This is a genomic window from Paenibacillus lycopersici, assembly GCF_010119935.1.
Classification (GTDB): Bacteria; Bacillota; Bacilli; order Paenibacillales; family Paenibacillaceae; genus Paenibacillus_Z; species Paenibacillus_Z lycopersici.
The window spans coordinates 3,667,343-3,782,685 of the sequence record NZ_CP048209.1 but is presented as its reverse complement, the minus strand read 5'-3'; the positions used below and the strand labels follow the sequence as shown (position 1 = coordinate 3,782,685).

The 115,343-nt window shown below is 56.9% G+C and carries 90 protein-coding genes and 1 other annotated feature (2 of these 91 running past the window's edge); of the genes, 64 read left to right on the top strand and 26 right to left on the bottom strand.

What is annotated here, in order from left to right:
- A protein-coding gene (locus GXP70_RS16645) for a stalk domain-containing protein (protein ID WP_162357865.1) crosses the window boundary here: on the bottom strand, positions 1–361 show its start. The gene continues 920 nt to the left of window position 1, outside the view; the window shows 361 of its 1,281 coding nt (coding positions 1–361); its start codon is at positions 359–361; its stop codon lies beyond the left edge, outside the window.
- Positions 362–607: 246 nt separating this feature from the next.
- On the opposite strand from GXP70_RS16645, the gene GXP70_RS16640 reads away from it, so the two are divergent.
- Positions 608–2,110 (top strand): amidase family protein, encoded by a 1,503-nt coding sequence (locus GXP70_RS16640; RefSeq protein WP_162357864.1) that lies wholly within the window; start codon positions 608–610, stop codon positions 2,108–2,110.
- Positions 2,111–2,166: 56 nt separating this feature from the next.
- On the top strand, positions 2,167–2,976 hold the full coding sequence (locus GXP70_RS16635; protein WP_162357863.1) for a class I SAM-dependent methyltransferase: 810 nt from the start codon (positions 2,167–2,169) through the stop codon (positions 2,974–2,976).
- A gap of 139 nt (positions 2,977–3,115) precedes the next feature.
- On the opposite strand, the gene GXP70_RS16630 is transcribed toward GXP70_RS16635, so the two are convergent.
- Positions 3,116–4,750, bottom strand: a complete 1,635-nt coding sequence (locus GXP70_RS16630; RefSeq protein WP_162357862.1) for an S-layer homology domain-containing protein — start codon at positions 4,748–4,750, stop codon at positions 3,116–3,118.
- Between the two features lie 362 nt (positions 4,751–5,112).
- Here GXP70_RS16630 and GXP70_RS16625 point away from each other — a divergent pair, with 362 nt between their 5' ends.
- Complete coding sequence (locus GXP70_RS16625) at positions 5,113–5,457, top strand: hypothetical protein (RefSeq protein ID WP_162357861.1); 345 nt, start codon at positions 5,113–5,115, stop codon at positions 5,455–5,457.
- Between the two features lie 70 nt (positions 5,458–5,527).
- On the opposite strand, the gene GXP70_RS16620 is transcribed toward GXP70_RS16625, so the two are convergent.
- A complete protein-coding gene (locus GXP70_RS16620) occupies positions 5,528–6,844 on the bottom strand; it encodes a glycoside hydrolase family 16 protein (protein WP_162357860.1) in 1,317 nt (438 codons plus the stop codon).
- A 304-nt stretch (positions 6,845–7,148) separates the two neighbouring features.
- Between GXP70_RS16620 and GXP70_RS16615 the strand changes: the two genes are divergently transcribed.
- Positions 7,149–7,493: a hypothetical protein gene (locus GXP70_RS16615; protein WP_162357859.1), complete on the top strand. Its 345-nt coding sequence runs from the start codon at positions 7,149–7,151 to the stop codon at positions 7,491–7,493.
- A gap of 1,233 nt (positions 7,494–8,726) precedes the next feature.
- Here GXP70_RS16615 and GXP70_RS16610 read toward each other — a convergent pair.
- The 3 genes from GXP70_RS16610 to GXP70_RS16600 all read right to left on the bottom strand — a co-directional run bounded on the left by GXP70_RS16610 (position 8,727) and on the right by GXP70_RS16600 (position 11,797).
- Positions 8,727–9,617, bottom strand: a complete 891-nt coding sequence (locus GXP70_RS16610) for a DUF5050 domain-containing protein (RefSeq protein ID WP_162357858.1) — start codon at positions 9,615–9,617, stop codon at positions 8,727–8,729.
- Positions 9,618–9,935: 318 nt separating this feature from the next.
- Positions 9,936–10,910 carry an ABC transporter permease subunit gene (locus GXP70_RS16605; RefSeq protein WP_162357857.1) on the bottom strand — a complete coding sequence of 325 codons (975 nt, stop codon included), beginning with the start codon at positions 10,908–10,910 and terminating at the stop codon, positions 9,936–9,938.
- Positions 10,907–11,797, bottom strand: coding sequence for an ABC transporter permease subunit (locus tag GXP70_RS16600; RefSeq protein WP_162357856.1), 891 nt, complete (start codon positions 11,795–11,797; stop codon positions 10,907–10,909). The genes GXP70_RS16605 and GXP70_RS16600 overlap by 4 nt, the downstream gene beginning before the upstream one ends.
- A 269-nt stretch (positions 11,798–12,066) precedes the next feature.
- Here GXP70_RS16600 and GXP70_RS16595 point away from each other — a divergent pair, with 269 nt between their 5' ends.
- The 5 genes from GXP70_RS16595 (at position 12,067) to GXP70_RS16575 (ending at position 18,418) form a co-directional block, all read left to right on the top strand.
- Positions 12,067–12,783, top strand: a complete 717-nt coding sequence (locus tag GXP70_RS16595; RefSeq protein ID WP_162357855.1) for a LytR/AlgR family response regulator transcription factor — start codon at positions 12,067–12,069, stop codon at positions 12,781–12,783.
- On the top strand, positions 12,783–13,457 hold the full coding sequence (locus tag GXP70_RS16590; protein ID WP_162357854.1) for a sensor histidine kinase: 675 nt from the start codon (positions 12,783–12,785) through the stop codon (positions 13,455–13,457). The genes GXP70_RS16595 and GXP70_RS16590 overlap by 1 nt, the downstream gene beginning before the upstream one ends.
- Positions 13,458–13,684: 227 nt before the next feature.
- A complete protein-coding gene (locus GXP70_RS16585) occupies positions 13,685–15,499 on the top strand; it encodes an ABC transporter ATP-binding protein (protein WP_162357853.1) in 1,815 nt (604 codons plus the stop codon).
- Entirely contained in the window at positions 15,496–17,364 is a 1,869-nt protein-coding gene (locus GXP70_RS16580; protein WP_225442445.1) for an ABC transporter ATP-binding protein, read from the top strand. The genes GXP70_RS16585 and GXP70_RS16580 overlap by 4 nt, the downstream gene beginning before the upstream one ends.
- Before the next feature lie 43 nt (positions 17,365–17,407).
- Complete coding sequence (locus GXP70_RS16575) at positions 17,408–18,418, top strand: phosphotransferase enzyme family protein (protein ID WP_162357852.1); 1,011 nt, start codon at positions 17,408–17,410, stop codon at positions 18,416–18,418.
- A gap of 18 nt (positions 18,419–18,436) precedes the next feature.
- Here the strand turns inward: GXP70_RS16575 and GXP70_RS16570 are convergent, their stop codons facing one another.
- Positions 18,437–19,027 carry a DUF421 domain-containing protein gene (locus GXP70_RS16570; protein ID WP_162357851.1) on the bottom strand — a complete coding sequence of 197 codons (591 nt, stop codon included), beginning with the start codon at positions 19,025–19,027 and terminating at the stop codon, positions 18,437–18,439.
- Between the two features lie 172 nt (positions 19,028–19,199).
- On the opposite strand from GXP70_RS16570, the gene GXP70_RS16565 reads away from it, so the two are divergent.
- The 10 genes from GXP70_RS16565 to GXP70_RS16520 all read left to right on the top strand — a co-directional run bounded on the left by GXP70_RS16565 (position 19,200) and on the right by GXP70_RS16520 (position 32,685).
- A complete protein-coding gene (locus GXP70_RS16565; RefSeq protein WP_162357850.1) occupies positions 19,200–20,309 on the top strand; it encodes an alpha-hydroxy-acid oxidizing protein in 1,110 nt (369 codons plus the stop codon).
- A 323-nt stretch (positions 20,310–20,632) separates the two neighbouring features.
- Positions 20,633–21,556 carry a tyrosine-type recombinase/integrase gene (locus GXP70_RS16560; RefSeq protein WP_162357849.1) on the top strand — a complete coding sequence of 308 codons (924 nt, stop codon included), beginning with the start codon at positions 20,633–20,635 and terminating at the stop codon, positions 21,554–21,556.
- A 375-nt stretch (positions 21,557–21,931) separates the two neighbouring features.
- Positions 21,932–22,402 carry a MarR family winged helix-turn-helix transcriptional regulator gene (locus tag GXP70_RS16555; RefSeq protein WP_162357848.1) on the top strand — a complete coding sequence of 157 codons (471 nt, stop codon included), beginning with the start codon at positions 21,932–21,934 and terminating at the stop codon, positions 22,400–22,402.
- Complete coding sequence (locus tag GXP70_RS16550) at positions 22,399–23,970, top strand: MDR family MFS transporter (RefSeq protein ID WP_162357847.1); 1,572 nt, start codon at positions 22,399–22,401, stop codon at positions 23,968–23,970. The genes GXP70_RS16555 and GXP70_RS16550 overlap by 4 nt, the downstream gene beginning before the upstream one ends.
- 193 nt (positions 23,971–24,163) lie before the next feature.
- Positions 24,164–25,141 (top strand): aldo/keto reductase, encoded by a 978-nt coding sequence (locus GXP70_RS16545; protein ID WP_162357846.1) that lies wholly within the window; start codon positions 24,164–24,166, stop codon positions 25,139–25,141.
- A gap of 817 nt (positions 25,142–25,958) precedes the next feature.
- Positions 25,959–27,050, top strand: coding sequence for a 3-phosphoserine/phosphohydroxythreonine transaminase (serC, locus tag GXP70_RS16540; RefSeq protein ID WP_225442444.1), 1,092 nt, complete (start codon positions 25,959–25,961; stop codon positions 27,048–27,050).
- A 283-nt stretch (positions 27,051–27,333) separates the two neighbouring features.
- Entirely contained in the window at positions 27,334–30,726 is a 3,393-nt protein-coding gene (locus GXP70_RS16535; RefSeq protein ID WP_162357844.1) for a methylmalonyl-CoA mutase family protein, read from the top strand.
- Between the two features lie 21 nt (positions 30,727–30,747).
- Positions 30,748–31,308: a cob(I)yrinic acid a,c-diamide adenosyltransferase gene (locus GXP70_RS16530; protein ID WP_162357843.1), complete on the top strand. Its 561-nt coding sequence runs from the start codon at positions 30,748–30,750 to the stop codon at positions 31,306–31,308.
- Positions 31,309–31,483: 175 nt separating this feature from the next.
- Entirely contained in the window at positions 31,484–32,050 is a 567-nt protein-coding gene (locus tag GXP70_RS16525; RefSeq protein ID WP_162357842.1) for a class I SAM-dependent methyltransferase, read from the top strand.
- Positions 32,051–32,064: 14 nt separating this feature from the next.
- Positions 32,065–32,685: an NUDIX hydrolase gene (locus tag GXP70_RS16520; protein WP_162357841.1), complete on the top strand. Its 621-nt coding sequence runs from the start codon at positions 32,065–32,067 to the stop codon at positions 32,683–32,685.
- Between the two features lie 169 nt (positions 32,686–32,854).
- Here GXP70_RS16520 and spoVB read toward each other — a convergent pair whose 3' ends face one another.
- Positions 32,855–34,408 carry a stage V sporulation protein B gene (gene spoVB / locus GXP70_RS16515; RefSeq protein ID WP_162357840.1) on the bottom strand — a complete coding sequence of 518 codons (1,554 nt, stop codon included), beginning with the start codon at positions 34,406–34,408 and terminating at the stop codon, positions 32,855–32,857.
- Positions 34,409–34,619: 211 nt separating this feature from the next.
- Here spoVB and GXP70_RS16510 point away from each other — a divergent pair, with 211 nt between their 5' ends.
- The 5 genes from GXP70_RS16510 (at position 34,620) to GXP70_RS16490 (ending at position 41,368) form a co-directional block, all read left to right on the top strand.
- Positions 34,620–35,618 (top strand): zinc-dependent alcohol dehydrogenase, encoded by a 999-nt coding sequence (locus tag GXP70_RS16510; RefSeq protein ID WP_162357839.1) that lies wholly within the window; start codon positions 34,620–34,622, stop codon positions 35,616–35,618.
- Positions 35,619–35,830: 212 nt separating this feature from the next.
- Complete coding sequence (locus tag GXP70_RS16505) at positions 35,831–37,201, top strand: helix-turn-helix domain-containing protein (RefSeq protein WP_162357838.1); 1,371 nt, start codon at positions 35,831–35,833, stop codon at positions 37,199–37,201.
- Positions 37,202–37,686: 485 nt separating this feature from the next.
- Complete coding sequence (locus tag GXP70_RS16500) at positions 37,687–38,832, top strand: hypothetical protein (RefSeq protein WP_162357837.1); 1,146 nt, start codon at positions 37,687–37,689, stop codon at positions 38,830–38,832.
- Between the two features lie 257 nt (positions 38,833–39,089).
- Positions 39,090–39,845, top strand: coding sequence for a phytanoyl-CoA dioxygenase family protein (locus tag GXP70_RS16495; RefSeq protein WP_162357836.1), 756 nt, complete (start codon positions 39,090–39,092; stop codon positions 39,843–39,845).
- Positions 39,846–39,916: 71 nt separating this feature from the next.
- On the top strand, positions 39,917–41,368 hold the full coding sequence (locus GXP70_RS16490) for a serine hydrolase domain-containing protein (protein ID WP_162357835.1): 1,452 nt from the start codon (positions 39,917–39,919) through the stop codon (positions 41,366–41,368).
- Positions 41,369–41,775: 407 nt separating this feature from the next.
- Here the strand turns inward: GXP70_RS16490 and GXP70_RS16485 are convergent, their stop codons facing one another.
- The gene (locus GXP70_RS16485; RefSeq protein ID WP_162357834.1) at positions 41,776–43,833 is read right to left on the bottom strand and encodes a hypothetical protein; all 2,058 of its coding nucleotides are present in this window, start codon (positions 43,831–43,833) and stop codon (positions 41,776–41,778) included.
- Between the two features lie 411 nt (positions 43,834–44,244).
- Here GXP70_RS16485 and selD point away from each other — a divergent pair, with 411 nt between their 5' ends.
- The 6 genes from selD to GXP70_RS16455 all read left to right on the top strand — a co-directional run bounded on the left by selD (position 44,245) and on the right by GXP70_RS16455 (position 51,170).
- Positions 44,245–45,294, top strand: coding sequence for a selenide, water dikinase SelD (gene selD / locus GXP70_RS16480; RefSeq protein WP_162357833.1), 1,050 nt, complete (start codon positions 44,245–44,247; stop codon positions 45,292–45,294).
- Between the two features lie 30 nt (positions 45,295–45,324).
- The gene (gene mnmH / locus GXP70_RS16475) at positions 45,325–46,368 is read left to right on the top strand and encodes a tRNA 2-selenouridine(34) synthase MnmH (RefSeq protein WP_162357832.1); all 1,044 of its coding nucleotides are present in this window, start codon (positions 45,325–45,327) and stop codon (positions 46,366–46,368) included.
- Between the two features lie 190 nt (positions 46,369–46,558).
- Positions 46,559–48,025 carry a sensor histidine kinase gene (locus GXP70_RS16470; protein WP_162357831.1) on the top strand — a complete coding sequence of 489 codons (1,467 nt, stop codon included), beginning with the start codon at positions 46,559–46,561 and terminating at the stop codon, positions 48,023–48,025.
- A 6-nt stretch (positions 48,026–48,031) separates the two neighbouring features.
- Complete coding sequence (locus tag GXP70_RS16465) at positions 48,032–48,718, top strand: response regulator transcription factor (protein WP_162357830.1); 687 nt, start codon at positions 48,032–48,034, stop codon at positions 48,716–48,718.
- A 492-nt stretch (positions 48,719–49,210) separates the two neighbouring features.
- Positions 49,211–49,837, top strand: a complete 627-nt coding sequence (locus GXP70_RS16460) for a phosphatase PAP2 family protein (RefSeq protein ID WP_225442870.1) — start codon at positions 49,211–49,213, stop codon at positions 49,835–49,837.
- Between the two features lie 130 nt (positions 49,838–49,967).
- A complete protein-coding gene (locus GXP70_RS16455; RefSeq protein ID WP_162357828.1) occupies positions 49,968–51,170 on the top strand; it encodes a glycosyltransferase family 4 protein in 1,203 nt (400 codons plus the stop codon).
- An 829-nt stretch (positions 51,171–51,999) separates the two neighbouring features.
- On the opposite strand, the gene GXP70_RS16450 is transcribed toward GXP70_RS16455, so the two are convergent.
- Together GXP70_RS16450 and GXP70_RS16445 are read right to left on the bottom strand one after the other, a co-directional pair.
- On the bottom strand, positions 52,000–53,058 hold the full coding sequence (locus GXP70_RS16450) for a lysylphosphatidylglycerol synthase transmembrane domain-containing protein (RefSeq protein ID WP_162357827.1): 1,059 nt from the start codon (positions 53,056–53,058) through the stop codon (positions 52,000–52,002).
- A gap of 26 nt (positions 53,059–53,084) precedes the next feature.
- A complete protein-coding gene (locus tag GXP70_RS16445; protein WP_162357826.1) occupies positions 53,085–54,104 on the bottom strand; it encodes a glycosyltransferase family 4 protein in 1,020 nt (339 codons plus the stop codon).
- A gap of 300 nt (positions 54,105–54,404) precedes the next feature.
- On the opposite strand from GXP70_RS16445, the gene GXP70_RS16440 reads away from it, so the two are divergent.
- From GXP70_RS16440 to GXP70_RS16405, 8 genes are all read left to right on the top strand, one after another.
- The gene (locus GXP70_RS16440; protein ID WP_162357825.1) at positions 54,405–55,253 is read left to right on the top strand and encodes an undecaprenyl-diphosphate phosphatase; all 849 of its coding nucleotides are present in this window, start codon (positions 54,405–54,407) and stop codon (positions 55,251–55,253) included.
- Positions 55,254–55,329: 76 nt separating this feature from the next.
- Positions 55,330–55,941, top strand: a complete 612-nt coding sequence (locus tag GXP70_RS16435; protein ID WP_162357824.1) for a hypothetical protein — start codon at positions 55,330–55,332, stop codon at positions 55,939–55,941.
- Between the two features lie 223 nt (positions 55,942–56,164).
- The gene (locus tag GXP70_RS16430) at positions 56,165–57,538 is read left to right on the top strand and encodes an acyclic terpene utilization AtuA family protein (RefSeq protein WP_162357823.1); all 1,374 of its coding nucleotides are present in this window, start codon (positions 56,165–56,167) and stop codon (positions 57,536–57,538) included.
- Positions 57,539–57,540: 2 nt separating this feature from the next.
- Complete coding sequence (locus GXP70_RS16425; protein WP_162357822.1) at positions 57,541–57,891, top strand: AtuA-related protein; 351 nt, start codon at positions 57,541–57,543, stop codon at positions 57,889–57,891.
- Between the two features lie 20 nt (positions 57,892–57,911).
- Positions 57,912–59,051, top strand: coding sequence for an acyl-CoA dehydrogenase family protein (locus GXP70_RS16420; RefSeq protein ID WP_162357821.1), 1,140 nt, complete (start codon positions 57,912–57,914; stop codon positions 59,049–59,051).
- 32 nt (positions 59,052–59,083) lie between these two features.
- On the top strand, positions 59,084–60,628 hold the full coding sequence (locus GXP70_RS16415) for an acyl-CoA carboxylase subunit beta (protein ID WP_162357820.1): 1,545 nt from the start codon (positions 59,084–59,086) through the stop codon (positions 60,626–60,628).
- Positions 60,629–60,707: 79 nt separating this feature from the next.
- Positions 60,708–61,490, top strand: a complete 783-nt coding sequence (locus GXP70_RS16410) for an enoyl-CoA hydratase-related protein (protein WP_225442443.1) — start codon at positions 60,708–60,710, stop codon at positions 61,488–61,490.
- 562 nt (positions 61,491–62,052) lie between these two features.
- Entirely contained in the window at positions 62,053–67,050 is a 4,998-nt protein-coding gene (locus GXP70_RS16405; protein WP_162357819.1) for a sugar-binding protein, read from the top strand.
- Between the two features lie 561 nt (positions 67,051–67,611).
- On the opposite strand, the gene GXP70_RS16400 is transcribed toward GXP70_RS16405, so the two are convergent.
- From GXP70_RS16400 to GXP70_RS16390, 3 genes are read right to left on the bottom strand one after another with little or no spacing between them, the layout of a single operon-like run.
- The gene (locus tag GXP70_RS16400; RefSeq protein WP_162357818.1) at positions 67,612–68,805 is read right to left on the bottom strand and encodes a GerAB/ArcD/ProY family transporter; all 1,194 of its coding nucleotides are present in this window, start codon (positions 68,803–68,805) and stop codon (positions 67,612–67,614) included.
- A gap of 31 nt (positions 68,806–68,836) precedes the next feature.
- Positions 68,837–70,054, bottom strand: coding sequence for a Ger(x)C family spore germination protein (locus tag GXP70_RS16395; RefSeq protein WP_162357817.1), 1,218 nt, complete (start codon positions 70,052–70,054; stop codon positions 68,837–68,839).
- A gap of 25 nt (positions 70,055–70,079) precedes the next feature.
- A complete protein-coding gene (locus GXP70_RS16390) occupies positions 70,080–71,663 on the bottom strand; it encodes a spore germination protein (protein WP_162357816.1) in 1,584 nt (527 codons plus the stop codon).
- Between the two features lie 171 nt (positions 71,664–71,834).
- Positions 71,835–72,086: a binding site (T-box leader), on the top strand.
- A gap of 71 nt (positions 72,087–72,157) precedes the next feature.
- On the opposite strand from GXP70_RS16390, the gene GXP70_RS16385 reads away from it, so the two are divergent.
- The 21 genes from GXP70_RS16385 (at position 72,158) to GXP70_RS16285 (ending at position 100,105) form a co-directional block, all read left to right on the top strand.
- Positions 72,158–73,837 (top strand): glutamine--tRNA ligase/YqeY domain fusion protein, encoded by a 1,680-nt coding sequence (locus GXP70_RS16385; protein WP_162357815.1) that lies wholly within the window; start codon positions 72,158–72,160, stop codon positions 73,835–73,837.
- 239 nt (positions 73,838–74,076) lie between these two features.
- Positions 74,077–75,357 (top strand): ArsB/NhaD family transporter, encoded by a 1,281-nt coding sequence (locus GXP70_RS16380; RefSeq protein WP_162357814.1) that lies wholly within the window; start codon positions 74,077–74,079, stop codon positions 75,355–75,357.
- A 176-nt stretch (positions 75,358–75,533) separates the two neighbouring features.
- On the top strand, positions 75,534–76,616 hold the full coding sequence (locus tag GXP70_RS16375) for a Gfo/Idh/MocA family protein (RefSeq protein ID WP_162357813.1): 1,083 nt from the start codon (positions 75,534–75,536) through the stop codon (positions 76,614–76,616).
- A 777-nt stretch (positions 76,617–77,393) separates the two neighbouring features.
- The gene (locus GXP70_RS16370; RefSeq protein ID WP_162357812.1) at positions 77,394–78,047 is read left to right on the top strand and encodes a histidine phosphatase family protein; all 654 of its coding nucleotides are present in this window, start codon (positions 77,394–77,396) and stop codon (positions 78,045–78,047) included.
- A gap of 91 nt (positions 78,048–78,138) precedes the next feature.
- The gene (locus tag GXP70_RS16365) at positions 78,139–79,887 is read left to right on the top strand and encodes a Rieske (2Fe-2S) protein (protein ID WP_162357811.1); all 1,749 of its coding nucleotides are present in this window, start codon (positions 78,139–78,141) and stop codon (positions 79,885–79,887) included.
- Positions 79,888–80,080: 193 nt separating this feature from the next.
- Positions 80,081–80,878 carry an SDR family NAD(P)-dependent oxidoreductase gene (locus GXP70_RS16360; RefSeq protein ID WP_162357810.1) on the top strand — a complete coding sequence of 266 codons (798 nt, stop codon included), beginning with the start codon at positions 80,081–80,083 and terminating at the stop codon, positions 80,876–80,878.
- A gap of 41 nt (positions 80,879–80,919) precedes the next feature.
- Positions 80,920–82,122, top strand: a complete 1,203-nt coding sequence (locus GXP70_RS16355) for an enolase C-terminal domain-like protein (RefSeq protein WP_162357809.1) — start codon at positions 80,920–80,922, stop codon at positions 82,120–82,122.
- Positions 82,123–82,149: 27 nt separating this feature from the next.
- Positions 82,150–83,607 carry a serine hydrolase domain-containing protein gene (locus tag GXP70_RS16350; RefSeq protein WP_162357808.1) on the top strand — a complete coding sequence of 486 codons (1,458 nt, stop codon included), beginning with the start codon at positions 82,150–82,152 and terminating at the stop codon, positions 83,605–83,607.
- Positions 83,608–83,869: 262 nt separating this feature from the next.
- The gene (locus GXP70_RS16345) at positions 83,870–84,583 is read left to right on the top strand and encodes a hypothetical protein (RefSeq protein ID WP_162357807.1); all 714 of its coding nucleotides are present in this window, start codon (positions 83,870–83,872) and stop codon (positions 84,581–84,583) included.
- Positions 84,584–84,606: 23 nt separating this feature from the next.
- Positions 84,607–85,131, top strand: coding sequence for an RNA polymerase sigma factor (locus tag GXP70_RS16340; RefSeq protein ID WP_162357806.1), 525 nt, complete (start codon positions 84,607–84,609; stop codon positions 85,129–85,131).
- Positions 85,124–85,339 carry a hypothetical protein gene (locus tag GXP70_RS16335; protein WP_162357805.1) on the top strand — a complete coding sequence of 72 codons (216 nt, stop codon included), beginning with the start codon at positions 85,124–85,126 and terminating at the stop codon, positions 85,337–85,339. Before GXP70_RS16340 ends, GXP70_RS16335 begins: the two co-directional genes overlap by 8 nt.
- 189 nt (positions 85,340–85,528) lie before the next feature.
- Positions 85,529–86,041: a hypothetical protein gene (locus tag GXP70_RS16330; protein WP_162357804.1), complete on the top strand. Its 513-nt coding sequence runs from the start codon at positions 85,529–85,531 to the stop codon at positions 86,039–86,041.
- 238 nt (positions 86,042–86,279) lie between these two features.
- Positions 86,280–88,139 (top strand): cache domain-containing sensor histidine kinase, encoded by a 1,860-nt coding sequence (locus tag GXP70_RS16325; RefSeq protein WP_162357803.1) that lies wholly within the window; start codon positions 86,280–86,282, stop codon positions 88,137–88,139.
- Positions 88,114–89,721 (top strand): response regulator, encoded by a 1,608-nt coding sequence (locus GXP70_RS16320; protein ID WP_162357802.1) that lies wholly within the window; start codon positions 88,114–88,116, stop codon positions 89,719–89,721. The genes GXP70_RS16325 and GXP70_RS16320 overlap by 26 nt, the downstream gene beginning before the upstream one ends.
- Positions 89,722–89,847: 126 nt before the next feature.
- Positions 89,848–91,824 (top strand): rhamnogalacturonan lyase family protein, encoded by a 1,977-nt coding sequence (locus tag GXP70_RS16315; RefSeq protein ID WP_162357801.1) that lies wholly within the window; start codon positions 89,848–89,850, stop codon positions 91,822–91,824.
- 45 nt (positions 91,825–91,869) lie between these two features.
- A complete protein-coding gene (locus GXP70_RS16310; protein ID WP_162357800.1) occupies positions 91,870–92,829 on the top strand; it encodes an ABC transporter permease in 960 nt (319 codons plus the stop codon).
- A gap of 28 nt (positions 92,830–92,857) precedes the next feature.
- Complete coding sequence (locus GXP70_RS16305) at positions 92,858–93,745, top strand: carbohydrate ABC transporter permease (protein ID WP_225442441.1); 888 nt, start codon at positions 92,858–92,860, stop codon at positions 93,743–93,745.
- Between the two features lie 138 nt (positions 93,746–93,883).
- Positions 93,884–95,536 (top strand): extracellular solute-binding protein, encoded by a 1,653-nt coding sequence (locus GXP70_RS16300; RefSeq protein WP_162357799.1) that lies wholly within the window; start codon positions 93,884–93,886, stop codon positions 95,534–95,536.
- Between the two features lie 159 nt (positions 95,537–95,695).
- Positions 95,696–97,504 carry a glycoside hydrolase domain-containing protein gene (locus GXP70_RS16295; protein WP_162357798.1) on the top strand — a complete coding sequence of 603 codons (1,809 nt, stop codon included), beginning with the start codon at positions 95,696–95,698 and terminating at the stop codon, positions 97,502–97,504.
- Positions 97,495–97,971 (top strand): hypothetical protein, encoded by a 477-nt coding sequence (locus GXP70_RS16290; protein WP_162357797.1) that lies wholly within the window; start codon positions 97,495–97,497, stop codon positions 97,969–97,971. The genes GXP70_RS16295 and GXP70_RS16290 overlap by 10 nt, the downstream gene beginning before the upstream one ends.
- Before the next feature lie 106 nt (positions 97,972–98,077).
- Complete coding sequence (locus GXP70_RS16285) at positions 98,078–100,105, top strand: NHL repeat-containing protein (protein WP_162357796.1); 2,028 nt, start codon at positions 98,078–98,080, stop codon at positions 100,103–100,105.
- A 110-nt stretch (positions 100,106–100,215) separates the two neighbouring features.
- Here GXP70_RS16285 and GXP70_RS16280 read toward each other — a convergent pair whose 3' ends face one another.
- The 5 genes from GXP70_RS16280 to GXP70_RS16260 form a co-directional block, all read right to left on the bottom strand.
- Positions 100,216–100,926, bottom strand: coding sequence for an aminoglycoside phosphotransferase family protein (locus tag GXP70_RS16280; RefSeq protein ID WP_162357795.1), 711 nt, complete (start codon positions 100,924–100,926; stop codon positions 100,216–100,218).
- A 195-nt stretch (positions 100,927–101,121) separates the two neighbouring features.
- On the bottom strand, positions 101,122–101,745 hold the full coding sequence (locus GXP70_RS16275) for a DEAD/DEAH box helicase family protein (protein WP_162357794.1): 624 nt from the start codon (positions 101,743–101,745) through the stop codon (positions 101,122–101,124).
- A gap of 28 nt (positions 101,746–101,773) precedes the next feature.
- On the bottom strand, positions 101,774–102,433 hold the full coding sequence (locus tag GXP70_RS16270; protein WP_162357793.1) for a hypothetical protein: 660 nt from the start codon (positions 102,431–102,433) through the stop codon (positions 101,774–101,776).
- A 581-nt stretch (positions 102,434–103,014) separates the two neighbouring features.
- A complete protein-coding gene (locus GXP70_RS16265) occupies positions 103,015–103,788 on the bottom strand; it encodes a phosphorylase family protein (RefSeq protein WP_162357792.1) in 774 nt (257 codons plus the stop codon).
- Positions 103,789–103,888: 100 nt separating this feature from the next.
- Complete coding sequence (locus tag GXP70_RS16260; RefSeq protein WP_162357791.1) at positions 103,889–104,803, bottom strand: phosphotransferase; 915 nt, start codon at positions 104,801–104,803, stop codon at positions 103,889–103,891.
- 468 nt (positions 104,804–105,271) lie between these two features.
- Here GXP70_RS16260 and GXP70_RS16255 point away from each other — a divergent pair, with 468 nt between their 5' ends.
- The 3 genes from GXP70_RS16255 (at position 105,272) to GXP70_RS16245 (ending at position 107,380) form a co-directional block, all read left to right on the top strand.
- Positions 105,272–106,141, top strand: a complete 870-nt coding sequence (locus GXP70_RS16255; protein WP_162357790.1) for a glycerophosphodiester phosphodiesterase family protein — start codon at positions 105,272–105,274, stop codon at positions 106,139–106,141.
- Positions 106,023–106,325, top strand: coding sequence for a glycerophosphodiester phosphodiesterase family protein (locus tag GXP70_RS30335; RefSeq protein ID WP_404822259.1), 303 nt, complete (start codon positions 106,023–106,025; stop codon positions 106,323–106,325). The genes GXP70_RS16255 and GXP70_RS30335 overlap by 119 nt, the downstream gene beginning before the upstream one ends.
- A 110-nt stretch (positions 106,326–106,435) precedes the next feature.
- Positions 106,436–107,380, top strand: coding sequence for a ribose-phosphate diphosphokinase (locus GXP70_RS16245; protein WP_162357788.1), 945 nt, complete (start codon positions 106,436–106,438; stop codon positions 107,378–107,380).
- Positions 107,381–107,410: 30 nt separating this feature from the next.
- Here the strand turns inward: GXP70_RS16245 and GXP70_RS16240 are convergent, their stop codons facing one another.
- The 3 genes from GXP70_RS16240 to GXP70_RS16230 form a co-directional block, all read right to left on the bottom strand.
- On the bottom strand, positions 107,411–108,640 hold the full coding sequence (locus tag GXP70_RS16240) for an AGE family epimerase/isomerase (RefSeq protein ID WP_162357787.1): 1,230 nt from the start codon (positions 108,638–108,640) through the stop codon (positions 107,411–107,413).
- A 56-nt stretch (positions 108,641–108,696) separates the two neighbouring features.
- Positions 108,697–109,671 carry a tRNA dihydrouridine synthase gene (locus GXP70_RS16235; protein ID WP_162360514.1) on the bottom strand — a complete coding sequence of 325 codons (975 nt, stop codon included), beginning with the start codon at positions 109,669–109,671 and terminating at the stop codon, positions 108,697–108,699.
- Positions 109,672–109,945: 274 nt separating this feature from the next.
- Positions 109,946–111,739 carry an alanine--tRNA ligase gene (locus tag GXP70_RS16230; RefSeq protein WP_162357786.1) on the bottom strand — a complete coding sequence of 598 codons (1,794 nt, stop codon included), beginning with the start codon at positions 111,737–111,739 and terminating at the stop codon, positions 109,946–109,948.
- A gap of 349 nt (positions 111,740–112,088) precedes the next feature.
- Between GXP70_RS16230 and GXP70_RS16225 the strand changes: the two genes are divergently transcribed.
- Entirely contained in the window at positions 112,089–112,391 is a 303-nt protein-coding gene (locus GXP70_RS16225; protein ID WP_162357785.1) for a hypothetical protein, read from the top strand.
- Positions 112,392–112,705: 314 nt separating this feature from the next.
- Here the strand turns inward: GXP70_RS16225 and GXP70_RS16220 are convergent, their stop codons facing one another.
- From GXP70_RS16220 to GXP70_RS16205, 4 genes are all read right to left on the bottom strand, one after another.
- Entirely contained in the window at positions 112,706–113,011 is a 306-nt protein-coding gene (locus GXP70_RS16220; protein ID WP_162357784.1) for a GNAT family N-acetyltransferase, read from the bottom strand.
- Positions 113,012–113,408: 397 nt separating this feature from the next.
- Complete coding sequence (locus GXP70_RS16215; protein WP_162357783.1) at positions 113,409–113,960, bottom strand: S8 family serine peptidase; 552 nt, start codon at positions 113,958–113,960, stop codon at positions 113,409–113,411.
- A gap of 209 nt (positions 113,961–114,169) precedes the next feature.
- On the bottom strand, positions 114,170–114,370 hold the full coding sequence (locus GXP70_RS16210) for a cold-shock protein (protein WP_162357782.1): 201 nt from the start codon (positions 114,368–114,370) through the stop codon (positions 114,170–114,172).
- 206 nt (positions 114,371–114,576) lie between these two features.
- A complete protein-coding gene (locus GXP70_RS16205) occupies positions 114,577–115,218 on the bottom strand; it encodes a hypothetical protein (RefSeq protein WP_162357781.1) in 642 nt (213 codons plus the stop codon).
- Positions 115,219–115,251: 33 nt separating this feature from the next.
- On the opposite strand from GXP70_RS16205, the gene GXP70_RS16200 reads away from it, so the two are divergent.
- On the top strand, positions 115,252–115,343 hold the 5' portion of the coding sequence (locus tag GXP70_RS16200; protein ID WP_162357780.1) for a hypothetical protein. The gene runs 85 nt beyond the window's last position; 92 of the gene's 177 nt are visible here — the first part of the coding sequence; its start codon is at positions 115,252–115,254; its stop codon lies beyond the right edge, outside the window.

The window sequence follows — 115,343 nt, the reverse complement described above, 5'->3', positions numbered from 1 at the left end:
GCACCTGCTGCTGCCCGTTGATCGAGGCTTTCTTGTCGTTCTTGCGCAGCACGACCGTCGTTGCCGTCGCGTTCGCATCGGCCGGCGCTTTCGTCGCCGTCAGCGACTGCGTCTTGTTGGACCAGTCGACTTGAACGTTCAAAGCCTCGGCAATGGCGCGAAACGGCACCATCGTCGTACCGTCCGCTACGAACGGCGCGGCCGGAAACGGCAGCGGGTACCCGTCGAGCAAGATGCCGATCGGCGGAGACGCGCTCGCCGCCGTGGGAGTCGCAGCGGCGCCGGCAGCGCCGGAGAACAATAACAGGGCCGAGCTCGCGGCCAGCAATGAAGTTTTGACTACGTTACTTTTGGAACGCATACAATTTCGACACTCCTTCGGATAAGAAAGGCATAATAGCAAGCGTTGTCCTGCAGGTCGCTTAATCTAGCAATCAAACACTATTATAACGCGCGCAGGATTCCAAGGGTTGCAGAAAGTTTGCATATCATTAGCAAATCAAGCAGAGACTTACAAGAATCGGAAAATCGACTATAATCGAATATACGAGAGACCTATACTCCGTTCTATCAAAGATACGGATCGATAAAGGAGCGGAATCCAACCATGACAACTGCCTATCCGTTGCCGAACCTGCAATTGGAAGAAGCGAGTATTGCCGAGCTGCAGCTTGCGATGGAGGAGGGGCGATTGACTTCGCGGGACCTGGTGCTTGCCTACCTCTCCCGAATAGCGGCATACGATAAGGTCGGACCGCGTATCAATGCCATCTTGGAAATCAATCCCGATGCGATATTCATTGCGGAGTCACTGGATGCGGAACGGGCGCGAGCCGGCGGCAGAGGGGCGCTCCATGGCATACCGGTATTGTTGAAAGACAACATCGAGACCGGCGACAACATGCGCACGAGCGCCGGATCGTTGGCGCTGGAGCAGCATGTGTGCGACCGGGACGCCTTTCTCGTGCAGCGCTTGAGAGAAGCCGGAGCCGTGATCCTGGGCAAGACCAACAACATGACCGAATGGGCCAACGGCATGTCCTCTACGATGTGGGCAGGGTACAGCTCGCGAGGCGGCCAAGTCGCGCATCCGTACGGCGATTATTTCGCAGGCGGCTCCAGCACCGGATCGGCGGCTGCCGCTGCCATGAATTTCGCGGCGGCGGCGGTAGGCACGGAAACGTCCGCTTCGATCTTAAGCCCGGCCGTGCAGATGTCGATCGTCGGCATCAAGCCGACCGTCGGCTTGATCAGCCGCACGGGAGTGATCCCGTTCACCTATTCCCAGGATACGGCAGGCCCGATGGCCAGAACGGTGGCCGACGCGGCAGCACTGCTGAACGGCTTGATCGGGCGGGACGAGCAGGATCCGGCCACCTGGCGCGATGCCGGTTCGATCGCCGATCCCGGCAGCGGTTCGGCTGACATGCGGGATTATACCGCCTATCTGGACGAAGAGGGCTTGCGCGGAGCGAGGATCGGCGTATTCAGCGAGGTGCCGGAGCATGCGCGGAACGGCGGCGAATTCGATGAATCGTTATTCTCGCAGGCGATCCGGGATATGAAGGAAGCCGGAGCCGAGGTCGTCGAGGCCATTCGGATCCCTTCCTTCCACGGGCCTTGGAAGTGGAACAAAATGAATCTTGAATTCAAGCATGCGATCGACAATTATCTGCATCGGCTTCCGGCGCATATGCCGGTTCATTCCTTGGCGGAGCTGATTCGATGGAACGAAGCGCATGAGGAGAAGGCGTTAAAATACGGTCAGGACGCCCTGGAGTATCGCGAGGGGCTGGTCAATCCGCTCGGCGGGAGCGATTACGCCCTGGAGTCGGTTCTCGACCTGCGGCGCGCGCAGAACGACGGCATCGATTACGCCCTGCGGGAATATCGCTTGGATGCCATCCTGTTCCCGGCGTATATCGGCGCCGATCTGAGCGCCAAGGCGGGCTATCCGTCCATAGCCGTTCCGGCAGGGTATCAAGCGAACGGCAGGCCGTTCGGCATTACGTTCGCCGGCACCGCGTTCAGCGAACCGGCGCTCATTCGTATCGCCTACGCGTATGAGCAGCGAACGAAGCACCGCGTGAAGCCTGAAATCCGTGCCTGACGCATTCTATTAACAGCATTAATCATATGTCGAATACCGCATTGGAGGCGCATGCCGTGAGTGAAATCATCGACTACTATTCCAGTTTCGACGAGTGGGGCAGGCTTGACCGCGAACCGCTGGAGTTCAACGTAAACTGGCATTTCATCCGGAAGCATCTGCCGAAGGAAGGGCGCGTTCTGGATAACGGGGCAGGTCCCGGCAAATACGCGATGGCATTGGCGAAGCTGGGCCTCCGCGTAACGCTGTCCGATCTGACGCCAAGGCTGGTGGATATCGCGAGAGCGAAGGCGGAGGAATTTAATCTCGTTAATCAATTTGACGATTTTCTGGTCAGAGATGCGCGGAGACTGGAAGGGCTGGCAGACGATCATTACGATGCCGCGCTCATGCTGGGGCCGCTGTATCATTTGCAGGCGGAGGATGACCGGATTCAAGCCGTCAGGGAACTGTACCGGGTTACGAAGCCGGGCGGAATCGTATTCGTCGCGGTGCGGCCGCGTATCCGCAAAATATTAACGGCCTTAATGGCTCCCGCGCAATGGAAGCCGCTGGACAATATGGCGGCCATCCAGAGCTTCAAGGAGACCGGCATATTCGATCATGCCGATCAAGGCCGGTTCACGGGAGCGTATTTCTTCAATATCGCGGATATCCAGCCGTTCTTCGAACGTCATGGCTTCGAGACGGTCTCGCTGCTGTCTTCTTCCGGCATCGGCGGGCGGTTGACGCAGGAGAATTGGGCGTATTGGCAATCGCGCGGCGAAGAGAAACAGCTAATGGAGCTGATCTATGAATCGGCTGCGGATCCGTATCTGCTGGGAGCGACGGCATCGCATTTGCTGTACATCGGGCGGAAAGCTTGACAACGCCGAATCAGTCATGGATGGGGGCGGCCATACGGGATTGAATGCTGCGGTACGGCTCATACGACTACATGAACAAACAAGAAGAGCGCAGGCATGATCATGAATCGCCCGTGCTCTTCGGTTTGATGCGCTTGAATTATGACGTGAAATCGTACGCATCGTATTTGTTCGCATTGCTTATGCTTGCCCACACATCGGTGCTTTCCCCGCCGATATACCAATAAGCACTGCCGGCGAGCGAGTAAGTATGAACGAACTCGGTTTTGCGCGTCAACGAACGGCCGTCTTCCAGCCAAATCCGGCGCTGCAGCAATGAATCAATGTACGCCGATACATATTGTCCAAGCGTATCATCCCACGCCGTCACGGCTTTATTCGCCAGTATGGCGCGATTTTGCGCGAGCAGGCTGATCTCTTCGGACGTATACGAGCCATCCTTGCCGCGCGTCCACTCGCGCGAGTACAATGGCAAAGCCAGAATGATTTTACCGGCAGCCGCTTCGCCCAGCAAGCGATCGATCCCGGTGCGCAGCCATGGCAGCGAAGAGACCGAGCCGGGCTCCGGATCCCCGTCCCAATGCTCGTCATAGCCCATCAGCACGATATAATCGGCGTTGACGGACAGCGCATGGTAATCGAACACATCGGTCCAATCTGTCCCGAAATCCGGAGAGACGTTAACGGACAAGACGGCGGGGACGGTCTTCAATTGCTGGTGAAGCGCCGTAATGAACGCCGTGAACGCGCTTCGGTCCTCGGGCATCATATTCTCGAAATCGATATTCAAGCCGTCGATGCCATTTTTCCGGACGCGTTCCGCCAATTGCAGGATGAACGCCTGACGCTTGCCCGCGTCGGACAACATCGCATGCGTCGCTTCCTGACTGGAATGGTTGCCGACCATGGCCCATACGCGCTTGCCCTGCTGCCGCGCCCAGAGGAGGAGGGAAGCGTCCGTCTGGTCCTCGAGCGCGCCGGATTGCCCAAGGAAGAACCAACGCGGCGAAACGGTGTTTACGCTTGATTGCGCGACTTGCTTCTCGAATTGAGCGGTCGTCTGCCCGTATTGCCAGCCAAGCTGAATGCTTGACGGCGGCGGCGCCTGGAGTTTCGCCTTCCAGCCTGGATACGTCCAGATCCGGTTCAGCATGACGGCCGCTTCCTGCCTGGTCATCGATGCTTGCGGGCGGAAGCGGCCTTGGTCGCCCCCCATCAATCCAATCTCCGTTAGCCTCATGACGGCGGCAGCGGCCCATGTACCGACTTGCTCCTGATCCATGTAAAGTCCCGTAGGTATGGCCGTAGAAGCCGATAAAGACTGTTTCAGCGCGCGAGCGATCATGACGGCCGCTTCTTGACGGCTGACGGGGCGATTCGGCTCGAACGAAGCAGCCGTCATGCCCTGAACGATGTTCAATTGAATCGCGGGCATCACCCATTCGTAGTACCATGCCGCCGGCGCCACGTCGCTGAATGCGGCAATCGCGCTCGTCACGGGTGCAATGCCCAGCAATCGGTCGAGCATGGTTATGAATTGCGCGCGTGTTACCGCTGTGTCCGGTTCGAACCGGCGATCGCCCATGCCCGTTATGATGTTCAGTTTCGTCATATTAACAATCGATTCCGTCGCGTAATTGCTGCGGATATCGTCATAGGGAAGAACCGATGAGGCTGCGGCGGCCGTTGCCGGGAAAGGCAGCGGCAGGGATGCCATCATAACTGCCAGCAGGCCGACGACGATCGTTTGACGGATAGACAATAATCGCAACATGGGTCTAGACTCTCACTTTCCGCTAATAATAGAGCGCATCGCATAAGCGATCTATCTATCGTAACGAATAGAAATCGGAATACCTAGACGTAATTATTGGCAGGGATGTCGATGAATTCATGCGGTGGCGTGACTTGAGTTTACATAACTAATATTATGTGCGATACGAACATCGCCTCATTTCGACCGTGTCCCGACTATCTCAATAATGTTTACATAACAATGATTATGTAATATGAAAATAAAATCTTTACAAATTCGCTGAAAAATGATTCCTTTTGCGCAACGCAACGCGGATACGAACGTTTTACATAATAAGCAAGCAACTATCCTACGCGATCGAGAAGGGGAAGAGGATCACGATGAAGAGACATCTGCCGAAATCCGCCGCGATGCTTGTGCTGGTCATGCTGCTGTCGGGGTGCGCGGGCACGTCCAGCGCGTCAAGCGACGATTATACCGCGGCAACGTTGTTCATTAAGGTTACGGCCAAGGAGCATTCGGATGATTATAAACAGAAGTGGATCGTAGCTCATAATTCCAGCATGTCGAACGCAGAGGACATCCGACTTATCGTAGACAGCAATATGGTGTGGAATCTGATCGAAGTCGGCAGCGAATATTTCGCGACCTACGAAGGCTCGGCGGCGAAGGGCTACCGTCTCAGTCAGATCAGTCATCCCGGCGATCAAGATACGATACGTTAAAGGGTCAATCTTCGCACAAAAAAGGGATGAAGCGCTCGCTTCATCCCTTTACGCTAAACTTAAACGGGCATCAATTCTTCACGTAAACCCGGAAGTAATCGAGGCTGAACTTCGCCGGGAACGTAGCGGAAGTCGGGTTGCTGTTCGGGCTGCCGCCAATCGCGAGATTGATCAGCACTTGCGGCGCCGGGCCGTACCAGAGGAAGTTGGTGCCTTTGACCATCGTGCCGTCGACCCATTTCTGGATTTCGCCTTCCTTCCAGACGAGCGAGTACGTATGGTAGTCGGCCGAGAAATCGGTGCCCGGATGCCAAACCCATTGATTCGTCATGATGTTGTAGTAATTGTCCCCTACGCCCGAGCCATGGTCGTAACCGGTCCAGTCGTAGTGGTTCTGCGTCGGAGAGTTGAAGAATTCGAAAATATCGATTTCGGATGCGGTCGAGCCCGTGCCGCCTGGCGAATACATCCAGAAGGCCGGCCAAGTGCCGACGCCGTTCGGGATTTTGGCGCGCAGCTGGAAGATATACGTCTTGCCGTTCGACGGGTAGAAGGTTTCCTTCGTCGTGATTTGGCCGCTGCTGATTCCGCCGTCATAGACGCCGCCGAGATTCGCGACTGCCGTCAAATCGAGCGAATTGGAGGTCAGGACATGGTTCGTCGCATTGATTGGTTGATAGCGCTGCCATTCGCTGTTAATGACCGTCGTGCCGGCGATGCCGTAAGCATTGAAATTGTTCGAGAGGGCGGTCAGGCTGTTCACGTTCTTCGAGGTGCCGAACGAATAGTCTTTGTAGAGCGTGTATCCGGCGAGGCTCGGACCTTCGGATGAGATCGGCGTCGTGCCGTCGGAGACGATCAGCTGCGGCGCATTGGCGCCTTCTTTGGAAGCGAACGCGACTTCGCTTCCTGCCGTAGCCTTCAAGATGATCGAATACGTCCCGTTCGCCGAAACGAGCGAGTTGACGCGGAACGAATACGTATTGCCGGCGACGAAGTTGATATTCTTGGAGTCGAGCAGGGTGCCGACGGCCGGCTGGTTATTCCAGGCCAGATTGGCCTCCGTCCACGTATTGTTGCCGGTTCCCGCATAGGCGTCAACCGTGGCCGTTCCGCCGGTGACGCAGGTCACTTTCAGGATGGCGTCTTGAATGGTACCGGCGCCGCTTGCCGTGAATTTCAGATAGGCCTTCTTGTCCTGCCCGCCGTAGACGGATAGGCTGGTCGTGGAGCTGCCCATGAATGTCGTGCCCCACATCCAGGCATCGTCGGAAGCGGTGAAAGAGAGGGATTTCGCATTGGCATCGCTGCCCCATGCGATGAAGAGCGCGGCAGCCATAACGGCGGCCATGAAGAGCTGTAACGCGGGTTTGATTCTCTTGGTCATGTCAATTCCTCCTGTTCAATGTGGCTAACGAGCGGTTGTGCAGCTTCGCCTCCTTCCCGTAGACGAATCTTCGCTGGCTGACCATGATGCAACAATCGGAAAAGCACATTCATTATATACGAAACGGAGCGGATTTACAGCGGGAATTTGGTTCGATTGGATAAATGATACAAATTAGTGCGGGTTGCGATACGCGGAAAACGACCTTGTCAATCGGTGGCAGCGTGTACTAGTAGTCCGTTAAAATGGAATTGTCTGGGGTGAGGGATTGAATCGCATTAGATTAACGGCATTAATTGCATGTATGGCGGCATTGATTGCGGCGAAAATCGCCTTTCTCGTTCATCCAAGACACACCGGCATTTCTTCGGAACAAGCCGAGCGAATTGCGCTTCGTCAAGCCGAAATGGACGGCTATGAAGACGCGAAGCTATGGACGCGGTTCCATACCGAGATAACGACGCGTTACTTCTACTCGGAATCGGATCGTAAGGACGTGCTCGTGTGGTCGGTGTACGTCGATGCCGCCGGTAATCCGCCGATCAAGAATACACCGGCCGTGATTTACTATATCAAGCGGAACAATGGCGCTGTTATAAACACGATTAATGGCATGAAAGCGGGCTCTCCGAGTAAACCACTGACCTGACCGGTTCCGCAATCCTGCTGAGGCGGTAACTGTCCGGGCGAGATTGAGCGGGTTATGGCCGAAATCCTGCCGAGGCGGCAACTTTTCAGGTGAGACAGACCGGGTGAGAGCCGAAATCCTGCTGAGGCGGTAACTGTCCGGGCGAGATTGACCGGTTCAGGACCGAAATCCTGCCGAGGCGGCAACTTTTCGGGTGAGATTGAGCGGGTCAGGGCCGAAATCCTGCCGAGGCGGCAACTTTTCGGGTGAGATTGAGCGGGTCAGGGCCGAAATCCTGCCGAGGCGGCAACTTTCCGGGTGAGATTGAGCGGGTCAGGGCCGAAATCCTGCCGAGGCGGCAGCTTTTCGGGCGAGAGTGACCGGAACTGGGCCGAAATCCTGTTGAGGCGGCAACTTTTCGGGTGAGATTGAGCGGGTCATGGCCGAAATCCTGCCGAGGCGGCAGCTTTTCGGGCGAGAGTGACCGGAACTGGGCCGAAATCCTGCCGAGGCGGCAGCTTTTCAGGTGAGACTGACCGATTCAGGGCCGAAATCCTGCCGAGGCGGCAGCTTTTCGGGTGAGACAGACCGGGTAAGAGCCGAAATCCTGCCGGGGCGGCAGCTTTCCGGGTGAGACTGACCGATTTAGGGCCGAAATCCTGCCGAGGCGGCAGCTTTTCGGGTGAGACAGACCGGGTAAGAGCCGAAATCCTGCCGGGGCGGCAGCTTTCCGGGTGAGACTGACCGATTTAGGGCCGAAATCCTGCCGAGGCGGCAGCTTTCCTGGCGAACCCTCCAAAGCCCAGCCGTCTGTTTGACGACTGGGTCGCGATACGTCCGTCGAACTTTGGAAGCGGACAGGAGATCCTTTATTCGCTTCAATACCATGGTTTTACGAGTGTTGGCGGACAGGAGATCCGTTAAATAGGCCGATTATCATGTGTTCGATGCCATTGCGAGGCAATAACGGCTCCTGTGTCCGATCGTTACTCCCAAAAGGCTGATTTCGCTAAATAACGGAACCTCAGTCCGCTTGACCCGGAGGAGGAAGGCGATCACTTCGATACATACAACGTCGACCTTGCTCGACACACAACGTCGTACTTGTGCGACATACAACGTAGTACTTGCTCGACATACAACATCGACCTTGCACGACATACAAAGTCGAACTTTCTCCACATACAACATTGACCTTGCCCGACAGCCCGCGTGCCCATAGTCCCCTTGGACGACTTCCGGGACGCCCATACATTATGGGGTAACATCCAGCTTCGCCATGTTGGACATATCATGGTAGAACACATGGCTGCCGATCACATGGATGTACATGCTCTTCGCCTGGCTCAGCGCTTCGCGATCCGTGCCGTCCGTCCGGATGCGCGTCAGTTTCTTGTTATCGCCGTAATTGCTGTAATAGATCCAATCCCCCGAGACGTTGATCGATCGCGCGTCGTCGGCGGACAGCAGCGTCAGCTTCGAGCCGTCGGTCTTCATTTTGTATAAATGCTGATCGTAGTTGAAGTAGAGCCAGTCTCCGGCGACGTTCAGCTCATTGATCGTTTTGCCGGTCAGCAGTTTCGTCTTCGACTTGCCGTCCGTGCTCATCTCGAAGAGTTTGTTGTAGTAGGACGTGTAATAAATCCGGCTGCCGCTTACGACGAGCTGGCTAATATGATCGCTGCTTAGTAACTGGGCCGTGCCGGTTCCGTCGGTCTTGATCCGATACAGAAGTCCGTCCTGCGGTCCGATATTCGAGTAGTAAACGTAGTCGCCCGCGACGTTGACGTGAAAAGCCGAAGGCGCAAGCACCTGCTTGGCTGACCCGTCGAGCTTCATCTTCGTCAGCTTCCAGCCGTCCGAGTAGTAAAGCTCGTCCCCGACAAGGTTCATATAGGCATAGAATCCGTCGGCGATCTTCGTTTTGCCGCTTCCGTCCTCGTTGACCCGGTACAGCCCTCCTTCCCGGGAAAAACTGTTATAGTAGATCGCATCGCCTTCGGCGACATAGAACCCGCTGTTGTTCAGATTCCCGGTGCTTGTACCGTTCACCGCCGCGCTCCCCGATTGTTCCGCTGCAAGGGAAGTTGTATCGACGATAAGGGCAAGGGCGGCCAACATCGCGATTAAATTTCGTTTAAGCAAGCATCTCATCTCCTTTGCCAGCCTTGCGGCCGGATATTCTGCACCCTTGACGAGTCGAGTGTTAAAAAGGTTTTGGTTTGGAGCAATTCGAATGGCAGCAAATAAATTAATGACATTAACTGTCGGCGAGGGATAAAGTATACGTAAATATAGTTATGTAAACCATACTCGCAGACGCCACATTTTCCGCCAGCGATCGCCGGACGCTCCTGCACGCAGCCGGGATACGGAAAGGAGATGCCGCCGTTCAAGGCATCATCTCCTTCCGTGTTACGAACAGCGCTATGAGGCAGCCCCCACGCGTATTGCAGCGGCTCCTTACAACAAGGATTGTTTCGCGTACTTATGTCTGTAATGCTTCTCAAGCCCGATCGAAACCCAGTACAAGGCTAGAATGAACGCGATATACGCGCCTAACGGATAAAGCAGCAGCCATTGATGGACGAACAGGTTGTCCCGTGCCTGCCCGATCAAGCCGCTCCATTCGTTCGAGCGCGATACGTATTCGACGGGGTCGAAGAACTGCGTCGTGCCGCCGACGAAGACGTTGAAGATTGCCAATTGCCCGAACAGGCCGAGCGCGAGCACGACCTCCTGCACGAACAGGACGGCGATGCTTTCCTTCAAATGCGGCCAAATATGCCGGCGGACGATCGTTCCATGGCCGGCGCCGATCGATTGAGCGGCCGTAATGAACGCTTTCTCCTTGATCAAGCCGGTCTTCGCGCGCATCGTCGAGATGACGGGCGGGATGCCGACGAGCGTCAGCACGGCGCCGATCATGAGCGTCATCGCAAGCGGCGATGCGGCGGGATTCATCGATATGCCGATCATGATCATCCAGACGATGACGAATGCGGGAATGCCGTTCAATGCGCCGGCAAGCGGAGAGCCTGCCTGCCCTTGCTTCTGTCCTTGCTCTTGACCCTGCCGAAGCCGCCTGTGGCCGGCATTGCTGCCGTAGTAGCCGAGCAGCATGCCGAGCGCGCTGCCGGCGGCCGTGCGGGCAGCGGCGATGGCTAACGCGCCGCCGATCGTGTAAGGAGCGCCGGCGAGCATTTTCGCCAGCAGATCATAGCCGTATTTATCCGTGCCGAACGGATAATCGCCGCCCGGCGGTACGGGCAGCACCTGGAGCGAGCCGCTGCCCGACTCGTCGACGGTGTAGCTGGCCTTCGCCTGATCGCTCAAGTCGTGCGGCGCCGCGAAATACGCGGCGGCAAGGCCTGCGAACAGGAGCGAAGCGAGAATGAGTCCCGCAAGCAGCGGACGGTTCAGCGTCTTAGCGCTCATCGTACGAACACCTTCTCCCAGCCGTACAGCATGACGCGCAGCAGCGCATACACGACGGCGTATATGGCCAGCAGCGTCAACAAGCCGTTGACGACCAGCCCGTACTGGTAGCCCTCGTAGGCGAACGCGTTCGAGAAGACGAGCATCGTGACGCCGTGCAGGTTATACAAATACTCGAAAATGAACAAATTGCCGAACAGAATGCCCATATACTTGTGCAGGTCCGCCTTGATATAAGGCAGCACGTTCGGCAGCGCATGGAAGAAGACCACATACGTTTTGCCGAGTCCTCGCGCCTTCGCGAAGCCGATATAGTCTTCCGTTAACGTCTGCTTCATCTGCAGCGACACGTTCCGTATCATATAATTCGCCGGAATGAGGATCGCCGTCAGCAGCGGCAGGGCGACGGCGGGATCGTCGGACGTGAAGCTGGCCACTTGGAAGACGACGAAACCGGTCTCCGACGCAATATAGACGATCGACAGCTGCAGCAGCAGGACGATGACGAAATCGGGCATGAAGCCGGTAAGCGCAATCAGGCTTCGCAGCCATCCGGCCCGCCTCGAGACGGCGAAGCAGATGCCGAGCGACACGCCGAGCGTCATGCCCGCCAAGGCGCCGAGCGCCGTATAGAAGAGCGTGACCGCCGCGCTGCTTCCGATTTCCCGCCAGAAGCCGAGCTCCGTCTTGCCGGAGAGATACCGGAAGGACGAGCCGTTCGCGTATCCGGCGAAGTATTCGCGCACGCTTGCGAGGCCGTCGCTCCATCGCAGGCTGAAGCCGCTGCCCGCAGGGCCGGCATGCAGCAGGGCGGGGAAGAGCGCGAACAGCAGCACGCAAGCGACGAGAGCGGGGAGGACAAGCGCATGCCGCGCTAGTTTCGGCATAGAATCGTTCCTTTCGCGATCTGGGATGGGAGCTCTACATCAGACAAGTATAGTCGTTATGCGAGAGAGCGCCTAGAGCGGATGCGATGGGAAAATATGACTGGGCGGGCCCGTTCAAATTGCGGCGGAAGCCGAAGGAAGGAACTCCCTGCCGAATCGCGAAATGTCATACATGCGCATTTAACGATTCATGCGCGTTCCAGTCCATTTCTCTGATTCATTCATCGATTCGCCCGTTACGCCTACAACCATCGGAAAGAGGAACATCCATGCATCTGAAGTTCGCGATTTGCGACGACGAACAGGTCGAGACGAACTATCTGTCCGCGCTTGCCGCCGGATGGGCGCAGACCCGTAACCATACGGCGGAGATCCGTACCTTCGGTTCGGCCGAAGCGTTCCTGTTTCACTATGCCGACGACAAGTCGGCCGACATTCTGCTGCTCGACATCGAGATGGGGGCGATGAACGGCATTGAGCTCGCGCATCGCATCCGCCAAGACAACGAGTCGATTCAGATTCTCTTCATCACGGGATACTCGGATTTCATGGCATATGGCTACGAGGTGTCTGCGCTGCATTACTTGATGAAGCCCGTGAACGAAGACAAGCTGTTCGACGTGCTGGACAAGGCCGTCCGACAGTCGAATAAATCCGACAAGGCGATTATGCTGACCGTCGGCGGCGAAAGCGTGCGGATCCCGCACAAGGACATTCTCTGCGTCGAGGCGATCGCGCATTCCGTCATCGTGACGACGCAGACCGGCCGATTCGAGGCGAAGCTGTCGCTATCCGAGATCGGCGGGCAACTAAGCCGCCAGGAATTCAGCCGCTGCCACCGATCCTATATCGTCGGCTTGAAATGGATCAAACGAATTACGAAAACCGATATCGTGCTGGACAACGACATGTCCGTACCGCTTGCAAGACGTTCGTACGGCGAGGTCAACCAAGCGTTTATCCGATTCTATAAGGTGGATGGTTAATGGGCCTCATGAACATGCTGTTCGGACGCATGCTGGATCGCCGGATTTCCGCCTTTCAGCATGATCTCATCCTGAAGCACTGCGACGAGGTGCAGCATATGTACAACCAGATGCGCGGCTGGCGGCACGATTATCATAATCATATCCAGACGATGAAAGCGCATTTGGCCCTCGGGCAAACCGCGGCGCTCGACGACTACTTAAATCAGCTCGACAGCGACCTGTCCGCCGTCGATACGGTGCTTCAGACCGGCAATGTGATGGTCGACGCGATTCTGAACAGCAAGCTGTCGCTTATCGCGACCAAGAGCATCGCCGTCAACGCGAAAGCCGTCGTGCCGGATAAGCTGCGCGTCTCCGAAATCGATCTGTGCGTCATGATCGGGAACTTGCTGGACAACGCCATGGAAGCGTGCTTGAAACAAGCGCTGCCGTCCAATCGGTTCATTCGCGTGTATATCGGCATTTTGAAGCAGCAGCTCTACATTTCCGTGGCGAATTCCGTCGGCGGAGACGTGATCCGCAGCGGCAAGTCGTTCCTGACGACCAAGGACAGCGACACGCACGGCTTCGGCCTGATGCGGATCGACCGGATCGCGGACAAGTATAACGGCTATGTCAATCGCCAGCACGAAGAGGGCGTATTCGCGACGGAAATCATGTTGCCTCTGTGACGATGAACGATGACATCGCCGTGCGTCGTTGATGGCGCCTGCTCCGCTAGGCGCCGCTGACGCTCCAATGATCGCTTCATCAACGGTTCCATCAACTGCTTTATCAGTCGCTTCATCAGCGGTTTCAACCGCTTCGACAACCGTTCGTGCTCGTATACAGACCGTTCGTGCGTATCTGGACTCTTGCCGCCTTCGGTTTGCTATGTTTATTGCAGGAGGTGCGTCTTATGACTAAGACCGGGCGGCATTCACCGCTGCATTCGATGTTCGGCAATCTGGCATTCCTGCTTCGCAAATCGTATCAGCTGGACAAATCGATCGTGTTCGCGACGATCGCCCATATCCCCGTCATCGTCCTACTGCCGCTGCTCGCCGCTTATTTATCCAAGAGCGTCGTCGAGCTCGTGACGGACGCTTCCGACGCAGGCACGTTGACCGTATATGTCTTGTCGATTTCCGCCGGATTGCTGGCGATGCATTGGTTGAATATGTATATCGGCGCGAAAATCCAATTTCGAGCGTTCTACAACCGGTTTCTCTACATCGGCCTGAGCATCGACAAGGTGATGAATACCGACTACGACAACATCGAGAGCAATTCCGGCCAGCATAAAATGGATAAAGCCAACAAGGCGATGGAAGGGGACGATACCGGAACGCAGCAATTCTTCGCGCAGCTCGTCAAATGCTGTTCGAACGGCATCGGCTTGCTCACGTACTCCGCCATGCTGAACTTCCTGAGCCCCTGGGTCGTCTTACTGCTGTTCGGGAGCACGGCCATTAACTATGCCGTCAACCGCGCGCATAACCACTGGGTGCAGCGAAACAAGGACAACTGGGTGCCGTTAGAGCGGAAGCTCAGTTACATCAGCAAGAAAGCCGGCGATTTCGAAGCGGCCAAAGACATGCGGATCTACGGCATGTCGGGCTGGTTCCGGCAAGTATCCAAGCGTCTGCTCGGGGAACGGCTCGGATGGAGCCGGAAGAGCGAACGGCGCGGTTTCATCGTGGATGTCTTGAACGTGACGATGACGGTCGTCAGAGACGGCGCCGCTTACGGATTCCTCCTCTATCAAGTGACGCACAACGGCATATCCGCCGCCGAATTCGTGTTCTTCTTCGCGTTGATCACGCAATATTCGGGCTGGCTGCTCGGCATTATCGACAGCTTCAACGCGCTGCATAAGACGAGTCTCGCGATCGGCGATATGCGCGACTATCTGGATATGCCCGACCGGTCCAATCGCGGAGCGGGTGCGGCGCTGCCCGACGCTTCGCCGGAGATTCGTTTCGAGAACGTCTGGTACCGTCACGACAGCAGCGACGACGCAACGATTAAGGACATTAATTTCACGATTCGGCCAGGCGAGAAAATCGCGATCGTCGGCATGAACGGCGCCGGGAAGACGACGCTCGTCAAGCTGTTATGCGGATTATACCGGCCGACGGAAGGAGCCGTCATTGCCGGGGGAAGGAATATCGCCAGCTACAACCGCGACGACTATTACAAGCTCCTGTCCGTGGTCTTCCAGGATATCTACTTAATGCCGTTCTCCATTGCGAAGAACATCGCGCTTTGCGAGGCGCATCTGATCGACCGGGAGCGGCTTGAGCACGTGCTGAAACTATCCGGCCTGCATGAGAAAGTCCAAAGCTTGCCCGAGAAGGAAGAAACGCAGCTATTGAAAAGCGTTCGCGACAACGCCATCGACTTGTCGGGCGGAGAGAAGCAGAAGCTCGCGCTCGCAAGAGCGCTGTATAAAGGCGGCTCGATCATCGTCCTTGACGAACCGACCGCGGCGCTCGATCCGATCGCCGAGAATGAAATGTATTTGAAATACAATGAGCTGACGGCTTCGGCAACGTCGATTTTCATCTCGCACCGGCTCTCCAGCACCCGCTTCTGCGACCGAATTCTGTTTCTGGAGAACGGCCGAATCGTCGAGGAAGGCTCGCATGCCGAGCTGATGGCACTGGGCGGGAAGTACGCCGGGATGTTCGAGCTGCAGAGCCACTATTACAAGGAGGCGGTAGGCGTATGAGAAGCTGGATCGCGGACATCGCCTATATCGGCAAAGGACTGATCGAGGTACGCCGCCTGCGGCCATGGCTGCTGACGCTGATCGTGTGCCGCGCGATATGCGAGGCGTTCGCGCCGTTCATCGCGATTTACATGTCGGCGCTGATCATAGACGGCATCGCCGAGGGAGAAACCTTCCGGCAGCTGATTACGCTGTTGGTCATCACGGTTCTGTCGCAGGCAGGATCGTCGCTAGTCATTCGTTATATGACGAGCCGATACAACACGATGCGATTGGAACTCAATTACCACTACGAAATGGCGCTGAGCCTGAAAATCATTGAAATGGATTATGCGAGCATCGAAGATCCGGAGACGCATCGGCTGCGGCAGAAGATGGACGAAGTACGTAATTTAAACGACGGCGGTATATGGCGGTTGATCCATTCCTTCCAGGATATGACGAAATATCTGTTCGGTATCGTGTTCTCGGTCTCGCTGACGTTATCGTTGTTTGCGACGCATGGTCATTCGGACATGACGGGCATCTACCGATGGGTAGGGTCGCCGTACTTTGCGATTCTGCTAGGCCTAGGCATCTTGGCCAACGTGATGCTGGGCATGTACGCGAATGCCACTACGTCCCAAAAATTCCTTAGAATCTTGAGCGAAACCATTCAGATCAATCGTCTGTTCGGTTATTATATGACCAATTATTTAAACGCCTATCATGCAGGCAAGGATATTCGAATCTACAATCAGCAGAAGTTGATTGCCAGCGAAGCGCGGACGATGTTCGACAACGCGGGCGTTACGCTGAACAAGATGGCGCGCAATGAAGTGAAGTACGCGACGATGACGACGATCTCCACGGTGCTCATCTCGACGCTGATCTATCTGTTCGTCGGCTTGAAGGCGCTTGCGGGCATGATCAGCGTCGGCGCAATCGTGCGATACGTCGGAAGCATCAACGAATTTACCGGCGCGTTCACCAATTTCATGAGTCAGCTGGCGCTTCTTCGCGAGAATAACGCCAATCTGAAGGTTTACTTCGATTATCTCGCGCTTCCCTCGCAGATGTATCAGGGCACGCTGCCGGTAGAGAAGCGCGCGATGTGCCTGGACGGCGACAACGAGTACGAGATCGAGTTCCGGAACGTGTCGTTCAAGTATCCCGGTTCGGAGGAATACTCGCTGCGCAATTTGTCCTTGAAGTTCCGTGTCGGAGAGCGGCTGGCCGTCGTCGGCATGAACGGCAGCGGCAAGACGACGTTCATCAAGCTGCTGTGCCGGCTGTATGATCCGACGGAAGGGGACATTTTGCTTAATGGCATTAATATTACGAAATACCAGTATGCCGAATACATGTCGATATTCTCGGTCGTATTCCAGGATTTCAAGCTGTTCTCGTTTGGCCTTGGCCAGAACGTTGCGGCCACGGTCGATTACGACAAGGCCAGCGTCGAAGCTGCCGTGACGGAAGCCGGCTTCGGCGAACGATACGGTCAACTGCCTGACGGTACGGAGACGTATCTCTACAAGGATTTCGAAGAACGGGGCATCGAACTGTCCGGCGGCGAGGAACAGAAGCTCGCGCTTGCCCGCGCGCTCTACAAGGACGCGCCGTTCATTATTCTCGACGAGCCGACGGCCGCGCTCGATCCGGTCGCCGAGTTCGAGATCTATTCGAAGTTCAACGAAATCGTCGGCGGCAAGACCGCGATCTACATTTCGCACCGTCTCTCGAGCTGCCGGTTCTGCGATAATATCGCCGTCTTCCATGAAGGCGCTTTGGTGCAAAGAGGCAGTCACGAGGCGCTTGTGGCCGATGCGGACGGGAAGTATCACGAGCTGTGGAACGCGCAGGCGCAGTATTACGTGGACTGATGATGGACGGCGCAGGCGCATTCAACAAGGAGGAGGTCATGGCATGCAGCAAGCAAACTTGAATAAATGGTGGATCGACGATCCTGCGGATCCCGGGCGATTAACGCTGCAAGATGCGGATGTCGACCGACTGGCGCAGCGAATCTCGCCCGGCGCTTCGGCCGTCGACCTTGGCGGAACGATGAGTTTGAACGTGAAGATCGAACCCGACAATCTCGTGCTGCGCATCCATCAAGCTTTCGTGAGCCGCCAACGGTTGTCCGCGGTTCAACGAATTCGAAGTCATTGCGCGGCGCAGGGGCTTGTAACGACCGAGCCGTTGTATCGAAACAACCAATCCATGTTTCGTTTCAGGAATCGATGGGCCGAGCTGGAGACCTACCTGCCGCATGAACGGCTTGCGCCGACGGCGGATGCTTACTTGTGGATGTTCGAAGCGATGGGCGTTCTGCACCTTGCATTGGAAAGGTTCGAACATCCCGTTCCGCGCCCTGTCGTCTCGACCTACGCCGCGCCGTCCACGTTGCGGCGCTGGCTCGCGACGGCCGAGTCCAAAGTCCGCGATGATGCGGACGCCCTGGTCATTGTTCGCCGCCTCCGCGATCAACTTCAGGCGCTTAACAGGCAGTGGGTCTATGCGCCGGAGCTGCCGGTGCAGCTCGTTCACGGCGACGTTCGCTTGTCGAATGTGTGCAAGGGAACGGACGGGAGGGACGTCTACTTCGATTTCGGATTTGCCGCTTACCGTCCTCGCATTCATGATGTGGCTTATGCCATCGCGTTCATGCTGCTTGCGCTGGGCGGACACAAAGAGCCGGAATCCGATGCGTGGACGCTGATCGGAGAGCTAATCAGTCGATATGAAGAGGCGGCGCGGACGACATTAACGGCCTCGGAGCGCAAAGCGCTTCTTCCCTATACGGCCGCCGTGCCGCTCTATCAGATTGTCATTGCCGGTTTAATGAACGATACGGGCGGGGAGCTGCGCGGGAAGCTGCATTTTCTGCGGCTTGGGGAGCTGCTGCTGAAGCATCCGGATGCAATCCGCTGCTAGAACCGGTTGCCGGATTGTTCAAACGAGTTCCGATGGAATGTATTTGTGATGGCCGTCTCGTACGACTTCGTCGAAGAGGTTATCCTTTTGTTTCGGCTGCTGAGGCTGTTGTTGCTGAAGCAGCTGAGCTACGATTTTGTCCAAGTCTCCGAGCGTTACCGGTTTTGCATGATTCATCAGCTCATAGCCGATTTCCCCGCTCATTTCGATGGTAGCCGTTTTGATATCCGTGAAAGAAATAATTCCCTTTTCCCTCAATTTTGCTTCTAATTGGTCAACGGACATGCGCAGCTTCTTAAGGTTTGCCGTAAGAATTTGCCCATTCTTGATCACTAGCGTCGCTTCGCCCATGACCCACTTCTCGATCCGATTGAACTTGATGGCAAGAAACTGAATCGTTAATAAGAGCGTTACGAAAATACACAGCGTAATGATTGTCCTCAACAAGCCGTCTCCCCGAACGGCGTGCCCGATCATAGAGGCCATGGATAAAAGGGTAATGATCTCAAGGCCGGTCATTTCGCCCGCCGTTTTTTTGCCGATGATTCGTTGCAGGCAGTATCCGATCAATAAGACGGTCACTGCTTCCCAGATAAAATTCGGATTCATTTGATCCCTCCGCGAGCTCATCGCAATTGCTTGCAAGATGCTGGTATGTAAACGCAAATAACGGCATGGCAAACCTGCCTGTATTGTTTGCTGCCATATATGGATTTATTCGTAAGGATGGCGCTATGCCGAGTAGAAGAACTGTTCGGCGCATGCTATGGATTGACATGGATTGTCAATTTTCCAGAGATGTACATACTCCTTTGGGGAGAATCGGGCCAAGAACGTGCTCGCCGCCGGTCCGTTCGGTTACGTCTGTGGGGCGGCAGGAGCAGGGGATACGCATCGCGGCAATATAGAAGCTTTTCAACATTACCGGATCCGGCCAAGGGTTTGCTGCGATATTACGAAACGCGACCTATCGGTATCGATTTTCGGAACCCGCTTCCCGGTTCCGTTCCTGCTGGCGCCGATCGGGGTCAATACGATTCTTCATCCCGACGGCGAACTGGGCCCCGCCAGAGCCGCGGCAAAGCTGGGCGTTCCTTATATCCTCAGCAATGTCTCCAGCGTTCCGATGGAGAAGGTGGCCGAAGCGATGGGAGATGGGATCAGATGGTTCCAGCTCTATCCTCCGAAAGACCAAGAGCTTACCAAAAGCTTTCTGAAACGCGCGGAGGATTCCGGATTCAAGGCCATCGTCGTCACGGTCGATTCGACCATCCTCGGCTGGCGCGAGACCGATCTGCAGAACGCCTACTTACCGTTTCTGACCGGACAAGGCATGGGGATTTATTTTACCGATCCCGTCTTTTGCTCGAAGTTGAGGGAAGCGCCTCATAACAACGTGAAAGAAGCCGCATTGAAAGCGCTGGAGGAAGGCAACAACACCTGTTTTACGTGGAAGGAGCTTGCTTTCATTCGTGAACAAACCCGTCTGCCTCTGCTCATCAAGGGAACTACCCATCCGGACGATGCGTTATTGGCTATGGAGCATGGCGTCGACGGTATTATCGTTTCGAATCACGGCGGCCGGCAGCTCGACGGCGCCGTAGCGACGTTGGAAGCCTTGCCTGCCATCGTTGAATCGATACAAGGGAAAATCCCGATTATCATGGATGGCGGCATTCGCAGGGGGGCGGATATTCTAAAAGCGATCGCGCTTGGCGCCGCTGCCGTGCTCATCGGCCGCCCGTACGCATACGCTCTCGCCGTCGCGGGAAAATCGGAGGTAGAGGAAGTGATCAAGCATCTGATCGCAGAGACTGAACTGCAGCTGGCGATATCCGGGCGGAGCAGCAAGAATGACGTTAATCCATCCTTACTTATGAAAGTGAAATGACATCATAGAGCGGCAAGCGGCGGCAGGATCGTACGGACGGCGTAAACACTTCCATTCGCGAACCCAAACCTACCGATTTCAATCCAGTAACGGATTCTGTGTCCGTTGCCCATGAAGACGATCCAGCCGGCATGGGCAAATTCGAAGAACCGAGTACTTTCTCGACAACAGCCTGAAGAAGCGTCTAACCAACGCTTCTATTCTATGCTATAATAAGTGCGCAAAATCAGTGTTTTGCGCACTTTCAAATGTAAGCCGCCTAATCGGACATTATTTGATCCTAGCTTTGCCTAATTCGAGCAAAAACGCGAGGTGTTTATGGGATGCCGAACCATCACGAGCTGGATGAAGTATACGGGGCGCAGACGCGCGCTTTTCGAATCTGGATGAAGCAAGCCGGGTACACCGATACGACGCAGAAGGAATACATGCGGGAGGTGTACGCGTACCTGCATTCGCTGGACGAGCTTGCCGTGGAGCAGGCGGGGAAAATGCATGTCATCTCGTTCCTCGTCTCCAAGCAGCAAGCGACGGGCGACCGTACGCGCAACCGGACATTGTCCGCGATCCGCTCGTTCTATGCGGCGTTGATCGATTTCGAGATGACCGCCCGCAATCCGGCGATGGAAGTGAAGAAATCGAAGACGGAGAAGAACAAGAAGCCCGTCTATCTCGAAGAAGAAGAGCTTGCCTTGAGCTTGGCGTTCATCGATGGCCGTTACCGGAACCGCAATTTGGCGATTTTCCTCTTGATGAGTTATTGCGGGCTGCGCGTCGGCGAAGTGCATCGGTTAAACCGCAGCGATTACAAGAAGGCGAAGGGAACGATCGAGGTATTCGGAAAAGGGCGCAAGTGGAACGAGATTCCCGTGCCCGAGGCGCTGGCGGCGATGCTGACGGAGGTCGAACGGGAGCGGATCGAACCGTACCGGGAGAAGGAGGACGCGTTCTTCGTCTCGCAGAAGGGGAAACGGCTGTCCATCCGCCAAATCCAGAAGATCGCCGGGCAAACGTTCGAGGCGTTCAAGCGGCAGTATCCGAAGCTTGCCGACATGAAGCTGTCCTGCCATAAGCTTCGGCATACGTTCGCGACGATGCTGCTGCGCAACGGCGTCGACATTCGGGTCGTGAAGGAATTGATGGGCCATGCATCCATCGAGACGACGATGATCTATACGCATGTCAACGATCAGCAGAAGAAGCAGGCGATGTCGACGATCAACATTCCGCTGCATGCCATCGGCTGAGCCGCGGCAAGCGTAAAGCCGCTAAACGAAGGCCGGCATGGAACGAGGGGACTACATAGAACGAGAGGCATGGAAAGCAAGGCCGGCGGTCAAATGGACCGCCGGCTTTTTTGGCGTTGGCGTGACATCAAGGTGACGTATCATCAAGGCAGGATCGTAATGAAGGAGGCTCGCGGGACCGCAGACGATCGGATAGGCGGGCGGCCGCTGCATCATTTAACGGCATTAACATATTATTTTCACAAAAGTATTGACGTATTGTAAATAATAGGTTAAATTCTTAAAAGTCAACTATCTTACTCAGTAAGATATTTAAGAAGAAAGGTATTCGGCATCATTCGCGGATGATCCGATCGGAAAGGGATGAGGATCGCTGTGTCGGACGGCAAAGAAGCCAAGCTTGCAGAGCTGCAGCTGCTCATGGAACGGTGGTTCCAGCGGGCGAAGAACCGGATGAAAACATTGGAGAACCCGTTCAATTTGGCGAACGGCCACATTTTCGTCCTGATGCATATGTATCGGGTCGGAACGTGCAAAGTCAACGACGCCGCCCGAATGCTCGGCATCACCTCGGGCGCGGCTACCGGGCTGACCGATAAGCTCGTCACGCTCGGCTTGGTCGAACGAACCCGCCAGGAAGAAGACCGCCGGGTCGTGAAGCTCAGCTTGACCGCGCAGGGCAAGGACACGGTCGAACAGACGTGGAAGCAGCGGCGCGAATGGTTTACAAGCATTGTCGGACGGCTGGACGATTCGCAGATCGATATCGTCTTGAATGCGTTCACGCTGTTGTATCGCATGCTTGACGATAACCAAGACCAACAGAACAAGGAAGTGGAACGATGACAAACATTAGTCCTAGGCAAATCCGCTGGATCGTGACCGGACTCATGCTCGGCTTGCTGCTCGGATCGCTCGACCAGACGATCGTCTCGACGGCCATGCCGCATGTAATTGCGGAATTGAACGGTTTCAGCTTGTACAGCTGGGTATTTACGATTTATATGCTGACATCGACGACGGCCGTGCCGATCTTCGGCAAGCTGGCGGATTTGTTCGGCAGACGGCTCGTTTATTTGATCGGGATGGGGCTGTTCCTCATCGGCTCCGCGCTTTGCGGCCTGTCCCATGACATGACGCAGCTGATCATTTTCCGGGCGATCCAGGGGATCGGCGCAGGAGCGCTGATGCCGATCGCGATGACGATTATCGGCGATATTTTCCCGCCGGACCGCCGGGGCAAGATGCAAGGTATTTTCGGCGCGGTTTTCGGCTTATCCAGCGTTATCGGCCCGGCCGTCGGCGGCTTCATCGTCGACCATATGGCATGGCAGTGGATTTTCTACATTAACCTGCCGTTCGGCATTTTCGCGGCGATCATTCTCTCGATTGCGCTCAAAGAATCCAAAGGCACGGAGAAGAAATCGATCGACTGGGGCGGCGCATCGACGCTTACCGGCGCGATCGTCGCGTTCCTGCTCGCGATCGAGATGGGCGGCAGCGGTTCGTCCGACGGCGGCATGAAGCATTACGCATGGGGCTCGCCGCAAATTCTCGGCCTGTTCGGCGCCGCGCTGGTGCTCATTCTGTTGTTCCTGTGGATCGAATCCAAGGTGAAGGAACCGATCATTCCGCTGAAGCTGTTCGCGAACCGCTCCATCTCGGTATCGAGCATCGTCGGCTTCCTGATGGGGATGGGGATGTTCGGCGCCATCACGTACATTCCGCTATTCTCGCAAGCGGTCATCGGCACGTCGGCATCGCACTCCGGCTACATCCTGACGCCGCTCATGCTGTCGCTCATTCTGTCGAGCATCATCGGCGGCCGTCTCATTACGAAATTCAGCTACCGCTCGATCGTTATGACGTCGATGGCGATCATGACGGTCGGCTATCTGCTCATGTCGCAAATGGGCACCGGCACGAGCAGCTTCGAGCTGGTGCTGTACATGATCGTCGTCGGTCTCGGCATGGGCGCCTTGATGCCCGTGCTGACCATCGCCGCGCAAAGCGCGGTCGGCCATGAATTGCGCGGCGTCGCCACGTCGACGACGCAGTTCACGCGGTCCATCGGCGGCACGGTCGGCGTCGCGATCATGGGCGTCATCATGTCAAGCCGGATGACCGACGGCATCGCCGACATTCGCAGCGACTTCGCGGACATCCCGGCAGATCAGCTGAATCAGCTTGCGAATCCGCAGGCGCTGCTGCAGCCGGAAGTGAAGGCGACGATCCCCGCCAAGCTGCTTGGCGCGCTGCAATCGATTCTAAGCGACGCCATTACGTCGGTGTTCGTGATCGGCATTATCGTTGTGCTGCTCGGTCTGATCTCCGCTTTCTTCTACGGCAAGCTGCGGATGCCCAAGCGCGAAGCCGGAGCGGCTCCGGTCAAGGCCGCAGTGGATATGCACTAATGGATTCCCGATAATAGCATGCGAAACCAAGTCTCCTGCGAGGCTTGGTTTTTGCTATCCCGCCGATTATCGCCGCCGGTAGTTACGTAAAGGATAGTAGCTAATACTGAAGTGCGTACTTCCACAGCGGCCGTTTCTTGGCTATAGTGTGGAAAGAATACATATTACGAATTCATAATAGGGAGTGGACAGTATGGAATACCGCGTTCTTGGTCGTTCCGGATTACGGGTAAGCGAGGTTAGTTTGGGCTGCTGGGCCATCGGCGGTCCGTCATGGCGCGACGGGGAAGCGGTCGGCTGGTCGGGCAATGACGACAACGCGTCGCTGGCCGGCTTGAAGCGTGCGTTCGAGCTGGGCATTAATCATTTCGACACGGCGGACGTGTATGGCGACGGCCATTCGGAGCGCGTCATCGGCCGGTTCCTGAAGGAGGTTCCGCGCGATCAAGTCGTCATCGCCTCTAAGGTCGGCTGGTTCCGCGGCACGGCGCCGAACGCGATGCAGCCGATTCATATTCGTCATCAGCTGGAGCAATCGCTGATGAATTTGGGCACGGACTACCTCGATCTTCATTTCTTCCATAATACGAATTTCGGTCCGGACGACCTGTACCTGGAGGAAGCGGCCGACACGATGCGCCAGCTGCAGAAGGAAGGCAAGGTCCGGGTCATCGGGCAGTCCGGCTACGGCTACCGCGACTTCATGCGCGTCTGCCCGGTTACGCGGCCGGACGTGCTCCAGTTTCACTACAATGCGTTCGGCAACGAGTTCGACAAGCCGGACACGAACTTGTTCCGCTGGGCGGACGAGCAGAACATCGGCATGGTGCTGTTCGGACCGCTTGCGCAAGGCTTGCTGCTCGACAAATTCGATCCGGAGAACCCGCCGCAATTCGGCGACGGCGATATCCGGGCTTCCAATTCATCGTATACGAAGGAGCGCCTGCTCGAAATCCGCCGCCGGCTGACGCCGATCAAGGAACGGTTCGGCACGGACGTACAGGATCTGGTACGGGTCGCGATTCAGTACGCCCTGGCGCAATCGCCGAACGCCTGCGTCATTCCGGGCTTCAAGAACGCGAAACAGGTGGAATCCAATGCGCAGAGCGCGGGCAAGCCGCTCAGCGCGGAAGATGCGGCGTTCATTCGCAGCGTGATTCAAGGGGCTTAAGGACATCCAAGCCAGCGCTCAACTCGTGATCAACAAGCTGTCAGCACGTGATCCGGCAAGGGAGCCGCTGATAGAGTCGTCAGCGGCTCGGTATATAAATACCAGGTTGGATGGTTCGGAGCAAATCGAATCGCAGACCTCGGACAGTCCCGGCAGCATGAGCGCACGACCGCACGAGCGCATGACCGCACGATCATACGACCGCATGACCGCATGACCGCTCAAGCAAGGCAGCGGACAGAAGATCCGCTATTCGCTTCTTTTAACGACTTATTGTTAGCTGGCGGACAGGAGTCGACAAATGCCATATTTTCGTCCTGGACGATAATGAAATCGGCCAATCGTTCTGGCGCCGTATGGGCTGGAACAAACGCGGCGGATTCGCTGTCTATTCGACGGACATATAGGGCGATAAGCTTGTTTGCGGTTTGAATGACCGGACGAGCAAATGCTGCTTCCAGAAGGTCGAGAAACCGTATGCGGCTCGATATAATTAACAAGATTAATTCGTTGAACGTGCCGTACGTCCGTCCAAACGAGGATTGACAGACACCGACCGCAGGTATAAGGTTGAAGGAACAATTCCATGACCTGATTATGCCGATGATGAGCATCCAACTCGGAGGCGTTTCCGTCAAGAGCATCGATTGTTCCGTCGATGCTCCTAAGTTTACCGGCCCCGCCCGTTATCGCGGAACCAAGCGGATCGAACCCGAAGCGGTTTGATCAAGTTGGGTGGCACCGCGAGCGAACGCTCCTCGTCCCAATAAGACGAGGGGCGTTTTTGCGTTTTCGCAAAGGGAGAGGAAGATGTCCATTGGAACGGATTCATAATTTCAATCCGGGGCCGGCAGCTCTGCCGCTGGAGGTGCTGCGGCAGGCGCAGCGGCAATTGATCGACTATAGGCACGGCGGCATGTCGATCATGGAAATGTCCCATCGCAGCTCCGATGTGGAACGGCTGTTCGAAGAAACCGGGCAGCTGCTGCTGAAGCTGCTCGGGTTGGACGCGAGTTACACGGTCCTGACGATGGGCGGCGGAGCGAGCATGCAGTTCGCGATGCTGCCGCTGAACGCGAAGGAGTCGGGGAAAGCCGGAGGATATGTCGTATCCGGCAGCTTCTCGGAGAAGGCGTACCAGGAAGCGCGCTTCGTTGGCGATGCAACCGTGCTGGCCAGCAGCAAGAACGCGAACTGGCGCACGCTTCCCGCGGTAGACGATCTGCCATTGGACCCGGCTATGGCGTATGTCCACATGACGACGAATAACACGATCGAGGGTTCGCAGTTTCGGCACTTCCCCGACACCGGGGCCGTCCCGTTGATCGGGGATATGACGAGCGATATGTTAAGCCGGGTCATCGACTACAGACGGTTTGCGATGTGCTACGCATCCGCTCAAAAAAATCTCGGTCCCGCCGGCGTTACGGTCGCGGTCGTCCGCAAGGATCTCCTGGACGTCTTCGCCAAAGTTCGACAGCTCCCGTCCATACTTAGATACAGCACGTACGCTCAGCATAAATCCATGTACAATACGCCGCCCGTCCATGCCGTATACATGATGAAGCTCGTCCTGGAATGGACGGAGCGACAGGGGGGGATAGCGGCGATCGAGCAGGAGAATCGCCGCAAAGCGGAGCTGATCTACGGCGTCATCGATCAGAGCGACGGGTTCTACGACGGCTTGATCGCGAAGTCCGACCGTTCGATGATGAATATGACCTGGCGCATGGCGGACGAGGCGATGGAGAAGCGTTTCGTGCTGGAATCGGAAGCGAACGGCTTCGACGGATTGGCGGGCCATCGCAGCGTCGGCGGAATACGCGCCTCGGCATATAATGCGGTACCTTATACAGCGTGCAAGGCGCTTGCCGAGTTCATGCTCGACTTCCGCCAACGTAACGGTTAACCGGTTTTATGCTCTGCTTCCGCCGACGTAACGGTTAACCGATGTCATGCTCTGCTTCCGCCAACTAACGGCTAACCGAGTTCATGCTCGACTTCCGCCGACGTAACGGTTAATTGAAATCCCGCAGGACTTGCCTGCGGGATTTTCGTCGTTCTCGGGGCGAATACGGATATCGACGGCGTCTTGGAAACGGAATCTCTTGCGCGGCCGCGAATATGGTAAGTAGTAAGGGGTTACAAGAAGTCGCAGCAGGATCAATCTTGACGGAAGGGCGGAATGCAGCATGGAACCGCAAATGGTTCGCCCGATACACCATGTGCGTTTTGTGACGGCTGCCGCATTGTTCGACGGGCATGATGCCTCGATCAACATTATGAGGCGGATTCTTCAAGCATCCGGCGTCGAGGTGATTCATCTCGGCCACAACCGCTCCGTGCAGGAAGTAACGGACGCGGCGATTCAGGAGGATGTGCAGGGCATCGCGATCAGCTCGTATCAAGGCGGGCATATCGAATACTTGACTTATATGCATGACGTGCTGCAGCAGGCGGGGGCCGGCCATATCCGCATCTTCGCGGGAGGCGGCGGCGTTATCGTCCCGGCGGAGATCAAGGCGCTGCACGAGTACGGGATCGCCCGCGTGTTCTCGCCCGACGACGGCCGCGAGATGGGCTTGCAAGGTATGATCAACTATATGATTCAAGCTTGCGATTTCAAGCCGCCGCGACAAGCGGCGGAGGAGCTCGCGGCCTTGCAGTCACGGAGCCGGAGCGCCGCGGCCAGGCTGATCTCGCTTGCGGAGGATCAGGCGTCCAAGGCGCAATTGGACGACGCCGAGACCGCCGTGCTTGCGCAGCTGCGCGCCAATGCGCCTGCAGCGGCATCAGTGCCCGTGCTCGGCATAACCGGGACCGGCGGCGCAGGCAAGAGCTCGCTGACCGATGAGCTGGTGCGGCGTTATCTCGACCGTTTCCCGGACCGCTCGATTGCCGTCATCTCGATCGACCCGACGAAGCTGAAGTCGGGCGGCGCCTTGCTCGGCGACCGGATTCGGATGAACGCGGTCCACGGTCCGAGGGTATTCATGCGCAGCATGGCGACGAGGGGCTCGAAATCCGAAATCAGCGAAGCCGCCACGGATGCCGTCGCCGTCGCGAAGCAGGCGGGGTACGACTTCGTCATCGTCGAGACAAGCGGCATCGGCCAAGGCGGGGCGGCGATCGTCGATATCAGCGACGTGACGATGTACGTCATGACGAGCGAATTCGGCGCCGCTTCCCAGCTGGAGAAAATCGACATGCTCGATTATGCGGACATCATCGTTATCAATAAGTTCGAGCGCCGGGGATCGGAGGATGCGCTGCGGGACGTGCGCAAGCAGTTCAAGCGCAGCCGCCAGGCGTTCGACATTCCCGACGAACGGCTGCCCGTCTTCGGGACGATCGCCAGCCAGTTCAACGATTCCGGCACGACGGAGCTGTTCCGGGAGCTGATGCGGATCGTCGAGGCGAAGACGGGCGGAAGCTGGGCGCTGCCGGAAGCGGATGATTGGTTGCCGGGAGCAGCGGGCGCAGCAAGCAATCCGGCGGCGAGTACAGCTGCCGATGCCGCGGGGAACGCGTCCAAGCAAGCCTCGAAGAATAACTCGAAGCATGAGACGATTAACGATATGATGAAAACGACGATCATTCCGCCTGAGCGAACGGGATACCTAAGCGAGATCATTCATGCCGTCCGCCGCTACCGCGCGTTCGCGGAGGAACAAGTCGCGGCCGCCCGGAAGCTGGCCGCGCTGCGCACCGCCAGGCAGCAAATCGCGGCCGATGACGGCAGTCATCTGTCCGAGGCCGAGGCGGTTTTGTTCGCGGCGAGGCTGGACGCCATGATTGCCGCCTGCGAAGCCGGTATGCATCCGGATAGCCGGCGGCTGCTTGAGGCCTGGCCGTCCGTCCGCGAGACGTACGGCCAGGAGCGTCTGATCGCTAATGTTCGCGGCAAGGAAGTCGTGACGGAACTGACCGTCCATTCGCTGTCGGGCAGCCGCATTCCGCGCGTCAGCCTGCCGAAGTTCGAGGACGACGGCGAGTTGCTACGCTGGCTGCTGAAGGAGAACCTGCCCGGTTCGTTCCCGTATACGGCGGGCGTCTTCCCGTTCAAACGGACCGACGAGGAGCCGAAGCGCCAATTCGCGGGCGAAGGAACGCCGGAGCGCACGAACCGCCGGTTCCACTACCTGTGCCGCAACGACGACGCGAAGCGGCTGTCCACGGCCTTCGACAGCGTGACGCTGTACGGGCAGGATCCGAGCGAGCAGCCCGATATTTACGGCAAAATCGGCAACAGCGGCGTCAACGTCTGCTCGCTCGACGACATGAAGAAGCTGTACGACGGCTTCGATCTATGCCATCCGGCCGTAAGCGTGTCGATGACGATCAACGGTCCGGCGCCGGCCATTCTGGCGATGTTCATGAACACGGCCATCGACCAGCAGGTCGACCGTTTCGCGGCGAAGCATGGACGGCAGCCGGACGCGGCGGAATACGCCGCCATCAAGGCGGCGACGCTGCAATCGGTCCGCGGCACGGTGCAGGCGGACATTCTCAAGGAGGATCAGGGACAGAATACATGCATTTTCAGCACGGAGTTCGCCTTGAAGATGATGGGGGACGTACAGCAATATTTCATCGATCATCGCGTGCATCATTATTACTCGGTCAGCATCAGCGGCTATCATATCGCGGAGGCCGGAGCCAATCCGATCACGCAGCTGGCGTTTACGCTGGCGAACGGGTTTACGTACGTCGAATACTATTTGTCGCGCGGGATGCGAATCGACGATTTTGCCCCGAACCTGTCGTTCTTCTTCAGCAACGGGCTCGATCCGGAGTACTGCGTCATGGGCCGCGTCGCCCGCCGCATCTGGGCCGTCGTCATGAAGCATAAGTACGGCGCGAACGAGCGCAGCCAGAAGCTGAAGTACCATATCCAGACGTCCGGCCGGTCGCTGCATGCGCAGGAGATGGACTTCAACGATATCCGCACGACGTTGCAGGCGCTGATGGCGATCTACGACAACTGCAATTCGCTGCACACGAACGCGTACGACGAAGCCGTCACGACGCCGACCGAAAGCTCGGTGCGCCGCGCGATGGCGATTCAGCTCATCATCAACCGGGAGCTTGGGCTGGCCAAGAACGAGAATCCGCTGCAAGGCTCGTATATCGTGGAGGAGCTGACGGACTTGATGGAAGAAGCGGTGCTGCTGGAGTTTCAGCGGCTGCACGACCGCGGCGGCGTGCTGGGCGCCATGGAGACGGGATATCAGCGGGGCAAGATCCAGGACGAATCGCTCCATTACGAGCAGCTGAAGCATAGCGGCGAGCTGCCGATCATCGGGGTGAACGCGTTCGTCGATCCGAACCCGGCCCGGCAGCCGGACGATATCGAGCTGGCACGGTCGACGGAAGCGGAGAAGCGGGAGCAAATCCGACATCTGGCGGCGTTCCGGCAGCAGCATCAAGACGGCAGCGAAGCGGCGCTCGAACGGTTGAAGCAGGCCGCCCGGCAGGACGGCAATGTGTTCGAAGCGTTAATGGACGTCGTGAAGTCGGCATCGCTCGGTCAAATCACGCGCGCTCTGTACGAAGTCGGCGGGCAGTACCGGCGGAATATGTAAGCGCAGGCGAGGGGGATTTCCGTGAAAATCTATACGCGAACGGGTGACAAGGGACAAACGAGCTTGGTGTACGGCACGAGGATTTCGAAGCATTCCGCGCGGGTCAATGCCTACGGTACGTGCGACGAAGCCAATTCGATGCTCGGCTTGGCGCTGGCTTGGCTGGGGAAGGGCGACGAATGGACGCCGCTGCGGCAGACGATGCATGTCGTGCAGACGAAGCTGTTCCATGTGGGGGCGGAGCTGGCGACGCCGACGAGAATGAAGGTCGCCTGGCCGATTACGGACGCGGATGTCCGCGAGCTGGAAGACCGGATCGACGAGCTGGAGGCGGCGCTGCCGCCGCTCGGCAATTTCATTCTGCCGGGCGGGAGCCCATGCGGCGCGGCGCTGCACGCGGCAAGGACGGTCGTTCGCCGCGCCGAACGGATGGCCGTGGACGTATGGAAGGAAGAAGACATCAGTCCGGTCGTATTGACCTACCTGAACCGCCTCTCCGATCTGCTCTTCGTCGCCGCCCGCTTCGTCAATCATCAAGAGGGGGTTGTGGAGCAGGGACTGCATCAAGACGAAACGCCATAACGGCGAACACGGGCAAGGAAGCCGCCGGTACGGCATTCCGGCGGCTTCCTTGCGTTATTACGGGACTGTTCGCGATTAGTCACATAAATCCATCCGCGAAGAATATGAATCCATTTATTCCCAGATCGGCTGTGCTACACTGAGAACAAGGTCGTATAAGGGAGGGGCGAGAACAATGAACGCATACGAACCATTGAAGCTTGTCATCGGCGCAGGAGATTACAACAATAATCCGGGTTGGCTTCAGACGCAGGAAAGCGACTTGAATCTTTTGAATCGTCCGCAATGGGAGGCGCGGTTCCCGGCGGCGGGCATCGATGCCGTCGTAGCGGAGCATGTGTGGGAGCATCTCGATGCCGAGGAAGGCGTCGCCGCCGCCAAATGCTGCTTCGATTTCTTAAAGCCCGGCGGTTATGTGCGCTGCGCCGTGCCGGACGGCTATTTTCCCGATGAAGCTTATCAACGCATCGTTCAAGTCGGCGGACCGGGACCGGCAGACCATCCGGCGGCGAGCCATCGGATCGTATATACATACCGGACGCTCGTAACGATGTTCGAGGCGGCAGGATTCCAGGTCAAGCTGCTCGAATATTGCGATGAACAAGGCCGGTTCCACAGCATCGATTGGAACGAGGACGACGGCCTCGTCTATCGTTCCTTGCGTTACGACCATCGAAACGCAGACGGCATCCTGCGGTCCGTTTCCTTGATCGTCGATGCCGTCAAGCCTCATCAAGCATAGAAAGGATGAATGCCATGCAGCTGAAATGGCTCGATTGGGCAAAACAGATTCAAGCGATCAGCCAAGCGGGACTCGCTTACTCGAAGGATATGTACGATCTGGAGCGCTTCGAACAATTAAGGTCATTAAGCATTGAAATCATGCATGCGTATACCGATGTCGAAACAACCAAGATCCGCGACTTGTTCGCAAGCGACTCCGGCTATCAGACGCCCAAGGTGGACGTGCGCGGCGTGATCATCGACGAGGAGGACCGGATTCTGCTCGTCAAGGAACGGCTGGACGGCGCCTGGGCGCTGCCGGGCGGATGGGCGGACATCGGCTTGTCGGCCAAGGAGAACGTCGTCAAGGAAGTTCGGGAAGAAGCGGGACTGGACGTGACCGCTTCCGAACTGCTCGGGATCGCGGACAAGAAGTTCCATGCGCATCCGCCGTCTCCCAATCACGTCTACAAAATCTTCATTCGCTGCGACGTGCGCGGCGGACAAGCCGCCGCCGGCATGGAGACGACGGAAGTCGGCTATTTCGGCGAAGACGAGCTGCCTGAATTATCGCTGGAGCGCAACACGCCGGAACAGATCCGGGCGCTGTTCGAGATGAAGCGCCATCCGGAGCGCAGACTGCTGTTCGATTAAGGCTTTCGGCGGAAGCACGGATCCACTGGAGCGCATCCGTGAATTCGCTGGGTAAGCCTGCCTGACGCTGGCTGTACCTTTGCAAGCTCCGCATGTCGGGTTCCGCGCCGCGCATCGGGATTCGCGCGATTGCCGGCGATGACGAACCAAGAATGGGTAACGCCGGCCGTTACCAGCGGATGCCGATCGTATGGCGCGTGATTTTCCAATGCAGCGTATTCGAGGTCAGCAGGGCAACGAAATAAAGCAGCAGCGCCAACGCGATGGAACCGATGACGCTCCATAGCTGCGACAGTCCGAGCTCGGAAGTCATGAAGTCCATGATGACCTGTCCGCACAGCGCCATGAACGTCATGCAGATGCCGACCTTGATGTAGGGCTGGATCGGGACATAGATGCCGATCGATCCGGAAATCGAGAAGAAGTTCAGCAGCGTCTGCATGACGATGCCGACCCCGATGCCGAAGGCGACGCCGACGATGCCGAACTGACTGCCGAAGACGAAGATGGACACCGCTTTGAACGCCGTGGCCGCGGTGAAATTCCACAGCGTCGCGCTCGCGCGGCCGAGCCCCAGCAGGATCGCATGAAGCGGGGCGTCGAAATAATGGAGGAAGAAGATCGGCGCTAATATTTTGAGCAGCATGCCCGCTTCCGGCGAACCGTAGATGAGCGTCGTGAGCGGCGTCGCCCACACGAACAGGATGACGGTCGCGGGCGCGCCGATCAACAGGCCGAGGCGAAGCGCCTGGTTCATGCGTTCATGCATGAGCAGCCCGTTCTTGTTCGCCGAGGCTTCGCCGATCGCGGGCACGAGCGCCGTGGACAAGGACTGGGTGATGAAGCTCGGCATGAACAGCAGCGGGAAGGCGTACCCGGCCAATAAGCCGAACTGCTTCGTCGCGAGCGCGGTACTGATGCCCGCCATCGCCAAGCTCGTAGAAATGAGCAAAGGCTGAAACGCGCCGTACAGCGATTGGACGACGCCCTGTCCGGTGGTCGGCAGACCGATCTTCAGCAGCTCGCTCAGCGTGCCCTTGCCTTGCTTCAAGTGGGCCGCCCACGTCTCTCCGGCGGTCTTCTGCTCGCCGCGCAGCTTGTAGCTGGCGAAGAGGAACAACAGGCCGGTCGCTTCGCTCAGGACCGATGCGGCCATCGCGCCGGCGGCGGCATACGCGACGCCGTACGGCATCAGCACATGGACCAGCGCCAGGACGCAGGCAATCTGCACTGTATGCTCCAGCACGTCGGAGGCGGCAATCGTCCGCATCTGCTGTATCCCGCGGAAATACCCCCTAAGCACGGCGGACACGGCCACGATCGGCGCGATCGGCGTAATCGCGATCATCGCGTAATACGCGCGCTTGTCGCTGAGCAGGAGAGACGCGATCCAATGCGAGCCGAGCAGCGATACGGCCGTCAGCGTTACGCTGAGCGCTCCGGTGACAACCAGCGAGACATGTAGAATGCGCCTGATTTTGTTCCGGTTGCCCTGCGCCTGCGCCTCCGCGACCAGCTTGGAGATCGCGACCGGCAGGCCGAGCTCCGTGATCGTGATGACGAGCGGGACGAGCGGATGGGCCATCATCAGCAGCCCGATTCCTTCGGCGCCCAGTACGCGCGCGACGAACATGCCGCTGATAAAGCCGAGAATGCGGTTGATGAAAGCGGCGATAGACAGGGCCAGCGTCCCTCTCATGAATGATCGCTCAGGTTGTGCCATAGCTTGATCCTCCTGGTTATCGAATACTTTAATGTATTCATCAATCGGAAAAGCATGCGAACGAGCTTCGGCGCAGCCTGTCGCAAGCCTGTCCCGCCGGGCGTCAAGAAGGCCTTTTCATTCGCGGCCGACATGCTTATAGTAGGAATAAGCGCCGTTGATGAATTTCTGTTCGAACGGCCGATCGATTAGACACGCGGAGGATTCATTCATGAAACAAATACAAGCGTTCGGCCCGCAGGATTTAAGACTGGTCGACGTCGCGGAGCCGCAGGCAGGAGAAGGCGAAGTGATCGTTGACGTGAAAGCCTGCGGTATATGCGGCTCGGACAAGTGGTGCTGGCATGTGACCGAGCATTCCGATTACGTGGCGGGACACGAGGTCGCGGGCATCGTCGCGCAGGCGGGTCCCGGCGTGGTTCGGCTGCAGCCGGGCGATCGCGTCGCCGTCAACAACGTGAAAGGCTGCGGCGTATGCAAAGCATGCAAGGAAGGGGCATATGTCAGATGCGCCCGGCCGATTACGCATATGGGGTTCGGTTTCTCGGAGAAGATCGCCGTACCGGAACGGAATTGCTTGCCGCTCGAGCCCGAGATCGGATACGAGGCGGGAAGTCTCATCTTCGACAATTGGGGTACGCCTTACGCCGCCCTGTCGCGGACGTCGATCGGCGAAGGCGACCGGGTTGCCGTGACGGGCTGCGGGCCGATCGGGCTTGCCGCGGCTGCGCTAGCCGTATTGCGCGGCGCGAAGGTCGCCGCCGTCGATCCCATCGAGGAACGCCGCGCCGCGGCCATCCGCATGGGGGCCGAAATCGCGCTGAAGCCGGGCGAGGATACGGAGGAACGGCTGAGGACGTGGAGCGGCGGCGAAGGCGTCGGCTACGTCGTCGAATGCTCGGGCAAAGCGGCTTCTTACGAGCTGGCGTTCGGGGCGCTGCGCATCGGCGGAACGATCGTGGTCATCGGCGAAGGGGCGCGGTTCGAATTTCAATCGAGCCGGCTGATCGGCAAGCATATCCAAATCACGGCTTCGCTCTATGCCGGAATGAAGGACGGCGAAGCGGTTCAGCGGCTCATGGCGCAAGGCGCGATCGACCCGATGGCGATCGTCACCCATCGCTTCGCGATGGAGGAAGTTCCCGGCGTCTTCGGACAAGTCGTCGAAGGCGCGGGCGGGCTGCTCAAAACGATCGTCGTTCAAGATTAAGGTCCGACGACTGCCATACAGGACTGTCCGGTGAAGCTGGCAAACGGCCGGAGAATGAAGGGATATCGGGCGTTGGCAGCGCAGAAGCAGATTCAACCGCCGGTTGAATCTGCTTGTTCAACTGACGTTTGATAGATCGGGACCGGTCGGTTTGCTATGCTGTACCCAGACAGTGCGCACTGTACATTCTTGCAAGCGGAGGCGTTCAATAGATGGACATTCGGAAGATCGGCGCATACATTTCGACGTTGAGAAAAGAAAAAAGCATGACGCAGGCGGAGTTCGCCATGAAGGTCAATGTCAGTCACCAAGCCGTATCCAAGTGGGAACGGGGGGAATCGATGCCCGATATCGGTCTGCTGCCGACCATCGGCCGCCTGCTCGGGATCTCGATCGACGAGCTGCTCGCCGGCGAAAGCCGGATCGTGCCGGCGCAAGCGCAGGAAGCGCCGGCCGTCGTACCGGCTGCACCGGAGCGGGAAGCGCTCCTAAAGGTAGAAGCCGCTGCCGATACGGCAAACGAGGCGGCTGTGAGCCAAGAGGCGGCACCGGCGTCAGCCGAGAGCATGGAAGCGACGCCGGTCGCAAAGCAGGATGCCGTTACTGCGGAAGCGGTGGACGCCGTCGCAGATACGTCACTGGGCGTAAGCGGCGCAGGACTGAAAGCTCTTGAAGCATTGGAAGCACCGGAAGCATTGGACGCACTTGAAGGATTGAAAGCGCTTGAAGGATTGAAAGCGCTTGAAGCATTGGAAGCACCGGGAGCCGCTGAAGCCGTCGACAGCGCCGAAGCCGGCGAGATCGGAGAATCCGTTGACAAGGATGAACAGCCGCACGAGGAAGCCGAAGAAGCGGACGGCGAATACCCAAGCTTGCGGTCGATCATGGATCTGGCGCCGTTCCTGGGAAGCGACACGATTGACGAAATGATCGGCTACGTCGAAGACGGCCGGCTGAACGGCGACGTGCTGCAGAGCTTGGCGCCGTTCATCAGCCGGAGCACGCTGGCCCGATTGGTGAGCAAGGCAGCGAACGGTACGTTCGATATTCGTCAAATGGTCAGCCTCGCTCCGTTCCTGGACACCGAGCATATCGACCAGCTCGTGCGGCAGGCGGAGGACGGCAAGATCGAGTGGCGGTTCGTGCAAGAGCTGGCCCCTTTCATCCGCCGGGATACGCTGGCCCGGCTGGTGGGCAAAGCGGCGGGCGGCACGCTCGATATCCGCGAACTCGTCAGTATCGCTCCGTTCCTGAACGCCGAGCATATCGACCAGCTCGTGCAGCAGGCGGAGGCGGGCCGAATCGAATGGCGCTATGTCCAGGAGCTGGCGCCGTTCATCGGCCGGCAAACGCTGGACCGCCTTGTCGACAAAGCCGTCGATGGCGATGTCGGATTCGATCAAGTCGTCGAGCTGGCGCCTTTCCTGTCCAAGGAGAGTCTGGAGAAGCTGATGGACCATGTAACGATCGGCGAGCTTGGCGCCGACAGGCTGTCCGAGCTCGCGCCGTTCCTGAACAAGGAAACGCTGGAGAAGCAAGTGCGCCGCATGCTGAGCCGGACGTTAGCGCGCAAGGCCGAATAGGCCGACGAGAACGTGCATCCGTTTCCTGTTGCCTGTAGGATCGCGTTCGTATGCGATTCGTTCACGAATCACGGAAGGCTGGAGTCCCATCGGGGGATTCCGGCCTTTTCGCGCTGTCTGGCGGCGGACGCGGCCATAGCGTTTGCCATAGCGGTTTATACCAGCGGTTCTATCGTTGCATATAGCTAGTTGAGAAATGAACCTGTATAATGGCTTCTGTACTCTTAAGTTGCGCCGAGGTGAGCATCTTGTCACGCCCTAACTGGAAATCCGCCGCTATGGAAGCCTTCGAAAGCGGACGCGATGTGATCGGATTCTATATGTCCATCCCTGAATCGATGAAAGAATCTTCCATTGAAGCCATTCATGACGGCAGCAGTGGAGCTGCTAATGAATCTATTAGCGCGGCTAATAATGAAGTTACGAATGAGGCTAGTAACGAAACCGCGAATGCTGCTGCGGACGAACGCACAGGAGCGCCGGCCTTGCCGGACAGCCTGGAACTGGCGGAAGCCGTTCGCAGCGCGATCTACCCGCTGGATTCGCGATGCTCGGCAGCGGGCGGAAAGGCGAGCGCGGCCATTCGGCGGGACAACGCCTTCGACTTGATCGGGAGCGGCGATGACGGCATTCGCCTTGCATCGTCCGCCGTGGCCGATCTGTTCGGCATGACGCCAGCCTCGCAAGCCGTGCAGCGGCTGTTCGCGCTGGCGCAGGACACCCGCGATATCGTCGGCTTGCGATCCGCGCTGCGAGCTCTTCCAGCTTCGGCCGTCCTGGCGTATGGCAAGCTGGTGAGCACGCTGTCGAAGCTGCGCGCGCCGATCGTCGTCGAGCTGGCGACGCCCGCAGGCCTCGCGGGCGAAACGGAGCTGCGTCCGGAGCAGCTGAATGCCGCCGCGGCATATATTGAAGAAACGCGTGTCGATTCCGTTTACCTGAAGGTTAGAGGCAGCCTGCAGGGCTTTCATCCTGCCAAGAAGCTGTTTCGCTTGGAAGGCGACGACGGCCTGAGCTATGAAGGCGGCATGACGGCGGAGCTGCGGAAGCGATTCGCGAAAGAAGCGCCCCGCATTGCGCTGCCGTTAATCGCCGAGGCGCTGATCGAGAGGCGGACGACGTATCGCCCCAGCATCGAGGCGGAATCCACGGTGGATGTGCTGGCGGAGCTCGATACCGATCCGGGCGAGAATCGGGAGGAGCTGCTGCCGAAGCTTCAGCGGCTGCACGATAGGCTGAACGCGGCGCTGGACAGCGAGGACGGTATCGAACAGTCCGCGCCCGTATCCGCAGCGGATTACGAAGCGCTCGCGGAGCTTGCGGATCGGCTGCTTGCCAGCAATCCGCACAAAGGCGCTCGCCGTGCCATCGAGCCCGCCGACTTGTCCGACATGCATGCGCTGCTCGCGGATAGCAGGCCGATCGCCAGGCTGGCGCTCTCGGACGGGCTTGTCCTGGCCGAGGACGATTATGACGCGGACAGCTATGATGCCGGCCAGGCGGCACGCGCCGCGAAGCGGAAGGCGATCGCCGAACGGCAGAAGCTGGCCGCGGCCGCCTATGCCGACAGCGTCAAATTAGCTGGACGATTACTGCGCATCATCGACTCTCTCCTGGACGACGCGCCTTGACGCTAGGCTCGCTCGCGAGACCATTTCAGCGGTTGGGAACTCGCAGCTGCCTGGATTCCTATGGGATCATTGAACGCCGCCTCGTTCCAAACGGCGTCATCCAACGTCAATCGCTTCAGCTGCCTATTTCGTACAACGCCAAGCTTCCGGTCGCAAGACCGGAAGTTTTTTTATGTTCTGAGGGCAGGAGAAGCTGGCAGAAGGTGGAATGTGTAAGAGGAACGCATTCCTACTTTATGTTTTGGAGGTATCGTCACATGAAATTAACGTTCGAGCAGAAGGCATCCATGCTGAAGAACGGGTACATTCACGTGCCCGGCGTTATTCCCAAATTGATGGTCGACCATGCGGTGAAGCATATCAATCATTCGGTAGGACAGGGCATGGATCCGGCGCAAATGCAAACGTATCGCGCCCAGTCATTCTGTCCGGAGCTGCAAGCCCAGTCGCCGATCTCCGGGCTGTTCAACGATACGCCCGTCAAATCGCTGGTTGAGGACTTGCTCGGGGAAGGCAGCGCGCTTCCCGTGAACGCCGGTCAGATCGCCTTGCGATTCCCGTCGCTACAGGACCCTCCGGCCGTTGCCAGGCCGCATCTGGACGGTATGTATTCGCCGACCAACGGCGTGAAAGAAGGCACGATCGGCAACTTCACGATGCTGGTCGGCGTGCTGCTCAGTCCGGTTCGCGAGCAGTACGCAGGCAATTTCACCGTCTGGCCGGGCACGCATACGCAGTATGAATCGTATTTCAGGGAGCATGGGCCGGAAGCGCTCCTGAACGGTATGCCGCCGGTCGAACTGCCGGATCCCGTCCAGACGCTCGGCGAGCCCGGGGACGTGTTCCTCGTTCATTACCAGCTTGCGCACAGCGTCGCCCAGAACGCATCGCCGTTCCCGCGCTACGCGATCTTCTTCCGCGTGAAGCATACCGAGCATAATCAGGACTGGAGAGCCCCGATGAAGGACATTTGGCTGCACTGGCCGGGCATTCGTTCCATCATGAACGGCTAAACGGCGCATACGCGGCTATTAAGCTATCGCATTGCTAACCTAGCAGTCCCATATAGGGAGGTCAATTTACCATGAAGCTTCATTGCGCGCTGCCGAGGTCGACGCCCGAAGCGCAAGGCATCGCATCCAGCGCGATCGCCGGTTTCCTGGACGCCGTCCGGGACCGGGGGTTCGAGGTACACGGCTTCATGCTGTTGCGGCGCGGACAGGTCGCGGCCGAGGGATGGTCGTCGCCGTACGGACCGGAGCACCCGCATGAGCTCTACTCGATGTCCAAGAGCTTTGCCGCGACGGCGATCGGAATCGCCGAAGCCGAAGGCTTCCTGACATTGAATGACAAGGTCGTCGATTTCTTCGAGGACGAGCGCCCGGAGACGATTTCGCCGAATCTGGCGGCCATGACGATCAGGCATTTGCTGATGATGGGCACGGGACAAACGGAAGCTATCGACGACTGGACGCCGGGGGAGGACGGATGGGTCAGACGGTTTCTGGCCGCTCCCGTGCCGAATGTTCCCGGAACGCATTTCTTCTATAACACCCCCGCGACCTACATGCTTTCGGCCATTCTGCAGCGCGTGGCGGGCCAGACGCTGCACGATTATCTCGTTCCGCGTCTGTTCGCTCCGCTTGGCATGACAGGGACGTCATGGAAGACTTGCCCGCACGGCGTGACGGTCGGAGGCTCGGGGCTTCGTCTTACGACCGAAGCCATCGCCAAATTCGGCCAGCTCTATCTGCAGGGCGGCGAGTGGGAAGGCCGGCGGCTGCTGACCGAAGCGTGGGTCCGGGAGGCAACCCGGTTTCACATCGCGAACGGCAGCGAGCCGGACAACGATTGGACGCAAGGCTACGGCTATCAGTTCTGGCGCTGCCGGCACGGCGCCTACCGGGCGGACGGCGCTTTCGGCCAAATGTGCGTCGTGATGCCGGAGCAGGAAGCGGTTCTCGTATTGACTTCGGGCTCCGAAGACAAGCACGGGCTGCTGAATACGGTATGGGAGACGCTGCTGCCCGCCTTCTCGCCTGATGCATTGGCGGCGGACGAGCAGGGGAATACCGCGCTCGCCGAGCGGCTGCGGGCGTTTCGCTTCGATGAGCCGCAGGCGGAAACGGCTTCCCCGATCGAAGCGGTCATTCAAGATCGGACGTACCGGATGGAGCCGGGCCATCTGCAGATCGAATCGATCGCATGGCGATTCGAGGATCGCCATGCGATCTGCGTCCTGCGCAACGTCTTCGGCGAACAGCGTATCCGGCTGGGGCGCGGCAGCTGGCAGCCGAGCCGCGTTCGTTTCGCGGCATGGAGCCTCGAATCCGAGCAGCCGGTCGAAGGCAGCTTCTCGTGGCAAGACCCGCATACGCTGGAATTCCGGCTGTTGTTCGTGGAGACGGCATTCGCGTACCGCTTCGTCTGTCGATTGGACGATCCGCTGCTCAGCCTAGAGGTGACGTCCAACGTGTGCTTGGAGTGGGAACCGTGCCATGTCGCCATTCGCGGCGAACGGCTGGTCACGGCTTGAAGTCCGATCGTCCATTCGATCGCCTATGATCCGCGTCACGACCCAGCCATCACGACCCAGCCATCACGACTCAGCCATCATGAAGACGGCTGGGTCGCAGTGCGTCTGTCGGAGCAAGGACGCGGACAGGAGATCCGCTATTCAATTGATAATCGCGTATTTTCGTATGTTGGCGGACAAGAGATTCGTTATATCCACCGATTAGCCTGTTTTTGATGCCATTCGGGGACATTAACGGAACCTGTGTCCGATCGCTTACCCCATAGGTCCGATTGCGCCGAATAACGGATTCTCTGTCCGCTAGACCCGGAGGAGAAACGCTCCGTTCAACACATACGGCGTCTAACTTATTGAGGCAGCAAGAAGCCTGCGATGCTCGCAGGCTTCTTCGGCATTTCAATAGCATCTTACGGCTTGAGCGAGATCATGAACAGCTTCGCGAAGCCGAACGCATCCTGTATGTCTATCGCGCCGTCGCCGTCATAATCCGCTTTCGGATCGTAATGCAGCTCGCCCTGCTTCGTACCGAACGCGCGTAGGAAGGCAATCGCGTCCTTCATATTGATGACGCCGTTGCCGTCAATGTCTGCGCTCGGCCCGGGATCCGGATTACCGCCGGGATCCGGATGCTCGCCAGGATCCGGGTTCTGTCCGGGGTCCGGGTTATCCTCCGGATCGGGATTCTGCCCGGGATCCGGATTATCCCCCGGGTCGGGATTCTGTCCCGGATCCGGGTCCTCTCCGGAACCCGTCCCGGGATCGACGGCCGTCCCCGTCACTTCATACCAGACCGTGCCGAGATACGCCTGCCAGCCGTCGCGCCAGAACATGGTCGCCTTATCGCTCACGATCTGCTCGGCAGGCTGCCGGCCAGCCGCATCGCTGCGGCTCAGGTAGATGCTGCCGTCAAAGGTGAAGGCCGCGTCGCCGGCAGGAGAGACGGCGATCAGCCGGCTGCCGCTCGTGCTCGTCGGCGTCAGGCGCTCGTCTTCGCCTTCAGGAGAGCGAAGCCATAGCTGCTTCTGACCTTCCGCGGTCATAACGGTGTACGCCGTCCAGCCTCCGGCCGTCATATAATCGCCGGGAACGACGGTCGCCCCGGGAAGAACCGTCTCGCCGCCGGTCCGGCGAAGGACAAGCTCGGACGCATTCGTCGACCGATTCGTTCGGGCGTAGAGCAGCGTATCGCCGTCCATGACCGGCGCCGAATAAGCGTAGCTGCCGTCTTGCGTAACCTGCTCGGCCGCGCCGTTCGCATAACGGAACAATTGACCGCCGTTTGCATACACGACCGTGCCATCCTCGTCCAGCGCATAATCGTAGCTGTCGGTGAATCCGACGAATTGTTCGCTGCCCGTCAGCGTGTCCGTAATGAACAGCTCGCGCAAGCCCGAACCTGGCGCGCGATAGACGGCATAGCGGCCGTTCACGCGGATGTCTGCCGCATCGAGCGGCTCCAGCGCGCCGTTTTGCCATTCAAAGTTCACATAGGTGCCGTACGGGTCGAGCCCTCGCTGATAATAACCGTCCGGAAGCCCTTGACTGCTCGCGTCCAATGCGCCGCCCATCGCGCCGTCCGGCGTCAGATGCACGTTCAGATCCGTCTTCTCGGGAACGAGCAGCGGAAGCGTCTCCCATGCGTCCGTATCCCGGTGATGGATACGAAGCCGGTGGTCGTATGCATTCCAGATCAACGTGCGGTTCGCATCGGAATCGAGCACGAGCCCTTGTTCATGGGCGACGACGGTCAGCTTGTCGCTCGCTTCGACGTAGATGGGGAACGATTGATTCAGCGTAAGGCCGCTCGCATCCGTCGCGTTCAGCTGGACGGTTGCTTGCTGGCCAAGCCACTTGTCCGCCGCGATCGTCTGATCGATCGAAGCCGTCCCTTGCGCGAGCAGCGTGCCGTTAATGCTCATCTTCACGGCTGAGCAGCCGTCCGGATCATCGTCCGAGCACAGCAGGCTGACGGCAAGATTCGGATCCGCAACGTCAAAGGGCAGCGGGGAGGCCGGCTGCAATTTCGGCGGATTGTTATGCTTCAGCGCAAGGCTGAAAGGAGCGCTCGCGGTGCCGTCGACGTCGACGGCGGACAGCTGCAGCGAGAACGCGCCCCACGGTAGCGAGGAGATATCCAGCATGCCGCGGTATTCGCAGGAACTGCCGCATGCCGCCGTTTGTTTCGTTAAGCTGACCGCGGCCAGCCCGCCCACCGAAGCCGTTACTTCCTTGACCGGCACGGACGAATTCACCGTCAGCGTGACGAGGAAGCTGTCCGGCACGAGCGCATTAGCGGCAGGCGCAACGCCGGCAAGCTTGGGAACCGATACCGCAGCCGCGGCCGGGCTCGCTTGCAGGAAGGTCAATCCGAGTAGAAACAGTAGCAGCGCGGCGAGCAGGCAAGCCTGCCGTCGCACATGACGATTCAGTTGCGGCCTGATGAACCATTTGTCAAATATATCCACAATCGCGGGCCTCCTTAAATGATTTTACCTGAAACTGTAAATTCCCTCCTTGCATTCTGACATTGCAGCGAGCTGCAGCGACATGCACGACGAATAAATATCCAAACGTTTCCTTTTCGCGGCGCAAGCTTATTATGCCGTTCGCATTTTCGGGCGTACATAGGGAAATGACCCTATTTGCAGGAACCAATTTCCGAGGCGGCGCCGGCACGGTTTCGGGACGATCCGTTCTTTCGGCCTGCCGACATTTTTCAACAAACAGGCGTCGAAATCGCAAGCGGGATGCGGCTTTCCGGCCGCCGGGAGGGGGGAGCGAGATTTGATTCACGCTACGAATTGCGGTAGGATTATGAGATAGTCAAGAAGAATCGAGAGTCCCACCAGAACTACCGGAGAGGATAGGATGAACGAATGAGTGCTGATACTAGCGTCAAATTAACTTCGCTGTCGAGCAAGGGCGGCTGCGGCTGCAAAATCGGACCGGCGGACCTGGAACAGGTCATCCGGACGCTGCCCCCGGCGGAGCGCAACCCCAATCTGCTCGTCGGCCTCGACACCAGCGACGATGCGGGCGTATACCGGTTGAACGATGAGCTGGCGATCGTGCAGACGGTCGATTTCTTCACGCCGATCGTCGATGACCCGTACGCGTTCGGCCAAATCGCCGCCGCCAACGCGATCAGCGATATCTATGCGATGGGCGGGAAGCCGCTGACCGGCTTGAACATCGTCGCCTTCCCGATTGCGACGCTGGACAAGGCAATTCTGGCCGACATTATGCGCGGCGCGGCCGACAAAGCGAAGGAAGCGGGCGTTACGCTGCTCGGCGGCCATTCCATCGACGACAAGGAGCCGAAGTTCGGCATGGCCGTGACGGGCACCATCCACCCGGATCGTATCCGGACCAATGCCGGCGCGAAGCCGGGCGACCGTCTTATCTTGACCAAGCCGATCGGCGTGGGCATCATGACGACTTCGATCAAGCAGGACAGGCTCTCGCCCGAAGAGACGGCGCGCGTGACGAAGGTCATGGCTACGCTGAACAAGACGGCGGCCGAAATCATGGACAAGTACGATGTCCATGCCTGCACGGACGTTACGGGCTTCGGCCTGCTCGGCCATGCGCTGGAGATGGCCAAAGGCAGCCAGGCGGAAATCACGATTCACCGTCATGCGGTGCCCGTACTGCCAAGAACGCGAGAATTAGCCGAGCTTGGCTGCGTTCCCGGCGGAACGAAGAACAATTACAAGCATATCAGCGATAGCGTGACGTTCCCGGAAGACATGGATCAGATCGATCAATGGATTCTGTGCGACGCCGTTACGTCCGGCGGTCTGCTGATCGCCGTGGCGGCGAACGAAGCGGAAGCGCTGCACCGGGAACTGATCGCTGCCGGCGTGGAAGCGGGATTGATCGGCGAAGTCGCCGAGGGCAAGGGGCATATTACCGTACGGCCTTAAGCGGCGCGGACATCAGCGAGGAGCAATCGTATGTTTCAAGAAATCGCATTGGACAAATGGCGGAAGCTGAAAGACGCAGGCGCGGTCACGACGATCGACGTCCGGTCGCCATCCGAGTATGCGTTGGCGACCATACCCGGCAGCCTGAATATTCCGCTGTTCGACGACGACGAACGGGCCGAGGTCGGAACGCTGTACAAGCAAGTCAGCGTCGAAGCGGCCAAGGCGCGCGGGCTTGAGATCGTATCGGCCAAGCTGCCGGCGTTCATCAAGCAATTCGCCGCCATTCCCGGCAAGAAAACGGTCTTCTGCTGGCGGGGCGGCATGCGCAGCAAGACGTCCGCAACGCTGCTCTCGCTTATGGGGCTTGAAGCCGACCGGCTGACCGGCGGCTATCGCGCTTACCGGCAATGGGTCGTCCATCATCTGGCGACGATGGAATACGCCCCGCGCGCGCTCGTGCTGCACGGCAATACCGGCTGCGGCAAGACGGTCCTCCTGCGCAGGCTGCAGGAGGACGGCTATCCGGCGATCGACCTGGAAGGAATGGCGGGCCACCGCGGCTCGGTATTCGGCGAGCTCGGCCTCCGTGCCAGCAACCAGAAAATGTTCGACGGCTTGCTGCTGGAACAGCTATGGGCGTATGCCGGCCAGCCGGTGGTCGCCTTCGAGGCCGAGAGCCGCAGAATCGGCAAAGTCGTGCTGCCCGACTTGATCATCGGCAAGAAGGAGCAGGGGCTGGCGATTCTCATCGATCTGCCGCTGGAGGAACGCGTGCGGCAGATCGTGGACGATTACAAGCCGTGGGAGCAGCCGGAAGCGTGCAAACGCGCGTTCCAATTCATTAAAGCGAGGATCCATACGCCGGTCGCGCATGAAATTCAATCCTGCCTGGACAAAGAATCGTACGAGACGGCGGTCGAGCTGCTGCTTACGCACTACTACGATCCGAAATACCGGCATTCGTCGCAGCAGTACGAGATCAAGCCGGACCATATCATTCAGGCGCGTAACGTAGACGATGCCTACCGGGATGTCGAAAGCGTCATGCGGGATATGATCGGGTCGCGCTAGCGTATCGTTACTCCCGAAGATGACTCCTTCCTATGCGAGGAGTCATTTTTCGTCTAGGATCGTACCGCCCAAGCGCAGCCGCGAATTAATAGAAATTTAAGAAGCGGTTCATCGTTCATTTAGAATCTGCGTTTATGCTGATGATGCGGACCGCCGCCATCAACCGCGTTTCGAGGAGGAGCGTCCCCGCATGTCCATTCGATTGAAGCTGCTGCTGTCTTATGCGGCGATGCTCGTCATACCGCTCGTGTCGATCATCCTGATCTCCTTCCTGATGGTGCTATTCTACCGCGGGGATTTGCAGAATCTGATCGGGGTATACCATACGACCGAGGACAAATTCGATCACGAAGACATCGAACATATCGCCAAGGAAATTAAGCGGTCGATCGAACGCCAGCCCGGTCTGCTGACGGACAGCAATTATTTCGACGAGATGACGGCGGAGCTGAAGTTTAACGACTCCGGCTTGGCCGTGCGGCTGAACGATACGCTCACGTACCGTTCGCAAGCGATGGAACAAACGCCGGAGCTGCTGGAAGGACTGCCGCCGTTCAAAAGGCCGGGCAGCTTGAGTCAATACCCGGTGCGGAAGATCGATGATGCGAATTACTTATATATGCAGGTCGATTTCGGCGTGAAGGCCAACGAGCGGGATACGGTGTTCATCATTACGAAGATCGATCCGGTCACGTATTTCATCCGCAAATATTTTCCGACGTTGTTCATCTCGCTGCTGTTCGTGCTTGTCCTGACGCATATCGTGCTGACGACGTTCATGTCCAAACGGATCATTCGTCCGCTGCAGGCGCTGCGGGATGCGGCCCGCGAGATCAAGGAAGGGAATCTGGATTTCCGGATGCAGGTCGCCGGGAAAGACGAAATCGGCCAGCTCGGCGTCGCGTTCGAAGAGATGCGCTCCCGCCTGCAGCAATCGATCCGCGTGCAGCTGCAGTACGAGGAGAACCGCAAGGAGCTGCTCGCGCATATCTCTCACGATCTGCGGACGCCGTTGACGGCGATCCGGGGCTATATCGACGGCATTCTGGAAGGGGTGGCGGATACGCCGGAGAAGAATGCCAAATACATGCGGACGATCGCGCTCAAGGCCGATGAGCTGGATCATTTGATCGGCGAGCTGTTCCTGTACTCCAAGCTGGACATGAACCGGCTGCCGTTTCAATTCGAAGCGGTGTCCCTGGCGCCGTTCCTCGCCGACTGGAAGGAAGAGCTGCAATTCGAGCTCGAGAAGCAGGGAATCGCGTTCCATGCGAGCATCCGTCTCGGGCCCGATGCATACGTCTCCCTGGATCGGGATCATTTCAAGCGCGTGCTCAACAACATTGTCCAGAACAGCATCCGCTATATGGATAAGCCGCGCAAGATGATCACGCTGAACGTCTACCGCGAGAACGACGCGGCGGTCATGGTATTGGCGGATAACGGCATCGGCATCGAACCCGATGCGCTGCGGCATATTTTCGAACGGTTCTATCGCGTCGACGAATCGCGAAGCGCCCATACGGGCGGGAGCGGGCTCGGCCTTGCCATCGCCAAGCAGATCATGGAGGGGCATGGCGGCATCATCGCCGCTGCCAGCGAACGACATATCGGAACGACGATTACATTGAAGATGCCCATTCTGCCAAGGGACTGATGAACGATGAAGAGGATTCTATTGATCGAAGACGACGTGTCGATATCGGAGCTTCAGCGGGACTATCTGGAGATCAACGATTTTCAAGTCGACATGGCGCTCGACGGCCCGTCCGGACTCGAGATGAGCTTGACCGGCGCGTACGACCTGATCATTCTGGACGTGATGCTGCCGAGGATGAACGGCTTCGAGGTGTGCAGAGGCATCCGGGAGCAGAAGGACATTCCCATCCTGATGGTCACTTCGAGGCGGGAGGACATCGACGTCATTCGCGGCCTGGGGCTGGGAGCGGACGACTATATCACGAAGCCGTTCAAGCCGGCCGAGCTGGTTGCCAGAGTCAAGGCGCATCTCGCGCGATACGAGCGGCTGATCGGCAAGAAGGAGACGAAGAAGGATATTCAGATCCGCGGCTTGTTCATCGATCCCGATTCGCGGAAGGTGCTCGTGAACGAGGAAGAAGCCGTGCTGACGACGAAAGAGTTCGACCTGCTCTATTTCCTGGCCAGCCATCCCGGCCGCGTATTCGGCAAGGACCATCTGTTCGAGCGGATTTGGGGCATCGACGCGCTCGGCGATTTGCAAACCGTAACGGTGCATATTCGCAAAATCCGCGAGAAAATCGAGGCGGATGCGGCAAACCCGACGTACATCGAGACGGTATGGGGGAGCGGTTACCGGTTCAAGGATTAATGTACCGAACGGGTGCATAAGCTGCTGCTGATGCATGCAGCTCGCCTGGATCCAACCTTAACCTTATGCAAGAAACAAGCCTGATCCGGCGGTCAGGCTTGTTCGCGTTGGCCGCGCCAGAAACCGCAGCAGCCGCAGAAACCGCATGACGTACAGCAACAGGAAACTTAGTCGAAAATTAATAACGCGTTTATGTAATTTTAATATCTTCGTCGTACAGTAGGCTAATAAGCACATGCGGCGTGTCTGATCCGACCGTGAAGGGCACCCAGCAGGTGTCCTTTATTAGTGATGCGGCTTGTCGTCTGCCTTGGAAGCCGAGGCATGCCTCGAAGGCGAGCTCTATATCCACGCACGCTATACTAACTAACGCACCCTATATCAACGGTCTCTATACCATTGGACTCGATAACAACGAACTCATAAGGCGCTCTATATCAGCTGCCAAGACGCTCTATACCAGCATATCCGGAAGGGGGAAGCCGCTTGAACATGCTGCGCAGGCAGGCTCCGCTGCTATGGCTGTTGTCGATACCGCTCATCGGCCTGTTGTATTCCTGGCAGAATCACGAGCGAACGGTCGAACATGTGCTTGCGACGCATCTGGACCGCGTCACGCCGTTCGTACCGGCGTTTTCCGTCTTTTATTTTTTCTGGTACCCGTTCCTGTTGCTTGTCCTCGCCTTGATTTTCCGGAACGACCGAAAGGCCTATTACCGGGCGCTTGCCGCGGTCTGCGTCGGCATCCTGCTGGCCAACGCGATCTTTCTCGCATACCCTACGCATGTTCCGCGTCCGGCGCTCGGCAAAGGCTGGAACTATTTCGTCCCCATCACATACAAGCTGGACGAACCGTACAACGGGTTTCCGAGCATTCACGTTATTACGAGCTACGTCTTGCTGCGGGCTTCGGGAATCTTGTCCCGTCCCGTCCGCATCGCGGCCGCCGTCATGGCGTGGCTGATCATTCTGTCGACGCTGTTCATCAAGCAGCATGTGCTTGCCGACGTCGCCTCGGGCATCGCGATCGGCGAGCTGGTCTTTCGAGCGACGGGCCGGTTCGCGCGCGTGAAGCCGAGGCGGCAATCCAAGGACAGCAAATGGAATGCTTCGAATTGAATGCTTTAGATGGAATGATTCTGAAGGAACGAGTCTGAAGGAACGTTTAGATGGAACGCTTCAAGGTGGAACGTTGCCGCCATGCGCGCTTATCGTTGCACAATCCGCTCACTTGCAGGAGGATGGAAGGATGAAAATATTAATAACGACGGATACCTATTCTCCTGTCATCAACGGCGTCGTCGTCTCGGTCAACCATTTGTACGCCGAATTGAAGCAGGCCGGCCATGACGTTCGCATCTTGACGTTGTCCCATACCGGGAATGACCGGATCGAAGGCGATGTCTATTACATGAGGTCGGCCCGCGCCGGCGTATATCCGGATGCGAGAGTCGCGTTTCCGTATTTCAGCAAACTCGTGCGGGCAGTCGTCTCGTGGGGACCGGACATCATCCACTCGCAAACCGAATTTTCCATGATGCTCGCTTCCCGTTCCATCGCGCATAAGCTGAATATCCCGCATGTGCACACGTACCATACGATGTACGAGAATTACTTGGACTACTTGTGGGGCGGCATTCTATCGAAGAACGTGTCGGCCATCATTACGAAGAAGATGCTGAACCCGCTCGACGGCATCATTACGGCGACGAACAAGACGCGCAAGACGCTGCTCGGCTACGGCGTCCGCAAGCCGATCCACGTCATCCCGACGGGCATCGCGATCGATCGGTTCCGGCAGCCGTCGGCTCCCGAAGAGCGGCAGGCCATCATGGCGAAGCACGGCATACGCGAAGGAGACCGGCTGCTGGCGTTCATCGGGCGGATCGCGGAAGAGAAGAACATCGGCGAGCTGCTGACGCTGCTGCCCGCGGTTATCGCGAAGCATCGTCGCGTCAAGCTGCTCGTCGTCGGCGACGGGCCGTACGCCGGCGTGCTGGAAGCACGGATCCGGCAGCTCGGACTGGAGAAGCATGTCGTCATGACGGGCATGGTGCCCCCGGATGAGGTGAGGCACTATTACAAGCTGGCGGATATCTTCGTCAACGCTTCCACCAGCGAGACGCAGGGACTGACCTATATCGAAGCGCTCAGCAGCGGCTGTCCTGTCGTGTGCAAATACGATCCGTGCATCGACGGCGTCATCGAGCAGGGCTTCAACGGGTACGCGTACAAGGAGCCCGCCGAATTCGCGGCCTGCATCCAGGCGATACTCGAGAATGAAGGGCTGCGGGAACGAATGAGCGCCAATGCGCTGTCGAAAGCGAACGAGTACTCAAGCGGCGTATTCGCGAATCATGTCCTGGACACGTACATGGGCGTGCTGCGCGCCAACAGGGAAGCGCGGGTGCCGTTCACGAAACGGCTCATGCTGATCGTTAGAAGGAGATAGAGGGCGCCGAAGGCGGCGTCAAGCGTTGCGACAAGCTAAGTGTCCAGCGAGGCATCAAGCGTTCCGACAAGCGAGGCGTCTAGCGAAAGATGCTATAGAAAAACCGCTCATGATCCGCTCATGAGCGGATCAGATTGTTGAGAAACCTATACGCTGCATAGAGCAGGCTCGTGACTATAGGACCTGGCGCACGAGCAGATCCTGCCGGCGCTTCCCCGGCGTGGGGTGGATCACGGGTACCGCTTCGAACCCGCCGGTTTCATGAGGGCGCATCACGGTGCATCCGCCGATGCAAGGAAGCGGACAGGAGATCCGCTATTCGCTTCTTCGGCACGTGTTTTCGTGTGTTCGCGGACAGGAGATCCGTAATATCGGCCGATTTGCCTGTTTTCGATGTCATTCTGGCGCATTAACGGATCCTGTGTCCGGGCACTCCCCCGAAAATCCCGATTTCACCACAATAACGGAACCTGTGTCCGCTTGTCTGGGGTGGATCCTTTCCTTACCCTACATGCGCATAGGCGGCATTGTACCGCAAACGACAAGAGCCCATAGAGCGAAGCTTCGCGGATGCCAATGAGCTCCACGGGTTTCGCTATTGCCGTTTGCGGGGCTATTGCCGTTCGCGGGAGCTGCGGATTGCAACCGAACAGGCGCATATTCCCGCAGCTGTCCAGAACATGAATGCGATTGCCCTCCGTCTTGAAAGGAAGGTTACAGGGGGATGGACGTCCCTTCGAAGCCCCTGGACAGATTCGAACATAAAAAAGAATCCCAGCGTTTATAAAAAACGCGGGTTTCCCTACAAGCTGAGCCGCTCATGATCCGTTCATGAGCGGCTTTTCGCATTCGGCAGCAGCAGCGTGAACAAGCTGCTGACCGCGATTGAAGCATAGTAGGACAGGATCCGCCAGACGAACAACGCCGGCAGGATGGAGTTCGATGCGAAGAACAGGCTGTAGATGAAGTAGAAGCCGCCTTCGGCGCCGCCCGCCGCGCCCGGAAGCGGGATGACCGCCATAAAATTGAACAGGAAGATCTGGGCGTTCAGCATCGTCCACATATCCGCCTCGTGCAGTCCGAAGCTGCGATATACGAAGTACGGCATACTGAAGAAGGCGGCGTATTGCAGCAGCGTGAACAGCGACGCCCGGACGCACATGCCGAGCCGCTGCTTCAGGAACGAAGCGCTGCGGTGAAAGTCGATCAGTTCGCGCTCCATCTTGCTGCGCGCGGCTTCCGCGTTCTTCAAGAGCCTGACGCGCGCCAAGCCGCCGCATACGGCTGCGAGCAGGCGCCCGGACAGCCTCGGGTTCGCGCAGAACAGCACGGTAACGATCAAGACGCCGATATGGACGGCAAGCCCGAGACCGCACAGATAGGAGAAGTACTGTACTTTCGCGTTGAAATAACGGAACATGCAGAGCAGCGAGACGATCAGGATGGCGATGTTGATGACTTGATGGATCATGAACTTGATCATCAGAATCGATCCGGCTTCCCCCGCCGGAATGCCGTTCTTCGTCATCGCGTACAGCTGCGCCGGATGGCTGCCGGCCGAGAATGGCGAGATCGCGCCGAAGAACTGCCCGATCATCTGGAATTTGAGCGACCGCAGCAGCCCGCTCCGGATACGAAGCTTGCTGACGAGTATCGTGTGCAATGCGAGCATTTCGCATATCCAGCTCAGGAACATGGCGGCGCCCGCGAGCAGCAGCCACCGGAGGTGCAAGCCGCGAACCGCTTTCATCATCGATTCCGTGCCCTGATGGAACAGGAAGAAGGACAGGAAGATGCCGAACGTTACGACGACGACGATCACATTGAAGAATTTCACATTGAAGCATTTCGCCTTGAAGCGTTTCAAATTGAAGCGTTTCGTGTTCATTCGCTAACTCCCGTTCATGGCGGCCGTCAAGAGCCGACGCGATCATAGAATTGCTTCCACAATGCCAGCACGCGCTGCTCGGAATAATAGTCGTGGCACTGCCATGCCCGCTCGCTCCAGCTCTCGTACGCCGCGCCTTTCTCCTGCAGCGATTCGATGGCCCGGACATATGTCTCGATGGAATCGCCTTTCAAGTAATGATCGAACAAGATTGCCGGATACAACTCCAGATCCCGCAGCAGCACGGGCTTCTTCAGCGCCAGCGCCTCCAGAATCGACATCGGGAACAGCTCGTTGTACGAGGGCAGGAACATCAGATCGCTCATATTGTAATAATCGTTCATCTCGTCCCGGCCGACGATGCCGGGGAACCGTACGTTGGCCGGCGGTTGCTCGACGATCTTCTTCAGTTCCTTGTACCCGTCCGTAATCGCCCCGAACGAGAAGCCTCCCGCCCAGATGAATTGAATATGGGGGAGACGCTTCGCTACCTCGATGAAATCGAGAATGCCCTTCCGGGTCTGCACTTGTCCGACGCCGAGCACGACGAACCGATCCGCCGGCAAGCCGTGTCCGCGCTTAAGTTCCGCGATCCGCTCGTCCGGATAACGATAGAAGCGTTCCTCCGATACGAAATTCGGGATGTAGGTCACTTTGCGCTCCTCGATCCCGTACGTCTTCAACACGTCGACGAAATACGGGTTCACGACGACGATATGGTCGACCGATTTATAGAAACGGATCATGTAGGAATAGAAAATTTTTTTGATCACCGGCGGCAGCTTCAAACTCTCCTCGATCGTCTCGGGCACGAAGTGTACGTACGCGACCGTCGTGCCGACCCGATTCGCGAAGAAGAGGCCGAGATAGAATTTCAGGTCGATCGTATGATAGTGGTTGATCGCGCCCGGGAACAAGCGGTTCCTCGTCACCCGGTACGTGTCTTGGAGCCCTGTTTCAACGAGGTTCACCTGCTCGATATAAGCGGACAGCACCCCTTGGCCCTTCACCTTGTGGGCGGAAGAGAGCATATTGATCACCGGCATTGCGCATTCCCCTTTGCAAGCAGCTTGATATTCCTGCAGACATCATACACAAAACGGCCGGATATGCACAAACGTACATTTACCATATTATGGCCGCCGATTTTAAACGCGAACAGGCATGAAGCTGCGGCAAATGCAGGCCGGTTCTGGGTTTGACTTGCTTGTCCATCGCTGCCGGCATCCATTCGCGACGATCAGTTAAGAAAATGTTAATAGTCGTTTCATATCGGGTTGAGGATTTGCTTCTACAGTGGTAGTAGTCCGATAGGGCTCAACCTCGAAGGGAGCGAACATGCACTCATGTCCAACATCGTTACATCCGTGATCCAAGGCATCGTGGAAGGGCTGACGGAGTTTCTGCCGGTATCCTCGACGGGTCACTTGATTCTGACCGGCAAGCTGCTCGGGTTTACGGGGGAGAAAGCCGATACGTTCGAAATCGTCATCCAGCTCGGCGCGATTCTGGCGGTCGCGATCGTTTATTGGCGACGGATTCTGAGCTTGCTCGGGCTAGGCGGCCCAGGGCCGGGACCGGGCAGCGGCGAGGACGCGCCGGAAGCTGCGGAAGGGAAAGCGGCCCGGAAGCTGAATGTGCTGCATGTGATCCTGGCTTGTTTGCCTGCAATGGCGCTTGGCTTGATCCTGCACGGATTCATCAAGTCGTACTTGTTCTCGCCGTATACGGTGCTGGCGGGGCTGGTGCTCGGCGGGCTGTTCATGCTGCTCGGGCAGAAGAAACAGGCCGCCGTGCAGGCCGAGGACATCGATCAGCTGTCGTACAAGCAGGCGCTGCTGATCGGCTTGTTCCAGTGCTTGGCGCTGTGGCCGGGCTTCTCGCGTTCGGGCGCGACGATCGCGGGCGGGCTGCTCGCGGGCGTCGGTTACCGGGCGGCGACGAATTTCTCGTTCCTCGTCGCCATCCCGATGATGATCGCGGCAAGCGGTTACGAGCTGCTCAAGAGCCACGGGACGTTGACGGCTTCGGATGCCGGCTTCTTCGCGACGGGATTCATCGTCGCATTCGTCGTGGCGCTGCTTGCCGTATTGACGTTCTTGAAGCTGCTCGAGAAGCTGAAGCTCGCGCCATTCGCTTATTACCGGTTCGTCCTGGCGGCCGTATTTCTTGCTTACTTGCTGTTAAGCGCCTAGTATGCTGCCGGAATTTCGGCAGAAGCATGCGCTCGAAACGCATATCCGCCTGATTACGCGAAGGAGATGAGGCTTCATGCTGCACGCGCAAGCGCAGGACACGCACATGATACCGCCCGCAGTTACCGCCATGTCAGCTGCCGCTACGTCCGATTCCGCCGTGTCCGACCTGATCATCGCGCATTGCGACTATCGTCTCTCGCCGGACGGCTTGCCTATGATCGAACTATCCGTCATGAACCCGGACATAAGCGCCATTGGGGCCGATCTGACCGTCAGCCTCACGCATGCCGTGCAGTCCGCGCAGGACGAATACCGCTATGTCGATGTCGGCGGCGGCAAGCTTAAGGGCAGCTTCGCGTTCATGCCCGGCAAGGAAGCGCAGGTCATCTTCCGGCATGTACCGCTGCTCATGCAGGGCGAATACGAAGCGGAAATACGGCTGAAGCACGGCAAGGAAAGCCAGCTCCGCCGTCTGGACTTCGATATTAGCGAGCAAGAGGCCGAGCTGGCCAAGTCGGCGTGGGCGCAGAGCAAGTCCGGCGTTTCAGGAAGAAGAGCCGGCATCAGCTTCGCGCGGGGCATCGGTTCGATCCTGTTGGCGTCCTGTACGCTTGCGTTGGCGGCAGTCCGGTTATGGCGAACACGGCGAATCGGGATGAATGGCGGCAGAAACAACGACCAGTAACCGCCAGCAACGACTAGTAACAAACAGTAACGAAGCAGTAACGCTGCTTGCCAAACCAAGCCAGGCCCGTCCACCTTCTTGTCCGAGACCTCGCAAGACGCCGATCGAAAACCGAATAGCCCCATTCCCCCCGCCATACAATGTACAATGGTACGTCAACTGCTGTTGCATTCCCGATCCCTCACGAACGGTTGCGCCGCAGGCAGATCGGAAGGAGGATGGCATGACAACGAGGAGAACGATACGAATCGGTTCCGGGCAAGGCTTCTACGGCGACTCGCTCGCGCCTGCGCTTGAGACGGCGAGGCGAGGCAACGTCCAGTATTTGTGCTTCGACAGTTTGGCGGAATTGACGCTGGCGATCCTGCAGAAAGACAGGCAGCGGGACCCGGCGAAAGGATATGCGTCCGACATCGCGCGGCAGATGAGAGAGCTGCTCCCGATCGCGCGGGCGAACGGCATCCGGATCATCACCAACGCCGGCGGCATGAATCCGGCCGGGGCGCTGCAGGAAGCGAAGCGCATCGCGAGGGAGCTCGGGCTGCGCGGGCTCAAGCTAGCCGTCGTGACCGGAGACGACGTGAGAGAAGCGATCGACGCGTTTCAGGACGAAGGCGTCCCGCTGGCCCATCTTGAAGACGGAAGGGATATCGCGGCAATCAAGGATCGCATCGTCTTCGCCAATGCCTACTTGGGCTCCAAGCCGATCGTCGAAGCGCTGCGGCAAGGGGCGGACGTCGTCATAACGGGCCGGGTGACGGATTCGGCTTTATTTCTCGCTCCGTATATCTATGAATTCGGCATCGGTCCGAAGGATTGGAATCGGCTGGCGCAGGGGGTGCTCATGGGGCATCTCCTGGAGTGCTCCGGGCAGGCGGCGGGCGGCAATTTCAGCGGCGACTGGCAGTCGGTCGAAGCGCTGGAAGACATCGGCTTCCCGATCGCGGAAATCCAGGAGGACGGGACCTTCGAGCTGACGAAGGCGGAAGGAACGGGCGGGCTCGTATCGGTGGATACGGTGCGCGAGCAGCTGCTTTATGAAATTCACGATCCGTTCGCGTACGTTACCCCGGATGTCGTGCTGAACGTAACGGAAGTGCAGTTGGAAGCGATCGGCGTCAACCGGGTGCGCGTTACCGGCGCCCGCGGCGCGAAACGCCCCGATGCGTTCAAGATCGTCATGGGGTATGCGGACGGCTGGCTCGGGCAGGCGATATGGGGCTATGCGTGGCCGGACGCGCTGGCGAAAGCGCGGGCGGCCGACCGGATCGTCAGGAAGCAGCTCGAGCGAAGCGGGATGCGCTGCGACGACATCCGAACAGACTTCATCGGCTATAACTCGCTGCACGGGCCATTGGCGGCGCTCCCTGCCGAGGAACCGAATGAAATCTACGTACGGATCGCGGTCCGCACGGACAGCCGCGAAGACGCCGCCAAGCTGGGGCGGTTCGTGCCGCCGCTCATGCTGAGCGGGCCGCCGGCGATGGGCGCCTTCCTCGGCATGATGAAGCCGCGCGAGCTGCTCGGCATGTGGTCGTGTCTCGTTCCGCGCGACCTTGTCGAGCGCGGCGTCCAAGTCCGGCTGGAGGTGGTATGAAGATGGCGCGCGTACAGCTTCGGCAGATCGCCATGGCCCGGTCCGGCGACAAAGGCAACACCGTCAATATCGTGCTGCTTGCGCCGAACGACGACCTATACGAGCTGCTGGCCAGCGAAGTGACGCCCGAACGCGTGAAGGCCCATTTCGAGGGACTCGTACGGGGAGAGGTGGTGCGTTACCTGCTGCCTCGGCTTCGGGCGATGAATTTCGTCTGCAGGGATGCGCTCGGCGGCGGCGGATCGGCGACGCTGCGCATCGATAATCTTGGCAAATGCTTCGCATCGAATCTGATGCGGCTGGAAATCGAAATCGACGGCGATTCCGGGGATCTCAATCTCACCACGTCTTGACAGAAGAGAGGTGTTCGCGGATGCATTTCGAATTAACGGCAGAGCAGGCGATGATCAAGAATTTCATGCAGGATTTCGCGGATGGCGAAGTCGCGCCCGGGGCGGTCGAGCGCGATCGGACGGGCGCGTTCCCGAAGGAGATCTTCGAGAAGCTGTCGGCGCTCGGCATGATGGGGCTGCCCTTCCCGGAACAGTACGGCGGCGCGGGTGCGGATACGATCAGCTTCGCGATCGCGGTCGAAGAGCTGAGCCGGGCATGCGCCTCGACGGGCATCACCTATTCCGCGCATGTGTCGCTCGGCGGGGCGCCGCTCGCTATGTTCGGAACGGAGCCGCAGAAGCAGCGCTACCTGACGCCGATCTGCACGGGCGAATCGCTCGGCGCGTTCGGCCTGACCGAGCCGGATGCGGGATCGGACGCGAGCGGCACGCGGACGACGGCGGCGCTGGACGGCGAGCGGTGGATCATTAATGGCATGAAATGCTTCATTACGAACGCCAGTTACGCCCGCCATCTTGCGCTGACCGCCGTGACGGACCGGTCCAAAGGCACGGGCGGCATCAGCGCGTTCATCGTGCCGACGGATGCCCCCGGCTTCACGATTCGGAGCGCCTACGAGAAGATGGGGCTGCATGCCTCGAACACGACCGAGCTCGTCCTGGATGCGGTCGAGGTCCCGATAGAAAACGTGCTCGGCGTCTTAGGCAGCGGCTACAAGCAGTTTCTGGCCGTGCTCGACGGCGGGCGGATCGGCATTGCCGCAATGGCGGTCGGCATCGCGCAGGGCGCATTCGACAAGTCCCTCCGTTACGCCAAGCAGCGCAAGCAGTTCGGGCGCACGCTCGCTTCGATGCAGGCGATCCAGTTCAAGCTCGCAGATATGGCAATGAACCTCGAGATCGCTCGTACGATGGTTTACAAGGCTGCCTGGCTGAAGGATCAGGGAAGGCCGTTCAAGAAGGAAGCGGCGATCGCGAAGCTGTTCGCATCGGAGATGTGCATGAGCGCCTGCAGCCAAGCGGTGCAAATCCACGGGGGCTACGGCTACATGAAGGAGTTCGAGGTCGAACGGTTCCTGCGCGACGCGAAGCTGCTCGAGATCGGCGAAGGCACGTCGGAGATACAGCGAATGGTCATCGCGGCGCAGATCGGCTGCTGACGCAGCGGGCCGACAGAGAGGAGCACCGGCCGATGGAACGTGGACGCGAAGCCGGCAACGACCGGCTGCAGGAAGAGAGCAAGACGATCAAGCGGGGCGGCGCCGCCAAATATCACGCGCGGAACGCGGAGCAGGGCAAGCTCTTCGTCCGCGACCGGTTGACGCTGCTGTTCGACCCGGACTTCGAGATCGAGGACGCGCTGTTCGCCAGCTGCGCGGAGGAAGGATTGCCCGCGGACGGCGTCGTGACGGCGCTCGGCCGGATTCACGGACGCACGGTGGCCGTCATCGCTAACGATTCCACCGTCAAGGCCGGTTCGTGGGGCGCCCGGACGGTCGAGAAAATCATCCGCATGCAGGAGACGGCCGACAAGCTGCGCGTGCCGCTGCTCTACCTCGTCGATTCGGCGGGGGCGCGGATTACCGATCAGGCGCTGATGTATCCCGGGCGTCGCGGGGCGGGGCGGATTTTCTACAATGAAGTGAAGCTTTCGGGGAAGGTGCCGCAGGTATGCATCCTGTTCGGACCGTCGGCGGCAGGCGGAGCGTACATTCCGGCGTTCTGCGACATCGTCGTCATGGTGGAAGGCAACGCCTCGATGTACCTCGGATCCCCGCGCATCGTGGAGATGGTCACCGGCGAGAAGGCGACGCTGGAAGCGCTGGGCGGGGCCAAGATGCACTGCTCCGTATCCGGCTGCGGCGACGTGCTGGCGAAGAACGAGGAAGAAGCGATTGCGCTGACGCGCGCGTATTTGGCTTATATGCCGGCGAACTTCGCGGAGAAGCCGCCCGTCCGCGAGGCGCGTCCGCCCGCGGACGCCGAACGGACCTTAAGCGAGATTATCCCGGCGGACCAATACGCCCCGTTCGATATGTACGACTTCATCGACGGGCTCGTCGACGAGCGCTCGTTCTTCGAAATCAAGCGGCTGTTCGCCAAGGAATTGGTCACCGGCCTGGCGCGGCTGGCGGGCAAGCCGGTCGGGATCGTCGCCAATCAGCCGCGTACGAAGGGCGGCATCCTGTTCCACGATTCCGCCGACAAAGCGGCCAAATTCATTCAGCTGTGCGACGCCTTCCATATCCCGCTGCTATTCCTCGCCGATGTGCCGGGCTTCATGGTCGGCACGGCGGTGGAGCAGGCGGGCATTATCCGCCATGGCGCCAAAATGATCGCGGCCGTGTCCGAGGCGACCGTGCCCAAAATCTCGGTCATCGTCCGCAAGGCGTACGGCGCCGGCTTGTACGCGATGGCCGGCCCGGCGTTCGAGCCCGACTGCTGCCTCGCCCTGCCTTCGGCGCAAATCGCCGTCATGGGCCCCGAGGCGGCGGTGAATGCCGTGTACGCGAACAAGATCGCCGAGCTGCCGGAAGCGGAACGGGACGCATTCGTCGCCGACAAGCGCGAGGCGTACCGCCGCGACATCGACTTGTATCAGCTGGCGTCGGATATGGTCATCGACGGCATCGTGCCGGCTCACGGCTTGCGCAAGGAATTGATCAAGCGGTTCGAAGCGTACGGCTCGAAGAGCGTCGTTTTCACGGAACGGAAGCATCCGGTCTATCCGGTATGAGGTTAGGGGAGACGCAAGCGTGGCCTCGTTCACATGGGCTTCGTTCACATGGGTCGCGTTCATTAGGGAGGCGGTACTCGTGCAGCCGGTAATATGGGAAGCGCAGGGGCATGTCGGTCTGCTGCGGCTGAATCGTCCGGAGCAATTGAACGCGTTGAACGGCGCGATGCTGGATGCGCTGGCCGAGCGGATCGGCGAGATCGCGCGGCAATCGCGCGATATCCGCGTCGTCGTCATCGAAGGGGAGGGCCGGGCGTTCTGCGCCGGGGCGGATTTGAAGGAACGGCTGACCCATTCTGAGCCGCATCAGGTTCGGCAGACCCTGGATCGGATCAACGCCGTGTTCGACGCCGTCGAACGGCTGCCGCAGCCGACGATCGCCGCGATCAACGGCTATGCGCTCGGGGGCGGGCTGGAGCTGGCGCTAGCCTGCGATTTCCGGTATGCCGTCCGCGGAGCGATGCTCGGGCTGACGGAAGTCGGGCTCGGCATCATCCCCGGCGCAGGCGGGACGCAGCGGCTGCCGCGATTGATCGGCCCCGCGCGGGCGAAGGAACTGATCCTGACGGCGCGGCGAATCTCCCCCGAGCAGGCGTACGAGTGGGGCATCGTGAACGGCGTCGCGAGCGATCCGGAGCAGCTCGCGGCCATATGCGCGAAGCTGGCGAAGGAACTGGCGGCGAACGCGCCGCTGGCCGTCCGCCGAGCGAAGGCCGCCATCCGCGACGGCATGGACGTCGATCTGCCTGCGGCATTGGCGATCGAACGGGCGGCGTACGAGACGTTGCTGCCGACGAAGGATCGGCTGGAAGCGCTGGAGGCGTTTCAGGCGAAGCGGCCGCCGACGTTCAGCGGCGAGTAGCATCGCTTGCGTTGGCCGCGGACATAGGATTCGTGATTTTGTCGAAATTGGTGTTCTTACGCGAGTAATCGGACACAGGCTCCGCTATTGTTTTCGGCAGGCTATAATATAGTGCCTTTCGGGCTAAATAACGGAACCTATGTCCGTATGCCTGTCCATCATCGGCCGAAACGCCAAAATAGCGGAGCACATGTCCGCTTGTTTGTTTTCTAAACCCGCGTCGTCCTGCCCGTAAGCTATAGGTTCATATTTAATGCCTGTTGAGCTGCCCTCAACAGGCTGTTTTCATTATTTATCACTACAACCCGTTAGCACAGACGGCCGGTGCACGGCACGGCTGCGTGAAGCAACCCGGCCATTGCTTCAAAATACCATAGAAACCTGAAGATTACCCCATACATTCGCATGCAGGGCGGTGGTACGCTGTTTAATGTGAACGTTACCATTTATTCCTTATTCGCGAGGGGAGGGCAGGATCGTCATCATTGCGGCAGCGGACAACGTTACGATTTCGACGTGAGGTGATTTTATGAGCAGGCATTCCAATGCGGGAGGGCGTTCCATGACGAAGGGAAGACAAGGCTTCATCGCGTTCGTATGCGCCGCGATCGTTGCAGCGCCTTTTACGGCGGTTACCGCCTACGCGGCAGCGGGCTCCAATCCGGGACCCGTAGACGTTACGCTCGGAACGGGCTACGCCGAGCAGGGCATGTCGGCCTGGACCGGGGACGGAGGCAGTGTCAACAATGTGACGTACGACGGCGTTTCCGCCTGGGAGACGAATCCGGCAAGCGGCAATCATTATATTTATCTGAACGTCTCGGACGACTTTATCAACGGCGGTTCCAACCATGTCGACGTTACGTTCGAATACTACGACGGCGCGGCCAACGGCGACGGCTTCGCCTTCTCGTACGATTCGGCCGAGACGGCCTGGGACTACAACGTGCCGAAGACGCTTCTGACCGGCAGCAACACGTGGAAGACCGTAACGTACACGCTGAGCGACGCCCGGTTCTCCAACATGGAAAATGGCGCGGATATGCGGATCGACACCAACGTGCCGATTGCCATTCGCAAAGTAACGGTCGCCGCGGCGGCGGACGAATCGGTGCCGACGGCCATTAACGTCGAGCCTGCATCGATCGACATGAATGCGCAAAGCGTACAGCCTATCGCCGCGACGATCAGGGATCAGAGCGGCAGCGTCATGAACAAGCGCGCCGTCGATTGGACAAGCAGCGATCCCGCGGTCGCGACGGTGGACGGCAGCGGGACGGTCACCGCGGTCTCGACCGGAACGGCAGCCGTCACGGCGTCCTACGGCGGCCTGTCGGCGCAAGTGCCCGTCACGATCACGAACGGCCCGGTCAGCGCCATTCTGGGCGCGAGCAACCTCAACCGCGGCATTTCGGTATGGCCGGGGGACGGCCCGGGCGCGACGGCGGTGACGTATGACGGCGTGACCGGCCTGCAGACGAATCCGGCCACCGGCGCGTTCGGTATATACGGCAATGTCAGCGACAAGTACATCTTCGACGGCAAGCATAAAGTCGAGGTTACGATCGAATATTACGACGCGAAGCTGGACGGCAAGCAAAATTTCAGCCTGCTCTACGACTCGGTGCTCTACAACTGGTCCGGAGGGCCGAACACGACGACGTACCTGACGGGCACGAATACGTGGAAAACCGTGACCTATACGCTGGACGACGTCAAATTCGCCGGCCGTGAAAACAATGCCGCGGATTTCCGCATTAACACGAGCGCGCCGATCGCGTTCCACAGCATCACGATCGAGAAGTTCCCGATCCTGACGATCGAAGGCAGCAGCGCGAAGACGGGCAACATTTTCCTGACGTCGGAAACGCCGGCGATCAACCTGTCGTTCGGCAATCAGTACGATACGAGGGAAGCGTTGACGGCGCGCTATTCGGTGCTCGACTACACCGGCAGCGTCGTGAAGAGCGGCTCGTTCGACGTCGATCTCGCGCCGAACGAGCCGGGCTACGTGCAAGCGCTGTCCTTCGGCGCGCTGCCGAAAGGCACGTACGCCGTTACGGTCAACGCCGCGACTCCGGACGGTTCGACACAGCTTAGCGAAAGCTATCATTTCAGCGTCATCGCCGACCTGACCGGCAAACCGGTCGCGCCTTTCCTCGGCATGAACAGCCATTACAGCATCAGCTGGAGCAATATCGATCTCGGTCTGCCGCTCATCGCGCAGTCGGGCGCGACCAATATTCGCGACGCGCACGCCGACGTATCCGACAAGGCGGCGGCATACGGCATCTCGATGCTGACGGGCCTCAGCTTGTCCGGCTTCTCGCAGGCGGCGGCCGGGACGGACCAATATTACGCGGACTTCAGCGATTACGCCAAGGAGTACGCCGCGACGATGAACGGCAAAGCCGAATACATGGAAGTCGGCAACGAGTACAATTCCGGCGGATCGGCTGCGGAATATTTCAAGTTTCTGAAATTGGCCTACGTCGCCGTCAAGAGCGTCGCTCCCGACATGAAGGTCGTCGCCGGCGTTGCTTTCCAGTACGACGCCAATTGGCTGAAGCAGTTGATCGACCTCGGCGCGTGCGATTACGCGGATGCGATCTCCTTCCACGTATACAGCAACAACAATCCGGAGAACGAAGGACTCGTCGGCAATTTCCAAGACCTGCGCGGCTATATCCAGGGCAAAGGCGTCACCAAGCCGATCGACCTGCTGCTTACGGAGACCGGCTATGCCACGCAAGAGACCGGCTACGGCGGTCTGCCGGAAAGCACGTCGGCCGCGTACGCCGCGCAATTGTACGTCACGACGCTGGCGAACAACGATCTGATCAAGAAAATCTACTGGTACGACTTCATGAACGACGGTACGGACCCGACGTTCTACGAAACGAACGGCGGCATCGTGCGTTCCGATCTGACCGCCAAGCCATCCTTCGTCGCGTTCAACGCGGCATCGGATCTGCTGGCCGGCGCGTCGTTCGTCGAATCGTACAATACGCTGGACAGCAACATCCGCATCTACAAATTTCACCGGGCGGCGGACGGCCGCGATATTCTCGCGTTATGGGCGAACAAGAACAGCCAGACCATTCAGCTGGGCTTGGGCGGCGGCTCGGCGAGCGTGGCGGATCTGTTCGGCAACGAACAGCAATACGACGAGATCGGCGGCACGATCACCTTGACCGCGGCCGAGCAGCCGATCTACATCGTAGGAAGCTTCGCGCAAGCGCCGACGCTGGGCGCGACGCCGGCTTTCGCAGCCGATACGGCCAAGATCAGCGTGGCGCCGGGCGATGAGGCTGCGGTCCACATTACGAGAGCGGCAGGCGCCGAGAATCTGTCCGGCACGTACGCGGTCGAGCTGCCCGCAGGCTGGGCATTGACCTCCGGCGGACAATTCAGCGCAGGCCAGACGACCGATACGCTGACGTTCGCCGCGCCGGAATCGACGGATCAGGCGACAGGCGAAATCCGCATCTACCCGACGAGCGAAGCAGGGCATCTGTACGCGAAGCTGAAGGTCGACACGCAATTGTCCGAGCCTTCGACCGTCGAGATGCTGCCGCAAGTGAACGCGGCGGGAACCGGGTACGACCTGGCGGTCCGCATCACGAACCTCAGCAATAAAGGGACGCTGAGCGGCGGTACGGTTACGGTGCTCCAGCCGGCTTCCATGGCGGGCAGCGCGTCGTTCGATACGATCGCGCCGAATTCGGTCGGCGAAGTCCGATTCGCCGCGCCATCGCTCGACGTCTACGCGCCGACGAGCGTGAAGCTGCGCATCGACCGCGCGGACGGCAGCTCGCAGACGATCGAACGGAATCTGACATCGCTGACCGCCGTGAAGGCCGATGCCTCGATCAACATCGACGGCGTCATCGATCCGGCCGAATGGAACCATGCGCAGTCCTTCCGGTTGAACGACGCCTCGCAGGTCAAGCTGATGACCGACTGGGGCGGAACGGACGATCTGAGCGCCGACGTGTATACGAAATGGGATGCGAACTATCTCTATCTGGCCGCGAGCGTCACGGATAATGCGGATTTCAATCCGTATACGCCGGACCTGAGCTGGCAGGGCGACGGCATTCAGTTCACGATCGATCCCGGACGGGCGCAAGGACCCGGCACGATCAAGAGCAGCGAGAACGGCTTCGCGCTGAATACCGACACGGGCGCGATCATGAAGAGCGGGGGCTACGGCGCCGGCAACCTGGAAAATTCGCTGGTCCAGATCAAGCGCGAAGGCAGCGCAACGAACTACGAGCTGGCCATCAAATGGTCCGACATCCTTCCGGCAGGCATGGCGGCCGGATCGGGAACGAACGTCGGCTTCTCGTTCCTCGTCAACGACAATGACGGCGCGGGCCGCAGAGGCTGGATGGAGTACATGAGCGGTATCGGCTTCTCGAAAGATCCGAATTTGTACGGCGATCTGATTCTGACGGACAGAACGTCGCTCGGGGAAGACGGCCCGCCTTCGCAGCCGCCGGTTACGGCTGCCGCGTTAGCGCCGGCCGAGCCGGACGGACTGAACGGCTGGTACGTGCAGCCGGTCACGGTCAGCCTGACGCCGGATCCGAACGGGGCGAAGACCGAATACAGCCTCGACGGCGGTACGACCTGGCAGCCCTACTCGGCGCCGGTAACGTTCGATCAGGACGGAACGTATTCCTTATCCTATCGGTCGGCCGACGAAGACGGGCAAACGGAAGAAGCGAAGACGATCGATTTTAAGCTGGATCGCACCGCGCCGGTCGGAACGGTTCAGTACAGCAGCACGGAACCGACCGCCGGTCCGGTAACGGCGAAGCTCACGGCGAACGAACCCGTCACGATAACGAATAACGACGGAGCCGACAGCTACGCGTTCACGTCCAACGGCAGCTTCACGTTCCGATTCATCGACGAAGCCGGCCATACGGGAACGGCGGAAGCGGCGGTCGCCAACATCGTCGCGAAGAGTACCGCCGCGCCGGGCGAACCCGTATTATCGAACGATAACGGCTGGGATACCGGTCTGCTGGACGGCGATTACCGCGTCGTCATGAACATGTGGTACGGCAACAACGGCAGCACGTACAAACTGTACGAGAACGATGTGCTCATCGATACGCAGACGCTGACGGACAATGCGCCGCAGGCGCAGTCGGCGTCCACGGCGATCAGCGGACGCAAGAACGGAACGTACACGTACGTCGTCGAGCTGACCAATGCGTTCGGCACGGCGCGAAGCAAGCCGATGACCGTCGCCGTGAAGGACGCGGAGCCGGCCAAACCGGTGCTGTCGAACGATAATTGGGACGGCGACGGCAATTTCAACATCGCGATGAACATGTACTGGGGCACGAACGGATCGGCCTACCGGCTGTACGAGAACGACGTGCTGATCGATGAACAATCGCTTGACGCGCATACGCCGCAGGCGCAATCCGCCGTAACCGCCATCGCCGGAAGGGCCGCGGGCACGTACACGTACCGCTGCGAGCTCGTCAACGAAGCAGGCGTCGCGTCGAGCGCGACGATGCAGGTAACGGTGAAGCCGTAACGGACGGCGCCGGATTCAACGAGTTTCGACTGCCGAGGCTGCCGCCTCGGCAGTTTTTTTCATGGCGTGCAACGTACGGCAGCCGGAAGGAACTTCGAGGAATCGTCACGAGGCCGGTCCATACCTTGCTGCACGGAGAGCGCGCAGGCAAGCTCAAAGATCCGTTCGGTCATCTATGGATGCTTGCGACGCCGCTTGGCTGAATGCATGAGATCGTTCCTTGTACGCCCCGCGTTCACCTTTTCGCATGGAAGGGAGTCGCGCTTTTGGGAAATAATACGCGCATTGGATTCTACAGCTCATGAAGGCAGGCGATGTACGATGAACGACCCTAAACGTTATGCGATATTTGCTTTGCTGCTGCCCTGTATCATCGCGATCGATATCGGCATGGACTTGCTTCAGCATCTTCCGGGCGAAGAAATCGTCCGCAACATGCTGTTTCCGTACAAAATGCTCGATCAGATCGAAAAATCGATACTGGCGATCGTGTTGCTGCTGTTCGTTTGCCGCCCGCTGTTCGCCGCCCTCAAGCGGATGTGGCCCGATTCGGACAAATCCTCAGGAGGAGGAAGCGGAGGAGGAGCCGGAGGAACCGGAAGTGCCGGTGGACCCGGAGGAACCGGAAGTACCGGAAGTACCGGTGGAACCGGAGGTTCGGCTTCCACGACGCATCAAACCGATGAGCAGTAAACCGGCCGGAATCGCGAATTGCAGGGGCAAATGCAGGTAGTAGGGCACGATCTTCAGTCCTTCCTGCAGATGCTCCGTCAAGCTGCCCGAGACGGTTAACGTCGTGAACAGAATGATCAGGCCGATCGGCGTAATGAGCGTTCTGTAGTTCTTGACCCGGAATAAATCGCTGGCCGCCAGGATCGACGCGAACATGAACGTGCCGATCTTGAAGAAGCTGGTGATAATGAGCAGGAACAGCACGATGGCGTCCAGCCGCTGGATGAATTCCGCCAGTCTGAGCCGGCTTAAGGACGTGAATAGGGGGAACGTCGCCCGCGAGGCGATTTCGATGCCGAGCACGGAGATGTTCACGAACGTCACGATGCATAACATGATCGCGCTGAACACGATGGCGCCGCTGCAGATCGGGACCGCTTTGAACGTCCGGTTCAAATACGGCAGGAACATCGTCATCACGATCATTTCGCCGTAGGGGAACGTAATGCTCGTCGGGAACAGCGCCTTCATCACGGGATGCCAGCCTTCGCCTAGCACGGGAAGCATTCGCCGGCTGTCCGACATTTGCGAGAAGACGGCCAGGACGACGATGAGCAGGAACAATCCGCAGCAGATCAGGAAGAACAGGAACGCGGTCCGTCCGAACACCTCGATCCCCAAGTAAATCGTATAGCTGACGGCGATCAGCATGAAGACAGCGAGCGCGAACATCGGCGTCACGTCGTACGCCGCCGCGGAAAGCAGGTCGACGAAGTCGCGGACGTCGCGGCTGGCGATATAGATGAAATACAGCAGGTAGGCGAACCCCAGCAGCCAGCCTGGAACGGGACCGATGATTCGGCGCATATAAGCCGTAAGCGGAAGATTCGGGTACAGCTTATACAGCATTCCGCTGACGCCCGCGAAGAAGGCGACGCCGATCAAGCAGCCGAGCAAGATGACGATCCACGCATCCTGCTTCGCCTCTATGCCGACCGGAATGACGACGGCCGTCCCCAGCTCGAACAGCGTCACCCACGCGAACAGATGCAGCGGGCCGATGCGTATGACGGATTGGTTCATGCGAATGCTCCTCCTTCCGGCCGTAGGTCTGTCAAGATTTGTCCATGAGCGATTTGCTCCGCATGCCCGCCCGCAGGATTTGTCCCTCGAAGACGATGTTGACTTCCGCTTCCGCGAACAGCTCCTCCCAACGGTCCTGAACGCCCCGCCAGGCCTTCGGATGGCTGCGCTGCAGCACTTCGCCGAATCCGAAGATGTCGGATTTGACTGCCTGCGCGCTGCGGATAGCCGCCGTCATGTCGGCCTTCGTCTTCGCGCCCCATTCCTGCTCGATCTTGTACAGCGTGGACAGGTTGTCCAAAGTAATACCGCATTTCACCTCGGCGATGCTGCCCTCCGCCGATACGCCGATGCTCACTTTCACTTGCCCGTCCTTCAAGGCAACGCTCGTTTTCGTTTTGCTTCGGACGATTTCCAGGGCGAGGCCGTCCCGTTTCCCTTGGCACGACAAATTCATGATCGTGCTCCGCACATGATTGGTGGTGAACATATACCCTCTCGCTTTATTGCGGTCCAGCCATCCGGCGAGTTTCCCTTCGCGGAACATCGCAACGCCGGATATTTCGAGGTGATAGGGAGGGAGCGTCTGCTCCAGGCTTCGTTTCTTGGCGACGTCCTGATCGTAGCCGACGATGCGGAGTCCGCTGATCGCGGGCTCCGACCCGGGGTTGATCAGCTTGCGGATCGCTTCGTCGATTCCGACCACGGGCGAGCCGGACCATATTTTGCCCGTGGATTCGCTCGCCCCCATGATCGCTTCCGCTTGCAGCGGTTCGAGCGGAACGAGCGTGCTGAGCAGGGTGGACGGCGAATCGCCTCTGGCGACGAGCAGCATCGACGTCAGCCTCACCTCGTGCGACCGCTCGAAGAAGTCGAAGATTTCTTCGATCCCCGCCGTCGCAAGCCGCTCGCCAAGAATGACGATTTGAATATGCGAGAAGAACAATTGCCGCGGTACCTGCTTCGATGCTTTGCGAATGCCCTCGAATAAGGTCGCGGATTGAACCTTGTATACCGTGAACGGCGCCGCGCCGGTGCCGGACCTGCCCGTGCTCATCAGCTCGCCGGGCATGACGACCTGAAAGGCCAGCTCGTATTGATCGTTCGCTTCGGCTTTATCGATCGAGATGGCCGTGACGATCGCCAGCTTGTTCAATTCTCTGCTGTTCCAGCATCCGGCGGTCGGCAAGGCGGATGCGGCGGCGAGCGCGACGAGAAGCAGCCTCGTCAGCCAATGACTTGCCTTCATCCGATCGAACCTCCTTGTCGTCGCGCTATCCATTGCCCGACGTCGCATCCGGATTTTGCCCGGCCGGCATCCGGGTCGTATCCGCCGACGTATCGTCGGGCCGGTCGAGCATCCTCCAATGCGGCAGGCGCACGAAGAAATCCTTCATCTGATCGAGCTTAAGCGGCACGAGCGGCGACAGAAACGATACGCCGAACGAACGCAGCGCGTTCATATGCGCGACGAGCATGATCATGCCGAGGATGATGCCGTAGAAGCCCAGGAATCCGGCGGCGATCATGAACAGGAAGCGCAGCATTCTCGCCGTGATGGCCAAATTATAGGCGGGAATCGAGAAGTTCGCGATCGCGGTAATCGAAACGACGATGACCATGATCGGGGAGACGATGCCCGCTTGAACCGCCGCTTCGCCCAGCACGAGCGCCCCGACGATCGATACGGCTTGTCCGACCGCGCGCGGCATCCGAATGCCGGCTTCGCGCAAGATCTCGAAGCTGATTTCCATGGTGAACGCTTCGATGAGCGCCGGGAAGGGCACGCCCTCGCGGCCGCCGGACAAATTGATCAACAACGTCGTCGGCAGCATCTCCTGATGGAACGTCGTCAAGGCGATGTAGGCGGCAGGCCCGAATAACGCGATGATGAAAGCCATATAGCGCAGCAAACGCAGAAAGGTTCCGATATCGTAGCGCTGGTAATAATCTTCGGCCGAGGTGAAGAACTGCGATAGCACGGTCGGCACGACGAGGGCGAACGGCGTCCCGTCGACCAGGATTGCAATTCGCCCTTCAAGCAAATTCGCGGCGATGACGTCTGGCCGTTCCGTGTTGAACACGGTAGGAAACGGCGAGAACCGATTGTCCTCGATAAATTCTTCAATATAGCCGGATTCCAATATCGCGTCCGTGTTGATGCGCTCTAGCCGCTTTCGGACCTCTTGGCGAATGTCGTCCTTCACGATGCCGTCGATGTACAGCATCGCGACGCTCGTCTGCGTCACGCTGCCGATCTTCAACGTGTCGATGCCGAACTTCGCGCTTCGGATCCGGCGCCGCACGAGCGAGATGTTCGTGGCGATCGATTCCGAGAAGCTGTCCTTCGGCCCGCGAATGACGATCTGGGTGCTCGCTTCCGACACCGCGCGCTTCTCGCCGCCGATCGCATTGCCGCTGATGCACGCGTTCCAGCCGTCCAGGAACAGCAGCATTTTGCCGGTCAAGAGCTCCAGCAGCACATCGTTCCAGACGTCGTGCACCTCGATCTGGCCGACCGCCATCGCGTTGTCGCGGATGAAACGGAACACGGACTCCGGCGATTGCGCGTTGTCCGGCAAGTCGGGCTGGAACGGCGACATCAGCGACCGCATGACGAGCTCGTTGATCATCTCCTTATCCACGATCGTATCCAGGTAGATGACGGCGACCTGATACGGATGGCCGGTTCGCAGCGTGAATTGGCGCACGATCAGATCGGGACTCGACTCGAGCTCGGCATGCAAGCGCCGCAGATTGGTTTGCAAATCCGCGCCGAGCTTATCGGACGGTTCGGCCGGCGTCCCGTTCCCGCCGTTTCCGCCGCCTTTGCCGAAAGCCGCCGTTCGCGTCTTCATCGCGCACGCACCTCCTTATGGTTCAGCCGTCTCATCGGGCCGCATAGGGGTAGTATGCCTAATTTCTCCTTTTTTTACCGTTTCGAGCGTTGAATAAACGAACATTTTCGCAATCGGGCGGATTTCGGCGTTTACATGAACGTTCGGAATTGTTATTCTATTGGCAATATTCAAAACGCGATGAAGAGAAGAGTACGGAAATCCATTCTTGCACAGAGAGCTCCGGCAGCTGAGAAGGAGCGAAGAACCTTTCCCGAACCAAGCCTCCGAGCAGCGCGCCGGAACCCCTAGCGGGGATGGCGCGACGGGCGCTCCCGTTACAGAGCTAGAGTATCGCATTGCTCGCAATGCCGTACTCGAAGAGGTTAATATGGCGACATATTAACGAAGCCGGGGTGGCACCGCGATAACTTCGTCCCCAAGACCGATGTCTTGGAGGTGAGGTTTTTTTATTTTCGCAGGTGTGCGATCACTTCGATGAGGAGGTGCCGGCCATGACCGCGCCAGGTCATTCGGACCATGACCATTTTCTGTTAAAACGCATCGGCGAGGAGCTGAAGGAGCGTCCGTTCGCACGAACGATGTGCACGCGTTTCCCGCCCGAGCCGAACGGCTATCTGCATATCGGAAGCGCGTACGCCATCCAGACGAATTATGCTGTCGCGCAGGCGTACGGCGGCCGCTTCCATCTTCGCTTCGACGACACGAATCCGCTGAAGGAAGATATCGCTTACGTGAATGCGATCATCGAAGACATCCGGTGGCTCGGTTACGATCCCGGAGAACGTATTTATTACGGGTCGGACTACTCGGAAGCTATCTATGACGCCGCGGTGGCGCTGATCAAGCGCGGCAAAGCTTATGTCTGCGATCTATCGCCGGATGATATGACGGCTTACCGCGGCACGCTGACGGAACCCGGCCGGGACAGTCCGTACCGGAACCGTACGATCGCGGAGAATCTGTCGCTGTTCGCGGGCATGAAGAACGGCGAGTATCCGGCTTCCGCCAAAGTCCTGCGCGCCCGGATCGACATGAGCTCGCCGAATATGAATTTGCGCGACCCGGTGCTGTATCGCATCATCCATGCCGAGCATTACCGGACCGGCAGCGCTTGGTGCATCTACCCGATGTACGATTTCGCCCATCCGATCCAGGATGCGATCGAAGGCATTACGTATTCGTTGTGCTCCATCGAATTCAAGGATCACCGGCCGCTCTACGAGTGGGTATTAACGGAGCTTGAGATCCCCGAGCCGCCGCGGCAAAGAGAATTCGGCCGCTTAAGCTTGACGGGCGTCGTGACGAGCAAACGATTTCTGCGGCAGCTGGTGGAAGGCGGGCATGTCGACGGCTGGGACGATCCCCGGCTCCCGACGCTCCGCGGCCTGCGGCGAAGAGGCTTCACGCCGGCGAGCATCCGCCGCTTCATCGCCGAGATCGGCGGCATTCGAACGCAAAGCACCGCGGACATCTCGCTCCTGGAGCACTGCCTGCGTCAAGAGCTCAAGGCCGAGGCGCATACCGTCATGGCGGTGCTGAACCCGCTGAAGGTCGTCATTACCAACTACCCGGATGGAGAAGAAGAGCTGCTGACGCTGGAGAACAACAGCGAGAACGAAGCGCTGGGGAAGCGCGAGGTGCCTTTCTCGCGAACGCTCTATATCGAACGGGACGATTTCATGGAGGTGCCGTCCCGAGGCTATCGCCGTCTGAGTCCCGGCGCGGAAGTCAGACTTAAAGGCGCTTACTTCGTCCGATGCGAGGAGGTCGTCAAGGACGAGGAGACAGGCGAAATCGCGGAGCTCCGCTGCACCTATGACCCGCTTACTAAGAGCGGCACGGGATTTGCCGGACGCAAAGTGAAAGGAACGATCCATTGGGTATCCGCGAACCATGCGGTCAGCGCCGTCGTTCGCCTCTACGACAAGCTGCTGCTGGACGAGCAGAACGTCCCGCAGAACGGCGAGGACTGGACGTCGGCACTCAATCCCGATTCATTGACGGTTGTCGCGAACGCCTATATGGAGCCAAGCATGCGGCATGCCCTGCCGGAGCAGCAATTCCAATTCCTGCGCCACGGCTACTTCTGCGCGGATCGGAAGCATGCCGCCGATGGGCGGCTCTTGTTCAACCGGATCGTGCCGCTGAAGGATTCGTGGGGCAAAGGCTAGAGAAGCGAAGTTTAGGAAGGCGGAAGGCGGCGCGCAGGGCCGACGAACGAGCTGCGATCTGTCGTCGGCCGCCGTTCCCTAATGCGCTTATACGGCCAAAGCCTTTACAAGCCAGGCGGCAGCGTGTAAGCTAATAGCAGCAATCGCATATCGATTTACCGGTGGAGCCTGTCATTGACGGGCTCTTTTCGTCTTTTTTCGGTAATCCTATGCGGTATAAGAGAAAGGGGCATGCAGCCATGGAACACCAGGCCGTTTGGGCTATCGTTATCTTCTTACTCTCCTACGCGCTTCTGATTTCGGAGAAAATCCATCGCACGATCGTCGCCATGCTCGGTGGACTGCTCGTCGTGCTCAGCGGCATCGTCGACCAGGCAACCGTGCTCCGGCACATCGATTTCAACACGCTGGGGCTGCTGATCGGCATGATGATCATCGTCTCGGTTACGGCCGACACGGGGCTGTTCAGGTTCATCGCGATCTGGGCCGCCAAACGGGCGAAAGGGAAGCCCGTCCGTATTATGGTCGCATTGACGGTGATCACGGCCGTCGGCTCGGCCTTCCTGGATAACGTCACGACCGTGCTCTTGATGGTTCCCGTCACCTTCAGCATTACGAGGCAGCTGCGAATCACGCCGATTCCGTTCCTGATGGCCGAAATCATCGCGTCCAACGTCGGCGGAACGGCCACGCTAATCGGCGACCCGCCGAATATTATGATCGGCAGCGCGGTGAAGGAGCTGACGTTCGGCGCGTTTATCGCCAATTTGACGCCGATCGTGATCATCATCATGGCCGCCTATATTCCGCTATTCGTTCTCTTGTTCAGGAAGCAAATGCGAGCGGAGCCGGAACGGATCAGGGCGATCATGGAGCTCGAGCAAGCCGGCCTGATCACGGACGTCAAGCTGCTGGTTAAATGCTTGGCCGTACTCGGCGTTACGATCGCCGGCTTCTTCCTGCATCAGATCATTCACGCGGAATCCGCCGCGATCGCGTTAAGCGGCGCTTTCATCCTGCTGCTGTTAACGGGCGAGCGGCATATGGAAGAAGCGTTCGGCAAAGTGGAGTGGATGACCATCTTCTTCTTCATCGGCCTCTTCTCGCTCGTGGCGGGGCTTGTGGAAACCGGCGTCATCGCGGATCTGGCGGCACGGGCGATCGAGCTTACCGGGGGCGACGTCGCCGCGACGTCCATGCTGATCTTATGGCTCAGCGCGGTGGCGTCCGCTTTCCTGGACAATATCCCGTTCGTCGCCACGATGATTCCGATGATTCAAGAGATGGGGAATATGGGCGTCGATAATTTGGAGCCCTTGTGGTGGAGCCTCGCGCTCGGCGCGTGCCTGGGCGGCAACGGCACCTTGATCGGCGCCAGCGCCAATCTGATCACGGCCGGACTATCCGCCAAGGAAGGCTACCCGATCCGGTTCATGGCCTATATGAAAATCGCTTTTCCGTTGATGCTGCTATCCATTATTCTATCAAGCGCGTATGTGTATGTCCGATATTTGATGTAACGCATCAGGCGGCGGCGCCTATGTCGAAGCGGCGACAGGCAGGTTATGGCGTAAACTTGCAGTTTCGTGACATCAATTTGAAGTAAACAATGGCTCTGCAATATGCTATTGTCGTTCTGTAACGTTAATGAGGTACTGGTCACCGCCAAACCATTTCATAGAAAGAAGGATCAGAGATGAGCAAAAAGATTCGTATCGGGATCATCGGAACCGGGGGCATCGCAAGAGCCCATGTATCCGCATACAAGAAGCTGCCCTACGTGGAAATCGTCGGCGTAGCGGACGTCATTCCGGGCAAGTCGGCGGCATTCGCCGAAGCGAACGAGCTGAAGGAAGCGGCTTCGTTCGACACGCATACCGAGCTGCTCCGCATGGACCTGGACGGCGTGAGCATCTGTACGCCGAACGTATCGCACCATATAACGACGGTGGACGCGCTTCGCGCGGGCAAGAACGTCCTGCTCGAGAAGCCGATGTCCGTCACGCTGCAGGAAGGCATCGAAATGACGCAAGCCGCGAAGGAAAGCGGCAAAATGCTGACGCTCGGCTTCCAGCCGCGCTATGACCCGAACATGAAGCTGCTTCAGGAAATCGTGCAATCCGGCCGTCTCGGCAACGTGTACTACGTCGAAACGGGCGGCGGACGCCGCCGCGGCATGCCTGGCGGCACGTTCATCAGCAAGAAGCTGGCCGGTGCCGGCGCGATGGCGGATATCGGCTGCTACTCGCTCGACATGGCGCTGAACACGCTCGGCTATCCGCGTCCGGTGACGGTATCCGCGTTCACCTCCAATCACTTCGGCACGAACCCGCTGTACCACCCGGAAGCGAGCAAGTTCGAGGTCGAGGATTTCGGCGTAGCGATGGTGCGCTTCGAGAACGATCTCGTGCTGCAGTTCAAGATCTCGTGGGCGATGCACATGGATTCGCTCGGCTCGACGCTGTTCCTCGGCACGGACGCAGGCCTGAAAGTTACGCCTGCGGGCACGGGCAACTGGTCGGGCGTATGGGACGGCGCGGTCGGCTCCATTACGATGTTCCATGACGAATTCGGCGGCCAGACGTCGACGGCGGTTCCGCTCGTTCAGCACCAATTGAACCTGTTCGATCAGAAGGTGCACGACTTCGCGGAAGCGGTCCGCGACAACCGTCCGGCTCCGATCCCGGGCGAGCAAATCCTGATTCAGCAAGCGATCATCGACGGCGTTCTTCGTTCGGCGGAAGCCCGCAAAGAAGTATCGATCGAACTGCCGCGCTAATACATGACTTATCTATCGAGAAGAGGAACCCGCGATCGTTGCGGGTTCCTTTTGCTGTAGAGCCGTTCTTTTGTTGCAGGCTCGCGGCTGTCCCGGACTTGCGCCGCTTCCAATTAGCGCCGCTTATGCAAGAAAGGTATTGCCATTCAAGCAAGAAAAGTAGTGCCATTCAAGTATCAAAAGTAGTGCCATCCAAGCAAGTATGGTCAGTTTGTCGATAAAGTCCAGCGACAGACGCTTCCTCGGTATTACAACCGAAATCGCTTGGATCATCGGCTTTGTATCCGGCTGGGCAGCAGCACTGCCGTCGAAGCAAGGAAGCGGACAAGAGATGCGTTATTGGCCGGCTTTCCTTGTCTTTCCGTGCGCTTGCGGACAGGAGATGCGCTATTTCACCCTACAAGCAGATCCGGGGGCAATAACGAATCCTGTGTCCGATCGCCAGCCAAAACACCGATTTCCATACAAATAGCGGATTCTGTGTCCGTTGCAGGGGGGCTCGTTGAGCGATGCGATTTCGTATATTTTCTCGACAGCCTGGCCATTCAAGCAAGAAGGTATTGCCAAGAGACTTCATTGCCTATAAATTAGATATATATCAAATTAGGTGAACGGCAAATTTAAATTGAGCGGCCAATCTTGATTGAGCGGCAAATCTCGATAAGAGGGCAAACGCATTGCGGCACTTCGCGCAGATCCCTGCGCGAAGTGTGACGGCACATGACGGCTGTCAACCTCATGCCCTCGCTATTGTTATCGCATAAGGAGCTGAGAATGATGAAGACCGACTTTTATCTCGTGCGGCATGCCCGGAAAGATCAAGGGATCGGCGACGTCCCGATCACGCAAGCCGGCATTCTGCAAGCGCAAGCGACCGCTCGCTGGCTGAGCGAAGTGGCTGTTCAAGGGAGCATTAGCAGGATCGTATCCAGCCCGCTTCGCAGAGCCGTGCTAACGGCGGCCATCATCGCGCAGGCGACAGGCGCGGCCATATCGGAAGACGTGCGGCTGCGGGAGCGCGCGAATTGGGGGGATGTCCCCGGACAGTCATTCGACGAATTCGTCGCCATGTGGGACAGATGCACGCGCGAACGCGGCTTTGCGCCGCCGATCGGCGATTCCGCAAGACGGGCAGGGGATCGGTTTGCCTCGTGTCTGCTCGATTTATCCGCTGCTCATCCTCGGGAGAGTATCGTTATCGTCACCCACGGGGGGATCTTGACCGATTTTCTGATCAACGTCATTCCGGAGTGCAAGTTGGAGCGGTTTCACCCGAACTTCATTCAGAGGCAAAGCAGTCTGATCAGCGAGTGCTCGATCACGAAAGCAACCTGCACGCGGGGGATTTTCGAGCTGGAACGCTTCGCGTTCGTCGATCATCTGAAGACGATCGGTCCGCAGCCGGAATCATTCATGGGCATGAAATTGTGATTTTGTCGGAATTCTGGATATTCGAAAGCGCTTTCGGCTGATACAATGGGGAGGAATGCCATTCAAGCGAGCCGAAAGGGGTTTGTTGTCAATGCTGACGGAAGCGGAGAAGACCGACTGGATATTCGCCGGATCATTGCAAGAAATTCAACAAGAGCGAGCTAAAGTCATTAAAGGCGGCATCGCTGTGTTTCATCACGAAGAACAGGTTTACGCCGTGGACAACCGTTGCCCTCATCTCGGTTTTCCGCTGCATGTCGGAAGCTTGTGCGACGGCATCCTGACCTGCCATTGGCATCACGCGCGTTTCGACGTATGCAGCGGAGGGACGTTCGATCCTTGGGCGGACGACGTTCCAGCGCATGAAGTAAGGGTCGAGGACGACGGCGTATGGGTGCATTCGCGATCCCGCACGGTGCGCGACGCCGGGATGCAGCTGGACCGGCTGAAGAGCGGGCTGGAGCAGAACATCGGCATCGTCATCGCCAAGGCCGTCGTCGGGCTGCTGGAATCCGGCGTTCCGGCCGTCGAAATCGCACGGATCGGCATCGAGCACGGCACGCGCTTGAGCGGGGGGTGGAATTCGGGGCTCACGATCTTGACGGCGATGACGCGCATTCTGCCGAAGCTGGACAAGATGGGCAAGCTGCTGGCGCTCTATCAGGGGCTGCATCACGTCGCTCGCAGCAGCAGCGGCCGCGCGGAGCGCCCGTTGCTCGGCAAGCTGCCGAGCGGCGACGTCACGCAGGAACGGCTGACCGCTTGGTACCGGAACTGCATCGAGGTCCGGGACACGCAGGGAGCGGAGCGGATCTTGCTTACCGCCATTGCGAGAGGCGCGTCCGATCAGGAGCTCGCGGATATGATGCTGAAAGCGGTTAACGACCATTTCTACCTCGATGGCGGGCATACGCTGGACTTCCACAACAAGGCGTTCGAATCGCTCGGCTTCGTCCTGCCGGAGAAGAAGGCGCAGGTGCTCGCTTCGCTCGTGCCGCTGCTCGGCAATCCGACCCGCAGCGAAGAGCTGCATCAATGGCAGGCGCCGATCAATCTGGTCGAACCGCTTCGCGACGCGTTCGGCCAGCTGACCGAGGACGGCGACGCGCATGCACGCCGACCGCTCGCCCCGGATGAGGAAGAGCGTCTCGTGGCCGTCCTGCTCGGCGATCAGCCGCTTGCGACGATCGATGCGCTGCTTCAATGCATCAAGGACGGCGCGGATCCGCTCCAGCTGGCGCGCCTAGTCGTCCTGGCAGCGGCCGAACGCATCGTCCGCTTCCACACGCAGAACGATTTCGGCGACTGGATTGCGGTGCTGCATACGTTCACGTACGCGCAGGCCGTCCACGAAACCATCGCGCGCGGCGGGCGCCCGCAGCTGCGGGCGATCTTCTACGGCGCGGTCAGCGTCTATCTGGACCGCTTCCTGAACGTGCCTCCGGCCGCGCGGCCGAAGCCGGCGCCTGCCGATCAACCGCCTGCGCTGGAAGAGCTGCTGCAGTTAATGGATCAGCGGCAGCAGGTGAACGAGGCTGCGGCTTGGGTCGTCCGTTACTTGCAGGCAGGCGGCGACCGGGCAGCGCTGATCAATACGCTCGGCCATGCGCTTCTGCGCGAAGACGCGGAATTCCATACGTTCCAGCTCTATGAAGCCGCCATGACCGCGTACGATCATTGGAACGACCGCGGCGATCCGTTCGCGGAGCGCGCGAAGGAGACGCTGCTGCTTGCCGCCGCGCGGTATTTGGCCGCTCATGCGCCGACCGCCCGGGAGACGCCGCACACCGCGCGGATTGCCTGGAGACTCTATCGCGGCGAGAAGCTGTTCGAGGAATAACGCGCGATCATCGCGCGGACGAAGACGCGCGTGGCCACGCTCGGTCGCGTGTGGTCGCGCATGGCCGCGCGCGATCGGGAAGCCCGCGCACGCATCGCATGCGCGTCTCGTCCATTGCAGCATTAATCGTAACAATCGCATGGCAACGCTTGATTCTGTAAGGGTTTACATGAACAGGAGGAATCGAACACCGATGAGCACTGGGCAATCCTCACGCAATCGAACGGCGCTCGTCACGGGCGCCAGTATGGGCATCGGCGCGGGCATCGCGCTGAAGCTGGCGTCGCTGGGCTACGATCTGGCGATCGCTCATTATGCCGAACCCGACGAAGCGAACGCTATCGCCAAGCAGATCAGGGAAGACTACGGCCGGACATGCCATGTGTTCCAGGGCGATCTGGCCGAACCGCAAATGCCCGGCGAGCTGGCCGCCTTCGCGGTGGAAGCGCTAGGCAGCATCGACGTGCTGGTGAACAACGCAGGGGTGACGAGATTCAAAGAAATCCAGTCGCTCGACGTTGCGGTCATGGATCGCTTGTACGGCTCTAATTTCCGGGCGCCCATGGTGCTGATGCAGAAGATTTCCACCCATATGGCAGAGCAGGGGCTGAACGGCTCGATCGTCAATATTACGTCGTCGCGGGCGGAGCGAGCCTATCCGGGCGACGGGGCGTACGGCGGCTTGAAGGCCGCTCTTACGCGCGCGTCCCAATCGGCCGCGCTCGACTTGTCCGCGCACGGCATCCGCGTCAACTGCGTCGCCCCCGGGGCGATACAGGTGCGGAATAATCCGGACTGGGAGCCCCACTTCCAGGAGCTCGGGAAGAAAATTCCGCTCTCGCGGATGGGCAAGCCCGCCGATATCGCCGAAGCGGTCGCTTGGCTGGCGTCCGAGGCATCCTCGTACGTAACCGGCACGACGATCCGGGTCGACGGCGGACTGATTCTGCCGGGCATGCCGGAGCGAAGCGGAAGCACGGGCTGGAATTAAACATCGCAAGCGAATCATACAAACGGGAGAGTGGAAAAAACATGTCGAACTTAACAATACGTGATGTCAAAACAATCCTTACCGCGCCGGAGGGCATTAACCTCGTCGTGGTCAAAATCGAAACGTCCGAACCCGGGCTGTACGGCCTCGGCTGCGCGACCTTCACACAGCGTTATCTGGCGGTCGCGACCGCGATTGAAGAGTACCTGAAGCCATTCCTGATCGGCAAAGATCCGCACCGGATCGAGGACCTGTGGCAAACGGCGATGGTCAGCTCCTACTGGCGCAACGGCCCAGTGCTGAACAACGCCTTGTCCGGCGTCGATATGGCGCTGTGGGATCTGAAGGGCAAGATCGCCGGACTTCCGGTGTACCAGCTGTTGGGCGGCAAATGCCGCGAAGCGGCCGCCGTATACCGGCATGCCGACGGACGGGACGAGCGCGAAGTGGAAGAGAACGTACGCAAGTTCATGGAGCAGGGTCTCCGGTATGTCCGCTGCCAGATGGGCGGCTACGGCGGCCGGAACCACCAGCTGCATCAGCCGGATAACGCCCTGCCGGGCGCTTACTTCGATCCGCAGGCCTATGCCCGCAGCGTACCGCGCATGTTCGAGCATCTCCGCAGCACGATCGGGTTTGAAGTCGAGCTGCTGCATGATATCCACGAGCGGCTGGTGCCGATCGACGCTGTCCGGCTGGCCAGGGATCTCGAGCCGCACCGGCTGTTCTTCCTGGAAGACCCGCTTGCGCCCGAGCAGATCGACTGGTTCGAGACGCTGCGCAGCCAGACGTCCACGCCGATCGCGATGGGCGAGCTGTTCGTGCATTCGCGCGAATGGATGCCGCTTATCCAGAACCGGCTGATCGATTACATCCGCTGCCACATTAGCGCAATCGGCGGACTGACGCCGGCGAAGAAGCTCGCAACGCTATGCGAAGCGTTCAGCATTCGCACCGCTTGGCACGGCCCTGGCGACGTATCGCCGGTCGGCCACGCGGCCAACCTGCATCTGGACATCAGCTCGATCAATTTCGGCATTCAAGAGTGGTACGGCTTCTCCGAGAAGATCAAGGAAGTGTTCCCGGGCTGTCCGGAGCTTCGCAACGGTTACGCGTATCCGAACGACAAGCCGGGATTCGGCATCGATATCGACGAGAAGCTCGCGGCCGCTTATCCGTGCGAGAACCGTCTGCCTGCATGGACGCTGTCCCGCACGCCTGACGGCACATCGGTAAGACCTTAATCCTATCCGAAGAAGGAGTGAACGCGAATGAGCATCCACGTGAGAGACGATCTCGCCTTGCCGCGCGGCAACCCGGAATCGCAAGGCGTCGCATCGTCCGCCTTCGTCGCGTTTCTGGACGAAATCGCGGCGAAGAATCTCGAGCTTCACAGCTTCATGGTGCTCCGGCACGATCATGTCGTCGCCGAAGGCTGGTGGCAGCCGTATGCGGCGGAGCTGCCGCATCTGCTGTTCTCGCTGAGCAAGAGCTTCACGTCGACCGCCATCGGGTTCGCCGTATCGGAAGGCCTTCTGACGGTGGACGATGCCGTCATCTCGTTCTTTCCGGACGAAGCGCCGGCCGAGCCTTCCGCGAATCTGCGCGCCATGCGAATCCGCCACCTGCTCATGATGGGCACCGGTCACGAGCAGGATACGACGGATGCGCTGTGGAAGCAGGAGAACGGCAACTGGGCTGAAGCATTCCTGAGCCGGCCGGTCGATCGCGAGCCGGGCTCGCATTTCGTCTATAACAGCGGAGCCACGTACATGCTGTCCGCGATTCTGAACAAGGTGACCGGGCAGTCGCTGCTGGATTATTTGCAGCCGCGGCTGCTGACGCCGCTTGGCATCTTCGGCGCGACTTGGGAAACCTGCCCGCGCGGCATTGCCGTCGGCGGCTGGGGACTCAGCGTGACGACGGAGAGCATCGCCAAGTTCGGCCAGCTATACTTGCGCAAAGGGCTGTGGAACGGAACTCGGATCCTGTCCGAGGCCTGGATCGACGAAGCGACGACCAAGCATATTTCCAACGGAGACGGCGGCGAGAACGACTGGGCGCAAGGCTACGGTTACCAATTCTGGCGCTGCCGGCACGACGTCTATCGCGGGGACGGCGCCTTCGGACAATACTGCATCGTCATGCCTGATCAGGATGCCGTCGTGGCGATTACGGCGGCGACGAACGACATGCAAGCGGTGTTGAACGCCGTATGGGCGCATTTGCTCCCGGCCATGACTCCGGCTCCCCTGCCTGCGGACGAGGAGCATGCGATGAAATTAGCCGAGCGGATTCAACGTTTGGATCTGCCCGCTCCGCGGCAGACGGCTTCGTCATCACGGGAAGACGAGCTGAGCGGACGGTACGGGCTTGAAGACAATTCATTGCACTGGTCGACATTCGGCATCCTTTTCGAAGAGCAGGAAGCGGCGATTCTGCTGCGGGACGCTCAGGGCGAACATGAGGTCCGATGCGGCCGGGAGGCCTGGATCGTACAGACGGCGCAGAATCATGGCAAAGAGCAGCGCATCGCCGCAAGCTTCACGTGGCAAGACGAGACTTCGATCGCCATAACCGTGCGTTATATCGAGACGCCGTTCTGCCACTCGATCATGTGCCGCCTGGACGGCGGACAGATCACGCTCGAAATCAAGGCGAACGTCAACTTCGGACCAAGCGAGCTAATGCCGCCAGTGAAGGGCAGCCGCATCGCTGCCGATGCATAAGATCGGCAGCTCGGCGTCGATCGCGGCAACGGAATCGGAGCCGGGTAGCGGAGTCGTTTATGCTCGCCCGGATTCCCTGTCGACGACGATGTCCGTCTGAAGCCATACGATCGGCTGCAACCGACGAAGCCCGGATACCGGTAAGACGCTGTCTATCGGTTGAAGGGCTTTTTTGGTTTTATTTTCGCTCATCGTCCAACAGTCGGCGGTTTCGAACGTTATTCTGGTTGTAAAGCAACTTAATCGAGTGGAGGAATCTGGTATGACGGATATCGCGCAAGGCGTTACGATCGAGAATTTGGGTATGCTCGATTTGTCGGGGAAGAGCACGACGGAGCTGACCGGGATCGGTCTCATTCAGAATGTAGGCTTGATCCTCGTGCCGCAATCGTTATCGGATGCGTTAATGAGGATTCCGCAGCGCAACGTCGGCATGACGGTGACGCTGCCTGCGCCGTCGGGTCCTAACGCCCAAGTGAAAGTGTTCTCCGGCCAGTTCACGTTAAGCGGGGAAGTCTTCGCGAATGACAACGGCTCCCCGGACGATGTGCTCGTGTTAGCGGGGCAGATCATCATTTCGTCGCCGATTGTGAAGGTGGGATTCGGAACGATCATCTTGGCGGGTCAATTGCTGGCGCCGAAGAAATCGGAAGCGCTGCTCGCTTCCAGCTTCTCGCGCGTGACAGGGCAGATCATCTATTACAAGACGGATGCGCCTCGCGTCTTCATCGGGGAAGAAACGTTCTCCAGGGCGTTCTTCGAACTGATCGACAGTCCGATGAGCATGGTTCTTATCGGCAGCTGCCATATCGAAGCGGACGTCGATGCGGCGCTGCTGAAGCAGAAGGTCAAGGAACTCAGCCTGATCGGCGATTTGCATGCGCCGAAAGCGCTCGTGCCGCTGCTGCAGCTGCTCGCCGAAACGAAGCTCGGCGAAATCACCGTGACGGATCCCGATATCGCGCCGGGTGCGTGATGCGGAAGGAATTGTTCCGGGACTTGTACGAAATGCATTCGAAGCCGATCTTCGCCTTCCTGTTCGGACGGACGAACAATAAGGAGCTTGCCAAGGATTTGCTGCAGGACAGCTTCCTGAAAGTCTGGAACCGGATTGAGGCCGCGGCGGCCATTCCGCCCGACGAGCGGCTGTACTGGATCTTCTCGATCGCCGCCAACGGGCTCAAGGACCATTACCGGCGCAGCGCGCACCGCAGCAAGGTGGATGCGCAGCTGAAGACGGCTTCGGCCGGCGGAAGCGCCGGCGGAGATATCTCCGGCGTCCTTGCCGGACGCGAGCGGCTGCGCGATATCGAGACGCATATCAATGCGCTGCCCGAGGAGCTGCGCTGCATTCTGCTGATGAAGGTGCTCGGCGAATTGACCAGCGCGCAGATCGGCATGATGCTGAACCAGCCGCCCGGAACGATTCGGTACAAGATTTCACAAGCACGGAAGCTGCTCGCCGAGAAATTGAAGCTGCTGGAGTCGGCCCCTGTCGGCGGAAGGAGGATTTCGAATGAGTAAATTAACGAACATGAGCAGCTTGCCTCCCGAGGTGGATACGGCGCTGGACCGGCTGCTGGCCGATTGGACGGGATCGGTGTGGGACGGCTTGCAGCTGGCTGAACCCGCGATCGGGCAAGACGTCATTATCCATGCCGAAGATCTAGGCTACGCGTGGTGGAGCGAGCTCATCGCCCATATGCCGTTCCATAGCGCCAAGGCCGTATAGCCGTCTGCTGATCTTCTTGGACCTTGCAAGGAACTATCGGAGAAGGCATATCGCAAGCGCAAATCGAATCGGAAGAACGCTTGAAGGACGGACTGCCGGGCAGGAGGGCGGATCCGTTCTTCTTCGAATGTCCTGAAAACGAACGGCCGCCGCGAACCTTATAGAGATGGAAGCAAGGGGGGAGCGAGCATGGAACGGCCGATCATATCGGAGCATGAGATGGTCAAAGAAACGGAGCTGTTCTATCAAATATTCTCCGTGTTTATCGAGGAGCTCGACCTGATCGAGCGCACGCGCGGCAAGCTGAACGATTTTCAGCTGATGCAGGCCGTGTACCGCGCGAAGGACAATATGGGCATTCTGGGATGGGAACGCAGGCAGATCGTTAGCGCCATCTTCGAGAAATACATGCATATTTATCGCGTCTTCGGACGGCTCGAGGCGGATGAATGGGTCACCATTACGTTCGGATACAGCATGAAGCGGCGCAACGATACGGAGATGGGGAATGAGGCGACGAACGATTCGACTGCTCCGGCGATGACGCAAGAAGACGGCCGTTCGGCGGAATGGGCCGCTCCGGCAGACGGTTTCGACCCGGCCGCGGCGAACGCGGAGGCGCTGTCTCGGCTAATTGCCGAGAAGGAATCCGAGCTGCTGCAGCTGTACCGGGCATTATATTTGTTGCAGCAGAACAATTGAACGGATGGTCCTGTTCATGAAGAGGAAGTGCGCGCTGCCTTAGGCAGCGTGCTTTTGGCATGCTCCCGTGCATGCTTGATCAAGCGCTTGCGCATCTAGAGGTTTATCCGCTCGCCTCGAACCGAATGACTTCATCCCGCGTGGAAACTTTTAGCGCGTGGAAACTTTTAGGAGGATGCGACGTCTAATTTCGTATCGTTCATTATCTATACCTATTGCCATAGGGGGCAGCCAAGCCATGAAACGGAGCCGGTCGTTCTTCTCGCATTTCAGAAAATCCATTCAGTTTCGTCTGACGTTCTTCTTCCTGCTGTCGATAGTACCGCTTACTCTCGTATCCTTATACGCCGTCGCCCAGTGCAAGCAGATCGTGCTGAAGCAAGCCGGGGAGCGGACTCGGGCGGCGATGCTGTCCTCGCTCGGGAATATCGATCAAATCATGGCGAACCTTAACCAATTCAGCTTATCGATCGCGAACAACACTTACATGAACGACTTATTGAACAAGGACGAGAGCGAGACGAACATGATTATTAGCGCGAGCCAGCTATGGGACTACTTAAGGCAATACACGATTGGAAGCGATTACTTGTCCGACGTCTGGATCCTGCATTCCAACTTGAACATGATCATCTCCCGTGAAACCGGCGGCAGCCGCATCGACTACGAAGCCAAGGACTGGTACAAGCAGGCGATCCTCGGCGGCGGAACTTCGCTCATGTACAATCCTGACGGTATTGCCTCGGGCGACGAGTCCGATCCGCTCGACAACCGCGACGCGATCCTGCTCCTGCGGGAAATGGGCTTCAACTACGGCAGGCAGCATTCCCACGTCGTCGGCATTACGGTCGAACGCGATACGCTGCTACAGCTGTGCCAGGGACTGATCACGACGCCGGAAACGAAGTTTTTCCTGATCGCCCCCGACAATAAGGTCATCGTGTCCAACACCGGCAGCCGCACGCTTCCTTTTCAAATCCCGCACAACAACGAGAGCTATATCCAGCATTACGAATCGAGCGGCCGGCAAGACTTATTCGTGACGAGCGTCATCTCGCCGAAATCCGGCTGGTCGATGCTGCTTGCGCAGCCCGAGCGCATCATTAATCAGGAATCGATCAAATTGCAGCGGTTCATCTATGTCCTGATCCTGCTCAGCGTCCTGCTGGCGCTGTTCATCTCGGTCATCGTCTACACCGGCATATCCGCTCCCGTCTCCACGCTCTTGAAAGGCATCTACCAGTTACGAAACGGCAGGCTGGATGTGCATCTGAAGCATAACCGCGTCGACGAGTTCGGCGTGCTGACGGAATCGTTCAATCAGATGGCCGCGCAGCAGAAGCAGTACATCCAGGATATTTACGAGCAGCAGGTGGAGAAAACGAGAACCGAGCTGAAATTTCTGCAATCGCAGATTAACCCGCATTTTCTGTACAACACGCTGGATTCGATCTACAGCAGCGCGATCAATTACGACGCCGAAGAAATCAGCGAGATGGTGCTCAATCTGTCGAAGTTCTTCCGCTTGAGCCTGACCAAAGGGAAGGACACCTCGACGCTGGATGAGACGATCGAGCATCTCGGCTATTACATTCGGATCCAGCAGCTGCGGTTCGCCGATCATTTCACGTGGGAATGCCGCATCGACGAGCCATGCGGAACGCTGCCGATTCTGAAACTGCTGCTGCAGCCGATCGTCGAGAACGCGATCCATCATGGGCTGGAGAAAACGCCCGCGGGCGGCGCGCTCATGCTGGAAGCCGCGATTCGGCAGGACATGCTGTGCGTTGCCGTCCGCGATACCGGCGCCGGCATTCCCTCAGACCGCTTGCTGCAGCTGCAGGCCGAGCTGGCGCGCATACGTTCGAGCGTCTTCATGCTGCAGGCCGACGGACAGTCGGGCGAGTTCTTCGGGCTTAAGAACGTCTGCTCCCGCTTGAAGCTATATTACGGCGATCAAGCCGAACTGCGCGTCGACAGCAAGGAAGGGCAAGGCACGGAAGTGATCGTGCGCATTCCGCTCGGCGCGCTTAACATGCAGGACAACATACCGCTTAAGGAGGAAGAAGCCGATGAAGCTGCTCGTCGCCGAGGATGAAATTCGCCTCTTATATAATTCGGTCTACAACATTCCGTGGGAGGAACACGGCATCGAAGTCGTCGGGATGGCCAAGAGCGGATCAGAGGCGCTCGCGCTCGTCAGACAGCGCAAGCCGGACATTCTGCTGCTCGATATTCAAATGCCGGACATGGACGGGTTGAGCCTCGTTCGGAAGCTGCAAGCCGAAGGGGAAAAGCTCCGTTTCGTGATCCTCAGCGGGCATGACGATTTCAAGTACGCCCGTACTGCGCTGGAGCTGGGCGCCGACAATTATTTGTTGAAGCCGGTCGGCAATCCGGAGCTCGCCCAAGCGGTGTCCAAGACGGCGGACGCCATTCGCAGGGAACGCGAATTGGAGCATAGCCGGCAGGAGCTGCAGCAGAAATGGCAGAGCCACTTGCCGTTCCTTCGGCATTCGTTCCTGCTGCATCTGGTGCAAGGGAGCTACTCGGACGCGGAGATCGTCCGTTACGCGGGCGAATACATGCTTGAGCGGCAATTGCTTGCGCCGAAGGCGTTCATTGCGGCCGTCATCGAAGCCGACCCGCTCGATGCCGCGGACACCCGGTTTACCGCCGCAGACGGTCCGCTGCTGCAGTTCGCGCTGCAATCGATCGCAAGCGAATATCTCGGCCATGCCGTTGCGGCCGTGTTTCCCGGGGAGAAATTGCAGCTCGTCGTACTGTTCGCCGAAACAAAAGGAGCGGACGAGGACGAGCTGATCCGGCAGGCCAATACCTATTGCTCCAAGCTGCTGGCGATCATCAAGGACTGCTTGAAGGTAACGGCCAGCGCCGGCATGGGCGCCAAAGTATCGCGAGGCGATCTGGCCAGATCCTACGGGCAAGCAAGAACAGCGCTCAATGAACGCGTACTCTACGGCGGCAATATCGTCATCCCGTATAACGATCATCCCGTCGCCTCGCAATTGCCGGATTTCCGAATGTTCGAGAAGCAAATCCAGCAGGCGCTCGAGATCGGCGACGGCGCGCTGGCGCAAGCATGCATCGAAGCCTGGTACCGCGAAACGTTCGAATCGGCCACGTCGGTCGAAGCGCTGCAGGAGCAGGTGCTGTCGATCCAGAGCCTGCTCCTGCGCATGATCCGGCTGCAAGGCTGGCCGGTGCGCGAGGTGGTCAAGGCGCATTACGCTTATTTCCTGCAGCCGGCGCAGCTGCTGGCGGACAATCAGACGTACGCATGGCTGACCGGAACCGTGCAGCAGTATCTGGATTACGGGAGAGAGCAGCGGAGCTTGTTCGGCAACCGGCTCGTCGCCGAGGTCGCGAGGCTGATCGACGAAGCGATGGATCAGGAGCTAAGCCTGCATGAAATCGCCGAGCGGCTGTTCGTCGATCCTTCTTACCTCAGCCGGCTGTTCAAGAAGGAGACGGGCCAGACCTTTACGGATTACGGTCGGCTGCTGAAGATGGAACGGGCCCGCAAGCTGCTGCAGGGCGGCGCGAAAGTATACGAAGCGTCCAGGCTGGTCGGGTTCAAGGACCTCGGTTATTTCACGAAACTGTTCCGCAAGCATTGGGGAATGACGCCCGGCGAAGTCGCCCGCGACAGCCAATAGTCATGGTTCTCCGGCATTGATGTCATCGTCGTCCGCTATTCGACAGCTTCGCCTTTCCTTTATACTCGTGCTATAAGCAGCGCTGCTGGGCAAGGCCATCTTCCGAATTTCCGATTGGAGGGTCCGATGAGCACGATCAGAATAGTGGACGAACAATTCAAGTCCTTACCGCTCGGTTACCTGCCGACGGATATAACCGCGATCGGGGAGTATCATTATTATCGTCCCGGCGATACCGGCATCTGGTATGAACCGAACAAAGACACCTCGTGGACCGGCCGCAAATGCTGGATGATCAAGGAGCGCGAGGGTATCCGCGAGCTGGAGCAGGGGATGTACGTCGAAGCATGCACGACGATCCCGATGCTCGTCACGGGCGAGAGAGAATGGCGCAATTACGAGCTCGGCGCGACGGTCTGGCCGCTTCGCGCCGCGGGAAGCGACTGCGGGATCGGGTTCCGGTACATGGACAGCAGGCATTTCTACTGGTTCTGCCTGAGCGGCGGGACGGAAGCGGTCGTGTACAAGAAAGAAGAGGAGGACCTGATCGTTCTCGCCCGCGCCTCCTTCGCGTACGATTCCGATCATGCGTACCGGCTCGGCGCCCATGTGCAGGATCAGACGCTGACCTGTTCCATCGACGGCAGGCAGGTGCTGACCGTGGTTGACGGCAGTTATGATTACGGCAACGTTGCCATCGCGGCGCTGACGGAAGCGCGCTTCTCCAACGTGACCGTCGATATGACGCAGCCTGAACTGCAAGACGTATCCGCCCGTATCCAGGCGAAGCAGGATCGGCTTCTCGCCAAGCGGAGCCATTATCCGGCTCCGAAGCTGTGGCGAACGCTTGACCTGCATGATTTCGGCGCGGCAAGAAGCATTCGATACGGCGATTTGACCGGAGACGGGATCAAGGATCTGTTGTTCATTCAGAACATGGAGAGCTTGAATAGCTGCGACGAATGCATGATCAGCTGTATCACGGCCGTCGATCTGGATGGACGCGTCCTCTGGCAGATCGGCGAGCCGGATCCGAGGAACGGCATGCTGACGGCGGATGTCCCGGTGCAAATCTACGATATCGACGGAGACGGCTTCAACGAAGTGATTTATTGCAAGGACTTCAAGCTTATCATTGCCGATGGAAGAACGGGCAAGACGAAAGCCTCTATGCCGACGCCATGCAAAATACCCCATGACCGCTTCGTGATTTATCAGAACGTCACGTTCGACCGGATCGTCGTCGATTCCATCCGCATCTGCAATTTCAGCGGCAGCGCAAGGCCGTCGGATTTGTTGATCAAAGACAGGTACAACAATCTTTGGGCGTATGACAACCAATTCAATTTGCTCTGGCAGCAATATGTCAATGCGGGTCATTTCCCGTACAGCTACGATATGAACGGCGACGGCAAGGACGAGCTCGTCGCCGGACATACGCTGTTAAGCAGCGAAGGCGAGCGGTTATGGGAGCTGCCCGGCATGCATTGCCACGTCGACGAGATCGTCATCGGCCGCTTCGATCCCGACAAGGACGAGCTGCTTATCGCGATGTCGAGCGGCGAAGACGGCTTCGTCCTCGCGGATCAGAACGGCAGCGTGCTCGTGCAAGACATGCTTGGCCATGCGCAGCGCGTCAGCGTCGCCAACTACAGGCCGGAGCTGCCCGGGTTGGAATATTGCGTCACGACGTTCTGGCGCAACACGGGCATCATCGCGCTGTACGACTGCAAGGGCAACCGGCTCTGGTCCGGCGAGACCGGCGCCAACGGCAACGTCATTACGCCCGTGAACTGGACCGGAGACGGCAAGGAGCTGATCCTGTACTCGGCGAACGCGCGCTACGGCGGTCTGCATGACGGGTATGGCGATCAAGTCGTCGCATTGCCGGATGACGGCCATCCCGATCTGACCTGCGACGCGGTCGACTTGTGCGGCGACGAACGAGAGGAGCTGCTCGTCTGGGACACGCGCCGGATGTACATTTACACGCAGGCCGACAGTCCGAAGGACGTGCGCTATGTACCCGATAAGTACGAGGCGCACAACTACTCCAACTACCGCGGCGAATATTCGTTCCCGCGGTGGAAAGACCGCGGCTAGCAGGCCGCGGCGCCGAAAGCCCGCGAATCCAAGGAGGTATCCAGAATGGCTGAGTCCGCCGTGCTGCCGAAGGCAAGCAGTCCGCCCGCGCAGCTTCATAGGCGCAAGAGCCTGCTCGTCCGCATGTGGAAGGCCAGGTTCATCTATGCGCTGCTATTGCCGGGCGTGCTCTATTTCGTCATCTACAAATACATTCCGATGCTCGGCATCGTCATCGCTTTCCAGAATTACAGCCCGTTCCAAGGCTTCCTGCACAGCGAATGGGTCGGGTTCCACAACTTCGCGCTGATCTTCGAGTCCGCGGATTACGGCCGGGTGCTGTTCAATACGCTGTACTTGAACGCGCTTCAGCTGGCGTTCGCTTTCCCGGCCGGCATCTTCATGGCGCTCTTGGTGAACGAGGTCCGGTTCAGCGCCTTCAAGCGCATCGTGCAGTCCATCGTCTATCTGCCCCACTTCGTATCCTGGATCGTCGTCGTCGGCCTCGTGTATACGTTTCTTACGACGGACGGATTCGTCAATGCGTTGTTGAAAGCGCTGCACTTGCCGCAGATCGACTTCCTGACCTCTCCGGGCTGGTTCATGCCGCTGATTCTGCTGGAAGGCATGTGGAAGGAATCCGGCTGGGGCATGATTATCTTCCTGGCCGCGCTGGCCGGGATCAACCCCGACCTCTACGAATCGGCCGTCGTCGACGGCGCGAACCGATGGAAGCTGATGTGGCATATCACGCTGCCCGCGCTGCGGGGCACGATTACGATTCTATTGATTCTGCAAGTCGGCCACGTGCTCGATACCGGCATCGAACAGATCATCCTGATGATCAACTCCATTACGAAGGATGTCGGCACGACGCTCGATTACATGGTGTACCAGAAAGGGATCATCGGCGCCGATTTCAGCTTCTCGACCGCCTTCGGCTTATTCAAGAGCATCATCGGCCTGCTGCTCATTGTCGGCGCGAATCGGCTGGCGAAGAAGGTCGGAGAAGAAGGCGTCTTCTAACATCCGTCCGGGGAAGGAGGTTCTCGCATTGAATACCCGATTATACGGCAATCGATCCGTCGATTACGTGCTTGCCTGCATCTTGATCCTGATCGCGTTCACGATGCTGTTCCCTTTCTTCTACATGGTCGTCGTTTCCTTCGCTTCGTTCAACGACTACACGAATTCAGAGCTGCTGCTCTGGCCCAAAGAATGGGTGCTCGATGCCTACAAGTACATTTTCGCGTCGGAAGCGTTCGTCCATTCGATCTACGTCACCATCGGCATTACCGTCGTCGGCACGCTTGTCGATCTTGCGATGACGTCGACGATGGCCTACGGGCTGACGCGCGAGGCGCCGGGCAAGGGCTTCATCAACTTCATGGTGCTGTTCACGTTCCTGTTCAGCGGCGGCATGATTCCGAATTACTTGGTCGTCAAGGCGACGGGATTGCTTGACTCCTATTGGGCTTTGATCGTTCCGGGAGCGATCAGCGCCTTCAATCTGATCGTGCTGCGCCAATTCTTCCGAAGCATCCCGTCGGAGCTTAGCGAAGCGGCGATCATCGACGGCGCAAGCGAGCTGAAGGTGTACACGCGGATCATCCTGCCGCTGTCCAAACCGGCGCTCGCCACGTTCGGATTGTTCTACGCGGTCGGCCATTGGAATTCGTTCTTCGATGCGATTCTTTATTTGAACGATTCCAGCAAATGGACGGTACAGGTCATTCTTCGGCAGCTCGTCATTCAAGGCAACGTGCAATCCACGCTGCAATCCACGATCATGCTTCAGCAGCTCAGGAGCCAGCAGATGCCGCCGCCGGTCACGATCGGCATGGCCGCCGTTCTCGTATCGACCGCGCCGATCCTGGTCGTGTATCCGTTTTTGCAGAAACACTTTGCGAAAGGAGTAATGCTAGGCTCTGTGAAGGGCTAGAGCCGCGTTACGACAATAGAGTAATGCTAGGCTCTGTGAAGGGCTAGAGCCGCGTTACGACAGTAGAGTAATGCTAGGCTCTGTGAAGGGCTAGAGCCGCGGTACGCCGAACATTCTTATTTACATGGAGGGGTTACGATGAACGCTTGGGGGAAGGTCAGCCTGCTTGGCTTGTCGCTGGCATTGGGATTGACAATGAGCGCCTGCGGCAACGGCAGCGAAGCGAACAAAGACAATACAAACGCGTCAGGCGGCAGCGGTGCGGCAGCGAATACGACGGGGGCGTCTGACGGCAGCGCGGGGAATGCGAAGCAGACGGACAACAGCGAAAGCGCGAACGCCGAGAAATTCCCGGTCAGTTACCTGGCAGGCGAATGGGGCACCGTGCCGAAATCGAACGGTCCCGGGGTCGACGCGATCAACGAGAAGTTCAACATCGATTTCAAGCCGCAGATTGTGCCGATGGGCGAGGCCGGTCAGAAGGTCGCCGTCGTCATGGCATCGGGCGACGCGCCGGACATTCTCGATCTCGAAGGCGCCGACGGCAATTTCGTGAAGTGGGCGAAGCAAGGAGCATTCCTGCCGCTCAATGACTACATCGATAAGTATCCCGAGCTGAAATTGATTCCGCAGTCGATCTGGAACGCCGTTACCGTTGATGGGAAAATTTACGGCATACCGAAGTTTTTCCGTACGAAGTACATGAACTCCGCCATCATCCGCAAGGACTGGCTCGATAAGCTGAATCTGCAGATGCCGACCACTTATGCGGAGCTGCTCAAAGTCGCGGAAGCGTTCACCACCCAGGATCCGGACGGCAACAAGAAGAACGACACGTACGGTTTCTCGACGAGCAAAGGCATCGATTGGGATATGCGCATGGGCAACTATTACAATGCCAGCTCCTGGCTGAAAGACGATCAAGGCGGCTATATGCCGGGCATCATTACCGACGGCGCCAAGGAACGGGTGCAATTTCTGACCGACGCCTACAAGGAAGGGCTCGTACCGAAAGACTGGCCGGTCATGGATTACGACAAAGCGAGCAAATTGTTCTACCAAGGCAAAGCGGGCATCTATTACGAGGGCATTCCAGGCAATAACGCGTACTGGGATTTGCTCCAGCAATCCGCTCCGGATGCCGTCGTCGCGCCGATTCCGCCATTCCTGGCTCCGGACGGTTCCCAAGGACAGCCGGGGTTGTCCGGCTACTACCAGCTCTTCGCGCTGTCCGGCAAGCTGAAGGACGAGCCGGCGAAGATCGACCGCATCCTGAGCATGATCAATTACTTCATGCAGTTCATCCCGGTCGAAGAGCGCAATCCGAACAACGCCGACTTCGACTGGAAGAACGGCGGCGTGGACAAAGGCTACAAGTATGCGGATGGCGAGGCAACCTTCCCTTCGGACGATACGATGAAATCCTACCGTCCGGCGTCGTATTTCCACGGGGTCGAATGGGCGCCGAGCGACGAGGACCTGCATCTCGAAACCGGTCTGATCAATCCGATTCAGAAGTCGTACGTCAAAGCGACGATCGCCGAGTGGTCGAAGCCGAATTACGTGTATATCGACCCGACTTTTAGCATCTACTCGGAGAAGTACAACTTGAAGTTCTGGGAGCTGTACACGAAGATCGCCGACGAAGAAACGAAGATCATCCTTGGCCAGACGCCGATGTCGGATTGGGATAAAATCGTCCAGGATTACCTGAAAGCCGGCGGTCAGGACATGATCGACGAAGTCAACGCGAAGATCAAAGAAGTTGGCGTCGAAGGAACCTGGAAGTAAATTCGTCTCGGAAACAGACCCGGTAATCGGAAAAGATACGGTGCTCAGAAGCAGGTCCGGTAGTCGATAGCAGCACTGGTGCCAGGAAGTAGAAACGGCGCCTGGAAGCAGGATTGGCGCATCAATACGTCGTTCCCGAAAGAAGAGGGTGCATGCCTTATGACGATCAGTCGGCTGATTCACGATATGATTCGGATTTGCCCGCAGTCGGGGGAAGTCATCGAATACGAAGGGGGAAGCCGGTCCATGACCGTCTTCTCCCAGGAAACGCTGCAGCTCGTTTCCCCGCGCAATGCCTATGTCTCGTTTCAACTCATCGTTCCATACACGCAAGAGGTCATGCAGGCCTTCGATATCGTTCCCGGTTCGCTGGTCGGCGAACAGGGCGAGATCGCTGCGGGCGAGTATGCGCTCTACGTGCAATGGTATCATCGGATTCAAGGACGCTATATCCCCGACGCGCTCATTCCATGGAAAGCCGGCAGCACCTCGGAGCGCCCGCTCGCTTCAGTTGCGGAACGCAACGCGGTGCCGGATCAGAATTTCGCAGCCCTGTGGCTCGATCTGTTCATTCCGGCGGATACGCCGCCGGGGAGCTACACCGGCCATCTTGAAATCGTTATGGGTACGGAGCGGTTTGAGCGCTGCAGCGTCGCCATTCAAGTGCTGGAGGCGACCGTGCCGAATGCGTCTATCATTACCGCCGACCTGAACAGCTACGCCGACGGACTTTCGCGGCGAATGGAATGCTTACGGCATAATCCGCATCGGTACGCGGACGGCACCTACTTCAAGGTGGAACGTCAGTTCTATCGCATGGCGCACGAACACCGCTGCCTGCTGCATTATTTGCCGTACTCGCATTCAGGGGATATGCCGGACAGCTTCGCGCCGGCGCTGGAAGGCAAAGGGAAGCATATGCGCGTCAGCGACTGGTCGCGGTTCGACGAGCATTACGGCGCTTACCTGGACGGTTCCGCTTTCCAAGATACGAAGCGCGGTTCCATCCCGCTGCCGCATCTCTACCTGCCGTTCAATTTTCATTGGCCGGCCGATTACGCCAAGTTCGGAACCAAAGGCTACGCGACCGAATTCACGGCGGTGCTCGACCAATTCCACCGTCATTTCACGGAGATGGGATGGCTGAACACGAAATTCGAGCTATTCCTGAACCATAAGAAGCGCTACAAGCTCTTCCCGTACGACGGCGACGAGACGCGGTTCGTGTGGGACGAGAAAATCAATGATCTGTATTACGCGCTGGGCGAAGACGTTCTCACGCGGCAAGACGGCGCCTCGATTATCTTCCGTACGGACTCCAGCTGGTGTTTCGGACAGCATTACGAGCAGTATGCCGCGAAGATTCATCACTGGGTCGTCAATGAAACGATCGGCTCCTGGTATCCGGAAGGATTCGCGTATTTGAAGGCGCAAGGCTGCGAGGCATGGACGTACGGCAGCGCCCAGGAGATTGGACAATCGCTGCTCGGCACGGCGATCGGGCCGCTGGTTGCCGTGGCGCGCGGCGTCGACGGTTTCCTGTATTGGGAAAGCCTCGATTGGGGAGCGGATTGGCAGGTGGAGCCGGCAGCGGACGGCGCGACGACGATGTTCTATCCCGGCGATGGAATCATCGGCGTGAACGGTCCGCTGCCGTCCATTCGGTTGAAAGCGCTGCGAAACGCGATGCAGACGGCAGACTTGACGGAAGCGTGGATTCGCGTGCAGGAGCCGGAACGGCGCGCTGCGGTCAGCGCGCTCGTCGCGCAATCGCTTGGCGTGAAGGACGACGCCTGGTGGCCGGGCAAGCCGGATTTCATCCGGCTGCCGCCGTACGAGTGGATTGATACGATGTTCAGCGACGCGCCGCAGGCGACGCTGCACCAGGGCAAGCAGCCCGAGTCGTTTCTGGATTTGCGGCACGCGCTATGGCGGTTAATCGAACAGGAGGCCGGGTCATGCCAATAATCGAATTGATGGAAGTTGCGCGTATCGGCGCTTTGTTCTTGCCTGGCGATTCGCTCGAAGAGGTGATGCCGCCCGAACGGCGCGCCTACCCGCTGCGGGTCCAATCGGGCAACGAATTCGCGCTCGGCGACGAGATCGATTATGACGAGCATCATTTCAATGCGTTGAAACGCGTGCTCTTGCTGACCGAACGCATTGAACCGTCCCGCAAGCCTTCGACGGCGCTATGGATTCGCAGGCCGGAGAGTCCCGCGCGGGTCGAAGTGATGGTCGCGGGCAGGTCGCTGCCGCATGAAGGCTATCAGATCCAGCCGGCGTGGCCGGAGCTGATTCGCGCCTTCGAAGGATTGCCGACGAGGTGGGACCGGCCGTTCGGAACGACGGTGTATTACCCGATCCGCAATTCCGACGAAGACATCGTCGGCGTGCTGGAAGTTTCCGAATCGACGTCGCTGTTTGCGATTTAGCGGTGGATCTAGCACAGTTAGGGTATCTGGAAAAATCGGGAAGTGCAGAACGATCAGGAAGTGAAGAACGATCAACAGACCAGTACAGGAACAGGAGGGATCTTGCTTGTATACGCGAGAGACATTCGAGCGGAATGCCGCGTTCGATGCGGTCGAACCGAAGCTGCATGAGCTCATTACGCAGCGAAGCCTGCAATATGCCGTCTTCCCGCCGGAGACGAAGCATAACGCGATCTGGGACTATGCCATTCATCCGAACGGCAGGCATTATTTCGGCCTATGCGCCGAAATCAGCTATCCGGATTACGTGCATTTCTATGAATACATTCCGGAAAAGGCCGAATTGAAGCTGTTATGGAAGCTGAACGACAGCGTGATCACGCACGACCGCACGATCCGGCCGAGCAAAATCCATACCTGCATGTCGTTCTTGCCCGATGGGCGGATCATCATGACGACGCATACGACCGCCAGTGCGCCGAATCATCCGTATTGGCTGCCCTGGGCGTACTATTCGCATATGTGGGAAGGGTACGCGGGCTCGAACGTCATCCTCTATGATCCGGAATCGGGCAAAGTGGAGGACTGGGGCATCCCCGTCCCGCGGGAAACGATCTACGGCGGCATCTATGACGCGAAGACGAATGCCTATTATTTCGGCGGCTATATTCGCGGCCACGTGTACCGGCTGGATATGGCTACCCGGCACGTGACGGATTACGGTCAGGCGGCGGAATACGCATCTTTCCGGTTCGTGAAGGGGCTTGACGGCCATATCTACAATTCCTCGAAATCCGGCCGGCTCTACAGGATCAATACCGATACGAAGCAGCTGGAAGACCTTGGCCTCGATATTCCGCAGTCGTCCGACATTCCGTTGTCTAAATTCCACAATCAGATGATCGCCGCGGAGAACGGGCCGGATGGCCGTCTCTATATGCTGGTTGCCTATAACGACAAGCTCTTCGCCTACGATTATGCGAAGAATGCCATTGAAGCCGTTGGCGATTTCAGACCAACGGAATTTCAAGCCTACGACTGGACCCCGGTGACGCACAGCATGGCGTTCGATCAATACGGCACGCTTTGGTACGGCCTGCGCTTCCAGGGAAATGGCCGAGAGACCGCGAATTGGCTGATCAGCTGGGATTTCCTGAACGGGGGCGTTCCGTTCAATCACGGCATTGCCGGCGTGCTTGAGCGAAACACGACGCTGTTCTGCGAAATGTACATCAAGGACGACGTGCTGTACGGCGCGGATACGAATCACGCGCTTGATCCGCCCGGCATGTTCCAGATCGATTTGAAGGCCGTCAGGGAGGACCGGCACCTACCAAGGCTGACCTGCCGCGATCCGTATCATTACATCAACTTCAAGGATGGCCTGCAGTTGTACGGCGATACGCTTCTCCAGGATGCCGCGCGCTATTACGACATGTTCGCGGAAGGAGAGAGGGATGGGCGGTTTCTCGCTCAGAACCCGGACACGTTCCGTGCAGCGAATGTAAGCGTTGCCAAAATATGGAAGCATACCGCGATTGAGCAATCCCGGGTGAACCGGGTCTGGTATGACGAACGGCATCGCATTCATGCCATCTGCGGGAACGAGGTATTTACGCATTTCATTATTGAGGACGGCATCGTAGTCAGCCAAGAAGCAATCGACGGTTACGAGCCGAAGCATGAGGGCGTTGATCAGGCGTTTGCCCATGTGAAGCTTCCGGCGCATCCAGGCCGACAATACCTGGCGGTTGCGAGCGCTGCCGCGAGCATCTCGAACGGCAGACGGCTGGTCGGTACAACGGACGGCATGCTGGCAATCGTTGCCGGCGACAGCGTGTTCGCCTTAGGAGCATGCGCGCCGCACGGTCCGGTACATGACATGGCGGTCACGTCGGATTTAACCAAGGTGTACGGTGTCGCAGGCGATCCGTCAGATCTAGGAATGGTGTTCAGTTACGACGACCTGAACGGCGTCCAGCAGCTAGGACGCGTTCATTTCTCGGATCCGAACAAGGTCGGCGGATGCGGCTTAAGCAGCGAACCGTACTGCATTGCGATTTCAGGGGACGACCGTAAGTTGGCCATCGGTGTAATTGATCGCCTTGGGTGCGTGTATGAATTTATGATTTGAGTGGCAACAAAACGACGCAAAAGCCGCGTTGCGGCTTTTTTACTTTAATACATTTACACAAAACCCGTATTTTGTACATATGTCATCAGTTAAAATTGGAATAACAAGATTTAAATTGTCGGAGTCTGTTTGTAAATTAAATCACAAAATGGATTTCCATAATCAAGACATTCTAAATCAATAATTAAAGGATTTCCATTCACCCACAAAATATTCTTGCAGTCCATATCGCCGTTGGATATACAGGTGACAGCCGGTATCTTTTTTAGTGCCCTATTAAATTCTTCTTGGCAAGCGTACAAGATTTCTCTATAACTATTTAACTTGTCTGCGATTTCTGGACACTCTGTAGTTGCCGTCGCAATATATGCGCCCCAATCAATACTAATTTCATCTCTGACAAAGGGTTTCTCAATCTGCTCAATTTTGTGAATTTTAGCCAAGAGTTCACCGACTATTTTACAATGCTCCTCTTTTATTTCATCCCCAGGGAGCGCGCTCCCTTCAACCCACGGAAAGACGTAGTAATATTGATTTTCGATACACTGCATTTTGCGGCCATTTATCTCCATTGCCGGAACAATAGGCATTTTGTTTTCTTGCAATACCCGTTCTAAACGCTCTGCCTTTTGATAATTCTGGAATGCACTCGGCCTTTTCATAATAACGGGGTTTAATAGCTTTAATGCATATTTTCCTGTAGTGGTCTCTAAACAATACATTTTGTGCATAAAACCACCAGAAACCCTTTGTGGTTGTAGTACGAAAGAGCCTAAATTTAAATCAGTCAATATTTTGTGAAAAATAACGCTATGTTCCAATTTACGTACACCGCCTAATATAAAATTTCAGTTACCCATACATTACTAAACATTAGAAAAAACTGGAAGGTAATAAACTCATATAATTAAACTGCCCGTTAGTTGAACGAAGGCAGCCGATCGTATTCGTGCACGGCTGCCTTCGTTTGTAGTTGAGCTATAGTCTCCCGTTAGCTCAAAATCCATTATCGAACTCTATCGCAATCCATTACTGAATACCCATGAATAGAAGTTTTCTTTTGAAGGCTTGGTGTATTCGTAGTTTAACGATGTGTTAGCGTCATTAATTAGATTTACTGCCTCATTAAATACTATCTCAGGATCTTTATCTTTAACATCAATTTCAAATTCATTAATAAGCAAATTCCTTTTGGGAATGGTTTGATACATTTTCTCAAGCAACTCAGTATCTACAAGTCCTCCAGCTTCGCGATTAAGCATCTGATTCAAATTCTGTTGATAATCACTGCAGACAAGCTTTAAAGTTATGTAGTTAAACCCTTTAAAAACATCAGGAATATCTCTTGTTCTTAGATCGTCAAAATCTAAGCCTATCACGTTTTTATATCCTAATTTATTGAAATTAAGAAGAAGTGTGACTGTACTTGACCAGCATGTTTCTTCTTCGAATTCCCCAGTTACCTCTGTTTTACCATCGGTTGTTAAGAATTCCGGGATCATATTTTGTTCGATGTAAACACTCTTATAATGTTGATATAGCTTCTTTGCTAAAGTCGTTTTTCCAATACCACTTGGTCCAATGATGAATATGAAATCCCTCAAAAGAATGCTCCTCTCATGCTTTAATGTCATTTTCAACTAAAGTACCCGTTAGTCCAATAATAAATTATGTCTTAGGCACATACGCATACCTTTCTGGATAATTTAACATCGCTGCAACCGAACCATCAAAAACAACGGTGCCATACCGTGGACTGTTTTTATCTAATTCAAGAACACAACTTGTAATTGTCTTACCCATTACATTTACACCGTTTTCCATGGGCTCCTCGGTCGTCTTTACTCCCATATTGTTATAAACCTTTTCAACGGCAGCCAACCATTTTTTGTTATCTTGAAGCGATACATCCTTCCAGCTAATCTGCATCGGCTCACTCTTAACATTATATTGAAGAATGCTCCCCTCCTGACCTCGCTGTTTAGTTATTTCCTTTTCTACATATGCGACGTCTTCTGGTTTAAACTTAGCAGTGATTCCAAATAAAATAGGTTCGGGGGATAAATAACTAAACGTAAAACTAACTTCAGCAGGACGACCATATATCTTTATTTTTTCGTTGGATGTGAACGTACGCGTTGTACCAAGACTGCTTGTTTCAGTTAAATCCTTTTCTCCGATTCCCAAAACATCTAATGTCTCAGTTACGTTCATGCCCCATTTTAGGTTCTTTATTGGAGCTGGGGTTCCATAAGAAGATGTTTGACTACAACCAGCAACAAGAAATACAAGTAACGAAAATAGGATTAAATAAGGACTATATTTCACATAAAAACCTCCTGTATTGGATCCTCTATTTTAACTTGCCTAGCTGCCTGTTCAACACAGCCACCAGCTTAGAAATCCCAATATTTACCACATGGTATTATACGTTGAAATGCAGAACGAGTTGCGTTTTTCTTATAAATGGCAGACGCAATAATATTCCATTTGTTGCTCTAAACTGCCCGTTAGTATAGGGGGAGGCAATCGTTTCTGACAGCTTATTTATCAGCTTGCACTGATTCCAAACTTATTTCTTCCGTGCTAATATGTACTTACTTATGGACCACCCTGATATTATAAGCAGAAGAATTGGAACTACTATAAACTTTCCAATATGCAAAATAAATCCGCTATAAGTAGCCGTAGGGTCATCAAAAAACAGTGTCCCTACCACCAACCATAACAGACATATCATTGTCCCTACTACCCCAGGAATTCCGCAAAGCATGGCAATTACTAACCATACCCATATACCGCGCTTTACCACTCGATTCTCCTCCAGACGAATCAGGAACTGCCAATACTCTAATAAATTCCTTGTAACCGTTAAGCTAATCTGCCCGTTAGTTCAATGATTTGTGTCGCTAGACATGGCTATTGCGTTCAAAAATGGCTCTAATTACTTCGAGACAGATTTCTGATGCAATAGTGGATAGTTCTAAACTATCAATGTGCCAATCATCCCAAGCTTCATCTACTAAACAATCGCTAATGAACCCAATCCAAGTACTCGCAATATTGCACGCTTCACAGGCTGCAAATAAGGCCGATGTTTCAAGATTTACAATGTCTGCCCCCATTGTTTGATATTCACTAATCAGTTTCTTGGTTTCCCTGTACAGTGCATCCACATTGGCCACACATACTTCCTTAACTTCATATCCGATTTGAGTCGATACTTCTTTTGTTAGTTTAATTAGATCACTGTTACCCAGAAGTTCAGCCCTATCACTTACATATGATTTGCTTGTTCCATCGGTAATTAAGGACTTCACGCCAACTACTTGCTGCCCTTTGCCAATTGTTTTATTAATTGATCCTGCGGTCCCATAACCCAATATGTATTTCACACCGATGAATGCAAGCTCCTCAACTATTATTGCCGCTTGGGGGCCTCCCCAGCTTAACCGTGTTATGATTCCGACGTTAATACCATTGATCTCAGCTTCAAAGACTTGTCTCGATGTCTCTGTAGCATCTATACCGTAAAATACTTTGTATCCCTCGATCGGTTTCGCATTAAATTTATTTACTAAGATGTCGCAACCCTGTCTATTACGAAAACATAATATAGCAGCTTCCCATTGCGGTATTGGATTAGATGCAAAACGGCTTCTCATCACTAATTCTGGTTTCAAAAATCGATCTCCCACGTCTGATACCCCCCTGACAAAAATATACTTTACGATACTCTACCATATTGTGGAATTCGTTTCATTGATTGAACTCACGTCGAGCCTATTCCGACAGTGCCCGCATGATGTTCGATTTCGCCTCTGCCGCAATCGCTTCATTCCCGTCATCGACTGCCTGCATCAAGATCAGTACAGGGATGTACACCGCGATCAGCCGCGCCAGCAGCTTCGTTTCCTCGTCCGCCCCACCGTACGTTTCGAAGAATACGCCGCGAGCGCACGGAGGCAAAAAGCTGTAAGCAACGCTCAAATCGCAAGCCGGATGACCGACGCTCAGATCTCCCCAATCAATAATGCCGGAAACGATCCCATTCTCATTCACCAGCATATTTTTGAAATGAAGATCGCCATGTAGCAGCACATTCATAGTCTCGACACGGTCCGTTTGCAGCCCGCTTAAGTAACCTTCGATCGCACCGAACTCTTCCGGAGATAAGTATACGAGCACCTTCGATAGAAAACCTTCCAATTTCACTTTGCGCGATGCGATGTCCGTCAAGCTTCGATGATCTTGCTGAACTCCGCACTTCAGCGCAGCCTGCACCGGAAACTCATGCAATCTCCGCAAAAATGTCGCCAGCGTCTCTGCCGATAAAGCCCGGCGTTCTTCCGACAAGCCGATAGGAAAATCCCCCGGCACGTAGGTGTAGCCAAGAAATGGTGCCGGGTATTCGTCACTTGCTTCACCATAAAACAATGGTTTCGGGTAGGGGACGGTCATATACGCCTCCAGCTTCGGCAGCAGCTTCCCTTCCATACGAATCGACCCGACCGCAATCGTTCTTCTTGGAAAACGAAACACGTACTCGTCACCGATGAGAAAAACCGTATTGTCCCAGCCCCATCCCAATCGCTTTACTTGCTTCGATGACAGCTGCTGGAATTGGCTGACGATCAGCGTCCGCGCCAGCTTTTCGTTAACCTCCCACTCCGCATCCCATACATTCGTTTCTCCCATGAATTGTCTGTCTCCTTCAACGATTACAACGGCGAAACGTTCGCTATCGTTCCCGTTAATTTAATGGGTGCCTCGTCAATGTGTTGATTATTTGTAATTCCAATCGAGTTGTCCCGTTCTTATTTTGGCCGCATAGATGATCTGTCCCGAATGAAAATGGACCTCTCTAAACATTGCCATCATAAGATTCAGGGCTGTTTATCTCTATCTCGTGTTCATGATTTTACCAAACATACATTCCGTTAACAACGCTAAACCAACCGCATTTACCACGCTGCCCGTTAACGAAGCACCGGCAGTCTAGCACTTTATTTTCCGAGTTAATACATGTATTCAGTCTATTATTTAATTTTCTTCAGACAATGGCGGTTGTTGCTTTGGTAGAAGTTGAGAGAAAGCTGCATGTTTCTGAATCTCCCATGTCAGTCTAAGTGGTAAGAAAAAGACAGGCTCCGGGAGGGCGAATCTATGTTTCCGATATCTATTCCATCTAGCAGATCCACCAGAACAGCCCCGCGTCGCCGCACATCAAAGCTGCCGCAGCTGATCCTCTCGCTCATGGTCTTTCTCTCGACGCCATTCCTAATGTCTCCGGCCGAACGCCAGTCGATGCCGCCCGATTGCGCCGCGCGCCCCACGACTGCGCCTGGATTGGCTTCGACCCCGTACGATTGGGTGAGACAGACGATTCTTATCTCGCATGCGCTCGGCGGCATCGAACAATTCGCCGGTACGAACAGCCGAGAAGCACTGTTTCATGCCTATGCTTGCGGGAATCGCGTATTCGAGACGGACGTGAGCGTTACGTCGGACGGCCATTTGGTGTTGCGTCACGACTGGGAGGCCGGCACGTATCCCGTCCTCGGACAGTCGCCGCAGATAAAGAGCGGAGCGATGACGCTCGCGAAGTTCGAGGCGTTTCCGATTCATGGGCATTATTCGCCCATGACATTTCAGCAATTGCTTGGCTTTATGGCGGATCATCCCAATGTGCTGCTTGTAACGGATACGAAGGAAGCGGATGCGGCCAATGCTGCTGCGATTTATCGGAAAATCGTCAAGGAGACGGAGGATGCGAACCCCGCTCTTCTGAAGCGCATCGTGCCGCAGCTCTATCAGGCCGATAATTATGCGGCCGTCAATGGCGTCTATCCGTTCAAACAATATATCTACACGTTATATATGAATCAGGATTCCGATGAAAAGATCATTTCGCGATATGACCGCGCAAGGCATTCGAATCGCCGTCATGGACGAGAACCGTTATTCACCGGAATTAGTGCAGGCGCTAAAGGACAAAGGCATTTATACGTACGTCAATACGATAAACGACCTTGAACGAATCCAGTCGCTCCGGAAGTCCGGTGTCCAAGGCGTCATGACTGATTTCATCGAGCCGGAACAAGTGAATCGACGCTCAAGCGACAAGTCGGCGGCGCCGGTCACGATTCGTAACAGGCTCCCTCGGAAAAGGCAGTTCCAGCAGCTTGAAAATCCGAGCTTTCGACAATATTACGGATGATTTTGAATTTGCAATGGGAAAAGCTATAATGGAACTACTTGTATGTCGAATCAGAGACTAGTCTTGCGATGCGAAATTGCGCAGCAATTCTTTCAGGAGGAGTCAAGCGGATGAAAAATGTGAAAATATTTTCCGGTTCATCAAACCGCCAGCTCGCGGAAGGGCTATGCCGGCAGCTTCATGTACCGCTTGGTGACATCGAAATGTCCACGCTGCCAAGCGGAGAAATCAGCTTGCGTTATACCGAATCGATCCGCTCCGCCCATGTCTACATCGTTCAATCCTTGTCTCATCCCGTCAATGAGCATTTGGTCGAACTCATGATTATGATCGATGCGGCAAAACGGGCTTCGGCCAAAACGATTAATATCGTGATGCCTTATTACGGCTATGCCCGTCAGGAACGGAAATCCGCCCCGCGCGAACCCATTTCCGCGAAGCTCGTAGCTGACGTGCTGACAACCGTAGGCGCTGATCGTATGATTACGGTCGATCTTCATGCCGATGCGATTCAAGGCTTCTTCGACATCCCCGTAGATCATATTACCGCGCTGGATCTGATTACGGATTATCTGAAGGCCATGGACATTAAGAACCCGGTCGTCGTCTCGCCTGATGCTGGTCGGGCAACGACCGCCGAGAAGCTCGCCAATTATATGGACTGCCCGTTTGCCATCATGATTAAGAACCGCCCTGCTCACAATAAGACGAAAATCACGCATATTATCGGTGAAGTCGAAGGCATGACTCCGATTATCATTGAGGATTTGATCGATACGGGCGGTACGATCGTAAATGTTGTAGAGGCGCTTCATAAACGCGGCGCGAATGACGCCTATATATGCGCGACGCACGGGTTGTTCTCGGATAACGCGCTCGAGAAGCTGTCGCATCCCTACATAAGGAAAGTCGTTATTACGAATACCATCGCAATCGATCCGAACCATTCGGATAAGTTCGTCGTTCTTCCAATGGAGGAGCTCCTCGCAACCGCGCTTAGAATTATTAATAACGGCGGATCCATTAATACGCTGTTCAAAACGAAGCAAATGTAAGGATTCGCAAGCGACCGTCTTCATTTCCAATCATGATTTCAGCCGCTCCGCTATACGTTCCAGCATTTCAAAGCATGCGCGGCTGTTGTGATACGGGCATTTCCATGCGCTGACCTTTGGCCCTGGGAGCGGAGCTTGATCCACTCCGATACTTTGATGCCATTCTCCGCCTTCTCGGTCAATGACATGCGTATCAATAAATGTCCAAGCGCGATAAGCAGCTGCAAGGTAGCGATTCTGACCGCTTAGCTGATAAGCATTGTAGAAACCGATCATCGCTTCGGCCTGCGGCCACCAGTCCTTGTTCCGGTCGATCAGAATCATTCCGTCAGACTCGTTCCACAGGCCTCCGTCCGCGTCCATGCCCCGCTCCAGCACTGCTTCAGCCATCTTCAGCACAGTAACGCTGCTCTGCGTGCGCAATGCTTCGTCTCCAAGAACAGTTACGGCTTCAGCGAGCAGCCAACTTCCCTCAATGTCGTGTCCATAGGAGATATGAGAGGATAGGGCGTTCCAGCAGCGGTCAAAATACAAATGAAAGTGGTTTGTCCGTGAATCAACGATTCGCTCGGAAGTGAGCGTGATGAGTGCCTCTAACTTTGTCTTGAGCTCACTATCCGGCCATACACGGTATAAGCTCGTATAGGCTTCGAGCATATGCAGATGCGTATTCATGGTCTTGTCCGCCCGGATGCTGCTATCGCTTAAACTATAATCGTCAAGCCGTTTCCAATCCGCGGTCATCGCTTCCGAATATCCACCGTAATCGGGATCATAAGCGTACTTTTCTAGCAATTGGAACAAGACGATGGCTTGTTCGAGCGCTTGTTCATTACCAGTCGCGCGATATAATTCGGACAACGCGTAGATGACGAACGCCTGACCGTAGACTTGTTTCTTGGCATCCGATAGCTCCCCGTTGCAGGTCACCATCCAGCTGTATCCGCCCCATTCGCGATCCATGAAATGCTGGGCAAGATACGTATACGCATGATTGGCTGCCCGAAGGTAGTTCTCGTCCTGATAGAATCGATAGGCAGTAGCGAATGTCCATATCAATCGCGTATTCAACACCAAACTCCGGTCAGCGCTTACCTGCACGGCGTTGTGATCGTCGATCTGGCCGTGGAAGCCTCCTCGTTCCCAGTCAAGCGCATGCGTCATCCAATAGGCGAGAATGTTATCCTTTAGTTCATGCTCGATCTTCGTCTGCCAACGTGGGATATGCGGTAATTCCGCAGCGTGGTCGATTTTATTCATTTCTATCCCTCCATCTCGTTACTGATCACGGGCTTTACCTGTCATATGTGTGCTAGTTATGATGAACCGTTTTCCTTGCTTTCAAAATTATTCAGCAATACACGCACTTCGCTTGTGGATTTGGCGTTCATCAAGCTGGTTCTGAGTTCACTTGCTCCGCGAAACCCACGGACATAAATTTTGAAGAAACGGGTAAGCGCACTAAACGAACGTGGCTCCACTGCTGAGTATTGATCATGCAGATCCAGATGGAGCCGCAGCAGATCAAGCAATTCCGCACTGCCGTGCTCCTTCGGTTCCTTCTCAAATGCATATGGATTTTGAAAAATACCGCGTCCAATCATAATACCGTCGACACCGTATTGCTCTGCAAGCCGCTGGCCGGCCTGACGGTCAGGGATATCCCCGTTAATGGTCAGAAGCGTATCTGGCGCCACGTCGTCACGAAGCTTCTTGATCTCCGGAATCAGTTCCCAATGCGCGTTTACTTTGCTCATTTCCTCTCTTGTCCGAAGATGGATGGACAGATTAACAATGTCTTGTTTCAAAATATGGGTTAGCCAGTCACGCCATTCGTCGAGGTCATTAAAACCGAGCCTTGTTTTTACACTGACAGGCAGTCCTCCGGCTTTGGAGGCTTGGATGATATCCGCTGCGATTGCAGGACGGCAGATCAGGCCGCTGCCCTTCCCATTCTCTGCTACATTCGCCACTGGGCAACCCATATTAATATCGATGCCTTTGAATCCTTCTTTCGCCATGCCGATGCTCATTTCACGGAAAAATTCCGGCTTATCTCCCCAGATATGTGCTACAATGGGCTGTTCATCTGGGGTAAAAGTCAAGCGCCCACGTACGCTTTTATTCCCCTCCGGGTGACAATAGCTCTCCGTATTCGCAAACTCCGTAAAATACACATCCGGTCTGCCTGCCTCGCTTACCACATGGCGAAACACAACATCTGTCACATCTTCCATGGGTGCTAGTACAAAAAAAGGTCGTGGTAAATCGCGCCAAAAGTTTTCTTTCATCATTAAAAACCCCTCTATACCTACCAGAACAATCGTTGTCCTTAGAATAGTAAAATACTTGCTGTCAGTGGAACATGGTTCTAACGCCATTACAGGTTAACAACAGACATTCCATAAAGCACACGGCTTTATTATAAACTGAATACCGTCATGATGGGTATGTCCCCTTCGTAATTGGCGCGAACTGCTTCAATATACGATCCCAGCCTTTCGTCGGCAATGGCATCAAGTTCTTGTCAATTTCGGTTTACTTGTATTGAACTAACGTTCCCAGTTAGCTTAATGCAGTAGTGCTTTGAAGTATTGCTTTTATCCTCCTAACACTGGAAGACGAGCTCTCTTCCTTAACAATTACAAAAGTACCAAGGTCAGCCGTATTTACCGCGTGAGGACCGCCACATATTTCTTTGGAGAATTTGCCCATCGTATATACTTTTACCATCTGGCCATACTTGCTCTCGAATAGGCCAATGGCTCCTGTGCTACGAGCATCTTCAAGCGTCATCTCTTCGAACGTAATTTCGACGCCTTCGGAAATCGCTTCATTGACCAGCCGCTCCGTTTCCGCGATCTCTTCTTTGGTCATTTTACGATGGAACGAAAAATCAAAACGCAGTCTCTCAGCCGTTATGTTGCTTCCCTTTTGCGCCACCTCTTCTCCCAGAACCTTTCGTAATGCAGCATGCAGCAGATGAGTAGCCGTATGAAGATTTGCCGTCTGTCCGGAATGATCCGCTAAGCCGCCTTTAAACTTTTGGGCTGCTCCGGCTTGCGATAACTCTCTGTGTTTCTGAAATTTCTCGAGATATCCTTCCAGATCGATGGCGAAGGAACGCTCTCTTGCCAGTTCCATGGTCAATTCGATGGGAAACCCATACGTATCATACAGTTTGAATGCAGCTGCACCGTCTAGGCGGCCATTTACCAATGAATTCGAAAGCTTATCGAATTCACGAAGTCCCTGTGCGAGCGTTTTTTGGAAACGAGCTTCTTCTGCTTGAAGTTCCCTAATAATTTTATCGCGATTACTTTGGAGCTCCGGATAGATTAACTCATACTTGTCAATCACAGCGTTAGCGATGTCTGCTAAACCGCCTTCTCGAATACGTAATTGCATGGCGAATCGAACAGCCCGGCGAATCAATCTGCGCAGCACGTAACCTTGGTCGACGTTGGACGGAGTAATGCCGAAATGATCACCCAGAATAAATACGGCCGTGCGGGTATGATCCGCAACAACCCGATACGCTTTGGGCTGATCTACGTATGTGGTCTCAGTCAGTTCCGCTATCCTTGAGAAGATCGCGGTAAACAGGTCGCTATCGTAGACTGTTCCTCCATTCAAAGCGACTAACACTCTCTCTAAGCCCATTCCCGTATCGACGTTTGTTTGATTAAGCGATTCAAACTTTCCCTCCGCCGTTTTGTTATATTGCAGGAATACATTATTCCAGAATTCAACATAGCGCCCACATCCACAAGCCGGCGAACACGAAGGACCGCAACGTTCTTTATCCGAAATGATGAAGATTTCCGTGTCGGGACCGCAAGGCCCTGTTTGACCTGCCGGCCCCCACCAATTATCGGCTTTAGGTAAAAAGAAGATTTCATCCTCGCTTTGGCCTAATGCACGCCATAGATCATACGACTCCTGATCACGCGGAGCATCATCATCTCCTTCGAAAACAGTAATCGCAACTTTATGCTTGGGAATAGCTAGCCAATCCGGCGAAGTGACGAACTCCCAACTCCACGATATGGATTCGCGTTTGAAATAATCGCCAAGTGACCAGTTGCCCATCATCTCAAAAAATGTGCAATGGGTATCGTCCCCGACTTCATCAATATCTCCAGTACGAATGCACTTTTGAACATTGGTTAACCTCGTTCCAGCCGGATGCTTCTCTCCAAGTAAATACGGCACCAGTGGATGCATGCCCGCTGTCGTAAACAATACGGTTGGATCGTTATCGGGTATGACGGAAGCGCTGGAAATGACGGCATGACCTCTTGCTTGAAAAAACTGAATATACTTCGCTCTTATCTCTTCAGATGTATACAATTTCATTGCTAGGTCTCCTTCTGCTCTAATTTGGACAACAAAAAAACGCCCCAAAGATTGGGACGAATTAATCGCGGTACCACCCAAGTTATTGTCTTCGCATTTGGCGATACAATCAGCTCTGATGACGATAACGAGTCAAACCGGCGGGCATTAACCGCACTCCTGAACCGGCAATAGACTGAATTTCGTAGGATTTCACACCGAAACATCCCTCTCTGAACGAAATGCAGCATATTTTGTTCATTCATTGCTTTTACTTATAGATTTTCCTAATTAGTAAAATATTAACCAGTTGGAATTCAGATGTCAAGGTACTGCAACATATGCCGCTACAGGAACGAGGCGAGTTTGGATGGAAAGTCGCTGGGATCATGCTAAGCAGCAGGTACACATCGTCATGAAGAAGGAGATCACCCCTGCATTGTCATGGCTCTGGATGACGGAGACGGCGGAGAAGAGCACCGTGCGTTGGAGCCGGAGTTCCAAATTCATCGAGCTGCTGCAGCCCGGCTGGGAAACTGACACTGCGAGCACGACGTTTACGATGCTGTACCAGAAAGCGGGATACATGGCCGCATTGGGCGGTAACGACAGCTGGACCGGGGATAGTGGCAAAGTGATAGCGAAGGCTATTAATCTGGACGGCCCGGAATGATTGGTCCTAAGAGGCGGCACCGGTCACATAAGAAAAACCGCCAAGGCACGATGCCTTGGCGGTTTATTTATCGTTGATCTAATGCATATTCTTTGTCAGCACCTTCAGACGGTCCGACTTACACGGTTAGTCATGAATATCAGTTAAACACAAGCGATAATTATTTTATAGTCTAACCACTTTCAGAATTTATAAACATTCCATAATCTAATCCATTATATTTTTTCTTAAGTATCCCTTCCTTCTTTGCTCCCAATCGCTCATTAGCTTTTTGTGAACGGCTATGAGTTGTTGTCGTAATTATTTCACACACCTCAGGAGAATACCATGTCCATCCGATATTCAAGTTCTTGTACACAGACGAAATCCTTAAATACCGGGTCATTCCGACCATTACTATTAAGCGTTTTATCAAAGACAACATAGGGAAATTCTTCTCCGTGTTCCCTCCCTAAAATTGCTGCACGAATGAAGGTCTGCATTTCATTTAAATTATGGATTTTAGTCGGGAGGTTTTCCCATATTTGAGGAGATTGTGAACAATGGAACAAGGAATCTGCGTGCTCCAACTCAAGTGGGATTAATGATATTCTTTCGCCTTCTAATTGATCGAAACTCATTTCCTACGCTCCTTTCGAATGATGGTAGTTATCTATTTTTTTCTTTGCATGTCCCTAAATACCTGCATCGCCGCCACCGAACTATCCTGCCCGATAAGGCTAAAGTCGCTGCATCAGCGAGCTGCACTCCAATGAGCCCATTTTTGGGCAATATGAAGTCATATCGGGTCGAAGGCAGCCCCCGTGATCGCTTCGAGAGCATCGCACCTCGCTCCAAATATCGAAACGCGTTGGAAAATCGCATCTTCATAAAGACCGGAAATAAGCGGTTCAATAAAAGCATGCTTGTTTATCGTGGATGCGAGTTTTACAGAAGCGTATCGGAGGTTCATATTGGAATCCTGAAATATCCTGCTGATTTCATTAGTTAGCTCATGCCACGTTTCGGGACAATTGTTCAATGCAAATAGAGCTGCCATTCGAACATAACTACAGTCATCGAGAAGTAACCGACGCAAGGCATTGCTCGAAAGCTTGTCTGTGGGGGTACCGCTTCTAAAGCTGCCGCAACATCAATTAGACCCGCATTCAAATCGTCCCAATTCTCATTCCTTATCGAACTGCTGATAATCGCGGATTTCACTTGGTTCGCTGTCCAGTGGGGTTGTGCTTGCCAAATACATGCTGCACATCCCAATATAATGGGGCCTGCAAATGAAGTCCCTTCTGTCCTGGCATAATCCTCGGGCAGGTGAACATTAGGCGCAGTATAATGATTTTGTCTCTCTTCTAGGGTGTGAAAAGGCATAGGTAAAACCAAATTTTCAGCCGGGGCCAGAATTTCAGGTACCCGCTTCCCTTCAAAGGTCTTACCCCTGCAGCCGTGGTATGGTTTTGCATGATTGATGACTGCGTCCTCTGCGATGATCACGCCGCCAACCGACAGTACGGACGGTGACGATGCCGGCCCATTGCATGTTAATTCCATCAACAATAGCAATACCGACATCTTTACCAGTGAGTTCCTGCGGAATCCGAAGGAATTCTCTAATGGAACACCATGACATACGGCCGCCCCCCTCGATTGCATGAAAAAGGACCGAGGATGCTTTTCCCCCGGCCCTAATGTTATACATAGCATATTGGCTGCTGTTTAGGAGCGATTGATAATAAAAAGCCTGTTCCTGGCGTTTCGCCAAGTCCAGGCTTGATTACGTATTACAGTTTTACAACATTCTCAGCTTGAGGTCCTCGTTGGCCCTTAACAACATTGAATTCAACACGTTGACCTTCGTCCAAAGATTTGTATCCTTCGCCTTGAATGGCTGAAAAATGAACGAACACATCGTCGCCGGCTTCCCTTTGAATGAAGCCAAACCCTTTTTCTGCATTAAACCATTTGACAGTACCTGTTTCCATTCATTTAACCTCCATAGTGTAAACATTATGCCCCAACAAAGTGGACTAATCACAAGTATATCCCAACGAAAACGAAAAAACTGTTGGAATTTGTCTTAAATTATTATTTATAAAGAAATTTTGGATCATGCCATCTTGTCATTGTATGATCGTTCGCCGTTGCTGTACGTTCGTCGAAGCAAGGCAACGGACAGGAGAGCCGTTATTCACTTCATAATCACGTATTTTCGTGGGTTGGCGGACAGGAGATGCGTTATATCGAATTGAGCCATATAAGCCGCGCGCTTGGTCATCGTATCGTCGGCGGCCGCTTGCGCTCGGCGAGCATCGCCTCCGTAGACCGCGTCGACGATCCATTTCTGCCCAAAACCGGCATGCACCACCTCATCTGCCCAATCAAAATCTTGGAAGGTTGTCCTAAGCGGATCCTTGACGATGTCGCGGCAGAACTCCCACTCCAACACTTCGTTAATGCTCTTGTCGAAACCGAATTCGTCTCCCGTCGTGCGGTTATAATAGCGGGCGGTGGCAAGGCAGATATCGGAGAGCAGGCCCTTGGCCACCCGAATGTTCCCTTCGCTGAAGGCGCTGATATGCTCAAGGAATCCTTCCAGGTGTCCTATGATGTCTTCGCTTGTCGCCTGCTCCAGCATCCGATTGAAAAGCTCGAGATCGCGGATGATAGAGAACCTGCCGCTCTCGCCCGCGGGCCCGGACGCCGAGGGAAACAGCACCTGCCCCTCCGACTGGAAGAAGCTGGCGTCGATTAAGGCCGACGTCTCGGCATAAGCCGTTCCCAGCTCTTGCAGCCGTCGGTAGATCGGGCTGACGGCAATATAGATCGTCAAGCCGTACTCCCTGCGGATTAGCTCCAGGAAATCGTGGCAGAAGCTTTGGAGCTTCATCCGCAGCTCGCGCGGAGTGAGCGGTTTCGGGAACAGGCACGTGAGAACGAGATCGTTGTAGCGGTAAG

Bases quoted from the DNA above. Each gene is read 5' to 3' on its own strand.
- GXP70_RS30335 (WP_404822259.1), top strand. From the start codon at position 106,023: ATGACCGCGCAAGGCATTCGAATCGCCGTCATGGACGAGAACCGTTAT.
- GXP70_RS16445 (WP_162357826.1), bottom strand. From the start codon at position 54,104: ATGCCGGTGATCAATATGCTCTCTTCCGCCCACAAGGTGAAGGGCCAA.
- GXP70_RS16420 (WP_162357821.1), top strand. From the start codon at position 57,912: ATGCATTTCGAATTAACGGCAGAGCAGGCGATGATCAAGAATTTCATG.
- GXP70_RS16330 (WP_162357804.1), top strand. From the start codon at position 85,529: ATGGAACGGCCGATCATATCGGAGCATGAGATGGTCAAAGAAACGGAG.
- GXP70_RS16235 (WP_162360514.1), bottom strand. From the start codon at position 109,671: ATGAAAGAAAACTTTTGGCGCGATTTACCACGACCTTTTTTTGTACTA.
- GXP70_RS16240 (WP_162357787.1), bottom strand. From the start codon at position 108,640: ATGAATAAAATCGACCACGCTGCGGAATTACCGCATATCCCACGTTGG.
- GXP70_RS16225 (WP_162357785.1), top strand. From the start codon at position 112,089: ATGGAAAGTCGCTGGGATCATGCTAAGCAGCAGGTACACATCGTCATG.
- GXP70_RS16350 (WP_162357808.1), top strand. From the start codon at position 82,150: ATGAGCATCCACGTGAGAGACGATCTCGCCTTGCCGCGCGGCAACCCG.
- GXP70_RS16435 (WP_162357824.1), top strand. From the start codon at position 55,330: ATGCTGCACGCGCAAGCGCAGGACACGCACATGATACCGCCCGCAGTT.
- GXP70_RS16335 (WP_162357805.1), top strand. From the start codon at position 85,124: ATGAGTAAATTAACGAACATGAGCAGCTTGCCTCCCGAGGTGGATACG.
- GXP70_RS16355 (WP_162357809.1), top strand. From the start codon at position 80,920: ATGTCGAACTTAACAATACGTGATGTCAAAACAATCCTTACCGCGCCG.
- GXP70_RS16590 (WP_162357854.1), top strand. From the start codon at position 12,783: ATGGGCCTCATGAACATGCTGTTCGGACGCATGCTGGATCGCCGGATT.
- GXP70_RS16255 (WP_162357790.1), top strand. From the start codon at position 105,272: ATGTTTCCGATATCTATTCCATCTAGCAGATCCACCAGAACAGCCCCG.
- GXP70_RS16510 (WP_162357839.1), top strand. From the start codon at position 34,620: ATGAAACAAATACAAGCGTTCGGCCCGCAGGATTTAAGACTGGTCGAC.
- GXP70_RS16360 (WP_162357810.1), top strand. From the start codon at position 80,081: ATGAGCACTGGGCAATCCTCACGCAATCGAACGGCGCTCGTCACGGGC.
- GXP70_RS16550 (WP_162357847.1), top strand. From the start codon at position 22,399: ATGACAAACATTAGTCCTAGGCAAATCCGCTGGATCGTGACCGGACTC.
- GXP70_RS16560 (WP_162357849.1), top strand. From the start codon at position 20,633: ATGCCGAACCATCACGAGCTGGATGAAGTATACGGGGCGCAGACGCGC.
- GXP70_RS16415 (WP_162357820.1), top strand. From the start codon at position 59,084: ATGGAACGTGGACGCGAAGCCGGCAACGACCGGCTGCAGGAAGAGAGC.
- GXP70_RS16595 (WP_162357855.1), top strand. From the start codon at position 12,067: ATGCATCTGAAGTTCGCGATTTGCGACGACGAACAGGTCGAGACGAAC.
- GXP70_RS16450 (WP_162357827.1), bottom strand. From the start codon at position 53,058: ATGAACACGAAACGCTTCAATTTGAAACGCTTCAAGGCGAAATGCTTC.
- GXP70_RS16390 (WP_162357816.1), bottom strand. From the start codon at position 71,663: ATGAAGACGCGAACGGCGGCTTTCGGCAAAGGCGGCGGAAACGGCGGG.
- GXP70_RS16395 (WP_162357817.1), bottom strand. From the start codon at position 70,054: ATGAAGGCAAGTCATTGGCTGACGAGGCTGCTTCTCGTCGCGCTCGCC.
- GXP70_RS16440 (WP_162357825.1), top strand. From the start codon at position 54,405: ATGTCCAACATCGTTACATCCGTGATCCAAGGCATCGTGGAAGGGCTG.
- GXP70_RS16630 (WP_162357862.1), bottom strand. From the start codon at position 4,750: ATGTTGCGATTATTGTCTATCCGTCAAACGATCGTCGTCGGCCTGCTG.
- GXP70_RS16385 (WP_162357815.1), top strand. From the start codon at position 72,158: ATGACCGCGCCAGGTCATTCGGACCATGACCATTTTCTGTTAAAACGC.
- GXP70_RS16380 (WP_162357814.1), top strand. From the start codon at position 74,077: ATGGAACACCAGGCCGTTTGGGCTATCGTTATCTTCTTACTCTCCTAC.
- GXP70_RS16605 (WP_162357857.1), bottom strand. From the start codon at position 10,910: ATGAGCGCTAAGACGCTGAACCGTCCGCTGCTTGCGGGACTCATTCTC.
- GXP70_RS16640 (WP_162357864.1), top strand. From the start codon at position 608: ATGACAACTGCCTATCCGTTGCCGAACCTGCAATTGGAAGAAGCGAGT.
- GXP70_RS16375 (WP_162357813.1), top strand. From the start codon at position 75,534: ATGAGCAAAAAGATTCGTATCGGGATCATCGGAACCGGGGGCATCGCA.
- spoVB (WP_162357840.1), bottom strand. From the start codon at position 34,408: ATGGCACAACCTGAGCGATCATTCATGAGAGGGACGCTGGCCCTGTCT.
- GXP70_RS16320 (WP_162357802.1), top strand. From the start codon at position 88,114: ATGAAGCTGCTCGTCGCCGAGGATGAAATTCGCCTCTTATATAATTCG.
- GXP70_RS16505 (WP_162357838.1), top strand. From the start codon at position 35,831: ATGGACATTCGGAAGATCGGCGCATACATTTCGACGTTGAGAAAAGAA.
- GXP70_RS16460 (WP_225442870.1), top strand. From the start codon at position 49,211: ATGCTGCGCAGGCAGGCTCCGCTGCTATGGCTGTTGTCGATACCGCTC.
- GXP70_RS16545 (WP_162357846.1), top strand. From the start codon at position 24,164: ATGGAATACCGCGTTCTTGGTCGTTCCGGATTACGGGTAAGCGAGGTT.
- GXP70_RS16470 (WP_162357831.1), top strand. From the start codon at position 46,559: ATGTCCATTCGATTGAAGCTGCTGCTGTCTTATGCGGCGATGCTCGTC.
- GXP70_RS16220 (WP_162357784.1), bottom strand. From the start codon at position 113,011: ATGAGTTTCGATCAATTAGAAGGCGAAAGAATATCATTAATCCCACTT.
- GXP70_RS16425 (WP_162357822.1), top strand. From the start codon at position 57,541: ATGGCGCGCGTACAGCTTCGGCAGATCGCCATGGCCCGGTCCGGCGAC.
- GXP70_RS16620 (WP_162357860.1), bottom strand. From the start codon at position 6,844: ATGACCAAGAGAATCAAACCCGCGTTACAGCTCTTCATGGCCGCCGTT.
- GXP70_RS16370 (WP_162357812.1), top strand. From the start codon at position 77,394: ATGAAGACCGACTTTTATCTCGTGCGGCATGCCCGGAAAGATCAAGGG.
- GXP70_RS16405 (WP_162357819.1), top strand. From the start codon at position 62,053: ATGACGAAGGGAAGACAAGGCTTCATCGCGTTCGTATGCGCCGCGATC.
- GXP70_RS16430 (WP_162357823.1), top strand. From the start codon at position 56,165: ATGACAACGAGGAGAACGATACGAATCGGTTCCGGGCAAGGCTTCTAC.
- GXP70_RS16535 (WP_162357844.1), top strand. From the start codon at position 27,334: ATGGAACCGCAAATGGTTCGCCCGATACACCATGTGCGTTTTGTGACG.
- GXP70_RS16600 (WP_162357856.1), bottom strand. From the start codon at position 11,797: ATGCCGAAACTAGCGCGGCATGCGCTTGTCCTCCCCGCTCTCGTCGCT.
- GXP70_RS16625 (WP_162357861.1), top strand. From the start codon at position 5,113: ATGAAGAGACATCTGCCGAAATCCGCCGCGATGCTTGTGCTGGTCATG.
- GXP70_RS16525 (WP_162357842.1), top strand. From the start codon at position 31,484: ATGAACGCATACGAACCATTGAAGCTTGTCATCGGCGCAGGAGATTAC.
- GXP70_RS16520 (WP_162357841.1), top strand. From the start codon at position 32,065: ATGCAGCTGAAATGGCTCGATTGGGCAAAACAGATTCAAGCGATCAGC.
- selD (WP_162357833.1), top strand. From the start codon at position 44,245: ATGAGTGCTGATACTAGCGTCAAATTAACTTCGCTGTCGAGCAAGGGC.
- GXP70_RS16365 (WP_162357811.1), top strand. From the start codon at position 78,139: ATGCTGACGGAAGCGGAGAAGACCGACTGGATATTCGCCGGATCATTG.
- GXP70_RS16465 (WP_162357830.1), top strand. From the start codon at position 48,032: ATGAAGAGGATTCTATTGATCGAAGACGACGTGTCGATATCGGAGCTT.
- GXP70_RS16585 (WP_162357853.1), top strand. From the start codon at position 13,685: ATGACTAAGACCGGGCGGCATTCACCGCTGCATTCGATGTTCGGCAAT.
- GXP70_RS16215 (WP_162357783.1), bottom strand. From the start codon at position 113,960: ATGTCGGTATTGCTATTGTTGATGGAATTAACATGCAATGGGCCGGCA.
- GXP70_RS16495 (WP_162357836.1), top strand. From the start codon at position 39,090: ATGAAATTAACGTTCGAGCAGAAGGCATCCATGCTGAAGAACGGGTAC.
- mnmH (WP_162357832.1), top strand. From the start codon at position 45,325: ATGTTTCAAGAAATCGCATTGGACAAATGGCGGAAGCTGAAAGACGCA.
- GXP70_RS16210 (WP_162357782.1), bottom strand. From the start codon at position 114,370: ATGGAAACAGGTACTGTCAAATGGTTTAATGCAGAAAAAGGGTTTGGC.
- GXP70_RS16295 (WP_162357798.1), top strand. From the start codon at position 95,696: ATGACGATCAGTCGGCTGATTCACGATATGATTCGGATTTGCCCGCAG.
- GXP70_RS16615 (WP_162357859.1), top strand. From the start codon at position 7,149: ATGGCGGCATTGATTGCGGCGAAAATCGCCTTTCTCGTTCATCCAAGA.
- GXP70_RS16315 (WP_162357801.1), top strand. From the start codon at position 89,848: ATGAGCACGATCAGAATAGTGGACGAACAATTCAAGTCCTTACCGCTC.
- GXP70_RS16570 (WP_162357851.1), bottom strand. From the start codon at position 19,027: ATGAATCCGAATTTTATCTGGGAAGCAGTGACCGTCTTATTGATCGGA.
- GXP70_RS16245 (WP_162357788.1), top strand. From the start codon at position 106,436: ATGAAAAATGTGAAAATATTTTCCGGTTCATCAAACCGCCAGCTCGCG.
- GXP70_RS16300 (WP_162357799.1), top strand. From the start codon at position 93,884: ATGAACGCTTGGGGGAAGGTCAGCCTGCTTGGCTTGTCGCTGGCATTG.
- GXP70_RS16325 (WP_162357803.1), top strand. From the start codon at position 86,280: ATGAAACGGAGCCGGTCGTTCTTCTCGCATTTCAGAAAATCCATTCAG.
- GXP70_RS16230 (WP_162357786.1), bottom strand. From the start codon at position 111,739: ATGAAATTGTATACATCTGAAGAGATAAGAGCGAAGTATATTCAGTTT.
- GXP70_RS16455 (WP_162357828.1), top strand. From the start codon at position 49,968: ATGAAAATATTAATAACGACGGATACCTATTCTCCTGTCATCAACGGC.
- GXP70_RS16490 (WP_162357835.1), top strand. From the start codon at position 39,917: ATGAAGCTTCATTGCGCGCTGCCGAGGTCGACGCCCGAAGCGCAAGGC.
- GXP70_RS16400 (WP_162357818.1), bottom strand. From the start codon at position 68,805: ATGAACCAATCCGTCATACGCATCGGCCCGCTGCATCTGTTCGCGTGG.
- GXP70_RS16575 (WP_162357852.1), top strand. From the start codon at position 17,408: ATGCAGCAAGCAAACTTGAATAAATGGTGGATCGACGATCCTGCGGAT.
- GXP70_RS16580 (WP_225442445.1), top strand. From the start codon at position 15,496: ATGAGAAGCTGGATCGCGGACATCGCCTATATCGGCAAAGGACTGATC.
- GXP70_RS16310 (WP_162357800.1), top strand. From the start codon at position 91,870: ATGGCTGAGTCCGCCGTGCTGCCGAAGGCAAGCAGTCCGCCCGCGCAG.
- GXP70_RS16290 (WP_162357797.1), top strand. From the start codon at position 97,495: ATGCCAATAATCGAATTGATGGAAGTTGCGCGTATCGGCGCTTTGTTC.
- GXP70_RS16345 (WP_162357807.1), top strand. From the start codon at position 83,870: ATGACGGATATCGCGCAAGGCGTTACGATCGAGAATTTGGGTATGCTC.
- GXP70_RS16260 (WP_162357791.1), bottom strand. From the start codon at position 104,803: ATGGGAGAAACGAATGTATGGGATGCGGAGTGGGAGGTTAACGAAAAG.